Source organism: Rouxiella sp. T17, from assembly GCF_036663475.1.
Classification (GTDB): domain Bacteria; phylum Pseudomonadota; class Gammaproteobacteria; order Enterobacterales; family Enterobacteriaceae; genus Rouxiella.
Genome location: NZ_JAWUEA010000034.1, coordinates 1 through 115343 on the forward strand (window position 1 = coordinate 1; position 115343 = coordinate 115343).

106 protein-coding genes, 2 pseudogenes and 1 riboswitch (1 of these 109 running past the window's edge) are annotated in these 115343 nt (G+C 51.5%); of the genes and pseudogenes, 54 read left to right on the top strand and 54 right to left on the bottom strand.

Annotation, left to right across the window (positions count from 1 at the left end; genetic code table 11):
• Positions 1-179: 179 nt before the first annotated feature.
• The 4 genes from SC206_RS12920 to SC206_RS12935 form a co-directional block, all read right to left on the bottom strand.
• Positions 180-1289 carry an endonuclease/exonuclease/phosphatase family protein gene (locus SC206_RS12920; RefSeq protein WP_332737847.1) on the bottom strand — a complete coding sequence of 370 codons (1110 nt, stop codon included), beginning with the start codon at positions 1287-1289 and terminating at the stop codon, positions 180-182.
• Between the two features lie 10 nt (positions 1290-1299).
• The gene (gene eptB, locus SC206_RS12925; RefSeq protein ID WP_332737848.1) at positions 1300-2985 is read right to left on the bottom strand and encodes a kdo(2)-lipid A phosphoethanolamine 7''-transferase; all 1686 of its coding nucleotides are present in this window, start codon (positions 2983-2985) and stop codon (positions 1300-1302) included.
• A gap of 263 nt (positions 2986-3248) precedes the next feature.
• Positions 3249-4682 (bottom strand): heavy metal sensor histidine kinase, encoded by a 1434-nt coding sequence (locus tag SC206_RS12930; RefSeq protein ID WP_332737849.1) that lies wholly within the window; start codon positions 4680-4682, stop codon positions 3249-3251.
• Entirely contained in the window at positions 4675-5352 is a 678-nt protein-coding gene (locus SC206_RS12935) for a heavy metal response regulator transcription factor (RefSeq protein ID WP_332737850.1), read from the bottom strand. The genes SC206_RS12930 and SC206_RS12935 overlap by 8 nt, the downstream gene beginning before the upstream one ends.
• Positions 5353-5588: 236 nt before the next feature.
• Between SC206_RS12935 and SC206_RS12940 the strand changes: the two genes are divergently transcribed.
• From SC206_RS12940 to SC206_RS12950, 3 genes are all read left to right on the top strand, one after another.
• Complete coding sequence (locus SC206_RS12940) at positions 5589-6209, top strand: hypothetical protein (protein ID WP_332737851.1); 621 nt, start codon at positions 5589-5591, stop codon at positions 6207-6209.
• 127 nt (positions 6210-6336) lie between these two features.
• A complete protein-coding gene (locus SC206_RS12945) occupies positions 6337-6963 on the top strand; it encodes a cytochrome b/b6 domain-containing protein (RefSeq protein WP_332737852.1) in 627 nt (208 codons plus the stop codon).
• The gene (locus SC206_RS12950; RefSeq protein ID WP_332737853.1) at positions 6956-7720 is read left to right on the top strand and encodes a molybdopterin-dependent oxidoreductase; all 765 of its coding nucleotides are present in this window, start codon (positions 6956-6958) and stop codon (positions 7718-7720) included. Before SC206_RS12945 ends, SC206_RS12950 begins: the two co-directional genes overlap by 8 nt.
• 181 nt (positions 7721-7901) lie before the next feature.
• Here SC206_RS12950 and ompX read toward each other — a convergent pair whose 3' ends face one another.
• Entirely contained in the window at positions 7902-8429 is a 528-nt protein-coding gene (gene ompX, locus SC206_RS12955) for an outer membrane protein OmpX (RefSeq protein WP_332737942.1), read from the bottom strand.
• A 443-nt stretch (positions 8430-8872) separates the two neighbouring features.
• Between ompX and rhtA the strand changes: the two genes are divergently transcribed.
• From rhtA to SC206_RS13000, 9 genes are all read left to right on the top strand, one after another.
• Entirely contained in the window at positions 8873-9736 is an 864-nt protein-coding gene (gene rhtA / locus SC206_RS12960; RefSeq protein WP_332737943.1) for a threonine/homoserine exporter RhtA, read from the top strand.
• A 162-nt stretch (positions 9737-9898) separates the two neighbouring features.
• Positions 9899-10459: a fasciclin domain-containing protein gene (locus SC206_RS12965; RefSeq protein ID WP_332737854.1), complete on the top strand. Its 561-nt coding sequence runs from the start codon at positions 9899-9901 to the stop codon at positions 10457-10459.
• Positions 10460-10554: 95 nt separating this feature from the next.
• Positions 10555-11133 (top strand): sigma-70 family RNA polymerase sigma factor, encoded by a 579-nt coding sequence (locus SC206_RS12970; protein WP_332737855.1) that lies wholly within the window; start codon positions 10555-10557, stop codon positions 11131-11133.
• Positions 11130-11849, top strand: a complete 720-nt coding sequence (locus tag SC206_RS12975; RefSeq protein ID WP_332737856.1) for an anti-sigma factor — start codon at positions 11130-11132, stop codon at positions 11847-11849. The genes SC206_RS12970 and SC206_RS12975 overlap by 4 nt, the downstream gene beginning before the upstream one ends.
• A 628-nt stretch (positions 11850-12477) precedes the next feature.
• Positions 12478-12981: a DNA starvation/stationary phase protection protein Dps gene (gene dps, locus SC206_RS12980; RefSeq protein ID WP_332737944.1), complete on the top strand. Its 504-nt coding sequence runs from the start codon at positions 12478-12480 to the stop codon at positions 12979-12981.
• A gap of 515 nt (positions 12982-13496) precedes the next feature.
• Positions 13497-14240, top strand: a complete 744-nt coding sequence (gene glnH / locus SC206_RS12985) for a glutamine ABC transporter substrate-binding protein GlnH (RefSeq protein WP_332737857.1) — start codon at positions 13497-13499, stop codon at positions 14238-14240.
• A gap of 112 nt (positions 14241-14352) precedes the next feature.
• Entirely contained in the window at positions 14353-15012 is a 660-nt protein-coding gene (glnP, locus tag SC206_RS12990) for a glutamine ABC transporter permease GlnP (RefSeq protein WP_332737858.1), read from the top strand.
• Positions 15009-15731, top strand: coding sequence for a glutamine ABC transporter ATP-binding protein GlnQ (glnQ, locus tag SC206_RS12995; RefSeq protein ID WP_332737859.1), 723 nt, complete (start codon positions 15009-15011; stop codon positions 15729-15731). The genes glnP and glnQ overlap by 4 nt, the downstream gene beginning before the upstream one ends.
• Positions 15732-15915: 184 nt before the next feature.
• Complete coding sequence (locus SC206_RS13000; protein ID WP_332737860.1) at positions 15916-17064, top strand: acyltransferase family protein; 1149 nt, start codon at positions 15916-15918, stop codon at positions 17062-17064.
• Positions 17065-17208: 144 nt separating this feature from the next.
• Here the strand turns inward: SC206_RS13000 and rlmF are convergent, their stop codons facing one another.
• Positions 17209-18201 carry a 23S rRNA (adenine(1618)-N(6))-methyltransferase RlmF gene (rlmF, locus tag SC206_RS13005; RefSeq protein ID WP_442976088.1) on the bottom strand — a complete coding sequence of 331 codons (993 nt, stop codon included), beginning with the start codon at positions 18199-18201 and terminating at the stop codon, positions 17209-17211.
• Between the two features lie 317 nt (positions 18202-18518).
• On the opposite strand from rlmF, the gene SC206_RS13010 reads away from it, so the two are divergent.
• Complete coding sequence (locus tag SC206_RS13010; protein ID WP_332737861.1) at positions 18519-19151, top strand: flavin reductase family protein; 633 nt, start codon at positions 18519-18521, stop codon at positions 19149-19151.
• Positions 19152-19264: 113 nt separating this feature from the next.
• Here the strand turns inward: SC206_RS13010 and SC206_RS13015 are convergent, their stop codons facing one another.
• The 3 genes from SC206_RS13015 to dinG form a co-directional block, all read right to left on the bottom strand.
• Complete coding sequence (locus SC206_RS13015) at positions 19265-21127, bottom strand: M3 family metallopeptidase (RefSeq protein ID WP_332737862.1); 1863 nt, start codon at positions 21125-21127, stop codon at positions 19265-19267.
• Positions 21128-21273: 146 nt separating this feature from the next.
• Positions 21274-22239, bottom strand: coding sequence for a DNA-binding protein YbiB (gene ybiB / locus SC206_RS13020; protein ID WP_332737863.1), 966 nt, complete (start codon positions 22237-22239; stop codon positions 21274-21276).
• Between the two features lie 80 nt (positions 22240-22319).
• On the bottom strand, positions 22320-24482 hold the full coding sequence (dinG, locus tag SC206_RS13025) for an ATP-dependent DNA helicase DinG (protein ID WP_332737864.1): 2163 nt from the start codon (positions 24480-24482) through the stop codon (positions 22320-22322).
• Positions 24483-24775: 293 nt separating this feature from the next.
• Here dinG and SC206_RS13030 point away from each other — a divergent pair, with 293 nt between their 5' ends.
• Both SC206_RS13030 and SC206_RS13035 read left to right on the top strand, forming a co-directional pair.
• The gene (locus tag SC206_RS13030) at positions 24776-25879 is read left to right on the top strand and encodes a porin (RefSeq protein WP_332737865.1); all 1104 of its coding nucleotides are present in this window, start codon (positions 24776-24778) and stop codon (positions 25877-25879) included.
• A 231-nt stretch (positions 25880-26110) separates the two neighbouring features.
• The gene (locus SC206_RS13035; RefSeq protein ID WP_332737946.1) at positions 26111-26923 is read left to right on the top strand and encodes a 5'-nucleotidase, lipoprotein e(P4) family; all 813 of its coding nucleotides are present in this window, start codon (positions 26111-26113) and stop codon (positions 26921-26923) included.
• Between the two features lie 561 nt (positions 26924-27484).
• On the opposite strand, the gene SC206_RS13040 is transcribed toward SC206_RS13035, so the two are convergent.
• Together SC206_RS13040 and SC206_RS13045 are read right to left on the bottom strand one after the other, a co-directional pair.
• Positions 27485-27634: a hypothetical protein gene (locus tag SC206_RS13040; RefSeq protein WP_332737866.1), complete on the bottom strand. Its 150-nt coding sequence runs from the start codon at positions 27632-27634 to the stop codon at positions 27485-27487.
• A 328-nt stretch (positions 27635-27962) separates the two neighbouring features.
• Positions 27963-28493 (bottom strand): GNAT family N-acetyltransferase, encoded by a 531-nt coding sequence (locus SC206_RS13045; RefSeq protein WP_332737867.1) that lies wholly within the window; start codon positions 28491-28493, stop codon positions 27963-27965.
• 150 nt (positions 28494-28643) lie between these two features.
• Here SC206_RS13045 and SC206_RS13050 point away from each other — a divergent pair, with 150 nt between their 5' ends.
• Together SC206_RS13050 and SC206_RS13055 are read left to right on the top strand one after the other, a co-directional pair.
• Entirely contained in the window at positions 28644-29447 is an 804-nt protein-coding gene (locus SC206_RS13050; RefSeq protein ID WP_332737868.1) for a MerR family transcriptional regulator, read from the top strand.
• Positions 29448-29640: 193 nt separating this feature from the next.
• Complete coding sequence (locus tag SC206_RS13055; protein ID WP_332737869.1) at positions 29641-30951, top strand: NAD(P)/FAD-dependent oxidoreductase; 1311 nt, start codon at positions 29641-29643, stop codon at positions 30949-30951.
• Positions 30952-30991: 40 nt separating this feature from the next.
• Here SC206_RS13055 and yedA read toward each other — a convergent pair whose 3' ends face one another.
• Positions 30992-31933: a drug/metabolite exporter YedA gene (yedA, locus tag SC206_RS13060; RefSeq protein WP_332737870.1), complete on the bottom strand. Its 942-nt coding sequence runs from the start codon at positions 31931-31933 to the stop codon at positions 30992-30994.
• Positions 31934-32151: 218 nt separating this feature from the next.
• On the opposite strand from yedA, the pseudogene SC206_RS13065 reads away from it, so the two are divergent.
• Positions 32152-32250: pseudogene (locus tag SC206_RS13065) on the top strand (hypothetical protein); the annotation flags it as partial.
• A gap of 295 nt (positions 32251-32545) precedes the next feature.
• A complete protein-coding gene (locus tag SC206_RS13070; protein WP_332737871.1) occupies positions 32546-33400 on the top strand; it encodes a hypothetical protein in 855 nt (284 codons plus the stop codon).
• 49 nt (positions 33401-33449) lie between these two features.
• Here the strand turns inward: SC206_RS13070 and SC206_RS13075 are convergent, their stop codons facing one another.
• Genes SC206_RS13075 through osmF form a run of 4 tightly spaced genes read right to left on the bottom strand, consistent with a single transcriptional unit; the run spans position 33450 to position 37253 of the window.
• The gene (locus SC206_RS13075; RefSeq protein WP_332737872.1) at positions 33450-34211 is read right to left on the bottom strand and encodes an ABC transporter permease; all 762 of its coding nucleotides are present in this window, start codon (positions 34209-34211) and stop codon (positions 33450-33452) included.
• On the bottom strand, positions 34208-35146 hold the full coding sequence (locus SC206_RS13080; protein ID WP_332737873.1) for an ABC transporter ATP-binding protein: 939 nt from the start codon (positions 35144-35146) through the stop codon (positions 34208-34210). The genes SC206_RS13075 and SC206_RS13080 overlap by 4 nt, the downstream gene beginning before the upstream one ends.
• A complete protein-coding gene (locus SC206_RS13085; RefSeq protein WP_332737947.1) occupies positions 35143-36300 on the bottom strand; it encodes an ABC transporter permease in 1158 nt (385 codons plus the stop codon). Before SC206_RS13085 ends, SC206_RS13080 begins: the two co-directional genes overlap by 4 nt.
• A gap of 59 nt (positions 36301-36359) precedes the next feature.
• Positions 36360-37253, bottom strand: a complete 894-nt coding sequence (gene osmF / locus SC206_RS13090; protein ID WP_332737948.1) for a glycine betaine ABC transporter substrate-binding protein OsmF — start codon at positions 37251-37253, stop codon at positions 36360-36362.
• A gap of 302 nt (positions 37254-37555) precedes the next feature.
• Between osmF and SC206_RS13095 the strand changes: the two genes are divergently transcribed.
• Both SC206_RS13095 and SC206_RS13100 read left to right on the top strand, forming a co-directional pair.
• Complete coding sequence (locus tag SC206_RS13095; protein ID WP_332737874.1) at positions 37556-38608, top strand: NAD(P)-dependent alcohol dehydrogenase; 1053 nt, start codon at positions 37556-37558, stop codon at positions 38606-38608.
• 159 nt (positions 38609-38767) lie between these two features.
• A complete protein-coding gene (locus tag SC206_RS13100; RefSeq protein WP_332737875.1) occupies positions 38768-40264 on the top strand; it encodes an MFS transporter in 1497 nt (498 codons plus the stop codon).
• 37 nt (positions 40265-40301) lie between these two features.
• Here the strand turns inward: SC206_RS13100 and SC206_RS13105 are convergent, their stop codons facing one another.
• Both SC206_RS13105 and SC206_RS13110 read right to left on the bottom strand, forming a co-directional pair.
• Positions 40302-41408, bottom strand: a complete 1107-nt coding sequence (locus SC206_RS13105; RefSeq protein WP_332737876.1) for a suppressor of fused domain protein — start codon at positions 41406-41408, stop codon at positions 40302-40304.
• A gap of 186 nt (positions 41409-41594) precedes the next feature.
• Entirely contained in the window at positions 41595-42491 is an 897-nt protein-coding gene (locus SC206_RS13110; RefSeq protein WP_332737877.1) for a LysR family transcriptional regulator, read from the bottom strand.
• A 156-nt stretch (positions 42492-42647) separates the two neighbouring features.
• Here SC206_RS13110 and SC206_RS13115 point away from each other — a divergent pair, with 156 nt between their 5' ends.
• From SC206_RS13115 to abgT, 3 genes are all read left to right on the top strand, one after another.
• Positions 42648-43991 carry a M20 family metallo-hydrolase gene (locus tag SC206_RS13115; RefSeq protein WP_332737878.1) on the top strand — a complete coding sequence of 448 codons (1344 nt, stop codon included), beginning with the start codon at positions 42648-42650 and terminating at the stop codon, positions 43989-43991.
• Between the two features lie 3 nt (positions 43992-43994).
• Complete coding sequence (locus SC206_RS13120; RefSeq protein WP_332737879.1) at positions 43995-45455, top strand: M20 family metallopeptidase; 1461 nt, start codon at positions 43995-43997, stop codon at positions 45453-45455.
• Between the two features lie 168 nt (positions 45456-45623).
• Positions 45624-47153: a p-aminobenzoyl-glutamate transporter gene (gene abgT / locus SC206_RS13125; protein WP_332737880.1), complete on the top strand. Its 1530-nt coding sequence runs from the start codon at positions 45624-45626 to the stop codon at positions 47151-47153.
• A 39-nt stretch (positions 47154-47192) separates the two neighbouring features.
• Here the strand turns inward: abgT and SC206_RS13130 are convergent, their stop codons facing one another.
• Together SC206_RS13130 and SC206_RS13135 are read right to left on the bottom strand one after the other, a co-directional pair.
• Positions 47193-48074 carry an oxygenase MpaB family protein gene (locus SC206_RS13130; protein ID WP_332737881.1) on the bottom strand — a complete coding sequence of 294 codons (882 nt, stop codon included), beginning with the start codon at positions 48072-48074 and terminating at the stop codon, positions 47193-47195.
• 112 nt (positions 48075-48186) lie between these two features.
• Positions 48187-48846 carry a TetR/AcrR family transcriptional regulator gene (locus tag SC206_RS13135; protein WP_332737882.1) on the bottom strand — a complete coding sequence of 220 codons (660 nt, stop codon included), beginning with the start codon at positions 48844-48846 and terminating at the stop codon, positions 48187-48189.
• Between the two features lie 175 nt (positions 48847-49021).
• On the opposite strand from SC206_RS13135, the gene SC206_RS13140 reads away from it, so the two are divergent.
• The 5 genes from SC206_RS13140 to bhsA (SC206_RS13160) all read left to right on the top strand — a co-directional run bounded on the left by SC206_RS13140 (position 49022) and on the right by bhsA (SC206_RS13160) (position 51473).
• Positions 49022-49282 carry a hypothetical protein gene (locus SC206_RS13140; protein ID WP_332737883.1) on the top strand — a complete coding sequence of 87 codons (261 nt, stop codon included), beginning with the start codon at positions 49022-49024 and terminating at the stop codon, positions 49280-49282.
• 519 nt (positions 49283-49801) lie between these two features.
• Positions 49802-50059, top strand: coding sequence for a multiple stress resistance protein BhsA (gene bhsA / locus SC206_RS13145; RefSeq protein ID WP_332737884.1), 258 nt, complete (start codon positions 49802-49804; stop codon positions 50057-50059).
• A 206-nt stretch (positions 50060-50265) separates the two neighbouring features.
• Positions 50266-50526 (top strand): multiple stress resistance protein BhsA, encoded by a 261-nt coding sequence (bhsA, locus tag SC206_RS13150; protein ID WP_332737885.1) that lies wholly within the window; start codon positions 50266-50268, stop codon positions 50524-50526.
• Between the two features lie 160 nt (positions 50527-50686).
• Positions 50687-50947: a multiple stress resistance protein BhsA gene (gene bhsA, locus SC206_RS13155; protein WP_332737886.1), complete on the top strand. Its 261-nt coding sequence runs from the start codon at positions 50687-50689 to the stop codon at positions 50945-50947.
• A 265-nt stretch (positions 50948-51212) separates the two neighbouring features.
• Positions 51213-51473, top strand: coding sequence for a multiple stress resistance protein BhsA (bhsA, locus tag SC206_RS13160; RefSeq protein ID WP_332737887.1), 261 nt, complete (start codon positions 51213-51215; stop codon positions 51471-51473).
• Between the two features lie 113 nt (positions 51474-51586).
• Here bhsA (SC206_RS13160) and ddlA read toward each other — a convergent pair whose 3' ends face one another.
• Together ddlA and SC206_RS13170 are read right to left on the bottom strand one after the other, a co-directional pair.
• Positions 51587-52681 (bottom strand): D-alanine--D-alanine ligase, encoded by a 1095-nt coding sequence (ddlA, locus tag SC206_RS13165; protein ID WP_332737888.1) that lies wholly within the window; start codon positions 52679-52681, stop codon positions 51587-51589.
• A 66-nt stretch (positions 52682-52747) separates the two neighbouring features.
• Positions 52748-53089 (bottom strand): DHCW motif cupin fold protein, encoded by a 342-nt coding sequence (locus SC206_RS13170; RefSeq protein WP_332737889.1) that lies wholly within the window; start codon positions 53087-53089, stop codon positions 52748-52750.
• 272 nt (positions 53090-53361) lie between these two features.
• Between SC206_RS13170 and SC206_RS13175 the strand changes: the two genes are divergently transcribed.
• Positions 53362-54741, top strand: a complete 1380-nt coding sequence (locus SC206_RS13175; protein ID WP_332737890.1) for an NAD-dependent succinate-semialdehyde dehydrogenase — start codon at positions 53362-53364, stop codon at positions 54739-54741.
• 119 nt (positions 54742-54860) lie between these two features.
• On the opposite strand, the gene phnE (SC206_RS13180) is transcribed toward SC206_RS13175, so the two are convergent.
• From phnE (SC206_RS13180) to SC206_RS13200, 5 genes are all read right to left on the bottom strand, one after another.
• Positions 54861-55784: a phosphonate ABC transporter, permease protein PhnE gene (gene phnE / locus SC206_RS13180; RefSeq protein WP_332737891.1), complete on the bottom strand. Its 924-nt coding sequence runs from the start codon at positions 55782-55784 to the stop codon at positions 54861-54863.
• On the bottom strand, positions 55784-56647 hold the full coding sequence (gene phnE / locus SC206_RS13185; RefSeq protein ID WP_332737892.1) for a phosphonate ABC transporter, permease protein PhnE: 864 nt from the start codon (positions 56645-56647) through the stop codon (positions 55784-55786). Before phnE (SC206_RS13185) ends, phnE (SC206_RS13180) begins: the two co-directional genes overlap by 1 nt.
• Before the next feature lie 100 nt (positions 56648-56747).
• The gene (phnD, locus tag SC206_RS13190) at positions 56748-57680 is read right to left on the bottom strand and encodes a phosphonate ABC transporter substrate-binding protein (RefSeq protein ID WP_332737893.1); all 933 of its coding nucleotides are present in this window, start codon (positions 57678-57680) and stop codon (positions 56748-56750) included.
• 90 nt (positions 57681-57770) lie between these two features.
• A complete protein-coding gene (gene phnC, locus SC206_RS13195; protein WP_332737949.1) occupies positions 57771-58622 on the bottom strand; it encodes a phosphonate ABC transporter ATP-binding protein in 852 nt (283 codons plus the stop codon).
• 285 nt (positions 58623-58907) lie between these two features.
• Positions 58908-59498, bottom strand: coding sequence for a Yip1 family protein (locus SC206_RS13200; protein WP_332737894.1), 591 nt, complete (start codon positions 59496-59498; stop codon positions 58908-58910).
• An 832-nt stretch (positions 59499-60330) separates the two neighbouring features.
• Here SC206_RS13200 and SC206_RS13205 point away from each other — a divergent pair.
• Positions 60331-60489 (top strand): Hok/Gef family protein, encoded by a 159-nt coding sequence (locus SC206_RS13205; RefSeq protein ID WP_332737895.1) that lies wholly within the window; start codon positions 60331-60333, stop codon positions 60487-60489.
• Positions 60490-60732: 243 nt separating this feature from the next.
• Positions 60733-60816: a hypothetical protein gene (locus SC206_RS22080; RefSeq protein WP_442976089.1), complete on the top strand. Its 84-nt coding sequence runs from the start codon at positions 60733-60735 to the stop codon at positions 60814-60816.
• A gap of 156 nt (positions 60817-60972) precedes the next feature.
• Here SC206_RS22080 and pbpG read toward each other — a convergent pair whose 3' ends face one another.
• Together pbpG and SC206_RS13215 are read right to left on the bottom strand one after the other, a co-directional pair.
• Positions 60973-61914 (bottom strand): D-alanyl-D-alanine endopeptidase, encoded by a 942-nt coding sequence (gene pbpG / locus SC206_RS13210; protein WP_332737896.1) that lies wholly within the window; start codon positions 61912-61914, stop codon positions 60973-60975.
• 239 nt (positions 61915-62153) lie between these two features.
• On the bottom strand, positions 62154-63842 hold the full coding sequence (locus tag SC206_RS13215; RefSeq protein ID WP_332737897.1) for a tannase/feruloyl esterase family alpha/beta hydrolase: 1689 nt from the start codon (positions 63840-63842) through the stop codon (positions 62154-62156).
• A 443-nt stretch (positions 63843-64285) separates the two neighbouring features.
• Between SC206_RS13215 and SC206_RS13220 the strand changes: the two genes are divergently transcribed.
• Complete coding sequence (locus SC206_RS13220) at positions 64286-66571, top strand: TonB-dependent siderophore receptor (RefSeq protein WP_332737898.1); 2286 nt, start codon at positions 64286-64288, stop codon at positions 66569-66571.
• A 218-nt stretch (positions 66572-66789) separates the two neighbouring features.
• Here the strand turns inward: SC206_RS13220 and SC206_RS13225 are convergent, their stop codons facing one another.
• The 5 genes from SC206_RS13225 to rhlE form a co-directional block, all read right to left on the bottom strand.
• Complete coding sequence (locus SC206_RS13225) at positions 66790-67167, bottom strand: DUF943 family protein (RefSeq protein WP_332737899.1); 378 nt, start codon at positions 67165-67167, stop codon at positions 66790-66792.
• 365 nt (positions 67168-67532) lie between these two features.
• On the bottom strand, positions 67533-67931 hold the full coding sequence (locus SC206_RS13230; protein ID WP_332737900.1) for a DUF943 family protein: 399 nt from the start codon (positions 67929-67931) through the stop codon (positions 67533-67535).
• Positions 67921-68937 carry a DUF3289 family protein gene (locus tag SC206_RS13235; RefSeq protein ID WP_332737901.1) on the bottom strand — a complete coding sequence of 339 codons (1017 nt, stop codon included), beginning with the start codon at positions 68935-68937 and terminating at the stop codon, positions 67921-67923. Before SC206_RS13235 ends, SC206_RS13230 begins: the two co-directional genes overlap by 11 nt.
• Before the next feature lie 361 nt (positions 68938-69298).
• Positions 69299-70231, bottom strand: a complete 933-nt coding sequence (dusC, locus tag SC206_RS13240) for a tRNA dihydrouridine(16) synthase DusC (protein ID WP_332737902.1) — start codon at positions 70229-70231, stop codon at positions 69299-69301.
• 185 nt (positions 70232-70416) lie between these two features.
• Positions 70417-71823 carry an ATP-dependent RNA helicase RhlE gene (gene rhlE / locus SC206_RS13245; protein ID WP_332737903.1) on the bottom strand — a complete coding sequence of 469 codons (1407 nt, stop codon included), beginning with the start codon at positions 71821-71823 and terminating at the stop codon, positions 70417-70419.
• A 277-nt stretch (positions 71824-72100) separates the two neighbouring features.
• Between rhlE and SC206_RS13250 the strand changes: the two genes are divergently transcribed.
• Positions 72101-73303, top strand: coding sequence for a multidrug efflux MFS transporter (locus SC206_RS13250; RefSeq protein ID WP_332737904.1), 1203 nt, complete (start codon positions 72101-72103; stop codon positions 73301-73303).
• Between the two features lie 139 nt (positions 73304-73442).
• Here the strand turns inward: SC206_RS13250 and SC206_RS13255 are convergent, their stop codons facing one another.
• From SC206_RS13255 to moaA, 6 genes are all read right to left on the bottom strand, one after another.
• On the bottom strand, positions 73443-74153 hold the full coding sequence (locus SC206_RS13255; protein WP_332737905.1) for a Bax inhibitor-1/YccA family protein: 711 nt from the start codon (positions 74151-74153) through the stop codon (positions 73443-73445).
• A gap of 147 nt (positions 74154-74300) precedes the next feature.
• Entirely contained in the window at positions 74301-74765 is a 465-nt protein-coding gene (gene moaE, locus SC206_RS13260) for a molybdopterin synthase catalytic subunit MoaE (RefSeq protein WP_332737906.1), read from the bottom strand.
• A gap of 3 nt (positions 74766-74768) precedes the next feature.
• Positions 74769-75026: a molybdopterin synthase sulfur carrier subunit gene (gene moaD, locus SC206_RS13265; RefSeq protein ID WP_332737907.1), complete on the bottom strand. Its 258-nt coding sequence runs from the start codon at positions 75024-75026 to the stop codon at positions 74769-74771.
• Complete coding sequence (gene moaC, locus SC206_RS13270) at positions 75023-75502, bottom strand: cyclic pyranopterin monophosphate synthase MoaC (protein WP_332737908.1); 480 nt, start codon at positions 75500-75502, stop codon at positions 75023-75025. The genes moaD and moaC overlap by 4 nt, the downstream gene beginning before the upstream one ends.
• Positions 75503-75507: 5 nt before the next feature.
• Positions 75508-76020, bottom strand: a complete 513-nt coding sequence (gene moaB, locus SC206_RS13275; protein ID WP_332737909.1) for a molybdenum cofactor biosynthesis protein B — start codon at positions 76018-76020, stop codon at positions 75508-75510.
• 15 nt (positions 76021-76035) lie between these two features.
• On the bottom strand, positions 76036-77022 hold the full coding sequence (gene moaA / locus SC206_RS13280) for a GTP 3',8-cyclase MoaA (protein WP_332737910.1): 987 nt from the start codon (positions 77020-77022) through the stop codon (positions 76036-76038).
• Positions 77015-77190: riboswitch (molybdenum cofactor riboswitch) on the bottom strand. It overlaps the preceding gene by 8 nt.
• Positions 77191-77523: 333 nt before the next feature.
• Here moaA and SC206_RS13285 point away from each other — a divergent pair.
• Positions 77524-78432 carry a gluconeogenesis factor YvcK family protein gene (locus SC206_RS13285; RefSeq protein ID WP_332737911.1) on the top strand — a complete coding sequence of 303 codons (909 nt, stop codon included), beginning with the start codon at positions 77524-77526 and terminating at the stop codon, positions 78430-78432.
• Positions 78433-78619: 187 nt separating this feature from the next.
• Here the strand turns inward: SC206_RS13285 and SC206_RS13290 are convergent.
• Together SC206_RS13290 and uvrB are read right to left on the bottom strand one after the other, a co-directional pair.
• Positions 78620-78854 (bottom strand): annotated as a pseudogene (locus tag SC206_RS13290) (VF530 family DNA-binding protein); the annotation flags it as partial.
• A 405-nt stretch (positions 78855-79259) separates the two neighbouring features.
• Complete coding sequence (gene uvrB, locus SC206_RS13295; protein ID WP_332737912.1) at positions 79260-81266, bottom strand: excinuclease ABC subunit UvrB; 2007 nt, start codon at positions 81264-81266, stop codon at positions 79260-79262.
• 1139 nt (positions 81267-82405) lie between these two features.
• Between uvrB and SC206_RS13300 the strand changes: the two genes are divergently transcribed.
• The gene (locus tag SC206_RS13300) at positions 82406-83116 is read left to right on the top strand and encodes an ABC transporter ATP-binding protein (protein ID WP_332737913.1); all 711 of its coding nucleotides are present in this window, start codon (positions 82406-82408) and stop codon (positions 83114-83116) included.
• A 26-nt stretch (positions 83117-83142) separates the two neighbouring features.
• On the opposite strand, the gene bioD is transcribed toward SC206_RS13300, so the two are convergent.
• From bioD to bioB, 4 genes are read right to left on the bottom strand one after another with little or no spacing between them, the layout of a single operon-like run.
• Positions 83143-83835 (bottom strand): dethiobiotin synthase, encoded by a 693-nt coding sequence (bioD, locus tag SC206_RS13305; protein ID WP_332737914.1) that lies wholly within the window; start codon positions 83833-83835, stop codon positions 83143-83145.
• A 1-nt stretch (position 83836) separates the two neighbouring features.
• Positions 83837-84619 (bottom strand): malonyl-ACP O-methyltransferase BioC, encoded by a 783-nt coding sequence (gene bioC / locus SC206_RS13310; RefSeq protein WP_332737915.1) that lies wholly within the window; start codon positions 84617-84619, stop codon positions 83837-83839.
• Entirely contained in the window at positions 84591-85754 is a 1164-nt protein-coding gene (gene bioF, locus SC206_RS13315) for an 8-amino-7-oxononanoate synthase (RefSeq protein ID WP_332737916.1), read from the bottom strand. Before bioF ends, bioC begins: the two co-directional genes overlap by 29 nt.
• An 18-nt stretch (positions 85755-85772) precedes the next feature.
• Entirely contained in the window at positions 85773-86810 is a 1038-nt protein-coding gene (bioB, locus tag SC206_RS13320; RefSeq protein WP_332737917.1) for a biotin synthase BioB, read from the bottom strand.
• Between the two features lie 136 nt (positions 86811-86946).
• Here bioB and bioA point away from each other — a divergent pair, with 136 nt between their 5' ends.
• From bioA to SC206_RS13355, 7 genes are all read left to right on the top strand, one after another.
• Positions 86947-88233 (top strand): adenosylmethionine--8-amino-7-oxononanoate transaminase, encoded by a 1287-nt coding sequence (gene bioA / locus SC206_RS13325; protein WP_332737918.1) that lies wholly within the window; start codon positions 86947-86949, stop codon positions 88231-88233.
• 113 nt (positions 88234-88346) lie between these two features.
• On the top strand, positions 88347-89501 hold the full coding sequence (locus SC206_RS13330) for a methionine aminotransferase (RefSeq protein ID WP_332737919.1): 1155 nt from the start codon (positions 88347-88349) through the stop codon (positions 89499-89501).
• Positions 89502-89594: 93 nt separating this feature from the next.
• On the top strand, positions 89595-90374 hold the full coding sequence (locus tag SC206_RS13335; protein ID WP_332737920.1) for an ABC transporter substrate-binding protein: 780 nt from the start codon (positions 89595-89597) through the stop codon (positions 90372-90374).
• 201 nt (positions 90375-90575) lie between these two features.
• The gene (locus tag SC206_RS13340; RefSeq protein WP_332737921.1) at positions 90576-91619 is read left to right on the top strand and encodes an NADP-dependent oxidoreductase; all 1044 of its coding nucleotides are present in this window, start codon (positions 90576-90578) and stop codon (positions 91617-91619) included.
• 50 nt (positions 91620-91669) lie between these two features.
• Entirely contained in the window at positions 91670-92350 is a 681-nt protein-coding gene (locus SC206_RS13345; RefSeq protein WP_332737922.1) for a type 1 glutamine amidotransferase domain-containing protein, read from the top strand.
• A 76-nt stretch (positions 92351-92426) separates the two neighbouring features.
• Positions 92427-92909, top strand: coding sequence for a kinase inhibitor (locus SC206_RS13350; RefSeq protein ID WP_332737923.1), 483 nt, complete (start codon positions 92427-92429; stop codon positions 92907-92909).
• 279 nt (positions 92910-93188) lie between these two features.
• On the top strand, positions 93189-94493 hold the full coding sequence (locus tag SC206_RS13355; RefSeq protein ID WP_332737924.1) for a putative acyl-CoA thioester hydrolase: 1305 nt from the start codon (positions 93189-93191) through the stop codon (positions 94491-94493).
• Positions 94494-94600: 107 nt separating this feature from the next.
• Here the strand turns inward: SC206_RS13355 and pgl are convergent, their stop codons facing one another.
• Positions 94601-95602, bottom strand: coding sequence for a 6-phosphogluconolactonase (gene pgl, locus SC206_RS13360; RefSeq protein ID WP_332737950.1), 1002 nt, complete (start codon positions 95600-95602; stop codon positions 94601-94603).
• A 186-nt stretch (positions 95603-95788) separates the two neighbouring features.
• On the opposite strand from pgl, the gene SC206_RS13365 reads away from it, so the two are divergent.
• Positions 95789-96607, top strand: a complete 819-nt coding sequence (locus SC206_RS13365; protein ID WP_332737925.1) for a pyridoxal phosphatase — start codon at positions 95789-95791, stop codon at positions 96605-96607.
• Between the two features lie 83 nt (positions 96608-96690).
• Here SC206_RS13365 and modC read toward each other — a convergent pair whose 3' ends face one another.
• The 4 genes from modC to SC206_RS13385 form a co-directional block, all read right to left on the bottom strand.
• Complete coding sequence (gene modC / locus SC206_RS13370) at positions 96691-97767, bottom strand: molybdenum ABC transporter ATP-binding protein ModC (RefSeq protein ID WP_332737926.1); 1077 nt, start codon at positions 97765-97767, stop codon at positions 96691-96693.
• Complete coding sequence (gene modB, locus SC206_RS13375; RefSeq protein ID WP_332737927.1) at positions 97767-98456, bottom strand: molybdate ABC transporter permease subunit; 690 nt, start codon at positions 98454-98456, stop codon at positions 97767-97769. Before modB ends, modC begins: the two co-directional genes overlap by 1 nt.
• Positions 98456-99226, bottom strand: coding sequence for a molybdate ABC transporter substrate-binding protein (gene modA / locus SC206_RS13380; protein WP_332737928.1), 771 nt, complete (start codon positions 99224-99226; stop codon positions 98456-98458). The genes modB and modA overlap by 1 nt, the downstream gene beginning before the upstream one ends.
• A gap of 211 nt (positions 99227-99437) precedes the next feature.
• The gene (locus SC206_RS13385; RefSeq protein ID WP_332737929.1) at positions 99438-99602 is read right to left on the bottom strand and encodes an AcrZ family multidrug efflux pump-associated protein; all 165 of its coding nucleotides are present in this window, start codon (positions 99600-99602) and stop codon (positions 99438-99440) included.
• Positions 99603-99827: 225 nt separating this feature from the next.
• Here SC206_RS13385 and modE point away from each other — a divergent pair, with 225 nt between their 5' ends.
• From modE to galM, 6 genes are all read left to right on the top strand, one after another.
• Positions 99828-100610: a molybdenum-dependent transcriptional regulator gene (gene modE, locus SC206_RS13390; RefSeq protein WP_332737930.1), complete on the top strand. Its 783-nt coding sequence runs from the start codon at positions 99828-99830 to the stop codon at positions 100608-100610.
• A gap of 176 nt (positions 100611-100786) precedes the next feature.
• Positions 100787-102262 carry a molybdate ABC transporter ATP-binding protein ModF gene (gene modF / locus SC206_RS13395; protein WP_332737931.1) on the top strand — a complete coding sequence of 492 codons (1476 nt, stop codon included), beginning with the start codon at positions 100787-100789 and terminating at the stop codon, positions 102260-102262.
• A 981-nt stretch (positions 102263-103243) separates the two neighbouring features.
• Positions 103244-104260, top strand: coding sequence for a UDP-glucose 4-epimerase GalE (galE, locus tag SC206_RS13400; RefSeq protein WP_332737932.1), 1017 nt, complete (start codon positions 103244-103246; stop codon positions 104258-104260).
• Positions 104261-104269: 9 nt separating this feature from the next.
• On the top strand, positions 104270-105355 hold the full coding sequence (gene galT / locus SC206_RS13405) for a galactose-1-phosphate uridylyltransferase (RefSeq protein ID WP_332737933.1): 1086 nt from the start codon (positions 104270-104272) through the stop codon (positions 105353-105355).
• Positions 105355-106503 (top strand): galactokinase, encoded by a 1149-nt coding sequence (galK, locus tag SC206_RS13410; protein ID WP_332737951.1) that lies wholly within the window; start codon positions 105355-105357, stop codon positions 106501-106503. The genes galT and galK overlap by 1 nt, the downstream gene beginning before the upstream one ends.
• Positions 106497-107543, top strand: coding sequence for a galactose-1-epimerase (galM, locus tag SC206_RS13415; RefSeq protein WP_332737934.1), 1047 nt, complete (start codon positions 106497-106499; stop codon positions 107541-107543). Before galK ends, galM begins: the two co-directional genes overlap by 7 nt.
• A gap of 114 nt (positions 107544-107657) precedes the next feature.
• Here the strand turns inward: galM and SC206_RS13420 are convergent, their stop codons facing one another.
• Positions 107658-109958, bottom strand: a complete 2301-nt coding sequence (locus SC206_RS13420; protein ID WP_442976090.1) for a TonB-dependent receptor domain-containing protein — start codon at positions 109956-109958, stop codon at positions 107658-107660.
• 450 nt (positions 109959-110408) lie between these two features.
• Here SC206_RS13420 and SC206_RS13425 point away from each other — a divergent pair, with 450 nt between their 5' ends.
• Together SC206_RS13425 and gpmA are read left to right on the top strand one after the other, a co-directional pair.
• On the top strand, positions 110409-110744 hold the full coding sequence (locus SC206_RS13425) for a PsiF family protein (RefSeq protein ID WP_332737936.1): 336 nt from the start codon (positions 110409-110411) through the stop codon (positions 110742-110744).
• A 183-nt stretch (positions 110745-110927) separates the two neighbouring features.
• Complete coding sequence (gene gpmA / locus SC206_RS13430; protein WP_332737937.1) at positions 110928-111680, top strand: 2,3-diphosphoglycerate-dependent phosphoglycerate mutase; 753 nt, start codon at positions 110928-110930, stop codon at positions 111678-111680.
• A 78-nt stretch (positions 111681-111758) separates the two neighbouring features.
• Here the strand turns inward: gpmA and aroG are convergent, their stop codons facing one another.
• Positions 111759-112811, bottom strand: a complete 1053-nt coding sequence (gene aroG / locus SC206_RS13435) for a 3-deoxy-7-phosphoheptulonate synthase AroG (RefSeq protein WP_332737938.1) — start codon at positions 112809-112811, stop codon at positions 111759-111761.
• Positions 112812-113050: 239 nt separating this feature from the next.
• Here aroG and SC206_RS13440 point away from each other — a divergent pair, with 239 nt between their 5' ends.
• Positions 113051-113392, top strand: a complete 342-nt coding sequence (locus SC206_RS13440) for a protein YbgS (protein WP_332737939.1) — start codon at positions 113051-113053, stop codon at positions 113390-113392.
• 118 nt (positions 113393-113510) lie between these two features.
• Positions 113511-114464: a CDF family zinc transporter ZitB gene (gene zitB / locus SC206_RS13445; RefSeq protein WP_332737940.1), complete on the top strand. Its 954-nt coding sequence runs from the start codon at positions 113511-113513 to the stop codon at positions 114462-114464.
• 39 nt (positions 114465-114503) lie between these two features.
• Here zitB and nadA read toward each other — a convergent pair whose 3' ends face one another.
• On the bottom strand, positions 114504-115343 hold the 3' portion of the coding sequence (gene nadA / locus SC206_RS13450) for a quinolinate synthase NadA (RefSeq protein ID WP_332737941.1). 222 nt of this gene lie beyond the right edge of the window; 840 of the gene's 1062 nt are visible here — the last part of the coding sequence; the start codon falls outside the window, past its right edge; its stop codon occupies positions 114504-114506.

The window sequence follows — 115343 nt, forward strand, 5'->3', positions numbered from 1 at the left end:
CAAGGGTGTTCGCTTAGGAACATCCTTGAGGCGGTCTGCGCCGCCGCGCAGTAAGCGAAGCGCATGCAGTTGAACTTAAAGACTTTGACCCAAAAGACTTTGAATCAAAAGACTTTGAATCAAAAGACTTTGACCTAAAAGATTTAGAATCTAAGAAAAATTGCCTTTAGATTCCCAATCTAAACTCTACTGCTCGAGCGAGCAAACTCAACTTGATGAACGTCCGTCGCCCGTATGCCCGCATTCTCCATCTTCTCGCTCGCTTCCTCGACATCGCCCTCTTCAATTTCAAGGCGCTCCTGAGTGCTGCCCTCCTGCGGGTTTAAAGCCAACTCCACCATGATCGGAAAGTGATCTGATCCCATGGCGTCGAGTCGTTTTAAGTCCACCAGCGTGAAATCTTTACTGTGGAACACGTGATCTAAAGGCCAACGCAGAAAAGGAAAGCTGGCGTGGAAAGTGTTAAACATTCCGCGTCCGCGTCGTGGGTCAAGCAAGCCGCTGATTTTCATGAATAATCGCGTAGTGCGTGACCACGCCACGTCGTTTAGGTCGCCGGTGACGATAGTCGGATATTTCGCTTTCGCAGCCGTGTGACCGACAGCAATCAGCTCGCCGTCGCGGTTGGTCGATTCGTCATCTTCCGTCGGGCTTGGCGGCATCGGGTGCAGACAGTGCATTACCACCTGCTCGCCACCGGCCAGCTCAAGACGGAAATGCATCGAGGGAATGCCTTTCGCGACCAGATACTGGATTTTTGGCTTGATCATCGGAAATTTAGAATAGACGTGCATGCCGTAAAGATTATCCAACGGACACTTCAGCGTGTGCGGATAACGCGCATCAAGCGACGACATTTGCTGCTCCCACCATAAATCGGTTTCAAGCAGCACGATAACGTCGGGATCCTGCTGCTGGAGAATTTCCAGCAGCTTGGCGGTTTTTCGGTTGGTCATCAACACGTTGCAGTTAATGATTTTAATCCGCGAATTTTCGCTATCTGGCGTTTTTTTGACCTGCTTTTTTGCGAGACCGGTATACGGAAATATCCACCAGCTTTGATAAACCGTACAACCCAGCGCCAATATCACGATAAAACCGGCAAGCGGCCCCCCGTTTGGCAGGAGGCACAGCTCGATAATCAGAAACATTACCGAAAGAACCGCCATTTGCAGACGGGGAAAATCCCAAACCCTGACCCACCAGCGCTGATTGCGAGACAGGGGAAGTAAGGTCAACAACGTCATAATCAGGGTGAGGATCGCCACCACAAGACGTGCATTTTGCATTTTATTATTCTCAATGTGATCCCGCTGCCTGCACGTGACACCAATTATGCTGTTCCACAATGCCGCCGTTTGGCGAGGTATAGCCCAAGCAGCCTAATATACTGTCGAAAAGTTTTTCATGATAGGCCGGGGTTTTATTCTTGGCCATTAACTGTAACTGCTGGAATCCCTGACGGTTTTGGTCATCGGCGAGGAACTTGTCGGACGCCCACACCATAATCGGCACAGAGCGCTGCTCAATCGGCGCATGATCGCGCGGCGTACCGTGGAAGTGCATGTTTTTAGAAATCGATTCGCCGTGATCGGAGGCGTAAATCACAATAGCGTTTTTATCGCGCATTTGATTAAACACCTGCTCGAGGAAATAGTCGGTATAAAGCAGCGAGTTGTCATAGGCATTCATCATCTCTTCCGTCGAACAGGCGTCGTCGATGCCCATACACTCCGGCTGATAACGCGCAAAGCTGCGTGGATAACGTTCGGAGTAAAGGTAATGTGAGCCTTTAGTATGCAAGATAATCAAATGTTTACCCTGTGGATGGCGGGCCATCGAATCTTTCATTTCATCGATGAGCAACATGTCGTCAACAGGTTTACCGGCGTTACGCTTTTCAGACGCGATGCTTTCACGCAGAGAATATTCGTCGGCTTTGGTCTTGTTGTAGAACCAGGCTTCGCTTTGCATCGAGAATAAATCGGAGCTGAATCCCTGACTTTTTAACACGGAAAAAATGTTGGCTTCTTTCAGCGTGCGTTCAGGATTATCAGCCGCGCCGCCCATGCGTACAAACATGCAGCGCAGGGAAAGTTTGGTCGAGGTGTCGCAGGAATACCCTTGCAACGCTGCCAGATTTTTCTCTTTATCAAGGTTTGGCGTGTTATCGCGACCATAGCCGTAAAGGCCCATGTGATCACGGCGCGCGCTTTCACCAATCACGAATACCACGTAGAGGTCGTTGATATCTTTTGGTGGCACGTAGGTGAAATGTTTCGCCGGATCAAAGAGATTTTTGTTGTCTTCGGCCTGGCTGTAAGAGCTGTAGATGAACAGGCCCAGCGCCGACAACCAGTTGGACGGTGAGTAAGTTCCCGCTACGACGCCGCCATAGCTCGCCATCATGCGATTGCTGACTTTGTCGTGCGCTTCCTGCGCATCGCCCATCAGTTTTAACGGCACCCAACACGCCAGCCCGCTCACCACCAATAAAAGCAGTTTCAGCCCCAGCTTGCGCAATGTGGTTTCACGCAGCGATGCGCCAGGCATCTTGCTGAACCATAATGGAATCAAGGGGATCAGGCTGAGTAAAATAGTCCAGATAATGAAATGATTGCCAACGGACTCTTTCGAGAGATCCAGCGAGTCAAACGCCAGCGCCGAGGCCAGAATGCCGTAGCCAATATCGACGTTGAAAACAATCATGTAATAGCCAGCCGCCACCGAAGAAACGATAACAATGCTAAGCAGCAGGCGGAAAACGGTTTTACCGGTAAACGAAACGAGCACCGTGAGGAAATAGACCAGCGCGAACGCGGCGACCATTTCAACTAACAGCGACAGGCCGTTGTTGTAGTGCAGTTGATGATAGCGGCGGTAGAAAATCGGGATGTTAAGCAGTATGCCCAAGTACAACGCGATAAAGAGTGATACTTTTTGTTGCGATAGCTTTTGTTGAAATAAGGCTCTTAGTTTATACATCAGGGGCTTAAGGCTCTTTTAAAAAGTTCTGTCTGCGGCGGCTGCACGCGCGTGCCGGCGCCAACGTCTCAAAAGAGCACATTACATGACTGCCGATAACCGTATCAGACCCTTAAACCCGCAGAAACGTTGCATTTTTCTCGTTGCAAAAACCAAATAAATGTAACAATCTTTACGATATCTTTTTAATTCAGAGACTTATAAACACGAAAATAATTAAGTTTTTCACACTTATTTAAATAATATTTAAGTTTCCGCCTTTTTTATTCATTCGGTTTCAACGAGTTGGCAATGTTCGGAAACGCTAGCACAAAACGCGTTTTACCGTCTGGCAGCTGATGAACGCTAACATCGCCGTGATGCAGGGCCATAATGGCGTGAACGATAGCCAGCCCCAGCCCGTTGGAACTTCCGCCTTCACTGCGCGACGGATCGGCGCGATAAAAACGGTCAAACAGTTTGTCGCGCTTATCGGCGGGGATCGCGGGCCCGGCATTGTCGACGTTAATCACGCTGTATCTGGCCTGATGCTCAACCGAAACCTCGACCTCGCTGTTCTCGTCGCCATAGTTAATCGCGTTGGCGACCAGATTACTCAACGCTCGTTGAAATAGCAGCGCATCGGCAAATACCACGCCATCGCCGTGACAACGCAGCTGAATGCCCCGCTCTTCGGCCAATCCTTCGAAATAGTCCACCACCCGCAGGGTCTCGTTTTCCAGCGACAGCGGCGCAATGCTCAATACTGACCGGGCGTGCGAGGCGCGCGCCAGAAACAGAATATTTTCGACCATCCGAGAGATACGCTCCAGCTCGCCCATATTATTGGCCAACAACGTTTCATACTCTTCCGTGCTGCGCGTTTGATACAGCGCGACCTGGCAATGCCCCATCAGCGCGCCAATGGGCGTGCGGATTTCATGCGCCAAATCGGCGGAAAACTGGTTCAGCCGCTGATAGCCTTCTGCCAGCCTATCCAGCATTTCATTAAACGAACGGATTAATTGCTGCAGCTCGCGCGGCGCTTTTTCTTCGCTGAGACGCGTGGAGAGGCTGGTCGGATGGATCCCCGCCGCCTCCTGCGCCATTTTTTCCAGCGGACGCAGGCCGCGGCGGATAACGATATAACCCAGCCCCGCGATCAGCGCGTAGGCCAGCAGCACGGAGGCAATAATTTCCCAGCGAAACGCCACCAGCATCCGCGTTTCAGCCGTTAAAAAGTGTGCGCCAAGAATTTCGACCGTCTGACCATCCTTCATCCGCACTTCTCCGGCGGCAAAGCGCACTGGCGTGCCATCTTCCGCCTGTAAATGATGAACGTTTTTTAAGGTAAACGCCTGCCCTGCCGGCACGGGATCGACGGTAGGTAATAAAATATGACTTGGATTGACGTTGATCAACGGCTCTTGACCCGTGACACGAAAACGCAGGATATCGCGCTCGTTGCCCAGCATATTCTCGAAAAGTCCGGGATTATGGCTAAGTTGGTTCAGCGGAAAATCGCTGCCTAACAGCTGACGGAAATACTGCACGCGGCCTGTGACCTGATAATCCGCGCGACGCACCATCTCTTTTTCCATCGCGTAATAAAGATAAAATCCTACGCTGCTGACCACCAGCGCGGCGATAAGCGCAAACAGCAAGGTTGAACGCAAGGTTAGCGAAAAGGATCGACGAGGAATCAAGGGGTTATTCATAATCACGCACTTCACAGACATAGCCGATACCGCGCACGGTATGGATCAGTTTCACATCATAAGGTCGGTCGATTTTACTGCGCAGGCGTTTTACCGCCACGTCGACCACGTTGGTATCGCTATCGAAATTCATGTCCCACACCTGCGAGGCGATCATCGTCCGCGAAAGCACCTCGCTTTCACGGCGCATCAGCAGGTGCAGCAACATAAACTCTTTGTTAGTCAGCGGGATAACGGTTTCCTGCCGCGTCACTTTGCGGCGCAGCACGTCGAGATGCAGATCGGCCAGCGAATAGGTATCGGACTCGCGAACAGTGCCACGACGCAGCAACGTGCGCAGTCGAAGACTGAGCTCGGTAAAAGAGAACGGCTTGATCAGATAGTCGTCGGCGCCCAGCTCCAGCCCGTGAATACGGTCCTGAACCTCGTCTCTGGCCGTTAGAAAAAGCACCGGCACGTCACTTTTTTTACGCAACACTTCCATCACCTGCCAGCCGTTTAACCCCGGCAGCATGACGTCGAGGATCACCGCGTCGAAGCTCTCTTCGAGGGCCATAAAGAGCCCGTCCGCGCCGTTACGCGCTAAATCGACCCGATAGCCCGCTTCGCCGAGCCCCTTTTTCAGGTAATCGCCGGTGCTGACGTCATCTTCAATAACCAGTATTCGCATTGCTGCCTCTATCGCCGCTGTTCTCGTTAAAGTCTATCAGTTCTGTTCGCAACCTTTGATGACAATATTGTCATCAACTTGTCATCTGTGGGTCCCGGTTGATCATTCACTCTTACTATCATTATTGAACGGCTTACGTTTCACGTTGCCTTTCAGGTTCGACTTTATGGCTTTATCTCAGAATGACGACATCTCGTGTCTTTTCTTTTTCTCACGTTAAAAAGTTGGAGAGTATTATGATTAAGTCCTCACGCCTTGCCGGTTTGCTGCTGTCATCCCTGTTGATGACCAGCGGAGCCTTCGCCGCCGACGCCAGCAACACCATCAAGCCAACGCGCGGCACTATCGACGCAGTGACCCCGACCTCCGTTACGCTGACCACGCGTCAGGGTGAAAAACTCGACGTAAAACTGACCGATCAGACCAAAATCACGCAGGTCACCGAAGGTAAAATGTCTGATATTCAGGCAGATAGCTTCATCGGTACTGCCGCGGTTCCACAGGCTAATGGCACGCTGAAGGCGCTGGAAGTTCACGTCTTTGCACCCAGCTTGCGTGGCAGCGGTGAAGGCTTCAACCCGTTTGAATCTGCCGATGGCAAGGTCAATACCATGACTAACGGGACTGTTGGCAAGCTGGTTAACAGCAATGGCCGCACGCTGACCGTGAAATATCAGAACGGCGAGAAAACGGTGATTGTTCCTGACAACGTGCCGGTTGTGCTGCTGGCGCCGGGCGATCGCAGCCTGTTGAAACCGGGCGCGCACATCGTGCTGTTCCCGATTAAAGATGCACAGGGCGCACTGGCTGCTCGCGGTATCGCAGCAGGTAAAGACGGCGTGACCCCACCGATGTAATGCGCTTGCGCGTTAATGCTGTAAAAGTACTGTAGTTTACGATCCCAGCCCGCCTCCCTCACGTGTCTGCGTTTCAGGGCGGGCTGGGGTTGTGCTACCTAGAAGTTGCCCTTCAAGGAAGCCCTCGATGCGTAAAAAAAGAATCCATCCCTGGCCTGTTCGGCTATGTCACTGGATAAATGTGCTGGTAATGATCGGCATGGTGATGAGTGGTTGGGGAATCTATAACGCTGACCCTATTTTCGGTTTTACCTTTCCCCAAATGACCACCCTCGGCGGCTGGCTCGGCGGCAATATCGCCTGGCATCTGGCGGTAATGTGGCTATTAGCGGCTAACGGACTGTTTTACGTGCTTTGGGGAGTGTTCAGCGGCCATTTCACGCGCCGTTTTTTCCCTTTTACGCCGAAATCGGTGTGGCACGATTTTATCAACGCCCTGCGCTTTCGCCTGTCGCATAAATCCAATCAATACAACGCGGTGCAAAAGCTGATGTACGTTGGCGTGTTACTGCTCGGCCTGCTGTTGGTGCTTTCGGGGTTATCCATCTGGAAACCGGTACAGCTGAGCGGACTGGTCGCGCTGATGGGCGGCTTTACGATTGCCCGTTATGTTCATTTTTTTGCGATGAGCGGCATCATGCTGTTTGTGGTCGTTCACGTCGCGATGGTGCTGCTGGTGCCTAAAACCTTGCCGAGCATGATTACCGGCGGTCAGGCAGTGCCCACTAATTCAGGAGATTCCGTCGATGAGTGATGAGAAAAAGCGGCCTAAAATCATTCTCGAGCCGGATCAGCGCAAACAGCTGGTGAATATTCAACGCCGCCTGATGATTAAATCGGGCCTGACGCTGGGCGCAGTCTCGATGCTCACCGGCTGTAATATGCAGGACGGCGACGAGGTCGATAAAGTGCTGTGGGCGATGTCACGCTGGAACGATCGCGTGCAGGGCTGGCTGTTTGGCGGGCAGAAGCTGGCACAAACTTATCGCGCGGATCAGATAACGCACCCTTTCCCGTTCAATGCTTTTTATCCTGAATACAACGTGCCGGAAATCGACATTCCCAATTTTCGTCTGGAAGTCTCCGGTAAAGTCGAAAAGAAAGCACCGTGGACGCTGGAGCAGCTGCAACGCCTGCGGCAGAGCAGTCAGATTACGCGGCTTATCTGCATCGAAGGCTGGAGCGCCATCGGCCAGTGGAGCGGCGTGCCGTTGAAGACGTTCCTCGAGCATGTCGGGGCGGATCTCAACTGCAAATATGTCGGTTTCAAATGTGACGATCGCTATTATTCGAGCATTGATATGGCGACCGCGCTGCATCCGCAAACTATTTTAGCGCTGGATTTCGGCGGCAAGCCGCTGCCTGCTGATTTTGGTTATCCGCTTAGATTGCGCATGCCAACCAAGCTGGGCTTCAAAAATGCCAAGCACATTGGCGCAATTTTCGTGACGGATACTTATCCGGGCGGCTATTGGGAAGATCAGGGCTACAACTGGTACAGCGGGATCTAAGTAGAATAGAAAGTTAAGTAGAATAGAAAGTTAAGTAGCGTTGAGAGTTAGCAGAGTCGAGAGTTACGACAGTAAAAATTCAGCAGTAAAAATGACAAAAAGAAAAACCGCCCCTTGAGGCGGTTTTTTTTCGAATCTTGGCGGCTAGAACAATAAAGATTAAGCCGCCAAAGTTCGGCAATTAGAAGCGGTAACCCACGCCTGCGATCCAGGTGCCAACGTCGGTGTTGCGGATACGGCTCTGCTCGTAAGAGAAGTCCAGTGCAACGTTTTCGATTGGGTTGAACTGCAGACCAGCGCCATAGGTGAAGCCAGCGTCAGTTGGTTCGTTACGACGACGGTCAGTGGTAGACTGTGCGTTCTGGATAGTGTCCCACTCAGCTACGCTCACACCGACTACACCGTAGATGCTTGCCCAGTCGTTGATGCGGAATGCAGGACCTGCAGTCACGCCGTAGTAAGTGCCTTTCTTGTAAGTATCACCGTAAGAATCTGACTTCTCAAGGTAAGTTGCAGAACCGATCACGCCCCATGGGGTATCATCGAATTCGTAACGGTACTTTAAGTTGAAACCTTTAACTTTGTTCAGGACGCCTTGAGCATCACCCTGAGCATAGCCACCGGTAACAGTGCTGGTGCCAGCGAATGCACTTGAAGTACTTAAAGCTACTACGCAAGCTAATGCGGAAAGACATGCAATTTTTTTCATAACCACCTCAAAAAAGGGAATCAAAACAACCTTCACCACAAAAATATAACAAAAAGCAGGATGAAACTCTGCCTCTATTACGATGTCCAAATCAACATATGGTGTAACAGGAAGTGTCCATAACGCTCTATCTCTTTATTTTATATCAGCTTTTTAGCCAAAATAATATAAGACAAACTTATTGAACTTTTTCATATTAGCAGAAAATTCCTAAACTATTGGGTAATAAATCATCATTTTTGCGACGGAAAATTCTTAATCCGCCTTTCGGAGCAAAAAATTTTTACCTTTTGCTTACCGTTTTACTCCCAACATTTTTACATCTCGGTACAATGCCGACGTAATACGCTGTCGATGTTTCGACTGTCTGCTTAACTCGAAGGGATACCGAGTCTTTGAAAAATAATTCTTCTGCCCCGCAAAACGCTGCGGTTCACAACCCGATGGTTGCGGTTGCGCTGCTGCTTATCGCCATGCTTTCTCTTCAGGGCGGCGCGGCGCTGGCGAAATCGCTGTTTCCCTTGCTCGGCGCTCAGGGCGTGACCGCGCTGCGTCTCGGCATGGGTTCCATTATTCTGCTGTGTTACTTCCGGCCGTGGCGCTTGACGATGCGCGGCGGCAATCTGCGCTCGCTGTTTATTTACGGCATTGCGCTGGGCTGCATGAATTATACCTTCTATTTGGCAATTCGCACGGTGCCGTTAGGCGTTGCCGTCGCGCTTGAGTTTACGGGGCCGCTGGCGGTTGCCATGTTCTCCTCTCGACGGGCGATAGACTTCATCTGGATCCTGCTGGCCGTCACGGGCCTGTGGTTCCTTTTGCCGATCGGTCATAGCGTCTCAAGCATCGATCCCGTGGGCGCATGCTACGCGCTGATAGCGGGCGCCTGCTGGGCAGTCTATATTCTGGCAGGTCAGCGCGCGGGCAGCAGCTACGGGCCGGGCACCGCCGCGCTGGGGTCGACTATCGGGGCAATCATCTTCTGTCCGATTGGCATCGCGCAGGCGCACAGCGGCTTTTTCACGCTGGAAATCCTGCCGATTGGTTTGGGCATTGCCCTGCTAAGCTCGGCGCTGCCCTACTCACTCGAGATGATGGCGTTGACCCGCCTGCCCGCCAAAACCTTTGGCACGTTGATGAGTCTGGAGCCGGCAGTTGCGGCGTTATCGGGCATACTTTTTCTGGGCGAACACCTCACACCGTGGCAGTGGTTGGCGCTGGCGGCGATTATTATCGCTTCCGCAGGCTCGACGCTGACCGCGCAAAAACGCGCCAAAGTGGAAATTATCAATACTGAACCGCATTAAAATTAAACAATTTCTTTAAGATCAACCCATTACTCTCAAGATAAAAAAAAACGCGAAATAATTAATTTTATTTCGCGTTTTTTTGCATCTAAAAGGCGGGATGAGTTCGTATGTACTGATGTTAGGCAAATAACTTATCGACTCAACCTGAAGGATTACATCATGAAAACGATTATCCGTACTGCTCTCTGCGCTTCCCTGCTTTTCAGCACCGCGTCAATGGCTGCAATGATGTCCGATACCACCATGGTCGGTGGCGCCGAAATGTATCCGTCCAAAAATATCGTCGAGAATGCCCTGAACTCTAAAGATCACACCACGCTGGTTGCCGCGGTAAAAGCTGCCGGTCTGGTCGATACGCTGCAAGGCAAAGGGCCGTTTACCGTGTTCGCGCCAACTAACGCCGCCTTCGCAAAACTGCCTGCCGGTACGGTAGATAGTCTGGTCAAACCTGAAAATAAAGCTACGTTGACCAGTATTCTGACTTACCACGTTGTGGCCGGTAAGTATGAAATGAAAGATTTGGAAAAACTCATCAAGAAAGGTGGCGGTCACGCGGAGCTTAAAACCGTTAACGGACAGCCGCTGTGGATCATGGCCAATGGCCCGCACAATATTCAGTTGAAAGATGGCAAAGGCAACATGGCGAACATCAGCACTTACGATGTACAACAGAAAAATGGCGTGATCGATGTTATCGATACCGTGTTGATGCCTAAATAAATTCAGCGTATATACTAAGCTCTGTCCACACAGGACATAGCCGGGGGATGCAGTGCCGCCGGAGTACTGCATCTTTTAGCTTTCAGGAAGAGCGAATGAAAGAAAGTGTATCCGCCGACAAGGTGAGCAACGACAATTTGCTGCTTAAAACCTTGATGCAGTCTGTCGCCGAAGGTGATCGGCAGGCTTTTGAACAACTATATCGTTTAACCTCTCCCCGCCTGTTCGCTGTCGCGCTTCGCATGCTGCAACGCCACGCCTGGGCAGAAGAAGTGCTTCACGACTGTTACCTCACCGTGTGGCACCGCGCGGCAAGCTACAATCCCACCCTCAGTTCTCCTATGACCTGGCTGACGCACATCGTGCGCAATCGCGCCATCGACTGGATGCGTGGCAGTGATAATCAGCTTCTGGAGCTTGAGGAAGGCGCTGAAGACGCGTTAAACGAAGATTACGATCAACCGCTGCGTCGTTTACAACAGGACGGCGAAGCAAAAAAACTGGCGGAATGTCTTGGGCATCTTCCCTCTGAACAAAGACAAAGCCTGGTGTTAGCTTACTACCAGGGACTCTCGCACGGCGAGGTTTCCGACCACATGCAACAACCTCTGGGCACGATAAAAAGCTGGATCCGTCGCGCGCTGGACCATTTAAAAAGCTGTGTGGGCCTATGAAAAACAGACGCGAATATCACGCTGCCCTCTCGGCAGAATATGCACTCGGCACGTTACGCGGCCCGGCACGCCTGAAGTTTGAAGAGCAGATGCAGCAGGATCCTGCCTTATTGGCCGAAGTTGCGCGCTGGCAGGAGGCTTTTTCCCAGCTCGACAACCAGCTCACGCCGGTCACGCCGCCCGACTCCGTATGGAAAAAAATTCAGCTCCAGCTGCCGCCAAAACCGGCTACCAAGAGCACGCCAGAGGCCGCGCCGTGGAGGCAGAGCTTTACCCGAGGTTATCTTGGCTGGGCGATTGCGGCAGGGTTGGCGGCGGTGCTGCTGCTACCCAAACTGTGGGAAAGCGCGCCGATGTCTGGCAGTCACGCTACGCCGGTGGCCATTCTGGCGAATGCCAATGCCACGCAGGTGCCAGGCCAATGGGTCGTGACGGCCGAAAACAGTGCGCAGCCGCAGGGACAATCTCTCACTATTACCCCGCTGCACGCCGCGCCGGTTGCTGCCGATCGCAGCCTCGAACTGTGGGTTATTCCTGCGGGCGGCAAGCCGGTTTCACTGGGGCTGGTCAACGCGGGTGCCGCGAGTCAGTTTGCGCTGGCCGATTCACTGGCAAAAGGTCAGGCCACGCTGGCGATTACGCTGGAGCAGAAAGGCGGTTCGCCTACGGGTCAGCCTTTAGGTGGCATACTGTTTAGCGGCAGTCTGGCACTGTAAAAATGCGGGATAATTATCCCGCGTCCAGTGAAAACATTTATTAAGGCCATTTCCTTTCGCGGCAGATAACTATTTATCTGCCGCTATTTTATTCATATCGATAGCATAAAATCATTAATACAGATAATTCCTAGATATTCATTTCCCTCCCACTTAAATGACAATGAAAATAAATCACATTTAGATTTAACGTTTATTGATTGCGTTTTCATGAAAATAAAAACATACAAATTACAATAAGTTAAAATAAAAATCGGCTTTTAAGCTTGAAATATTAATACCGAGCCTTTAGGTTATTTAACAGCACTACGGAATAAGAGATGAGTTCACAGCGTATTTATCGGCAAGGTAATATTTTGAAACATCGCTTCTTCGGTCATTCGATTATACCGATAAGAGTGATAGGCGATATTTTCCAACGCTTTCTGAAATCGTTGCTATACTTATTCCAGTAAATTACTTACTCGAATACACTTTACTTAAGTAATAAAAAGTACTTGAGTAATAAAAAGCGGCAGCACCGTTTTTAAGTACACAAATTTCTTTGCGCGATGTGGGCTACAGGATTGATACGTATGTGGGCACATCGCGACTAAAAGTACACTGAATCACTAAGAGGATATTAATGATGAGCACCGCTAAACTGGTTAAAACAAAATCTTCTGACCTTATCTTTACACGCAATGATGTTGATGAGAGTACTAAAACCGAGACCATCAAGATCCTGAACAAGCTGGTGGTTGAGTTTATCGACCTGTCGCTGATCACCAAGCAGGCGCACTGGAATATGCGTGGGGCCAACTTTATCGGCGTACACGAAATGCTGGACGGCTTCCGTACCACCATTACCGATCATCTAGATACCATCGCAGAACGTGCAATACAGCTGGGCGGCGTAGCGCTTGGTACGGTGCAGGTGGTTAACGATAAAACGCCACTGAAAAGCTATCCGACCAACATTCATTCCGTTCAGGAACACCTGAAAGCGCTGGCTGAGCGTTACGGCATCGTCGCTAACGATACTCGTAAAGCTATTACCGACGTTCAGGATGAAGACACCGCCGATATCTTCACCGCCGCGTCTCGTGACCTGGACAAATTCCTGTGGTTCATCGAAGCCAACATTGAATAGTTTTAAAGAATCGAATAGTTTTAGAGAATCGAACAGACTTTAAAGAATCAAAAAAGAGAGCTTCGGCTCTCTTTTTTTATGCCTGCTATTTTGTACACTCTTCTCGTCGCACCAAACTTGGGCAACAGATTCAGTATCGTTCAAAAACCTTTAAAATCCCCCTTTCACTTGCTCCATTAACTGGCATCTTTTGCGTAAATCAAGACAATTTGTTAGCAGATACGCACGATTAATGTGTGGTAATGTTAATAATTGCGCAGTTTTGGAACAAAAATTAGTTTAGCCTATGGCTTCGCACCAAAATGGAACTGCGTAATACCGTGACGCACCACTTTGGTGCATTGCAGGGCGTTTTTTAGCAAATCATGCCATGCGAAGGAGACTAACCCTTTGAAAAATAAGGATTGTGAAAGTTGGCATAACTTTTGCTTATCACAGCCAGTAACTATTAAAGGGTAGGTTTTCCTATAAATTTTCCCGGAAGTTTTCATAACTAGACATAGGAAATTGCATTTATGAAGTCGATGTTAAAGGTTTCACTGGCCGCCCTTACGCTGGCCTTTGCAGTAAGCACACACGCAGCAGAAGAAAAACTTATCGTTGCCACTGATACCGCATTCGTTCCTTTCGAATTCAAACAGGGTGACAAATATGTCGGTTTTGATATCGACCTGTGGGACGCGCTGGCGAAAGAGATGAAAGTCTCCTACACCCTCAAGCCTATGGACTTCGACGGCATCATCCCTGCGCTGCAAACCAAAAACATTGACGTTGCACTGGCTGGCATGACCATCACCCCGCAACGCGCACAAGCCGTTGACTTCTCTGATGGTTATTACACCAGCGGCCTGATCACCATGGTCAAATCAAACAATACCGACATCAAGGGCGTTCCTGACCTGAACGGTAAAGTGGTTGCAGTGAAAAGCGGCACCAGCTCGGTTAACTACATCGCCTCCAACCTGAAGCCAAAAGACGTGCGTCAGTTCCCGAACATTGACAGCGCCTACATGGAGCTGGGCACCGGCCGCGCCGACGCTGTACTGTTCGACGCACCAAACATTCAGTACTACATCAAAACTGCCGGTCACGGTAACTTCAAAACAGTAGGCCCGACTGTTGAAGGTCAGGATTATGGCATCGCCTTCCCGAAAGGCAGCGCAATGCGTGACAAAGTTAACGCCGCACTGAAAAACCTGCGCGCGAACGGCACTTACGCCGCTATCTATAAAAAATGGTTCGACGCTGAACCTAAATAATCGTTGTATTAAGGTATAGTTCCCCGGCGTGAATAACGTTAGGCTATATCACCGGCCCTGAGTGAATTATCACCAGGGTCGGCTTTGTTTTTGTTTATCAGGAGATTAATCCATGCAGTTTGACTGGAGCGTTGTTTGGGCCGCTCTTCCTATCCTCGTCGAAGGCGCCAAGATGACCCTTTGGATTTCTATCCTGGGTTTAGTTGGGGGCCTGATTATCGGCGTTATTGCGGGCTTCGCGCGCGCATTTGGCGGCGTTATCAGCCGGAATATTGCTCTGGTATTTATTGAGCTGATTCGCGGCACCCCTATCGTTGTCCAGGTGATGTTTATCTATTTTGCCCTGCCAATGATGGTAAGCGGCATTCGTATCGATCCCTTTACTGCCGCCGTGGTCACCATTGTTATCAACTCGGGGGCGTATATCGCCGAAATCACCCGTGGTGCCGTACAGTCCATTAACCGTGGCTTTAACGAAGCGGGTTTGGCGCTCGGACTTTCTCGTCGTGCAACTTTGCGTTACATCATCATGCCGCTGGCTTTGCGCCGCATGTTGCCACCGTTGGGTAACCAATGGATCGTCAGTATCAAAGATACCTCGCTGTTTATTGTTATCGGCGTAGCGGAATTGACACGTTCAGGTCAGGAAATCATTGCCGGTAACTTCCGCGCAATGGAGGTCTGGAGTGCGGTTGCCGTTATCTATCTGATTATCACGCTGGCACTGAGCTTTGCAATGCGCCGCCTTGAACGCAAGCTGAAAATTTTATGATTGAATTTAAAAACGTTTCCAAACACTTTGGGAAAACCCAGGTGCTGCATGATATCGACCTGAAGATTAATCAGGGCGAAGTCGTGGTTATCATCGGACCATCAGGTTCCGGCAAATCTACTCTGCTGCGCTGCATCAACAAGCTGGAAGAGATTACCTCTGGCGACCTGATTGTCGATGGGCTGAAAGTCAACGATCCGAAAGTTGACGAGCGCCTGATCCGTCAGGAAGCGGGCATGGTATTCCAGCAGTTTCACCTGTTCCCGCACATGACCGCTCTGGAAAACGTGGCTTTCGGCCCGATCCGCGTGCGCGGTGCGAGCAAGGAAGAAGCGCAGAAGCTGGCGAAAGAGCTGTTGGCGAAAGTCGGCCTTTCTGAAAGAGCGCATCACTATCCGTCAGAGCTTTCCGGTGGACAGCAGCAGCGCGTCGCGATTGCCCGCGCGCTGGCTGTTAAACCGAAACTGATGCTGTTTGATGAGCCAACCTCCGCGCTGGACCCGGAATTACGTCACGAAGTATTGACCGTAATGAAAGATCTGGCCGAAGAAGGCATGACGATGGTTATCGTGACCCACGAAGTCGGCTTTGCCGAGAAAGTGGCATCGCGTCTTATCTTCATCGACAAAGGCCGTATTGCTCAGGATGGCCCACCGGCCGAGCTGATTGGCAATCCGCCAAGCGAACGTCTGCGCGAATTCCTGCAACACGTTTCCTAAAAAAAAGGGCCTCGAAAGAGGCCTTTTTTGTTTGTCGCGCCTTTTCCCGCCATTTTTTCCCTTCACGTTACCCCTTGTTATCCAAGTCACATTTTCTCACGCTTAAATATTAGACAATATAATATTTGACACAAACCTTACTAAAGCTAATCTTATGTAAAATTGTCGTTAAAAGGCTGTGAAGATGGATCCTACTCTTTATCCGTTTGCTGTCGCAGTTTCGCTTTTAATCATTTTCTATCTGGTTGGCTTAGTAAATAGCCACGCGTATAAACTGGCTTTACCGTCAGGCGCACGCGATGGTTGTATTGACGGGTCTCGAGGATTTCTGGCGCTGTTCGTCTTTTTTCACCATTTTGCTATTTTCCAGCATTGGAAAAGTGGGGGTGAATGGCTCGCGCCAAATAATCATCTGATGAATAATCTCGGCGTCGTATCGGTACAGATTTTCTTTATGATCACCGCCTATTTATTTATCAAAAAGATAAAAAAGGGTAATGTTTCGTGGCCCAAGCTTTATAAATCCCGCTTTTTTAGAGTCGCCCCGCTTTATCTTTTCGCCGTTTTCATCACCATTTTTTATTCCACCCTGCTAACTACTCGTAGCGCCACGCCTGAAGAATATCTGCTGTCGCTAACCCGTTGGCTGTTATATTACGGCGATGGTTTCCCGGGCTATCACGATGCCAATAATATAACCGCGGGCGTCACCTGGACGCTGAAATATGAATGGCTGTTTTATCTTTCTCTGCCCCTCTTTGCCTTCTTCATTAACAAAAAGCTGACTATCCTGTTGTTTTTAGGCATGTTAGTGCTTTATGGGATTAACTTTAGTCACGCCGCCATTGCCGCTGTCTATCTGATGCCTTTTGCGATGGGCTGGTTTATGGTGGTACTGGAAGAGAAAGGCTTTACGTGGATGAAAGTGAAGTTTGATACGCCGGTCATGAGCGCGTTAATGCTGATTATCTTTGCGCTGGCGCTGTCGTTAAATGCCGAAACCCGCATAGGCATGTTATCTATCCAGCTTTGTGGCTTCATGCTCTTTTTACTGATTTCGCAAGGGTGCTCTGTTTTTGGCTTATTACGCTCCCGACCCGCCGTTATTTTGGGCGAAGTCAGTTACAGCATCTATCTGACTCACGGCATTACCCTCTTTACTCTCTCGACCTTCTTTAATGTTCCCCTGTCGCTTTATACCTTGCCACTGTTTGCCTTTGTGGTGGTGATGCTGTCGATGGCGACCTATAAATATATCGAGAAGCCGTTTATTGATTTTGGACGCCGAAAAGCGCCGTCGATTATTCTGCCAAAAACGGAAACTCCCGGTTAAACTTCCGATTAAACTTCCAGTTAAACTCCCGATTAAAAAAAAATGCCTGCCACCTAAATAAGGGGCAGGCCTCTCTTTTACTGCAACTATTAGCGCAACGACTTACACAAACTATTGCCGCAGCATACGTCGTGCTAAAACAGTTTATTTAGCCCAGCGCTTTCCGACCCAGGCTTTTTGCTGCGACACGGTCAGGAAGGTCCAGGCCACGAAACGGCTCACCTTTTGACCCTGCGCCATTTCAATGGTTTTCACATTGGTGGCACCCGCCTCTTCCAGCGCATCGTAAATCAGCGGCAGCGTGGTTTTTTTAGAAATCAGAACCGTAAACCACAGGCAGTTATTGCCTTTGGTGGCACTTTCTTCAACCATGCGCTCAACGAACGCTTCTTCACCGCCCTCGCACCACAGCTCGTTATGCTGACCGCCGAAGTTTAACTCCGACTTGCCGCCGCGACGATCTGTGCCGAGATTCTGGCGTTTACGCTGGCTGCCTTCGGCCGCTTCTTCTGCCGAACCGTGGAACGGCGGATTACACAGCACGGCGTCATAACGCTCATCGTGACGGATAATGGTATCGAAAATGCGCGGCGGTTTAGCCTGCAAACGGAAACGCACCTGATTGGTCAGCAGCGGATTGGTGGCAACAATCTTTTTCGCCGCCGCCATCGACACTTCGTCGATTTCGCTGGCCGTGAAACGCCAGCCGTATTCGCGCAGGCCGATAATCGGATAGATACAGTTCGCACCCACGCCGATATCCAGAATCGCGATGTTTTTGCCCTGAGGAACTTCGCCGTTATTATTACCCGCCAGCAGGTCAGCCAGATGGTGAATATAATCGGCGCGACCCGGAATTGGCGGACACAAATAGTCGGCTGGAATATCCCAGTTTTCAATCTGATAGAAATGACGCAGCAGCGCGCGGTTCAGCGCTTTAACGGCCTGTGGATCGGCAAAATCGATCGACAAATCGCCCCATTTGTTTTCAGCCACAAACGGCCCCAACTCTGGGCTGCTGGCAGTCAGTGCCGGAAAATCATAGCGGCTGCGATGGCGATTTCGCGCGTGAAGCCCGCTTTTTTCCTGCGGGAAAACAATCTTTTTATCCTGCGGAATCGCTTTCTTTCTTTCCACCTGTATGACTCTCCAATATCAATGTTAAGCTCGCCCGCGCCTTGACCACCAATAACGTGTCAACAAGCGGGTAAAATTCTGCCGCGTAAGATAACACAAACCGCCGCCCGTGGCTGTCGACATCACACATCAGGCCACTGCGCCGCCGTTCAGAATCGGTTAGGGTATTGAGAAACTGTACTATTGTTGATGAATGAAAGTGTTGATCAATGAAAGTTTTTTGTTGGCGACGCGTTTTGTTGGCAACGTCTTTTATTGGCGACTTCTTTTATTGGCAAACTGTTTATTGGCAAGTGAACCCGCAAAAAAGGTGCCCTATGAGCTCTGAAGAACGCTATTTCTATGAACCGGCCAAAGGCCACGGCCTGCCGCATGATCCGTTAAACGCCATCGTCGGCCCGCGTCCTATCGGCTGGATAGCCTCTCGCAACGCGCTTGGGCAGCGGAATCTCGCACCTTACAGTTTCTTCAACTGTTTCAATTATCGTCCACCTATTATCGGTTTCGCCAGCAGCGGCTGGAAAGACAGCGTGAAGAACATTGTCGAAACCGGCGAGTTTGTCTGGAATCTGACGACGCGCAGTCTGGCAGTAAAAATGAATGAAAGCTCGGCCTCGCTGGCTCACGGTCACGACGAATTTGAATTTGCCGGTTTGACCCCCGTTCAGGGCAGCATTGTAAAAGCCGATCGGGTGCTGGAAAGTCCGGTCAACTTTGAGTGCAAACTGTCACAGTGCATTCAGCTGCAAAGCGCGGCGGGTGAAAAAATCGATACCTGGCTGGTACTGGGTGAAGTGGTCGCCGTGCATATTGCTCGTCATCTGCTTAACGAAGAAGGCGTTTATCAAACCGCGCTGGCCGAACCCGTGCTGCGTGCAGGCGGTCCGTCGGCCTATTACGGCATCTCCGAAGATTTACGTTTCGATTTGACCCGTCCCGACGCGCGATAAAAAAAGCGCCGCCAGATAATGTTGGCGGCGCTTTTATGTCACTCATTCTATAAAGCTTTTAAGGCATTTTGATGTCTGTGTGCCTTTATTTATGCGCCCTTATTTATGCGCCCTTATTTATGCAAATAGGTCTGCTCGACAAAATCGGCGAAATCCTGACACATCGCCTCGTCGCCCTCTGCGTTATCCGCCAGAACACGTTTTCCGTCTACCACTTTAATATGCACATTTAGGTCGAAATCGGCGGCGGGCTGCTCACGGCTCGCAGCTTCGGCAATCACGTGCTGCGCCTCTTGCCAGGCATCTTCCACCGTTTGATTGCAGGCCTGCGCCAGATAATCGGGATTAAACCCTTCTCCGGTCAGGCTGCGCAACGTTGCGTCGTGACTCACGCTGTTGCCCGGCGTCCAATAATGTTTCGCCAAATCAGGGCCGATTGCCGGATTATCCGTTAAATAGCCGTCGCGTTTGAGGAAGAAGGCGCGCGTTTGCTCTACCGCCATCAGCGCCAGCAAGTAGCCCTGATAGGAGCAGGCAGATTCGAGCGACAGCAGGTGCGGCACGGCGAGCGTCGGCCTCGGACTGCCGGCCACGCCCAAAATGTGCGTTTCGACATCACGCGCCAGCGCGGTAATTGCCTCTGGGGTGCATTTTTCTTCAGGCCATTGATAAAGCTGCCATTCAAAATAGGGCATCAGCAGAATGTGACGTTCGTTAAAAGCGCGCATTGGTTGACGCGCGGCAATACTTTGCTCGATCAACGCGTCGGGAACCGGCTCGCCGCGCTCGTTTTTAGCGTAGCGTTTGAGCCAGTCGGCATCGTCGAGCAGGCTGTCGCAGAACATGGATTGCGTTTCGGCGTAGGCCATTGAGGTCGGCGGAAACTCCTGCGAGAAGCACGGCGCATTCTGGCGAATATTGGCAAAGTGCGCCGCGTGGCCGCCTTCGTGGAACAGCGTGTTCAGCCCGCTCGCCCCGCTTCCGACCTGATCCGGCTTCGCCAGACTGGTAAAGTTGATCACCGCTGGCACCCATTTATCGCCATCGATAAACGGCGGAACCGGGCCGTGCATAAAGCCGTTTTCATATTTGCCTTCGCGCACCAGCAGGTCCAGCTGCATCTCTGCGCCGTTAAAGCCAATGTTGAGGCGTTTGAAACTGTTGATCCAACGGCTCAGCGAGTCGGCAAACGGGAAATACGGATCCAGCTGACGCGTAACGTCACCGGCGCTGGCATAACGAATGTTCCACGGCATCAGCGCGCCGTCGCCTTTGCGCGCCACCAGCTCGTTCAGGCTGCGCACGTTACCTTCGCGAGTCTGCGCCTCAAAACGATCCAGAATGGCAAACAGCTGCTCTGGCGTCATCTGCTCGGTTTTATTTACTTTGTAATCAAAATAGTTACGGTAACCCAGCTGGCGCGCAAAACGGTTTCGCAGCGCAATCAGCTCAGGGAAGCCGTTTTGCAGCAGCCACTGCTCGAGTTCACGCAGCGCAACCTGAGAACTGCGGCGATACTCTTCGTTTTCGTTAGTGGCCTGATTGGTCAGCAGCTCGCCCAACGACGCCGCAACCTGCTCGCCTTTACTGTTTAAATGCAGCAGCTTGTGCTGTTTACGTTTGTCGTAAAGCGCGGATTCGGCCTGAATAATTTCGTCGAGCAGTTGCTGCGCCTGAGGGTCTTCAATCGCGTTACAGTCAAAAAAACGATACCAGCCGCGCAGGCCGGTCAACAGCGCTTCGCGCGCCTCACTTTTTGGCTCGGCTTCTACAGTCGCAATGTGCTCGCGCAGCTCGGCCAAACGCGCCGGATTAGCGACAAAACGTTTAAAGGCCGTTTCGGCGGCAGAGTAACGTTCAGAAACCGTCTCGTCTCCCGTGCCCATATAATTTTGCCAAAACAGCTCTTCTTTGGTTTTGTGAACCTTAAGATAGTCGCGATTCAGCGCCGCAAAATAGTCCTGTGAAGATGTCATAAAGTCCCTCTTGGCTGGATTATCTGTTAAGTGTAAGTACGCACCGAAAGTCTGTCGACGTGGCCTAGTTCTTAATTCTTAGTTCTTAATTCTTAGTTCTTAGTTCTTATTTCTTCAATAGAAAAGTTTTCCGAAGAAAAGGCCGTCTAACGCAAACGTTGCTCAACCTGTTGCAGCGCCTCGGTCATATCTGTCGCCTGTTCGGTGGCAATCAAACAGCAGGCCAGCTGATTGCGAATCGCCTGTGGGATCGCGATTTCGCCCTTCAGGCAACGGGTTATCCATTCGGCGGTCGTCTGGGCATCGCGCGCGGCCGGGAGATCCTGCCCGCTAAACTCCTGACGCTCGTGCAACACGCGCTGCTCGCCGATGCCAATCAAATGCACGGGCGCGCTGCGCTGTGGATTGGCATAAACCTCGCCTTCCGTGCCTTGAGAGAGCAGCGCGCGGCCAGAAATATCGTGGAAGAACGAGGAAACGCGCTGAATATATTCCGGATGCGAAACGCTCGCCAGACGCAGCGCGGCGGCGTCACGGAAAGGCGTCGCCAGCTTGGCCAGCGTGTGGCTGCTGTTGCGCACGCCCATCTGCCAGCGCAGTTGCAGCTGCTTGTCGATAGCCGGACAAAGCGTTGAAACCGGAATAAATACCGGACCGCGTCCTTCATCGAGCATCGTCTGCGCCTGCTGCGCCGAAGTGGCGGGCTGAATGCCCAAGGCTTCAAAGATTTCAAAACTGGTGACGCGACCGGGATCGGCGGTCACGCCGTGAACCACCACCGGCAAGCCTAATTTGTGCAGCAAAATCGCCAGCAGCGGCGTGAGGTTGGCCTGTTTGCGCGCGCCGTTGTAGCTCGGAATCACTACCGGCATCGGTTTGTTGGCGGGCGCGATTAGTTCGAGGGTCTGCTCTTCCATCGCCTGATAAAAACCGAGCATCTCCTGCTCCGCTTCACCTTTTATACGAAAGGCGATCAGCAGGCCGCCGAGCTGAAGGTCAGGCACCTCGCCCGCCAGCATGAGACGATACAGCGCCAGCGCCTGTTCTTTGTCGAGATCGCGGGCGTGATTTTTACCCCGCCCGACTTCTTTGATAATTTTTGTAAAATCCATCGTATTTCCCTCACCTGCGAATGACTTCAGCATAACTCAGCCAGCGCCTCGACGTCATTCGGAAAGGGCAATACCCGCGCCTAACGGCGACGGCGCGCCTTGATAACCTTGGTTTTCTTGAGCGGCACATATTTATTGAAGCCCGGCTCCGGCATTTCGCGCTGTTCAATCGGAAACACCGGCAGCGCGGCCAGCAGCCGTGGACCATAGTTTTTGGTCAGCAAACGGCGGTCATAAATGACGATTTCACCCCGGCATTCGTGGCTGCGGATCAGTCGACCGACCTGCTGAATCAGGTTAAACGAGGCGCTCGGCAAGCTCTGCACTTCAAACGGATAGCGTTTCAAAGTTTTTAACCATTCGCCTTCGGTGAGAATGACCGGACTGTCGATCGGCGGAAAGGCAATCTTGTGAATGTGCACCTGCGTCAGTAAATCACCTTTGAGATCAAGTCCTTCAGCAAAGGATTGCAGCCCTATCAGCACGCTGGTTTGCCCCGCTTCAACCCGATTGCGATGCTCCTCAACCAGCCGATAACGCGGCTGATCGCCCTGCACCAGCAGCATTAAACGCAGGTCGGGCAACAGTTCGACAAACTGCTGCAATGCGCGATTACTGGCAAACAGCACCAGCATGCCGCGATGCTTTTCACTCGCCAGCTCGGCGCGGAAGAAATCGCTCATCTCCTGAATGTGCTGGGCTTCGTTGGCCATCAGCGGCTCGGTGCGCATTTGCGGAATCACCAGCTTGCCTTGTTCAACATGATTAAACGGTGAATCGAGGCTTATAAACAGGTCACCGGCTTTTTCGTTAAGGCCGCTCATCTCTTGCAGACGCGAGAAACTGTTGAGGGATCGTAACGTCGCGGAGGTCACCACCACGTGCGGCACTTTGCGCCACAGCATTTTTTCCAGCTGATCGCTGACCCGAATGCCGACGCAGTGAAACACCAGATGAGTCTGGTTATCGAAATAGGCGCGGGTCACCCATTTGCCGATCGGCGCATTCGAGGCTTTGTCCAACGCGGCCAAGCGCCAGAGTTTGGTCATGGTTTCGAGATAGCCGAGCATGCGGCTCATCTGCAAAATGGCGCGATGCAGCCGCGCGATGTCATGCTTGCCGGTTTTTTCCGCCAAATCGTTGACCATATATTCGGCCAAACTGCGCAGTGCGTCGGTTAGCTTGAACTGTCGCGCGCAGAGTTCGGTCAACTCCGGCGGCAGCGCGCCCATTTCAAAGCGATATTCGGCCTCGGGCTCGTCAGCGGGCAGATAGAGATTCACCTGCTGTTCAATCAGCAGCAGCAAGTCGCGCATTTCGGCGACGTGATTGTGCAGACGCTCGGCATTCGCCAGCGGCGGTGGATTCTTTGGGGTGAACAAGCCGAGGCATTGTTCAATTTGACGCATGAAATTATCCAGCTGGAGATGGTTCCACACGGCGGTAATTTCGGCGTCGACTTCCAGCGCGTCGCGCGCAACTTCGGGTAAGTGGTGGCCTTCATCGAGCACCAGCAGCAAATCTTTGGCGTTGGGCAGCACCGATTCCGACTCCAGCGCGGCCATCACCAGCGCGTGGTTAGTCACCACCACGTCGGCGCTTTCTATCTCTTTTCGCGCCACGAAATAGGGGCATTCGCGGAAATAGTGACAGTTGCGCCCTAAACAGTTGGCCTTGTCGGTGCTGAGTTTTTGCCACAAAGGATCGGCGATGGTCTTTTTATAGTGATCGCGCAGCCCGTCCCATTCGTAGCGCGCCAACGCTTTTTCGAGGGTGGAGCAAAACTGCTGCTCTTCGCCGGTCGACGGTGCCAGCTCTTCGCCGAGAAACAGCCCGAGATCGCCCTGCGCGTTTTCGTTGCTCATCATCGACAGGTTTCGCGGACAGACATAACGCCCACGGCCAAAGGCCCCGGTAAATTTCAGGTCTGGAATGATTTTTTTCAGCAGTGGCAGATCTTTACTGAAAATCTGGTCCTGTAGCGCGACGTTGGCGGTGCTTATCACCAGCGGTTTTTCTTCGGCGCGGCTCACGGCAATTCCGGGAATCAGGTACGACAGCGTTTTGCCCACGCCGGTTGGTGCCTCAATGGCGAGGTGGCGGGCAGAATCGCTGGTTAATGCCTTCGCGACCTCAGCTATCATCTGACGCTGCGGGGCTCGGGAGATAAAATCCGGAATTTGCTGCTGTAGGGCTTTGTACCACTGACTGATCTGATCTTTTACTGCAGAGGACAGCGCCATGCATCTCTTATCGTTTTCAAAGGTTGCGGCTATTGTCCCACACTCGCCCTCTCGCGTCAGCCGCAAATTGAATAGCCGACCCCATTATTAGCAAACTTATTAAAATTGATGCGTTTAGCTATTTCGTGCTTATTTTTGGCTGTCATAAATTGATAACAAATATAAGGTAAAAAACTCTCGCTGCAAAAATTCCGCTGCCTGCTTTTAAGCAAGACGGAAATAACAGCACTCACGATAACAGGCGTCTTTCAAATATAAACGTTGACAGTAACGTTAAAAAAACAGGGTTTAAAATGAAACGTAATCTTCTGGCAATAATTATTCCTTCATTACTGATTGCCACGGGCGCGCAGGCTGCAGAAATTTATAACAAGGACGGAAATAAGCTTGACCTTTATGGTCGCGTTAAAGCCGAACACTATTTCTCTGATGCAAGCAGCAGTGACGGGGACCAGAGTTATGTCCGTTTTGGCTTTAAAGGTCAGACTAAAATTAATGATTCATTGACCGGTTATGGTCAGTGGGAATATCAGGTTGCCGATAATATTTCAGAAGCTCAGGGCAGCGCCGGTTCAAAAACGCGTCTCGGCTTTGCCGGTTTGAAATTCAATCAGTGGGGATCGTTCGACTACGGCCGCAATTACGGCGCGCTGTATGACATCGCAGGCTGGACCGATATGTTCCCTGAATTCGGCGGCGATGGATATACCAAGGCTGACCGCTTCATGACCGGCCGCGGCAATGGCATGGCGACCTACCGCAATCGCGGCTTCTTTGGCCTGATCGACGGTTTAAACATTGCCCTGCAATATCAGGGTAAAAACGACGACAGCTCGACGCGCACCGCCAGCACCTCAAACGGCGACGGTTATGCCGCGTCTGCGACCTACGATATTGGCGCCGGGATCAGCGCCGGTGCGGGTTATACTTCGTCGGATCGAACCAATACTCAGGCTAATTCCGCACTCGGCGATGGCGATAAAGCCACGGCCTGGAACGCCGGTCTTAAATATGATAATAACGGCGTTTATTTAGCCGCTATTTATGCCGAAACGCGTCGCATGATTGCTATTACTGCCCCAGCCGGTGCATCTAGCCAAACTGCGGCTGCCGTCAGCGGTTATGCCGATAAAGCGCAGACCTTCGAAGCCGTGGCGCAATATCAATTCGACTGGGGCCTGCGTCCTTCTTTGGGTTATGTACAAACTAAAGCCAAAGATATTGAAGGCGTCGGCGATGCTGACCTGATTAAATATATTGACGTGGCCGCCACCTATTATTTCAACAAAAATATGTCGACCTTTGTTGATTATAAAATAAACCGTTTGAGCGACGATAATAAATTGGGCCTGAACAACGACGACGTCGTGGCGTTAGGATTAACCTACCAATTCTAATAACTCTTTCTCTTTCAAATTCCGTATAAAAACAAAAAGTCCTTCGCTTCATTATTCTCTGTCCAACTTGCCGGGGTTCATCTCCCGGCTTTTTTTGGATCATACAAAAAAGTTATCGATGGCAAATAATTGCACTCTCCCTCTGTTCCAGCCCGCTGAATCTGTTACATTTTAGCCTCTTCGTTTAGGAAAAGACCTCTCTACACACACGACAGGACGACCACGACAATGATGAAAAAAGCTTCGCTTTACGGAACTGGCGCGCTGGTATTTTTAGCGCTTACGGGATGCGCCCAGCAGTCAAAATCGGACGCCACCGCGCAGTTAAACGATCAATCGGTGATGGCGCTGAACTGGTTCCAGCAGTCGGGAGAGTATCAGGCGCTGGCGTATCAGGCTTTTACCACGGCGACATACGCTTTTGACGGCGCGCAGTCGTTGACGGGCAAACCGAAAGCGGTGGTGGTCGATCTTGATGAAACGATGATTGATAACAGCGCCTACAGTGCCTGGCAGGTCAAGGCCAACAAGCCGTTCGACGATAAAACCTGGTCTGAATGGACGCAGGCCAAGCAGGCGAAGGCTATTCCGGGCGCGGTGAGTTTCGCGCAATACGTCGACAGTCACGGCGGGATCATGTTCTACGTGTCGAACCGTGACCATAAAGACTACGCCGCCACCGTCGCCAACCTGCAACGCCTTGGTTTCCCGAACGTTAATGAAAAAACCCTACGTCTCAACACTAACACCTCGAACAAGCAGGCACGTTTTGACGCCATTAAGGCCGAGGGTTACAACATTGTGCTTTACGTCGGCGACAACCTGAATGATTTTGGCGCGCTGACGTATCACAAGAGCAACGCCGAGCGTCGTAACTTCGTAAACAGCAACCACGGTAAGTTTGGCACGCAGTTTATCGTCCTGCCGAACCCGTTATATGGTGATTGGGAGTCGGGTTTAGCGCCTGGTTATAATAAGTTGACGCCTGAGGCGAAGCTTAAGGTTAGGGAAGAGGCGCTTCAAAGCTGGAGTGGGAAGAGTTAGACCAAATCTCGTGTGGTTTTAGATTTGGAATCTAAAGGCAATTTTCTTAGATTCTAAATCTTTTAGGTCAAAGTCTTTTGGATCAAAGTATTTGGATTCAAAATCTTTGGATTCAAAGACTTTTGGGTCAAAGTCTTTAAAATCAACTGCATGCGCTTCGCTTACTGGGCGCTGGCCCAGACCAGGCAGAAGGTGCTTTAACGAGCACCCTCTGCACTCCCGCGTTTTTCTTCCACAGTTGCAACGTGAGGACTACAAAGGGAGATCGTTTCAGGCACATTGGTGAGTGGCGTAGGTCGCGCGGCTTCGCCGTCCCCTCGCTGCGTTCACAAGCCAAAAACGTCTTGTTCATCTCCGCTCAGCGCCGCCCTGAGGCCGCCAATTACAGCCCCAACAGAAAAAACGGATACTTTTAAGCGGTCAAAGGCCGATCACTCAAACATAAAATGCTTTGTTAAAAAGGATCGGTCCTTGACCGCTCAAGAGTATCCGCCCTTGCCGTAAATGTTGTGACAGGTTGAGGAGTCGGTTCTTGACCGCTGAAAAGTTTCCGCCCTTGCTTTAATTGCTGTGATTGGCGGCTTCAGGGCGGCGCGGAATGGAGTCGAGCAAGACGTTTTTGGCTTGCGAACGTAATGAAGGGAGCGCGAAGCGCCGCGACCTACGCCACGCGCTGTGGTCACTGGAAAGATCTACGGATTTAGTCCTCATGTTGCACCTATGGAAAAAAAGCGCGGGATTCTCAAGGGTGTTCGCTTAGGAACATCCTTGAGGCGGTCTGCGCCGCCGCGCAGTAAGCGAAGCGCATGAACTTGAACTTGAAGTTGAATCTACAACCGCAATGGCTCGGTCAAGCCCAGCAACGTACAGTAAGCGAAGCGCATGCAGTTGAACTTAAAAACCGCCAATGCTCGGTCAAGCCCAGCAACGCGCAGTAAGCGAAGCTCATGCACTTGAAGTTGAAGTTGAACTTGAACTTGAACTTGAACTTGAACTTGAACTTAAAGATGAAATTGAAAAGAAAAATTCAAATTCAATTTCAAATTTTTTTGTACATAACTGTTGTTGATTCCAAAACCCCTTTTGTCGACATCGCATAATCAGGGATCACTCCACTCACCTCATATCCCAGCGAATGGTAAAGCCCCTGCGCTTCCGAGTCGGTCACGGTGTCGAGTATCAGCAGGGATTTGTTTTCGCGTTTTGCCAGCTTCTCAATCGACTGCATCAGCTTTCTGGCGATTCCCAATCTTCTTGAATTTGGATGAACCAGCAGCTTGGCGACCTCGGCGCGGTGAGCGCCATTTCCAGACATGCTGACCACCAGCTGCACCGTGCCAACAATTTTACCGTCGATACGAGCGACCAGAATTCTGCGCTGGCCTTCGGCGAAAATAGGTAACAGCTGATGCCAAAAAGTCAGCGCCTCGGCCTGTCCGAAAGGCGGCACGAAACCCACGCTCGCGCCGAGGGCTACGCAGCCTTCCAGCGTTTCAGAAAGACTCAAGAGATCGGCGCGTGAAAAATCTTGAGAATATGGCTCATTTTTTAATTCACTAATGACTATCACGTGTTTTATTCCTTGAGATCGAGGCTGATAAATTCATAATAAACAGCAATTCTTCGACCTTGGCAACTTGTACAAGCACATTATTCATGTACAAGTTAGCTCGGTAGGATTAGAGTAAGAACCAGCTGAGTCATTTAACGGAATATCTCTATGTCTTTGTACAGCATCGGCGAGGTCGCACGCATTTGCGGCATCAACCCTGTCACACTGCGCGCCTGGCAGCGACGTTATGGTCTACTTAAACCTCAACGTACCGAAGGCGGACACCGTTTATTTGATGAAAATGACCTCGAAACTATTCGCACCATCGTCGGCTGGATCAATCGCGGCGTGCCGGTCAGTCAGGTAAAAGGCCTGCTCGAAGAGACTACCGCGCCCCTAGCCAGTGGCTGGACACAGCTCGAACAACAGCTGATGGCCGTCGTTCAGGAAGAGAAAACGCAAAAAATTCGCCAGCTAATTGCTGAATTGGCGCGTGATTACCCTGCTGAAAATCTGGTTGATAACGTTATCCGCCCGCTGCGCTCGCGCCTTTCCTCTAATCCATCGACGCATTATCTGCGCGGATTGCTCGACGGCGTGCTGATCGAACACGCGGTCTCCTGCATGAGCGCGCTGCATAAAAAATCGGGCAATAAAACGTTGCTGGTGGGCTGGGGTGAAATAGACCGCACCGAACTGTGGCTCGAAGCCATTCTGCGCAGTCAGGCAGGCAGCCCAATCGACCTGCTCCCCGATCCTTTTATCGACCCGCAGGTTGAAAACTTTAAAGCCGAACAGATTCTGCTCTGGGCCGAAGGTCGTTTGAATCGTATTCAACGAAGCAAATATTTGCAGTGGCAGCAAGCAGGCTACCCTGTCACTCTGCTTGGCAGCGCCGCCGTATTGTTAAATACTTCTGAATCAGCCGAAGAAGAAGCCGTAGAGAGTCACGACGAAGCTCATGGCGTATAAACTCCCCGCTCGTTGAATTGCCGATCAGCTTGAATTGTCGATCAGTAAATTGAGTTCTAATAAATAGAATGCTGGTCCAAAACCTTGCCTTAACCTGTTATCTTCACGACAGATCTGTTTAATAAAAATCTGTCGTTACGGATAACTACGGCTATTATTTTCTGAGTGACTTGAAAGGTAAGGTGGATTGCGCATGAAAATCGCCATCATTGGCAGTGGCATCTCGGGGTTGAGCTGTGCATGGAAGCTGTCACAACAACAGCCTACGTGGGAAGTGACGCTTTTCGAGGCTAACAAAACGCTTGGCGGACACGCCACCACGGTCGACGTTCATCTCGATGGGCGCGATTACGCCCTTGAAACCGCCTTTACCGTCTACAATCCGCAGGCTTCACCGCACTTTTCCGCCCTGCTCGACCAACTCGGTATTGAAGGCCAAGCCGTCGAGAACAGTTTTTCTCTGCATAATCCTGATACCAAACTCGAGTTTCACAGCGGCAAGCCGTTCGTTCAACGCGGCAATATGTTGAAGCCTGCCTATTGGCGCTTTCTCGGCGAAATAAAACGCTTTAACGCCCTGTGCAAGGCGCGCTTGCAGCAGCCGGAAAAGAGTGAAGCGACGCTGTCTACCTTATTGCGCAAGAACGGTTTTTCGGCCTATTTTGCCCTGCACTATATTCTGCCAAGAGCCGCGACCATCTGGTCACTGTCGATGGAAGATATGGGCAAGTTTCCGCTGCCGGTCTTTTTGCGCCTGTTTGATCAGCACGGATTATTTGACGACGCGCCCAAGTCACAGGCAAAGATAATTGCGGGCGGATCGCGCGAGTATATTCGTCGCCTCGAGCAGCTGTTGCCGGCAAACGTCACTCTGTTAACCCATACGCCGGTCGTTTCGGTGACGCGTGCGGCCAACGCCGTGACAGTCAGCTCGGCGCGCGGGAATGAAGTTTTTGATCAGGTGATTTTTGCCTGTCATGCCGATCAGGCGCTGTCGTTGCTCGACACGCCAACCGACAGCGAAAAACAGGTGCTTGGCAGCTTGCCCTATAAAACCAACGACGTGGTGCTGCATACCGATATCCACCAGCTGCCGCCGAATCGACTGGCGTGGGCCAGCTGGAACTATCGCCTGCCGAATGGCGTGGGCAATGCGCTGGGGCAAACGCCGTCTGCGCCGGTGCATCGGGCGATTGTGCGCGAGCGGCCGGTCAGCGTGACCTACAATCTAAATATTTTGCAGGGCATCGCCTCGCCAAAAACCTTTTGCCTGTCGTTGAATCCGCTGAAACCGGTCGATGAAAACAAGATTTTACTGCGCACCACTCATCGTCATCCGGTATTAAACCTTTCCAGCCTGCAATCGCAGCGCCAGCGCGACCTGATTAATGGTCACAATCGCTCCTGGTTTTGTGGCGCGTATTGGCACAACGGGCTGCATGAAGATGGCGTGATCAGTGCTAATGAAGTGGTGAACAAGCTGCTGGCGCACGACTCGGCCTAGCGCGTTCGGCTCCCGTTAATGCGAGAGCCGAACGGCTGAGTTACATTTTTTTCAAAGTATCGGTCGGGATTTCCGCTTCTGCTAATGCCACCACTTTGCTTTTAAACACAAAACGCCCCAGAGTCACCAACAGCACGGCCCCTAAAATCACGCCCAATGCCACCCATTCCACCGGCGATAATGATTCGCCGGCAAAGCCGATGCCGAGCAATACGGCAACGATCGGATTGACGTAGGCGTAGCTGGTGGCAATCGCCGGTCTGACCGTTTTAAGCAAATACATGTAGGCGCTGACCGCAATCATCGACCCGAAAATCACCAGATAAGCCAGAGCGCCGAATGCGGCAGGCGAAGGCAGCTCGACCAGATGTTCGCCGCTCAGACGGCTGGCAATCAACAGCACCACGCCCGCGACCAGCATCTCGGCGGCGCCCGCCATCAGTCCTTTTGGCAAGGTGACGCGCGAACTGAGCACCGATCCAAAAGCCCAGCTCAGCGACGCCATCAAAATCAGCAGCGCGCCCCACGGATTGCCGTTCAAATTGCTGCCGGTATTGAGCAGCACAATGCCAAACAGGCCAAGCGCCACGCCCGCCCACTCAATTCGACTATTCGGCATGCCCCACATGCGGCTGAAACATAAGGTAAATAGTGGCACGGTCGCGACCATCACCGCCGCAATGCCGGAAGGCACGTTGAGATGTTCGGCCACGGTCACCAACCCATTGCCGACGGCGAGCAGCAAAATGCCGATCATTCCCGCCGCGATCCACTCGCGCAGCGCCGGGACTTTGTGTCCGCGCAAAAGAAGAAAAACAAACATCAGAATGCCCGCCGTCAGGAATCTAAAACCGGCCATCATCAGCGGCGGCCAGCTTTCTACGCCGACGCGAATAACCAGATAGGTTGAACCCCAAATGAAATAGAGAGCAAATAAGGAGGCAATCAGCGGCAGAAGATTGCGCAGAGCTGAACGAGACATAGAATTGACTTATCACCAAAATTTGAGAGGCAGACAGTAAACGCTATAGTCGCGCTTTCGAGCAAGTAAAGCCGTGCTATTGCCTTCAAAGATGAGAAAAAAATCACGCTCTGGCGGGCAAAATTGTTTCTAAAAGGTTAATCGCACAAATTATGACTGTGTCACTGCGGGTAAAAGTCTTATAATCAAGCTCTGGTTTTTAACAAAGTCCGGCAAAAATGAATAATCTAGGTAAAAAGCTGTTTATCGCGCTATTCGGCCTGATGGCAATTGGCTCCATCGGCGGTGTGATGGTTGCAGGGTATGCCATTGTTATCGAAGAGCCTGTCAAGATGCCTGCCAGCGTGCCAACGCCCGCCGCGGCTCCTGCGTCTGCCACTTCCTGATCCCCGCAGTGAAGTCTTCCCTGTTGCAAGCGTGATTCCTGTTGCAAGCGTGATCGTGTAAATACCAAATCGCGCTGCAATATATTCACCTCATCAATAATTAAATAATATTCCATTCAAAATTAGCATCTTTTTAATTGGGGCTATTTATTTTTAATGGCTTTATAATTATGGCTTCTCCTTTCAAAAAAAGTTTCTTTGACAAATAGATAACAAGGGACATGCCATGACCATTATTTTAAATAAATTCGCACTTAACCCCTCTATATATAGTGAAGCGCTGTGGAATAAAACGCCCACAGTAAAAGAAATTCTTAATGTGTTGCAGCATATAGGTAATAGACCCAAAAACTTTCAACCTACTTTTTTAGCACAATCAAATGAAATTATTCGGAGGTCTCCCAGTAGGCCCATCTTCACAATCGATGAATACCCCGAACAGTTCGTCAATAATCTTAACGCGAATAACGACAAACTCACTGCCAAACGGCCAGAATCTTCACGATTTAGCGGATTAAGAAGAAGAGAATTAAACATTAAAACTGATTTTTATAAGCCGCTTCCGTTACCGAAACCCTTTGGCCTATTGCCTCAAAGCAAGCCCGCGGTCAAAGGGTCGCTACCCGCTATTGTTATTACTCCGCCGCAGCCGGAACCGATTAACGTTGAACCAGCGCGCAAGCCAAGGCGCCTGTGGTCCGCGCCCGTGCCGCTTATTCTGCCGCCGCAGCCGGAACCGATTAACGCCGAGCCAGCGCGCAAGCCAAGGCGCCAGTGGTCCGCGCCCGTGCCGCTTATTCTGCCGCCGCAGCCGGAACCGATTAACGCCGAGCCAGCGCGCAAACCAAGGCGTCAGTGGTCCGCGCCAGTGCCGCTTATTCTGCCGCCGCAGCCGGATAATATTGACGCAGACGAATTGCCTGCACCGCCTCTTCCACTCGTTGAACTTTTTGGTGGTCTTAAACCAGAAGATATTATTGACGACGGAACGTTATCTGAGGATGAATTCCTTTGGCGAGCAGATAAACTTTTAGAAACTTTCCAAAAAATGCGTGAGCTGATGAAAATTGCTTACAGCTAGCGGTTGATAATTAAATATCAGCCCACGCTTTAAAATAATTTAATAAAAACTACGCCTCGGGCTGCCAATTTCTTAAGCGGCGGCTCCAGCGTTCAAATATCATATCGACGATAATCGCCAGCAGCGCAATAACCACCGCGCCCTGTAATACATAGGCTGTATTAAATCCGCTTAAACCAATAATAATCGGTGAGCCTAAACTTTGCGTGCCGACGGTCGAGGCGATCGCCGCCGTACCAATATTTATAATCACCGAGGTGCGGATACCGGCGATGATCACCGGCGACGCCAGCGGCAGTTCAACGCGGCTTAAAATTTGCCAGCGATTCATCCCTACGCCTTCGGCAATTTCACGCGCGGAGGACGGCACGGATTCGATTCCCGCAATTGTGCCCTGCAAAATCGGCAGCAGCCCGTAAAGCACCAGCGCGATAATCGCCGGTTTTTCGCTGAATCCCATCACGGGCACCGCGACGGCCAACACGGCAACCGGCGGAAAGGTCTGCCCCATCGCCACCAGCGTTTCGATTAGCGCACGAAATTCTTTGCCTGCGCGACGGGTCACGCCAATGCCCGCCAGCATGCCAATAATCACGGCGATCAGGCTTGAAACGCCCACCAGCAGCAGATGCGCCAGCACTAAACGGGCGAAACTGTCCTGTAAATAGACGGGCCTGTCGAGCGCGGGAAACAGCGCGTGGAACAGCCAGCCAAGCGAGGTCATGCCAAATACCAGCGCCAGAAAGGCGGCAATAACCCAGCTCAGCGGGTCGCGCAGCATTCGAATCGGCAGCGAGGCTTGCGCGTTCATGGTTTGGCTCCGACATCGATCAGATCGGAAAAATGTAGTACGCCGAGCGGTTTTCCGCCTTCATCGCACACGGGTAATTGTTCTGTGTGGCGCGCCACAAATTCGGACAACGCTTCGCGCAGCGTCATCGACGCCGTCACCGGTTCACCTTCGGCCTGTTCACCCGCACGAAGCCGCTCGCCGACCCGAGTCAGCGCCAACAGTTTGATGCCGCTGTCGCTGCGCCCAAAAAAATCGGCGACAAACGGCGTCGCGGGCTGAGTTAGCAGCTCCAGCGGCGTGCCTTGCTGAACGATTTTTCCTTCGCTGAGCAGCACAATGCGGTCCGCCAGTGTGAGCGCTTCATCAATATCATGGGTGACCAGCACGATCGTTCGGTCCGAAAGCTGATGAATACGCGCGATTTCATGCTGCAAGGTGGCGCGCGTCACGGGGTCGAGCGCGCCAAAGGGTTCGTCCATCAACAACACTTCCGGATCAGAAGCCAGCGCCCGCGCCACGCCAACTCGCTGCTGCTGACCGCCGGAAAGCTGATGCGGATAACGTCCACGAAACTGCGCCGGATCAAGATGCAGCAACGTCATTAATTCCGTCACCCGATCGCGAATTTTGGCTTTCGGCCATTTCAGCAGTTGCGGCACGGTGGCGATATTCTGCTCCACCGTCCAATGCGGAAACAGCCCGATAGACTGAATCGCGTAGCCCATCCTGCGGCGCAGATCTTGCGCGCGAAATTTTTCGATAGGCTCATCGGCAAAGGTAATTTGCCCTCTGTCGTGCTCCACCAGCCGATTTATCATCTTCAGCGTGGTCGATTTTCCCGATCCCGAGGTGCCGATCAGCACGGTAAATTCACCTTTGGCGATGTGCAGATCGAGCTCCTCAACCACCGCTTTGCCCGCAAAATGCTTGCTTACTCCTGAAAAATTGATCATCTGCGCGAGGTCTCCAGCAGTGAGACAAGAAATTTAAACAGCCCGTCGACAATCGCCGCCATCAACACCACGGGGATCACGCCGAGCAGCACCAGATCCAGCGCGCTGCTTAACAGACCTTGAAACATGATGGCCCCTAATCCGCCCGCGCCAATCAGCGCCGCGACCATCGCCATGCCGACCGTTTGCACCGCGACTATTCGCACGCCCGCCAACACCACCGGCAGCGCAATCGGCACCTGCACCTTGAAAAAAACCTGTGGGCGACTCAGGCCCATGCCGGTTGCGGATTCGATAACCGCAGGCGCGACCGAATGCAGCCCCGCAATCACGCTGCGCACCAGCGGCAACAGCGAATAAAGCACCAGCGCGATAATCGCCGGTGCCGCGCCAATGCCGCTAATGCCGTGCGCGCCAAGCCACGGAATCGCCTTGGCCAGGCCAGCAAGCGGTGCCAGCAGCAGGCCGAATAGCGCAATAGAAGGCAAAGTTTGGATAATATTGAGGAAGGAAAGAATCGACGGCCGCCAGCGTGGCGATCGGCTGCAAAAAATGCCAAGCGGCAGGCCAATCAGCACCGCCGGGACAAGCGTGCCGACCAAAATGCCGAGATGCTGCCACAGCGCGGCGTTGAACACGTCTTCGCGATTTTCATACTCTTTTAACAGAGAAAGCTGTGACAGTTCGCCGCTTGCCAGAAGCAGCACAATCGGCAGCGCCAGCTGGAGATTTAACAGCACGCGAAACGAGTGATTGAGGGTAAAACGGCTGATGGCATCGGAGGCGATGAGCAGCGACAGCGCGGTCGTCGCCCAGAATCCGCCGCCGAAAGAGATGCGCGCCAGACTCTCTTCATCACCGCCGGTTAACACGACGGCCTGATGCCCAGCCAGCGCCACCAGCGAGGCCAGCAAGATTTCGGCCAGCAGCAGAATGAGCAAATAAATACGGCGCGACGGCGAGACAAATACCAGCGCCAGCAGGCCAATGACCGGCAGTAACAGCAGCGCCCACGCCCCTTTTAGCAGGCCGGAAAGCGGAATGCCTTCTCCGGACATCAGCCGATTTGGCGCGTGAGTCACAAAGGCCAAACCGGCTCCGGCGGCGATTAACAGCACGAGCAGCGTAAACAGTACGCGGTTTTTTACGCTTATATTCAAAATGTTACGCCCATTTTCAACCATTATCCCCCGCCTGCCCTGCTTCAGCGCCGTTATTTCGCTTTAACAAATCCTTTCTGTTGCAGATATTTAGCCGCAACTTTCTTGGCATCGGCTCCGCCCACCGCGATTTGGGCGTTGAGTTTTTGCAGCGTCGGGCCATCCAGAGAAGCAAACACCGGTTTCAGCAGCGCGGGAATTTGCGGATATTCTTTCAAAACAGCTTCACGAATAATCGGCGTCGGCGCGTAAATAGGCTGTACGCCTTTCGGGTCCTGTAACGTTTGCAGCCCCAGCGCCGCCACCGGGCCGTCGGTGCCGTAAGCCATCGCGGCATTAACGCCCGAGGTTTTTTCGGCCGCCGCTTTAATCGTCACCGCCGTATCGCCACCGGCCAGCGACAGCAGTTGGTTCTGTTTCAGCTTGAAATTATAGGCATTTTCAAACGCAGGCAAGGCATCGGGACGCTCGATAAACTCCGCCGAGGCCGCCAATTTGAAATCACCGCCGCCATCAATCCATTTACCCAAATCGGCCAGCGTTTTCAGATGATTGGCCGTCGCTACGTCCTGTCGTACCGCGATAGTCCAGGTGTTATTAGCCGGAGACGGATCGAGCCAGACAATTTTATTCTGCTCATAATCGAGCTTTTTAACCTTGTCGTAGCCTTGCTGGGCGTTTTTCCACGCCGGGTCTTTATCGTCGGAAAAGAAGAATGCGCCGTTGCCCGTGTATTCCGGATAAATATCAATTTCACCCGCCGTAATCGCCCCACGCAACACTTTCGTGTTGCCAAGTTGCAGTTTATTCACGGTTTTAATGCCGTTGGCATCAAGCACCTGAATGATCAAACTCCCCAGCAACGAGCCTTCGGTATCAATTTTTGACCCCACCTTAACGCTGTCGGCGGCCTGTGCAGAAAAGCTGAATGTTCCTATCAACGCCATCGCCGCTGCGGCAGCTATACTTCTCAAACCCACATTTCCTGTTATGCGCTGCATATTATTTCCTCTTATTGAGTAGAAGAGCGGCAGAGATCAAAGTAAAAAAAGTAGAATTTGTACATAAAATGAGATGTTACAAGGATAGTTCAAATTATGACGAGAGCACAAAACCGCCCGTCATAAAAGCTGGCGACGGGAGAAGAAAATGTGGACCCGCGCGCTCGGCTTTCGTCCTACTTCGCTGAAAAAATCCGAATGAATAAGGTCCGCGTCAACGCGGCGTTTAATCGAATAATGAGGCAATTATGAGCACTGACACCCAATCCAGAAAAATCCACGCGGCGGTGGTAGACAGCCATCAGCATCTTGCGTTTCAGCAATTAGATCTCGCCGAACCGCTCGAAAACGAGGTTTTGGTTAATATCGTGGCCTGCGGAATTTGCCACACCGATCTCGGCTTTATGACCGAAGGCGCTATTTTAGGCCACGAGGGCGCGGGGATCGTCGAGCGCGTCGGCAGCGCGGTAACCGCGGTAAAACCCGGGGACCACGTTCTTCTCTCCTATCAATCCTGCGGCAAGTGCGCGCCCTGTGAAGACCATCAGCCTTATGCGTGTGAACATTTCACCAAGCTTAATTTCGGTTTCCAACGGCTTGATGGCAGCAGCGCTTATCCAGAAAAAGTTCACGGCCACTTTTTTGGTCAGTCGGCGTTTGCCGATTACACGCTGGTCACCGAGCAGAATCTGGTAAAAGTTGACGCTGATTTGCCGCTCAACGTGTTGGCCCCGCTGGGCTGCGGCGTGCAAACCGGTGCGGGCACGGTGTTAAATACTTTAAAAGTACAGCCCGGCGAAAGCCTGATGGTAATGGGCACCGGCGCAGTGGGTCTCTCGGCCATTATGGCGGCCAAAATTGCCGGCGCGAAAACGATTATTGCCGTCGATCGCGACCCTGCCCGTTTAGCGCTAGCAAGCAAGCTTGGCGCAACCGAAACCATTAATTCCGATCAGGAAAATTACCTCGCCACGCTTTGTCCGCATCTGGATTACGTCATCGACACCACCGGAATCGGCCATTTGGACGAGTTTGCACAAGAGGTGTTAAAAGCGGGCGGCACGCTGGTGCGTCTGACCGGTTCCGCAAGTGAGCCTCTTACGCAGGGCCGCAAGGCGATCAGCGTGATTCAGGGCAATTCCGTCGCGCAGGAGTTCCTGCCGCAGCTCATAACCTATTGGCAGCAGGGAGAATTCCCGCTGGAGCAGTTGATCACTTACTACGATTTTGACGACATCAATCGTGCAGTGAGAGATGCCAAGCGTGGCAACGTAATTAAAGCGGTGCTGGTCTGGGAATAGAGGTAAGGAAAAAAGAGGAATAAAGGCAGTCACTGAGGCGGCAGGGATTTTGGAACGGCGTTTAAAATCGGACAGATATAAAAAGGATTTAATTTAATCTTGTGATGTGGGTGTCTGGACGTCTATACTGCCTTTTTTAATAAAAGCGTAGTTAAAAAAATGACTGACACTATTGCGGCCTCTTCCGCCGCCTCGACAGGGTTTACTGATACCTCCAGCGTCGGCGATCAACCGACGCTGATCCGCTCCGCCGCCGACATTACCCGCCTGGTCAATCAGGGCGCGACCAAGCTCAGCGATGCGCGCATCGTCATTGCTATCGCGCTCGGAGGCGTTTTCCTCGACGCCTATGACCTCGGCGGTTTGGCATTCGGCATGAAAGATATCACCCGCCAATTTGGCCTTACCCCTTCTGGCGCAGGCATGGTTGCGTCGGCAATTACCCTCGGCGCAATCGTTGGCGCGCTGTTTGGCGGCTATTTGACCGACAAAATCGGCCGTTATCGCGTTTTCATGGCCGATATGTTTTTCTTCGTGGTTGCCGCGTTGGCCTGTGCTTTTGCGCCAAATGAATGGGTGCTGGGCATTTCACGCTTCGTAATGGGTGTGGGCGTCGGGATAGATTTACCCGTCGCGATGGCGTTTTTGGCCGAGTTTTCCAAGCTTTCGGGGCGCGGCAACAAGGCTTCGCGGGTCGCGATGTGGTGCCCGACGTGGTACGCCGCCATCAGTATTTCCTATCTGCTGGTGCTGCTGCTTTATGCCGTGCTGCCCGCCGATCAGACTGACATCCTCTGGCGCATCATCCTCGGTTTTGGTGCCGTGCCCGCCCTGCTGATCATCGCCATCCGTCATCGTTACATGAATGAATCGCCTGTCTGGACCGCCAATCAGGGCGACCTCGAAGGCGCGGCGGCTATCCTGCGTCGTTCATATAATATCAACGTGGAAGTGGCGAAAGACGCCAACCTGCATCCGCAACCGGCCGTGCGTAAAGCCGCGTGGAGCAACTACGGCGAGCTGCTGAAAGGCGTGTATCTCAAGCGCACAATTTTGGCCACCGTCACCTCGCTGGTGTCGCCGTTTGCCTATAACGCCGTGGCCTTTGGCCTGCCGGTGATTCTGTCGACCTTCCTCGCACAGTCGATTCTGAGCACCATTTTGTTCTCGCTGGGCCTGAATCTGTGCTTCGCCTTTGTGGGCGGACTGCTGGCGGTGCGCTTCGTGCCGAAGTTTGGCGCGTGGAATATGACGCTGGCGGGTTACGCGTTGCAGCTGATTGCGATGGTTGGACTGGCGCTGGTCGGCCATCCGGATAACGGCACGCAGGCGGCCATTTCTATCGCTATGCTGGCGTTGTTCCTGTTTGGCCAAGGCATTGGGCCGGGTTCGCACACCATGACTTTCGCCTCGCTGAGCTATCCGACCTCGCTGCGCGGCGTTGGCGTCGGCTTCAACCAGATTCTGGTGCGCACCAGCTCCACCGCGTCGCTGTTCCTGTTCCCGGTGCTCTCTGCCGCACTGGGAACCGGCGTATTCTGGGTGATCGCCTTTGCACCGTTGATCGGCCTGATTGTGCTGCTGGCAATCCGTTGGGAGCCATCAGGTTATGACGTCGATGCAGAAGATTTTGTGGTCGAAGAAGTCAAAGCCTAACTGTTTTCCTTTGGTTAGATAACCGCGAATCCTTAACTTAGATAACCGGCGAGCGTGGCGCAAAAACGGGCTGTAATCCAGACTCGATGAGTAGCGCCACCAGCTCGTGCCCGCCATTTGGCCGACCTTGGGCAAACTCTATCTCGCTGGCAAAAATCGGCGTTATCCAGAATAAATTGACCGGATCGCCATAGGTTTGCGGCAGGTCTATTTTACCCAGCGGCTCGCCGAGTTTTGCCGACACGATGTGACCTTCATAACCCAGCGGCGCGACCGGCGACAGCAAGGTGTGCGCCTCGCCAAGCCAGCTCAGCGTCTCCCACGGCAGCTGCGCGTAGGCCGACATCGCGCTCGCCATCTGCACCGCGTTAGCTTCATCGACGTACTCCTTGCCTACTGAAAACGCCAGCTCAATGCGGCGGTGCGCTTCTGCCTCATCGTTATAAATAAGCTCAATTTGCGGCATCGGACGAATGCTCATGCCCAGCGTGAAGAAATAGTAATTATCTTCGTCTTCATGCTGTGAAATCGCCATCGGCGGCCAGGTGCCCTGATCGATCGAATAGTATTTTACCGCCGAACCAAAACGCTGCTCGTAGCTGGCAATAAAATTGCGCTGCAACTTCGGCCACGGATTGTGCTCTTCATTTTGCCAGTCGCGCCAGAATTGACGGGTTTTATCCGCCAGCGCGTATTGAGTATTGGTTGAAGCAGAACCCAGCGGGAAGGTCAGCGGATTTTGCTGAATGCAGCCCGCCGAATAGCTGACGGAATGGTCGATATACAGGCTCCAGCCCGGAATCACCGCCAGCAGCAGCCCGTGATACCACAGCGCCGCGCCGTCGTCGCTTTCATTCCATAAAATTTGAATACCCGCCGGATCCAGCGGCGCTTCGGCCTCAAGGCAGCGGCAAAAAGGCGCGGCCAGCATCGGCGGCAGGCCGTGTTCAAGGGCAAAATTGTCATCTTCTGCGGGCGCAGGAGAAAGGTTGCGCACCCAGCAGCCGCGCATACGTGGGAAGCGATCGCGCAGGTCTTCACGCGCATAAATATAGAGATAAACTACCCGTTCATCCTGCTCGACAATGGCGGTCAGGGTCTTTTTATCATTGCTGATTTCAGCGAGTATTTCTGACTGGCGCATATCACCTCAACAGGTTAAGCCGCTGCTTCTTTTGATTAAGATAGGATTTATTAAGTTCGCGGGTTTGTTAACCTAAAGTGTAGAACGTCTGCGGCTCAGCGATAACGGGCATTAATCTCAAAACATAGCTAAACAGGCGCCAGAGAGGTAAAAACTGTCTCAATAGCCGCTTTTAGCGGCAATATTTTAGCGGCAATAGAGGCGAAACAGCTGGGCGAGATGGGCCGCCATCGGCGAGAGCGTGGCATCTTTACGTTGAATAAGGTGAAAGGTTGCCTTGGGCAGCGGCTGATCCAACTCCAACGCCACCAGACTTGGCCCAATCAGCGGATCGTTGATAATGTCTGAAGAAAGCACGGAGAGGAAATCGGTTTTCGCCAGCAGGCTGGTGCAGGACATAAAGGTTTCGCACACCACGCTGACCTTGGGCTCGACGCCGCGCTCGCGAAACATTTCGCTCAGCAGCTTGTAATAACTGCCGCGCGGCGTGGGCAGCGTCCAGTCACAGTGCAGCAATTCGTGAATCGAGCGCGCTTTCTCCATTGGATGTCCGCGCCGACAGACTACGCGATACTCTTTATCCATAAGTTTTTCGTATAACAGTTCGTTATCATAGGCGCTTTGGTAGTAAGTGTTGATCGTGAAGTCTAATTGCCCCTGCCGCAGCTCCGGAATCATTGACACCAATTGCCCCTCGGCGATGCGCACTTTGACCTGTGGAAATTCGCGATGAAACCGGTCGATCACTTCCGGCATAATCGTGCGCGCAATGCTCGCGCCGATGCCAATATTCACCTGCCCGCTGGTCGCGCCCAATCGCTGGGCAATATCCTCCTGCGCGACCCGTAATTCCTCAAGAATCAGGCTAGCACGCTTGAAAAAAATCTCGCCACATTCGGTCATCGTCACGCCCTGACGGCGGCGAATAAACAGCTGCGCGCCGAGGCCATCTTCCAGCTCTTTTATTGATTTGGTTAACGCCGGTTGCGAAAGATTTAAAAAGCGACTGGCCGCCCTGATACTGCCCTGCCGACTCACCGCCACAAAGGCCCGCAATTGATGCATTTTAATTTGCGATGACATAGCGCTTATTGATAACCCCTGATTATCACCATAAAGAATTTGTCATCTTATACGCGGTGATTGCTTTGTGTACATTGAAATCAGCGCCATTACACTGCAAAAAGAATAATTATCAGGTTTCGTTAATCATTACGTCGAAAAACAAGAGAGCACAACATGATTGAAGCAGGCGATAAATCCTCACTACAGGCGCTTAACGCGCGGGTTGACCAAATTTTTCCGGCCTTGCAGCAGCAGCGCCGAGATTTGCATAAGTATGCAGAATCAGGCTGGCTGGAGTTCCGCACCTCGACGCTGGTCGCCGATCGTTTAAACGAGCTGGGTTACAGCCTGCAATTAGGTCGTGAAGTGATCGACGCCGACGCGCGAATGGGCCTGCCCTCAGCCGAAATTTTGCAGCAGCAGGAGCAGCGCGCGCTGGAACAGGGCGCTATCGCCCGCTGGATGCCGCATTTTTCCGGCGGATTCACCGGCATTGTCGCCACGCTTGCGACGGGCAAACCGGGCCCGGTGATGGGTTTTCGCGTGGACATGGACGCGCTGGATCTTAATGAGCAATTAAACGACCAGCATCGCCCGCACCGCGAAGGTTTTGCTTCGCTTAACGGCGGGATGATGCACGCCTGCGGCCACGACGGCCACACGACGATCGGTTTAGGGCTGGCGCAGCTGCTGATGGAGCATCGCGAGCGGCTGTGCGGCACCGTCAAGCTGATCTTCCAACCCGCCGAAGAAGGCACGCGCGGCGCAAAATCGATGGTTGCAGCGGGCGTGGTCGACGACGTCGATTTCTTCACTGCCATTCACATTGGCACCGGCGTGCCGGCCAATCATATTGTTTGCGGCAACGACACCTTTATGGCGACCACCAAGCTGGACGTCACTTTCACCGGCGTGGCGGCGCACGCGGGCGGCAATCCTGAACAGGGCCGCAACGCCTTGCTGGCCGCGGCGCAGGCAACCTTGGGCCTCCACGCCCTGCCGCGTCACAGCGCCGGAAGCTCGCGCATTAACGTCGGCGTGTTGCAGGCGGGCACGGGCCGCAACGTGGTGCCTTCCAGCGCCACCATGAAAGTTGAAACCCGTGGCGCGACCAATGAGGTGAACGAATTTATCTATCAGCAGGCGCTGAAGGTGATTTCCGGCGCTGCCGAAATGTATCAGGTGCAGGTTGAAACGCATTTAATGGGCGCGGCGCAAAGCAGCAAGCCAACCGCGCCGTGGGTGCATTACATCCACCAGCAGGCGGAAAAGCTCGGCCTGTTTGAAGAGATCATCGACAGGCAGGAAGGCGCGGCGGGTTCGGAAGACGCGACCTACATGATGGAGCGGGTAAAAGCGCTCGGTGGTCAGGCTTCTTACGTGATTTTCGGCACCGATTTGAGCGCTGGACATCACAACGAAAAGTTTGATTTCGATGAAAAAGTCATGACCCAGGGCATCAAAACGCTGGCCGCGCTGGCCTTGAATATTGGCACTTATACCGGCGAGGAGAGATAAATCATGGCGGCGAATGAAAAAATCCTCGGCTTTGTAGGCGATTTTATCGATACCCAACGCGATGTGCTGTCGGCAATCAGCGATGAAATTTGGGATCACCCCGAAACGCGGTTTGAAGAATCCCACTCTTCCGCCCTGCTCGCCGACAAACTCGAAGCCGCAGGTTTTCACCTCGATCGCGGCGTTGGCGGCATGGAAACGGCGTTTATCGCCAGCGTAGGCGCAGGGAAACCGGTCATTGCCCTGCTCGGCGAGTTCGATGCGCTGGCCGGACTCAGCCAACAGGCAGGCTGCGACGTGCCTAATCCGTTGATTGAAAATGGTAATGGCCACGGCTGTGGGCATAATTTGCTTGGCACCGCAGCACTCGGCGGCGCGCTGGCGGTAAAAGCCTGGCTGGAGCAGGAAGGATTGCCGGGCACGGTGCGATTCTACGGCTGTCCGGGCGAAGAAGGCGGCTCGGGCAAAACCTTTATGGCACGCGAAGGGCTGTTCGACGACGTCGACGCGGCGTTAACCTGGCATCCAGAAACCTTTAGCGGCATGTTTTGTAACCCTACGCTCGCCAATATTCAGGCCGCGTTTCACTTTAAAGGATCGGCCGCCCACGCTGCTGCCGCGCCACACTTGGGCCGCAGCGCGCTTGACGCCCTGACCCTGATGAACACCGGCGCCAATTTTTTGCGCGAGCACATTATTCAGGAAGCGCGGCTGCATTACGCGGTCACCAACGCGGGCGGGATTTCACCGAACGTGGTGCAGGCCGAAGCTGAAGTGCTGTATCTGGTGCGCGCGCCGCAAATGGATCAGGCGCAGGCGATTTTCAATCGGGTAATTGATATCGCCAAGGGCGCGGCGCTGATGACGGGCACCACGATGACGATGCGTTTTGACAAGGCTTGCTCTAACTATGCGCCGAATCATCAGCTGGAATCGTTGATGTATCAGTATGTTAAAGCACTCGGCACGCCGGAATACAGCGCTGAAGAGCAGCAGTTTGCCGCGAAAATTCACGCCACGTTGACTGAGCAGGATATTGATAACAACCTGATTAGCATGGCGAAAACCGGCGGAATTGAAGGCCGCGCGTTTGCCGAATCGTTGCGTACTTCGCCGCTGACTGACGCCGTCGCGCCTTATAGCGCCAACGACAATGTGCTCTACGGCTCGACCGATGTTGGCGACGTTAGCTGGCTCGTGCCGACGGCGCAGTGTTTCAGCCCGTGTTTTGTGGTCGGATCGCCGCTCCACACCTGGCAAATCGTTTCGCAGGGCAGAACCTCGCTGGCGCACAAAGGCATGTGTCTGGCCGCAAAAGTGATGGCCTCGACCGCCGCCGCGCTGTTCGCCGACGTCACGCTGCTCGACGCCTGCCAGCAAGAGCATCGCGCGGCTCGCGCCCGTCGCCCGTATGTCTGCCCGATTCCTGAAGGCATCAAGCCTTCGCCGTTATGCGCAAATTGATAAATCTTTATCTTTAAATCAGATAACGCTACAAAGAAGTACCGCCTCACGCCGAGAGTCGTTCCCTGTCGGCGTGAGGCAAAACGCAGTGTATTGAGTGACATATAAAAACTAAACGCGGGCATGACCGGCGGACATCACAACGACAATTTTCGACGAGGGATTTTAATGAGTATTCAGGCACAAGAACAACAGCACGGCCCCGGCGGCTTCTTTGGCTGGGTTGAACGTATCGGCAATAAAATTCCGAACCCTTTTTTACTGTTTGTCTATCTCATCGTGGTGCTGATGCTGGGCAGCGCGGCGATTTCCTGGCTCAATATCACAGCGGTAAATCCGACCAACGGCGACATTATCCACGTCAAAAATCTTTTAAGCGTCGAGGGATTACAGTGGATTTTGCCGAACGTGGTTAAAAACTTTAGCGGCTTCGCGCCACTGGGATCCATTCTGGCGCTGGTTTTAGGCGCGGGGCTGGCAGAGCGCGTGGGCCTGCTGCAAAGCCTGATGTACAAGATGGCGGCGGGCGTGAGCGCCAAATACGCCAGCTATCTGGTCATTTTTATCGCCTTCTTCAGCCATATCTCGTCCGACGCCGCGCTGGTGGTGATGCCGCCTCTGGGCGCGCTGATTTTTCTGGCCGTCGGGCGTCATCCGGTAGCCGGTTTGCTGGCGGCCATTGCCGGTGTCGGCTGCGGCTTTACGGCTAATCTGCTGATTGTCACCACCGACGTCCTGCTTTCCGGCCTGAGCTCGGAAGCGGCGAAAGTGATCAATCCGGCGGTACAGGTTAGCGTGGTGGATAACTGGTACTTTATGGCCGCTTCGGTGATTTTGCTGACCTTTGTCGGCGGTCTGCTGACCGATAAATTTGTCGAGCCGCGTCTGCCCGCTTATGAAGGCGAACGCAACGAGCAGATGAAAACCCTGACGCCGATTCAGAATCGGGGTCTGCGCGCGAGCGGAGTTGCCGCGCTGATTTTTATCGCGCTGGTGGCGCTGCTGGTGGTGCCGGAGTCTGCGCCGCTGCGTAATCCGCTGACCCACGGAATAGTGCCATCGCCATTTATTCAGGGCATCGTGCCGTTGATTATCCTGTTCTTTTTCGTGGTTTCCATCCCTTACGGTTTGGTAACGCAGCAGATTCGCTCGGCGAATGACATCCCGAATCTGCTGATTGATCCGATGAAAGGCATGGCAGGATTTATCGTGATGGTGTTCCCGTTGTCGCAGTTTGTGGCGTTTTTCAACTGGAGCAACATGGGCAAATTTATGGCCATCGGCCTGACCGACGTGCTGGAAAAACTGGGGATGACCGGCATTCCGGCGTTTGTGGGGCTGATTTTCCTGTCGGCGCTGCTATGCATGTTTATCGCCAGCGGATCGGCTATCTGGTCTATTTTGGCCCCGATTTTCGTGCCGATGTTTATGCTGCTCGGCTTCCATCCGGCCTTTGCGCAGATTGTGTTTCGTATCGCCGACTCATCCGTGCTGCCGTTGGCACCCATGTCGCCGTTCCTGCCGCTGTTCCTCGGATTTTTGCAGCGCTATAACAAAGACGCGAAGTTGGGAACCTATTACGCGCTGGTGCTGCCGTATCCGGTGCTGTTCTTTATCGTCTGGCTGATTATGCTGGTGGTGTGGTATCTGCTGGGTCTGCCGATCGGACCAGGCGTATATCCGCACTTGCCGAGCTAAGGCGGGTTTTAAAGACAACGTTATCAATAAATTGCGGCGCTAGGGTAAACGTCCGACGCGCCGCATCGCTCTGCTCCACGAGCCGTTCCTCACCGCCCAGCGCAGCACGCGCGCCACGCGACGCATCGTAAAATCGAGACTTTTTCTTTTCATCGGCGAGAGGCGAATGCCTAATTCTTGCAGTGCCCAATCGGGTAAAAGTTCGATGCCGGACCAGACCATTAATTTACCCACGGGCACGGCGATACGGCTTGGCGCAGGGGCGTTAAGGATAAGTTCGACCACTTCACGCGTGCGTTCATCGCAGCGTAAAACGGGGCGCATGCGCTGCAAATAGTCATCAATCTGCTGCACGCTGGTGGGGATCACTTTGCCGCCCAGTCCTTCGACCACGCGCGAGACTTCGAGATAATATTGGTCCTGCTCGGCAAGGCTGAGATCGGGATTTTTATAACGAAGATAGGATTGCAGGAAGCTGTAGGATTCGGCGACGTGGACCCAAACCAGTAAATCGGGGTCGCTGGCGGCATAAGGCTGGCCGTGGGCATCAACGCCCGTCACCTTCAGATGGATGTTTTTTACGCGTTCAATCAGCTTTTGCGCGTCGGCAAGCGGACCAAACGTGGTGCCTGAAACAAACTGGCTGGTGCGTCGTAAGCGGCCCAGCATGTCCTGGCGGAAATTCGAATGGTCCCACACGCCCGCCAGAGCCAAAGGGTGCAACATTTGCAGCAACAGCGCACTCACACCGCCGCAAAGCATGCTGGAGAAGTCACCGTGAACGCGCCACACTACGCTGTCTGGACCAAATAATCCGACATCACCACGAGGCCGTTCAAAGTCGATTCCTCCCAGCGCCAGTCCGGAAATACTCAATACCTGGCGCTCTATCTTTTTTCGCAAAACTTCACTTACCGGCATACTGCTTTTGATCTCCAAGACCTCGACTTTCAGATCTCAACTTCAAAGATCTCAACTTCCAGGATCTCAACTTCCAGACCTCGATTTACACACGCCTTTTACAGGGTAACGGTCAGTGTGCGACCGCTTTCGGCATAGTCACCGTACGTAATTGAGGCCAAACGTACATCAGCATATCAATGACCGAGCCGAGCTGTTCGGTGCTGGCGCCGTCGCGGGCCTGCACGGACATTCCCTGCACGGTAGTGGCGACATATTTCGCCAAACGCGAGCTGTCGGTGTCATTTGGAAACTCGCCGGTGAGCTTTTTCTTTTCGAAAAACTCGAACAGCGTGCGTTCCTGAGACAGGTGACGCGAGCGCAACATCTCTGAAATATCCTGAGACGCGGCGGACATGCCTGACGCAGCATTAATAATAAAACAGCCGCTTGGCGTGTCGCAGTCGGTAAACATCTCTGCCGTGGTGCGCAGATACTGCTCGATCGCCTGTTCAACAGAAAGATCGGAACGGCTCAGCAAACAAAGACTCTTTTCGTAAAAGGTTGCCAGATAATGCTCAACCGCAGCGCGGAACATCCCTTCTTTATTACCAAACTCGGCATATAAAGTTGGTGCTTTCGCGCCTGTTGCCTCGACCAAATCGGCTAAAGATGTGGCTTCATAGCCGTGACGCCAGAACAGGTTTAACGCCTTGTTCAGAGCAGTACCTCGGTCGAACTGTTTTGGGCGACCGCGACTTTTCCGGACCAGTGCCGTCTGTTCAGTGCTCATACACCCTCCTTTCATCACTCTTGTGATTATGGTTATCAAAATATATTAACGATCATTATTAAAAATAGTTGCGCAGATGTCCAGTAGAGATTAATATTTAATTATCGAGTGATAAGTAAATCTCTCCCTACGGACAGCTCAGCAATTCAAAATCAGTAACCCAGGACGTAACATCATGAGAAACATCAAATTGATCCTTGCAGTAATGGCACTGACCGCTGTACCGGTTGCTAACGTTGCCGCACAGCAGACAATCATGATGCCGGTTCAGACTCAGGAAGTCGCGATGGTCAACGTGACGGGCGACAGTAATGTCGTACAACCGCCGCGCGGTACCTTAAACAGGAAACCCGTTCGCCCGGGTATTTCAAGTTCACCGACTATTCCTCCTTCTCCTGCGGCTCAAACCAATGCGCCTTCAGCTATCTACTATTAGCTCTCTACTAATGATGTTACGACTTAACATCAAAAAAGCAGGTGCATAAAAAATGAGGGCGGCACATTGATGCCGTCTTCTTTTTTAACACCCCTCTTGCCTCACCTCAACAATTTATTAGTGTCTATTACAATAAACTGATTAAAATCAAAATCCGAATGATTATATTGAATAACCATTGCACTTTAATGATAAAAGCCCAATTTTTTAATAAGTTAACAACACGACGGATTCAAGAATGATCGTCGTTAACGGCTCGGCGTAAGTTTTTCAGAAAGCGCGTACTCTCCTCTCTTTCCTAATGCTCAAACTTCATCCTCAGATTTTATGTCTAAAAAAGGTCTGCAAAATCCCCTTATCTTTCCTTGGCTTGACATCCAATAGCACATTAAGTTAACGGTCATTAATAAAATGGGTTGCCAGAAGCTGAAAGCGCGAATATCATTTGTTTATCGAACGTTAACTAATAACGTTAGCCAAACAGATTTCAGACTTTCACTTTTATCGAGATTAAACATTATGAAAAACCTGACCATGATTTTTGCTGCCTTAACTCTGGCAACCGCCTCATTCGCCACTCTGGCAGCGACCGAAGTGACGCAGGCTCCAGCCAACTCACAAAAAATCGGGGTAATTTCGGCAACGTCCAGCAATGACCTTTCAAGCCTGGAACGCAATCTGAATGCTAAAGCAGATGAGGCCGGTGCCAGCTCGTTCCGTATCGTTTCGGCTTCCGGTGAAAACCACCTTTATGGTACTGCCGAACTTTACAAATAAGCGCTCTCAAGAATTTGAATACGAATTAACGATCCGCACAATTAGTTAACGATTAATAAAAAAAGGTGTTGCGCAGATTCTGATCAACCCTTATCATTTACTTATCGACCGTTAATTAATAACGACGAACAGAAATCAATCACTGAACACGATAAGCATCATCAAGCGTAATCCCGTTCAGTTAACAAATTAATAAGGAAGTCATCATGAAAAACTTAACTAAAGCATTTGCCGTTATCGCCCTGACCACTGCGTCATTCGCCTCTTTCGCCGCGACTGAAGTGGGTATGGCTCCTACTGGCGCACAAAGCATCGGTACAGTAAGTGCAGCAACCAACGGTAATAACCTGAGTGCGCTGCAAGGCAAACTGGCTGCAAAAGCCGCTGAACAAGGTGCAAGCTCATACCGTATCGTTTCTGCCGGTGGTGACAATCATCTGTTCGGTACTGCTGAGATCTACAAATAAGCTTCAACGCGACATAAAGCGTTTAGCACAATAAGTTAACGATTATTAAATAAACACGTTGCATCAAACTTAGGTTAAGCCTACTATTTACTTAACGAACGATAACAATATCGTCCACCTTTAAATAGAAAGTTTGATTCACAAAATAGGAAATAAAATCATGAAAACATTAACTAAAGCATTTGCCGTTATCGCCCTGACTTCCGCTTCATTCGCTTCTCTTGCAGCTACCGAAGTTAACATGGCTCCAGCAGGCGCACAGAGCATCGGTACAGTAAGCGCTGCTACTAACGGTAACGATATCAGCACCCTGCAGGGCAAACTGGCCGCTAAAGCTGCTCAAGAAGGTGCAAGCTCTTACCGCATCGTTGCAGCCGGTGGTGATAACCATCTTTATGGTACTGCTGAAATCTACAAATAAGATGACTTCTGAGTACCGCGACATGTTGTAAGCGTTAAGAATTTTAGAAAAAGAACTGTTTTTAAAAATAAGTGTTTGAAAAATAAGTAGGGTAAAAGCACAGCGTCGGCGCGATTAAACGCAAACCTGTGTTCGGACAAAACGATCGGACAACGTTGAAGACGCGAATTTCACAAGCGAACGGTAATAAATACCGTCACCGAAATTCGGTTCTATTGAATTAGACGTCGTGACTTCAACATCATAAAAAAACGAGGACTATATTATGAAAAACCTGACTAAAGTATTCGCCGTAATCGCACTGACTTCTGCTTCATTTGCTACTCTTGCAGCCACCGAAGTTAACATGGCTCCAGCAGGCGCACAGAGCATCGGTACAGTAAGCGCTGCCACTAACGGTAACGATATCAGCACCCTGCAGGGAAAACTGGCCGCTAAAGCTGCTCAAGAAGGTGCAAGCTCTTACCGCATCGTTGCAGCCGGTGGTGATAACCATCTTTATGGTACTGCTGAAATCTACAAATAATATTTTAGAAAATTGGCTGTCGAGAAGTACTGAAGTAAGAAATAAAGAGTGAGAAGAAGAGGCGGCGCTTGCCGCCTTTTTCGCGTCTGTCGTTCAGTAAATCTTTCTGGCTATCAGGTTGAGCTTTTCAGCTGGCTATCTTGCTGATGCTGTTCGACGGCTAATTCAATTAATCGCGTAATCAACGACGTATAATCCACGCCGCTTGCCGCCCACAGTTTGGGATACATGCTGATATTGGTGAAACCCGGCAGCGTGTTAATCTCGTTAATGACCACTTCTCCCTCTTCCGTTAAAAACACATCAACGCGCGCCAGCCCGCGACATTCCAATGCCTGAAATGCCTGGATCGCAATCTGACGGATTCGATCGTTAACTTCTGTAGAGAGATTAGCCGGAACCGCCACCGAAGCGCCCTGCTCATTAATATATTTTGTATCGTAGGAGTAAAACTCATCCTGCAAGATAACTTCGCCGCAGGTACTGGCTTCTGGAAACTCATTGCCCAAAACGGCACATTCGATTTCGCGGCCTTTAATCGCCGACTCCACCAACACTTTATGGTCGTAACTGAAAGCGCTGTCCAAAGCCTGCTGGTAAGTTGCGCTATCTTTAACTTTGCTGACGCCCACCGACGAGCCCTGATTCGCCGGTTTGATAAACAGTGGCAAACCGAGCTGTTCAACGACCTGCTCAAAAGTCACCTGCTGACGGGTACGACGGGTTAACGTAACGAAAGGCGCAACGTTAAGACCGGCATCGCGCAGCAGCCTTTTAGTCACATCTTTATCCATGCAAACCGCCGATCCCAACACTCCCGATCCGACATACGGAATATTGGCCATCCGCAGCAGCCCTTGCAGGGAACCGTCTTCGCCCAGCGTGCCGTGAACAATCGGGAAAATGACATCCAGCTGCGACATCGCCTGCGCGTCCTGAGTATCAATCAGCTGATTTTTTTCCAATCCTGGGATCAACGCCACCTGCTGATTAGAACGGTTTAATGCAATGAGCGCGGGATTTTCGGCGTTGATTAAATAATTACTGGCATCGTTGATATGCCATTCGCCTTGTTTATCAATGCCAAGCAGCGTGACGTCAAAGCGCTGTTTGTCCATTGCATCAACGATGTTGCGGGCCGATTGCAGAGAAACCTCGTGCTCCGAAGACTTGCCGCCAAAAATAATCCCTACACGTAATTTACTCACCTGATTCTCCTCATTGCGGCCCTGTTTCGCTGCCCTGTGACCTTGTTAAAATTTTAACCCGCGCAATTAATCGACGATAAACAGCTTTGCCCCAACGGAGGTGGCCGATTGATGCGCCTCGGCGTGATCCGCCACCTGATAACTCATGCCGGGCGTAAGCACAAAAGTGCGGCCATCTGCCAGCGTGGTGTGAAGCTCACCTTCAAGACAAAACAGCACGTGACCTTTTTCGCACCAATGATCGGCAAGATAGCCCGCTGAATATTCTACAATTCTTACACGAATAGGCTGAGCATCATCGCCAAAATGCTGCGTACGCCACAGCGCGAAACCCGTTTCACCGGGATGCCGAGTCGGCTCGACCGTACTCCAGTCAGTGGTACAAAAAGGAATTGAAGATAATTTCATTGTGGTCTTAAGCCGTTTCAAATGAAGGGGGAAATCCAGAATAGAAGCCTTTCGCTTGGCAAGCAATCAGCAATAAAAGCGTTCAGTTCTAAACAGCTATGTATAAATGTGTCCAGTGAAAAGTTTGGTAAACCGCAGCCAAAGCTCAAAAAATGTGACGCAGTCGACTATGCTTATCTCTCAGCCGCAAGAAAAGCTGAATAAAGCACCTCAATTCATACTCAATGTTAAAAGCCAAAACAAGACATTGAGTGGCATACAAGGAGCAATTCATGCCTTATCAAACCATTAATCCGTTCAACAACAAGCTAATCAAAGAATATCAAACACATAACGATCAGCAGGTAGAACAGGCTCTGGAAACGGCTCACCAGCTTTACAAGTCAGACTGGGCGCAGGGCGATATCCAACCGCGATTGCAGGTTCTGCACAAGCTGTCGGAAATCATCTCTTCACGCGTCGATGAATTGGCGAAAGGCATCAGTACCGAGATGGGTAAACTCATCGAGCAAAGCCGCGCCGAGGTTCAGCTGACGGCCGATATTGCGAAATACTATGCGGAAAACGCAGAAGAGTTTCTCAAACCGGTGCCTTATAAATCCGAGCTGGGCGAAGCCTGGGTCGAACATAGCCCGATTGGCGTGATCTTGGCCGTTGAGCCGTGGAACTTCCCGTTCTATCAGCTCATCCGCGTATTGGCTCCGAATCTGGCGGCCGGTAATAGCGTACTCGTTAAGCACGCCAGCATTGTTCCTCATGCCGCCGAGACGTTTGAGAAACTGATTACCGAAGCCGGTGCGCCAAAAGGGGCCTATACCAACCTGTTTATTTCGCAGGATCAGGTAGCAAATATTATCGACGACGATCGTGTGCAGGGCGTGGCGCTGACGGGTTCTGAAAAAGCCGGTGCAGTTGTCGCCTCACGCGCAGCGGGTAAGCTGAAGAAATCGACGCTGGAACTGGGCGGTAACGATATTTTTGCCGTGCTGGAAGATGCTGATATCGATCACGCCGCAAAAGTGGGCGCGCAGGCGCGTGTTTCCAATGCCGGTCAGGTCTGTACGGCGGCGAAACGCTTTATCGTCAATGAAAAAGTGGCCGATGAATTCCTGAAAAAATTCACCGAACATTTAAGCGCATTAAAAATTGGCGATCCGCTCGACAGCAAAACCACCCTTGGCCCGCTCTCTTCCGCCGATGCGTTGAAGACGCTGACCAAACAGGTGCAGGATGCCGTTAAACACGGTGCCAAAATCCATCTTGGCGGCGAGCCGGTGAAAGATAATCCGGGCAACTTCTATCCGGCCACCATTTTGACGGGCATCACCCGTGATAATCCGGCCTATTTTGAAGAGTTCTTTGGTCCGGTCGCACAGTTTTACGTGGTTAAAAATGATGAGGAATTGGTGAAACTTGCCAACGATTCACACTACGGGCTGGGCGGCGCGCTGTTTACTCGTGACCTTACTCGCGCACGCAAACTGGCGACTAAAATCGAAACGGGGATGGTTTACGTAAACTCGCTGACCGATACCGCGCCAGAATTGCCGTTTGGTGGCGTGAAACGTTCCGGCTTTGGCCGCGAGCTTTCCGATTTAGGTATTAAAGAGTTCGTTAATCAGAAATTAGTCGTGCTGACGGCAAAATCGTAAGCAATTGATTACGTAATCAACTGATTAATAGCGATTAAAGGGCGGGGGATTCTTAAACGCTGAATTCCCCTTCCTGACCTCTACGCCGCCCTCACGACGGTAAAAGGGATCGAAACCCTTCACCGAGAACGAAACAGCGCCATTTTGGGCCGTTTCGTTTCTTGCGGTTGATACATCTCAATCTCTTTACCCACAATATATTTTGCCCGCAGCATCGACGAGATTTTATCCATCGTCATCACAATAACCACCAGAATCAATGTGATAAACATCACCACGTCCCAATTCCACAGACGCATATTTTCGGCGTACACCAAACCTACCCCGCCAGCTCCCACAAAGCCCAACACCGCTGCCGATCGGGTATTAGATTCAATCTGATAAAGTGACAAGGCCAAAAAAGTGGGAAACGATTGGGTAAAAATACCAAAACGATGAGTTTGCAGCGGATTGGCGCCTAAAGCGCGCAGACCTCGACTCGGCGAGCGTTCTACCGCTTCGTGGCCTTCGGCAAACAGTTTTCCGAGCAATCCAAGATCCTGCATGATAATCGCCAATACGCCGGCCAAAGGCCCCATTCCGACGGCGCGAACAAAAATTAGTCCCCAAATCGCCATATCCAGGCCGCGTAATATATCCATTAAACGACGAACAATTAACGAAATAGGCTTCAGCATCGGCGTGGTCATGACATTACGCGCGGCCAGAAACGACAGTGGCAGCGCCAAAAATGAGGCAGTAATCGTGCCGGCAAATACAATGGCGAGCGTTATCGCAATTTGAGTGAAGTAATAGGTAAACGGCCAGTCGGAGAAGTTCTGCCACACGAACATGCGCAGGAAATACTTACCTATTTCTGCACAGCCGTGGGTAAATTGACTCAGCGGAATACCGTAATAGCGGAAGAACAGTAAATAATAGGCCAGCACGACGAGTGCCGAGATCCCTAATAAACGCAGATATTTCCGCTGGCCGCTAAATAAGTGTGCGTGCTGATTTTTAATAGAGGCGACAGCGGCGGGCGTTAATGAATCGGTTAGCATTAGAAATGTCCCTCTACAACACGTTTACGAAGCTTGCCGGAGGCGAAATCCATCACTGAAACCACCAGAATAATAAGCAGCAGCGTCATGCTGACCTGATCATAACGGTCCAGTTTTATCGAGGTCATGAGCTCCTGCCCTATTCCGCCTGCGCCGACTAATCCGAGAATGGTTGACTGGCGAAAGTTTATTTCCAGACGCATGAAGCTGTAAGAGAGAAATATCGGCTGCACCTGCGGCCACAGCGCGTAACGCATTCTTTGCAAGCGCCCGGCACCGCAGGCTTTTAAACCACGGACGGGTTTATCAGAGGCAGTTTCAATAGACTCATAAAAGAGTTTGGTCAGGCTGCCCACGGTGTGTAGTGTCAGCGCAATAAAGCCCGGAATCGCGCCTACACCAAAGGCCATCACGCACATCACTGCCCACGCTAATTCGGGCATGGTGCGTAAAAAAGCCACAAAGGTGCGCACGCTGAATTTCAGCCATTTGGGCGAGTCGGTATTATTGGCGGCAATAAAAGCCAGCACCACTGAAAGCGCCGTCGAGAGAATCGTCGAGGAAAAGGCGAGCTGGATAGTTTCCCAAATTAGCGGCAGCTGAATATTTAATCGATAGCCCCAATAGGCAAAAGAGCCTTTGGTATGGCCGTCGGAAAATAGCGTGGAAAGATGTAAGGTTGGCACGGTTTGGGCGAGATAATCGAAGAAGTGCGGCGCGTTGATAATGACGGTTTTGACATTAAGTTCGGAAATACTCCCCGCCCATAAATAGAGGACTAGCATCAAGCCGGACCATATCAGCGCTTCCCTTTTTTGTCGGCTACGTATTTGCTGATAATAATGATGAAATTCTGTATTCAAAATAAGGCTTCCGCAAAGTGAGAGGCAGTAAATCAGTTCGGATACGTCGGCTGGGGTGAATTAATAACCTCAACACCCCAGCCAGATCGTGCGACGGCGATTAACGCCCGCCTTGGGTCAATTCTTTTTTCATGTCGATAATTTGCTGATAATCGGCCAGCGTTGCAGGCCCGATATGCTGTTTGCCACCTACCGCTTTGATAAAGCAGGCGTGATTTTCTTTATCCAGCTTATGAATAGCCGCAACCACTTTGGCTTTGAAATCGGCAGGCATTGAATTGCTCACCAGAACCGGGCCATTAGGAATTAATGGCGATTCCCAGATAATGCGCACCTGTTTCATCAGGTCGGGATGGCCCATGCGCATCATGCGCGTGAAAGCGCCCGAGGTATAACCCGTTTCACGATCGCCAATCATTGAGGCCCAGGCTACTGCGCCAGCGAACTGACCATTCAAGACGCCGAGAATATCCTGCTCGTGGCCGCCTGAAAATGTGGTGCTGGAGAAGAAACCTTTATATTGGTCATCCGTCGAGCCGCCAAACATCTTTTTAAAGGCCGCGTTTGGAATAAGGTAACCTGAAGTTGAATCAGGATCAGCGAAGCCAAAGGCTTTACCTTTTAAATCTTCGAGCTTTTTATAAGGGCTGTCTGCTTTTACTACTACGACGGAGTGATAACCGCGCGACTGATCGGTGTCATCAACGACAATACCGGCAATGTCGACCGCTTTTGGATTATTCAAATATACCGAGGCAAAGGATGACGGTGACATGCTTAATACCACATCAACTTTTCCGCCTAATAAGCCCTGAATAACACCGGAGTAATCAGAAGAGTTGCGTAGTTTGGTATCGACGTTCAGCTCTTTATCAAAGAACTCTTTAACGCACATATTATCGCCGATTTGCTGGGTGGCATTTTGCCCGCCTAATATCCCCAGATTCAACTCTTTTGGTGCCTCTGCGGCCATCGTGCTCATTGCCGTGATTGAACTCGCAACCAATACCGCCAGACGTAATAGCTTCTTCATGTAATAAAGACCTTGCGTAGTTTGATTAGAATTTATAGGAACAAGATTTTCTTATTGTTTTTACAATAGAGAGAGAAAGCGTCGACAACTTTAGTGCGCATTCATGCTTTCACTCTCTTCGCCATAAAGACGATGCAAAAGCGAGTCGGTCAAATAATCGGGATGGCCATCATAAATAATCTCGCCGTGAGCAATACCTATTACGCGAGTACAATATTCTCTGACCAATTCCACCGAGTGAAGATTAACCATCACGGCAATATTGTCTTCACTGACTTTCTTTAACGCATTCATAATGCGCAGGGTATTTTTCGGATCGAGAGAGGCTACCGGTTCATCGGCGAGTAATATTTTCGGGTTTTGCATCAGCGCACGGCAAATAGCGACGCGCTGCATCTGACCGCCGGAAAGATTTTCGGCCCGCTGCAACGCGTGCGGCAACATGTGCAGCCATTCGAGCAGTGAGATAGCACGGGCGCGATCTTCATCATCAAACTGATTGAAAAATGATCGCAGCGTTGACGTTTGGCTAAGACGGCCAAGCAGCACGTTTGTCAGCACGTCAAGACGTGGGACCAGACAAAAGTCTTGAAAAATCATGCCACAACCCGCGCGCCAGCGACGCAGCGCCTTGCCTGTCAGTCCCGCCAGCTCCTGCTCGTCACCTTCATCATAATGACAAACAACGCTGCCTTCACTCAGTGGAATGGTGCCATTCAATACATGTAATAACGTAGATTTCCCTGCGCCGGAGCGACCAATCACGGCAACAAATTCGCCGGCGTGCAGCTCAAAATTAATATTATTCAGCACGCGCGAGCCTGACTTATAAGATTTCACCAGCCCTTTCACGTCTAAGACTTTATTTTGATGCTGGGTCTGCGTTTGTGGCTGAGCGGGCAAATAGTCAGCCTGTGCCAGCTTGAGTCGAGCTTGCGCCATCATGCTGTCTCCGATTGCTTATATAATTGAGGTCCATTAAGCGCGATAACTGTGACAGATTAATGATGGTTTGGTGGCGGGCAGATGACGCGACAAGAAGGCAAAAAAAATCCCTGACTGGCTAGTACCAGACAGGGATTTATTGTTGCTGATTGAGAGAGTTGATACTTTTTCCTCCGTTATCTGTAACTTCATTAATATTTTAGTTCATCACCTTTATGCTTATTACAGCAAGATTCATTAAAGCTATGTTCATTATAACAATGTTCATTAAAACAATGTTCATTAAAACAGGCGTGAACCATATCCCCACATAATCACCGTGACGCCCAGCAAGAATTCCAGCACCAGCACGCCTATTGCCAAGGTCGAACTGGAAAACAGGAAGCCCTCTTTGTGGTCAATCTCGAGGAAATTAGGGATGCCCAAATACAGCAGATAACCGCTGTAACACAGGCCGACAAGGCCGACAAACAGGCACAGCCATACCAGTGGATACAGCGCGACAATCCCGCTCAGGAACATCGGCGTTGCAACATAACCGGCGAACACAATACAGCTGTTCAGACTGGGCCGACTCTCGTACCGACGCGCCATCCAATAGATGATTCGCCCCATTACCGCGACGGCACAAAGAATTAATACATAAAAGGCGGCTGCTATAGAAGCTGCTGTGAGCAAGGAGATCTGGAGTCTTTGATTATCACCAAAGTTCCAGCCAAACTGTGTCGTCCCAATAAAGGAACAGATAACAGGAACGAGTGCCATCAGCAGGACATGATGAGAATAGACGTGAGATACCGATTCATGTTCACGTTGAATACGTTTCAGTTCGGGACCAGGATGAGAAAACAGCCCCCAGACATGATTTACCATGATACACCCCCTTGCACGCTGAAGGTCGCCCCCAGCGGCCAGAATTTAGTCCTTTAACTCTGCAAATTGCCCTAAAGGCATAAAAACCCACGCGGCAGAGAAAAAAGTTGGCGACCTTATGAGCAAGTATAGCGCGTGCTGGCAGAGCTGCGCGCCGGGACAAAGGAGCTTTACAAAAAAGGAAGCACAGTTATTTTTTCATTATCGCGTTAAATACGATTTAAAAGCCAAGTAGAATTAAAAACAACATTTAAAAACAAGGTACAAAACACTTCTAATAAAACAGAAAAACCCCGATGTGAAATTAATCACCCGGGGTCATCCGAGTACAGCAATAGAGGCTCTAAATGTTTAGAGGTAGAAACACAGGGTCCTAATCCGTGCTGCTAAAAATACAATAGAGAATCAGACACTATTATGCAAATGCAATTTGTCTGATAAATGAGGTGATAGTTTAATTATTTAATATAAATTAATTCATTATTAATCAGGTGTGTTAATCGTATCGATAATATAAAAAACCAATAAGACAAACCTTGAGGGAAGCTTTGATTTAAACTTATTAAACAAATGAAATATAAGGTTTTTTTCGTAGCATTTAGGGGGGAGGCTGGTACACTTCGCGCGGGTGCTTAGGATCTTTCTGTTCTAAGCATGACGTATTATCTCGATAAGCATTAATTCTTTATGTTACGTTGAATAATTTACTTGGATCAGAAAGAGAAAAGCCCCGATAAAGATAATCTGTTTAGATTATTTAAACCGGGGCGCATCTTTCGTCCACGAAACGTAAAGATAGCGCCTCACGCAGTAATTTGCAAGAGAGGCTTTTATGTTTAATAAATCTTTAGCCACGGTTCTTATTTGCCTGATATTTTGTTTATCTTTTTTAAGTTTTATTTGGATGATAAAAGATTCAGCCTGTGAAGTTACGGTTAAGAGCTTTGGAGTAGAGGTTGCAGCATTGCTTGATTGCAAAGTTGTGAGGTAATGCATTTTAACGACGGGGGTTCGCTCCCGTTCGTTAAGCGTTTTGGATGAGAGATCCGTAAGCACCTGATTTTTTCTTTACTTCTTTTACGCTATAAAGCGTGAATATTGTATCAACAAGGCAGCGTCCGCGAATAAAAAGAGCAGCTGAAAAGGCGTTTTCAGCGACAGTGTCTATACTTAAGAGAAGAACATCATTGAGTTAGCGATGGCTGTTCGAAATCGCATCTTTTAAGGAGAGAACATGAAAATTTTTCTATGGATAATCGCTATCATCTTTATTGTGGGCCTGCTGACCCTGACCGGCGTGTTTAAACTGATTTTCTAATGCCGCATTTAGCACGACTTAGCACCACAATTTAGCACCACAACCGCGTCTTAACGCGACACTCTTTACCAAAACAAAGCCCGTTCGGCACAGAGATGTACCGGACGGGCTTTTTTTATTGCCGATTTTTAGGGTTAATCGCTTTACTGAGAATCTTTAATCAGCGGCCTGCTCGATAGTCGGCTCGGTGCGCTGCTGATCTTTCTCTTTACGATAAACTTTGGCGATTTGCGGAACCGGCACGGTTTTGCCCGTTTCCATCCAGGTACGTAAACGCGATGCGTCGGCGAAAGCGGTAAATTTACCGAAGGCGTCCAGCACCACCAGCGTCACCGGCTTGCCGTTAATCACGGTGCGCATCGCCAAACAATGCCCCGCCTCATCGGTGTAACCCGTTTTGGTCAGCTGAATATTCCATTTATCGTTCATAATCAAATGGTTAGTATTTCTAAAAGGCAGCGCATAGGCAGGATGGCTGAACACCGCCGTTTTTTCCTGCGTGGTGCTGAGTTCACCCATCAGCGGATACATGCGGGTCGCCATCAGTAAACGCGTTAAATCGCGCGCAGTTGAAACGTTGTTGATCGACAACCCCGTTGGCTCAACATAGCGGGTATGCGTCATGCCCAATGCTTTGGCTTTTGCATTCATCGCGCGAATAAAGGCGTCGTAACCGCCCGGATAATGCGCCGCCAGACTGGCCGCCGCGCGGTTTTCAGATGACATCAGCGCTAACTGAATCATCTGACGACGAGTGATTTCGCTATTAACCTTTACGCGAGAAAAAACGCCGCGCATCTCTTTAGTATTATGAATATCAACGGAAATGACTTCATCCAACGGCTGTTTGGCGTCAAGGGTGACCATCGCCGTCATTAATTTTGTCAGGGAGGCAATCGGCCTGACCTGATCGGGGTCGCGAGAGTAAATCACTTCGTGGCTGTTAAGATCGACCACCATGGCGCTGCCGGAAGCGATTTGAACGAGAGGAGCAACGGCGGGCGGCGTCCTGCTACTTGCCAGGGCGTCAGCGGGCATCATCATGCTTGCATTCAGGGCTAAAAAGCTCAATACCAAAAGACGGATTTTCACATGCATTGCTCTGTATCTAAAAAGGTTGTTGATAATGAAACGGCGAATACTGCCGGCGAATTATAAGGGAGGCGATAAATCTGCGCACTTAGATTTACTTTGGGGATTTGTGACAAAGTCTGTCACAGAGAATTTTTAAGGCTAGATAGGCTGTGGCATAGCCGGTAAGTGGGTACTTTCAATGCTACTGCCTACAAGCTCGCCATAAAGCAGCAGTAGCCCGATGCAGGCCGGCTGCCTAAACGCTAATTGATGAATTGATAAGACTTAAACAAGTCTTCGCCGAGCCACGGATAACTTGCCGGCACGGCTGCCTGTCGTTTACGCAGATAACTCGCCGCCGCCGCAACATCGCCCTTTCCGCTATAAACCGCGTAATCCGGATACGGGAAAATCGGTCGCGACGCCGCGCCTTCAGGAATAGTCACCAGTCGCATGTCACCCTGCAAAGGTTTACTGGTTAACTTTTTCTGTATTGACACGGCCTGATAGCTCATCAGACTGTCTGGTGCCACGCCCTGCTCGACCCAATTTAACATGGGGGTGAGAAAATCGACCAGACTCGGCCCGGGACCGGATGAGCAATGATAAACGGCAGGTAACATATAGAGACGTTCAAACTTTTCTCGCGTCTCCAGCCCCATGGTTTGAGCCATAGCCTGATGATAAGCCAGAGTATTTAGCGGCGAGATGCTGGGATCAGCCCAGCCGTGCCAAAGTATAAGTTTGCCACCGGCAGCATAAAAAGCCTGAAGATTGGAATTCGTGGCGTCATAAAGCGGATGCAGTTTTTCGAGATCGGTCAGCGTCTGCTGGGTGAATTTCAACTCTTTGAGAGTAAAGGTCGACGGCGGATTTTTTTCATAGTTGAGATATTTCAGGGTCGATAACGCGACGCCCTGGCTAAAATTCAAATCGCCCTCTTTTTTTGGCACAAAAAGTCCGGCCCACGCCAGTTCGGAGCCGGGCAGCGCGCCGCCCACGGCCATTCGCTGGCCGGTTTTCACGTCTCGTGGGCCATCATAAATTTTACGTAACGCACCGAGTTGCGCCTCGGAAAGACAGTTTTGCCCCGCCTCGCTGTCTGCCGTTATCTTATTGCAGCTCAGTACGGACGGGTCAAAATGACAGTTCTGCGGATCGGCCAGTAACCCATCCTCCTGCCCATCTTTTGCATCGCACTGCGCCAATACGGCTTGATGAATGAGAGGTAATTGGCGGGCCGTAATAATGGCGTTGCCGTTGGCGTCGGTATTGGCCAGCGCCTGCCAGCCGTGATAAATCGCCTTTTGCACCTGAAAATTCATCGCCGGTGCACCCGCAATGATGCCATTGAATTCGGTTGGATAACGCTGCGCCTCGGCTAAAGCTTCGCGCCCGCCGTCGGAACAGCCGCTAAAATAGGAATATCTGGCAGCTCGACCATAAAAGGTGGTGATCAACAATTTGGTAGCGACGGCGGTTAAATGTACGCCGCGATAGGCGAAGTCACGGCGTTTTTGTGGATTATTGCCGAAATCTGCCTCTCCCGTTTTGTGGCCCATATCCGTGGCGGCAATGACGAAGCCGCTGGTTTCAAGCGGCGCACAGCCTGCCGCGCCGTCAAGTTGTAGCTGAATTTGTCCGCACAGGCCGCCACAGCCGACCTGTAAAAAGCGCTGGGTCCAGCTGTTGAGTGGCAACAATACGGTAAAATTGATGCTGGGCTTTAGCATCCCTTTGACTTCGCAGAAGATGTCACCTTTTACAACTTCTCTGACGGAGGCGATTTTACTGCCTGCTCCGCCAATAGAAGAGAGGTCGACATCGGCAAGGTCGGCACAGTCGGTGACCGGGGCGATAACGCCAAGCGAAGGTGCTATTGCTGCCTGAACGTTTGGTGCCGCAGTGGCCTTTGGTATAGCAATGAAAAGCCCTACCGCCCCGATCAGCAATATCAAACAGCGTGCAAGTTTATGAATGGCGGAGATACCGATAATAAATTGCCTTAAAAGAGGGTTGGCTTAAACGGAAGTTCGTCGCCCGTCCTTAGAGTAAATTTCATCCAAACATCTTTACAATAAAAATCAACGCAGCGGTAATAACATTAATGCATATTTTCAAACATCGTGGCATTTACCTGACTTTTTGAGCCTTATCGGCACTCTTCTATAACTCCCTCGAAGACACAAATACCTTACAGAAATAATCTGCAACACCTGCTTACTTAAATACAACTTATCGCGCGCGATAAGTGGGCAAATCTCTACGGATATTTGCATTGATAACGAGAATCGTTATTGATAGCATTCTCACGCAATATTATAAGTTCAATATTTTAAATTTATTTTACACAGCAGCACTTTTTTATTCAGCTACGGAATGGTCCAGCAACATTATGAAAAATATCCTGTTCTATACCAAGGTCACGTTATTTTCAGTGACCTCGTTCAGCCTGCTTCTACCCGCCCTCTCTCAGGCTGAGACTGCTACTCCCGTTAAAGATGCAGAAACCACCACGTCCGCCGACACAAAAAGCAAACAACATAAAGACAGCGGCGACACGATTACCGTAACGGCACAGCAACAAACACTTCAGGCGCCTGGCGTTTCCGTCATCGACGAATCGGAAATCAAAAAACATCCTCCAGCTCGCGACCTTTCCGAAATTATTCGTACCATGCCGGGCGTTAACCTGACCGGTAACTCCACCAGCGGCCAGCGCGGCAACAATCGTCAGATTGATATTCGCGGCATGGGTCCTGAAAATACTATGGTGCTGGTCGATGGCATGCCGGTAAGCAGCAAAAATGCCGTGCGTTACGGCTGGCGCGGCGAACGTGATAGCCGTGGCGATACCGATTGGGTGCCGCCTGAAATGGTTAAAAGCATTCAGGTCATCCGTGGACCGGCAGCAGCACGCTACGGCAGCGGCGCGGCGGGCGGCGTGATCAACATTATCACCAAGCCGACCACCCAGGATTTGCACGGCGCGTTTAACACATACTACGACGTGCCAGAACATAAATCCGAAGGCGCAACGCATCGTTATAACGCCAGCCTTTCGGGCGGGATCACCGATAACCTGAGCTTCAAGTTGTACGGCGGCTGGTCCAAAACCCAGGCCGATGCGCAAAATATCAATCAGGGCCATGAGGCGGACCGTACAGGATCTTATGCCGGTACCGTACCCGCTGGTCGTGAAGGCGTAAAAAATAAAGACGTTAATGGCGTGCTGCGTTGGGAATTTATGCCAATGCAGGCGTTGGAACTGTCCGCCGGATTTAGCCGTCAGGGCAACCTGTACGCGGGCGACACGCAAAACACCAATAGCAACGCGCTAGTTACCGAGAATTACGGTAAAGAAACCAACGTGTTATATCGCCAGACGCTGAGCCTGAAACACACGGGCGCTTGGGACAACGGCGTTTCGACGACTAACTACATTCAATACGAACGCACCCGTAATAAACGTTTAAATGAAGGATTGGCCGGCGGCACCGAAGGCATCTTCAGCACCACAAATGAAGGTTATTCAACTATCGACCTAAGTGATGTCAACGCGCACACTGAAGTCAATATTCCGCTGGATTTCTATTTCCAGCAGACGGCAACCTTCGGCGCCGAGTGGAATCACCAGACTATGAAGGATCCGATCTCCGATACTCAAACCGCACAGGGCGGAACTGTTGAAGGGATAAGCAGCACGGGTCGAAGCCCTTACGCCTCCGCTGATATTTACTCGCTGTTTACCGAAGACAATATTGAAGTGACCGATACCACGACGGTGACTCCGGGTCTGCGTTTCGATTATCAAACTATTTCCGGCAAAAATTTCAGCCCGTCTCTGAATCTTTCTCAAGAGCTGGGCAGCGACTTTACGCTGAAAATGGGTATTGCGCGGGCTTATAAAGCGCCAAACCTGTATCAAACCAACCCTAACTATCTGTTGTATAGCAATGGTCAGGGCTGCTACGCCAGCGCAGGCGCGTGCTACCTGCAAGGTAATGATGACCTCAAGGCTGAAACCAGCGTCAACAAAGAAATTGGCATCGAATATCACCACAATGATGTTCAGGCCGGTCTGACTTATTATCGCAACGATTACCACAACAAGATTGAAGCGGGCTACTCATCGGTTTACAGCAATGGCACTTCTGATGTTTACAAGTGGGAAAACGTACCGAAAGCCGTGGTTCAGGGCCTTGAAGGCACGCTAAACTTCCCAATCAGTGAAACTGTGTTTATGCACAACAACTTCACTTACAACATTGAGAACGTTAATAAAACTACCAACGATTATCTGTCGGTTATCCCGAAGTTCACCATCAACTCCTCGCTGGATTGGCAGGTGCGCGAAGACTGGTCGGTCAGCGGTACGATGACTTGGTATGGCAAGCAGAAACCGAAAAAGTACAACTATAAAGGTGACGATGCTACAGGTTCTGAAACCTGGGTTGTCAGCCCTTATGCGCTGTTCGGTTTAAGCTCAACCTACAACGTTAATAAATATGTCGACGTAACTTTAGGAATCGATAACTTGCTGGACAAGCGCCATTTCCGCGAAGGCAATGCGCAGACTACCGGCAGCTCCACTACGGGCGCGTACCTGTATGGTGCGGGTGCAAACACCTACAACGAATCAGGCCGTACTGTTTATGTATCTCTAAACACACACTTCTGATAGTTAATCGCTAACGTTTGTCTGACCCCTGTTGATTAGGGGTTATCAAAAACTCTTAAACGCCTGATGACTTCATTGGGCGTTTTTAGTAATAAGTAATGCGAACTCCTCCATGAGCATAATTAATTGTCATTTAGATATTGAAATTCATCTCACCCTCTGGCGTAAATTTTCCCCATCGCTATATCCATAAATTGAAAAAATAAATAATATTTAACTCAATAAGAAATAAATTTAATTTTATTTTCCCCATACGCTTTAACAATAAAAAGCGGCTCTTTGACTATGCAATTTGATTTTTCTTTCATTTCATAGAAACAAAGAAGATCAGAGTCTTGGTGTGTATAAACTTTATAACCATTACCAAAATTGTGCACTACAAAATCATAACTTCTATCGTTATCGGCAAGGGAAAGTTTATCATTGAAAACCTCTTTATTATCGTACCACCAAAGTATTTGAAACAACTTCACCTTAGGAAAACCTTCAACGAGTAACACTCTTCCGGAATGGGCTGCAACAATTTCAGAAGGTTTAACTAATTGATAACCTAATAAAATAAAAAACCCCAATATCAAAACCTTCCATTTACTCATTATTTTTACCTATTACCTCAACTATTTCGTTAGAAAAACCTTATAACCATTTCCAAGGCCCTAAATAAATATTGTATAATTACCATTGTTTTTCACAAAAAGCAGATAACATTTAGTCTTTATTTTTTCCCTGTTTCTTTACCACTACCATATTTGTATAAACTCAAATGAAGAAAAATGCTTAATCAGTGAGATGTCTTTATCATGGGCAGCTATTATTTCCATGGGGCTTATAAACTCCAAAATAGAATAAGCAAAAAAACTTATGATGAAAATAATTAAACATCTGAGGTTAAGCATACCGGACCTACCTATCAAATTTTTTAGAATCTTCAGCAAGCAGCTGTTACTGTTCAACTAATCTTTTAGTAATAAGTAAAATTCAATTTTTTAGGATTATAATTGTTAACCGCAAACAACGCATCTTTAACTAAACAGTTCGCTTGTTCTTTCATTTCATAGAAGCAAAGAAGATCTGAGTCTTGATCGGTATGTGTATCAACTTTATAACCTGCACCGAAATCATGAACAACTAATCTAAAGTCACCATAACGATCTAATGCGCCGACGCCATACTTGTTCAGTAAATCATTTCTATTATTTTCCCACCAAAGTAGTTTAAGAGCTTTTGATTTTGGAAAGTTTTTGACTAATAACACCGTGCTGTTATGAATAGCAATAATTTCAACCGGTTGTAAGCATTCTATAACCTTGGATATAGTTAAATACAATATTATTAATATAACAAACCTCTTATGGAACATTACGTTTTCCAGTAACATCAATCGTTGCATTCATTTCTGTAATAAAAGGCTTGAACTTGAACTTCTCCCATCGCTGTAATAAAAACCAAATCCTAAAAATAGGAACCTCATGGTAAATCCAATGTTCAATATCTTTTAAATCGAGTCCAAAATGATCTTGTATACGATAATGAATAGTTGCCTGGAAGTTATCCTCCTCCACTTGTAAGGAAGTCAAAGTAATGCTGGTTGCCGCCGTATCATGAACGCTTATTACTAAACCGTTAAAATAATCTTTAAAACTAGTAAATTTTGGCAGAATACTTTTGCTGTTAATTAATTTCTCAAACTCACCATCAAATACTAATGGGAAATAACCGTTATCAAAATCAGTTTTCTCAGATAAAATATCTATAATTTTTAACAAAGTGCTCTTTATCGATTTGTCATTAATAATTTGTTCTTTAAGCGCCTTATCCAGCAGGGGATCTTTAAAAACTCGCCCTGTGTTGTTCTGCATGTGTGTAATTATTTTTCGGGTAATGTCTTGATACTCGCCATAAAAAGAAAACATGTCCGAGAGGCCGCGGAATTCATCGAACAAAATTTTTGCACTTTCTTCAAGCGTGACAAAGTTGGGAGGGTAATCAACGGATTTATAAAACTCTTTTTCATCCAAAGGTTTAGTTAATAAACCCGTAAAGGGGTCTATCTGTGATGAAATTTTATATAAATGATGAACTTTCTTCAGCTGTTCTTCAGTCAAATCGCCACAAAGCATATCATCTGCTGCGTAATCATCCATTTTCTGAATAGTTGTATAAATCTCTTCCGGTAAAATTAGTGGTTGCGGAGGCAGGGTAACCTTCGGAAGTGGCGAATGTTTTTTAGCATTTTGCGCACGCTGTACAGGCTCTGCTGAAGGCGCACGTTTAGTAACATTACTTTCGCCGAAGTAATCAGAGGTAGCAAACACGCGATTATTGTCGCAACGACAGCCAACGAGGTCGCCATCGCCGACCACCATGCGGTCTTCAATCCAGCCGGTATGACTTGCGAATATAGGAAAGCTGCCTTTACAGTTATTACACTAGGCTTTATCGCCAGAGAGCACCAGTGCTTTATCGTGATCGAACATCGTTGATGTCGCTGAAATTATGTGCCCATAAGCCGTTTTATCACCCATTTTTGCCAACCGCCGAGTCATAATTCTTTCCTCTAATTATGAGAACGAGTAAATAGACTAACAGACAGCCAAGCTGCAAACTGTCCTAAAAGGATTGGTTAAATAAATAGAATTTTGCAAAGTGAGAAAAGCTTACTTTTAATTAAAAAAGTGCTCGATGAGCTATGTCAGATAATAAAAAACCACCCGGAGGTGGTTTCGTTTATAAAGCCTGAATGGCAAGGGCGATATCTTTAGAAGTATTTAAAGTTCGGACCTGAGTAAATACCTCGGTCGCTTCGCTATACTCTTTACGCAGATATCCTAACCACTGTTTAATTCGTGCGACGTGATATAGGCCGGTATCGCCCTGCTTTTCCAGATAAGTATATTTTTTCAATAAATTAATGACGTCAAGCCACGGCATTTTTTCTTCATTATATTTAATAACGCGGCTCAAGTTGGGCACATTCAATGCACCTCGACCAATCATAACCGATTCACAACCTGTCACCTGCATGCAACGTTGCGCGCTGGCATAATCCCAGATTTCGCCGTTGGCAATCACGGGAATCGATAACCGTTGGCGAATTTCACCTATTGCCTCCCAATTAATTCGCTCGGCTTTATAACCGTCTTCTTTAGTGCGGCCATGCACCGTCAACTCGGTCGCGCCCGCTTGCTGTACGGCGTCGGCGATTTCGAGGCTGTGCGCCAGAGAATCCCAACCGAGGCGGACTTTTACCGTGACTGGCAGAGACTCGGGAACGGCGTCGCGCATTGCTTTGGCCCCGTGGTAAATCAGTTCGGGATCTTTTAACAGCGTCGCGCCTCCGCCACTGCCGTTCACCGTTTTCGACGGACAACCGCAGTTGAGATCGACGCCGTAAGAGCCCAACTCCACCGCGCGCGCCGCGTTTTCACCCAACCACTGTGGATATTGCCCAAGCAGTTGAACGCGGACCAACGTGCCGGATGGCGTGCGGCTCTCGTTTAATAATTCAGGGCAAAGGCGATGAAAAGATTTTATCGGCAGCAGCTGATCGACCACGCGCAAAAACTCCGTAATACAGAGATCGTAATCGTTCACTTCGCTTAAAAGTTCGCGCACCAAAGGATCCAGTACGCCCTCCATTGGAGCCAATAATACTCGCATAGCCGTTCTACCCTCAAAAAATGACGCGCAATAATACGGGCGAACGGCTGGCATTAGCAATGACTGACTGGTTTTATGTTGAAATCAGGCCATCGGTAGCGTTCTACGTAATGAAGTCGCGTAACGTTGATATTTTAGGCATAAAAAAAGCCCTCCGAAGAGGGCTTGATCGCAACCTTGGACGATTACTCGCCTGAAGGTTTGCGGCTGCGGCCGGCAGACGCGCCTGCGCCTGAACGACGCTGGCCCGCGTGTGCTGCGCTGCCACGGCTTGGACGTGCCGGGCGGCTTTCGCCAGAACCGTTGCCGCCGTTGCCGCCAGTGCCAGAACGTTGGCCGTTGCCACCCTGACGAGGTGCGCCGGAGCGTTGACCGCCGCCGCCCTGACGTGGTGCGCCGCGACCGCCGCCATTGCCTTGACGACCGTTAACGATCGGCTCGGCTTTGATTGACGGGTCTGGCTCGTAACCAGGCAATGCGATACGCGGGATTTCGCGTTTCAGCAAACGCTCGATGTCGCGCAGCAATTTGTGTTCGTCGACGCAAACCAGCGAGATAGCCTCACCCGTTGCTTCGGCACGGCCGGTACGACCAATACGGTGTACGTAGTCTTCCGGAACGTTTGGCAGCTCGTAGTTGACAACGTGCGGCAACATGTCGATGTCCAGACCGCGCGCAGCGATGTCGGTCGCGACCAGCACGCGAATGCCGCCGTCTTTGAAATCGGCCAGTGCGCGAGTACGTGCGCCCTGACTTTTGTTGCCGTGAATGGCGGCGGCAGTAATGCCGTCTTTATTCAGCAGCTCGGCCAGATGGTTGGCACCGTGCTTGGTGCGGGTAAACACCAACACTTGCTGCCAGTTTCCGGTGCCGATCATCTGAGACAGCAGCTCTCTTTTGCGACGTTTGTCGACAAAGTGAACGCTCTGCTCGATCTGCGTAGAAGCGGTGTTACGACGCGCAACTTCAACAGAAGCAGGATTGGTCAGCAGCTTGTTCGCCAAGCCTTTGATCTCGTCAGAGAAGGTAGCAGAGAACAGCAAGTTCTGACGCTTGGCTGGCAGTTTGGCCAACACACGACGGATATCGTGAATGAAGCCCATGTCCAGCATGCGGTCGGCTTCGTCCAGGATAAGAATTTCAATTTGAGACAAATCAACGGCACGCTGGTGTTCCAGATCCAGCAAGCGACCCGGTGTTGCCACCAGAATGTCGACGCCGCCGCGCAGTTTCATCATCTGAGGATTAATGCTCACGCCACCAAATACCACCAGCGAGCGCAGGCTCAGGTATTTGCTGTAAGCGGTAACGTTTTCACCAATCTGTGCCGCCAGCTCGCGGGTTGGGGTCAGGATCAGCGCACGGACTGGGCGACGACCTTTAATCGGCGTAGCTGATTGGCTAAGCAGTTGCAAAACAGGCAGGGTAAAACCAGCAGTTTTACCGGTACCGGTTTGTGCGCTTGCCATTAAGTCACGGCCTTGCAGCACAACAGGAATTGCCTGCTGCTGAATAGGTGTAGGTGAATTATAGCCCTGCTCTTCAACAGCACGCAGAATGTCGGCACTCAGGCCGAGAGAATCAAATGACATATAGGGAAAAACTCCAATCCACTCTAACCCGAACAGGTTCGGTGCAGTTTCAAGAGGGGATGATCAGACGAGGCAAATGAGGCATTACCACGAGGATTCGGCACAAACTGCAGTGCGCCAGTTGGGGAGATTCTAACAGATAACGAGACATAGCGCGCATTTATATGATTCAAGCTGTAAAAGAAGCCGTTGCCACTTTTTGTTATCCTTAATGAGAATTAGCTTGCTATGCTTGCGGAGGTTAACTATTTCATCCTAAAGGCAACGCCGCAAAATAATGGAAACCTGGAAACTTAATTTAATCTCCGTCTGGCTCGGCTGTTTTTTCACAGGTCTGGCGATGAGCGAAATTCTTCCCTTTCTGCCGTTATACGTCGAGCAGCTTGGCGTTCACGACCATGAAGCGCTGAGCATCTGGTCGGGGCTGGTTTTCAGCGGCACTTTTCTGGTTTCGGCCTGCGTCGCGCCTCTATGGGGAAGCTTAGCCGATCGCAAGGGACGCAAGCTGATGCTGCTGCGTGCCGCGCTTGGCATGGCGATCGTCATGGTTTTACAGGGATTTGCGCAAAACGTCTGGCAGCTGTTTATCTTCCGCACCTTGATGGGGCTGACCTCCGGCTACATTCCGAATGCCATGGCGCTGGTGGCTTCACAAGTTCCGCGAGACAAAAGTGGCTGGGCCTTGGGCACGCTGTCGACGGGGCAGGTTTCAGGGGTCATTATCGGGCCGCTGCTGGGCGGTTTCATGGCGGACCATCTTGGGCTGCGGATGGTATTTTTCGTCACCGCCGGGCTGCTGTTTATCAGTTTTCTCATCACCCTGTTTCTGATAAAAGAGCGCGTCGTGCCGATTACCAAGGCCAATCGCCTGACGGGCAAAGCGGTGTTTACCACCCTTCCCTATCCAATGTTGATGGTCAGCCTGTTTGTCACCACCATGGTTATTCAGCTTGCAAACGGGTCTATTAGCCCGATTTTGACCCTGTTTATTCGCAATCTTTCTGATAACAGCAACAATATTGCCTTTATCAGCGGCGTGATCGCGGCAGTGCCGGGTATTTCTGCCTTACTGGCCGCGCCGAAGCTCGGCAAATTAGGTGACCGTATTGGCGCGCATCGGGTGCTTATCGCCGCGCTCGTCTTCTGCTTTGTTTTATTCTGCCTAATGGCGACGATTACCACGCCCGTCCAGCTCGGCATCTTGCGCTTTTTGCTCGGCTTCGGCGACGGCGCGCTGATGCCCGCCGTGCAGGCGCTGTTGGTAAAATACAGCAGCGAACAGGTGACTGGCCGAATCTTTGGTTACAACCAGACGTTTATGTATCTCGGTAACGTGGTCGGACCGCTGATTGGTTCGGGCGTTTCGGCGGCTCTGGGTTTTCGCTGGGTATTTATGGTCACCGCGTTGATCGTATTGTTCAACGCCGCGCAAATCTGGTGGAGCTTCAAGAAAATCCCCGCCAACGTGCGCGTTAAATAAGTGAGTTTGAAGACGGGTGAGCTTTGGATGAATAACTTTGAAAGATAAATTGTTTTGTAAAAACTAAAAAAGGGAGCGGGCCGTATATCGCCGCTCCCTTTTTTGTTATCAAACTTAGTCGTACTCGAACTTAAAAACCTTATCTTCTGTTGCCGAAAATACGCAGCAGCATCAGGAACAGGTTGATAAAGTCGAGATACAGCGTCAGCGCGCCAACGATAGAGTATTTACGGAAATTCTCTTTATCATTAACGGAAAGCTGCTCGCCCATGTTTTTCAGCTTCTGCGTGTCGTAAGCCGTCAGACCCACGAATACCACCACACCAATGTAGGAGATCGCCTGCATCAGCGCCGGGCTTTTCAGCCAGTAGTTAACCAGCGACGCCAGCACAATGCCGATCAACGCCATAAACAGCAGGCTGCCGATGCGGCTTAAATCGCGCTTGGTCACGTAGCCGTAAAGGCTCATTGCACCAAACATGCCGCCAGCAACCACAAAGGTGCTGGCAATCGATGCGCCGGTATAAACGATAAAAATGCTCGATAGCGTTAGGCCGGTGAGCGCCGAATAGAGCATAAACAGCCCCGTCGCGACGGCTCCGCTAAGGCGCTGAACCATGCCCGAAATAACAAACACCAACGCAAGCTGGAGAATAATCAAACCGAAAAAGGTGATTTGGCTTGAGAAAATAAAACCGAGAATGGCAGGCGAACGGGAAGCATACCAGGCCACGAAGGCCGTCAGCAGCAAACCGCAGGTCATCCAGCCGTAAACCTGCGCCATATAAGCCTGAATGCCGCTGTGTGCGCGTTCAACTATCGAACCATTAGAACGTGGATATCGATCCATGAAACTTACCTCTTGCAGGGAGGACAAATACAAGGCTGAAATTGCAGCCTACCGTCATCTAAGCCTACCACAAAAAATCACGCCTGCGCGCGACAGCTTCCTTGAGGAAACATTTGGTTTATCTTTGGCGCAACGCTGCAACAGTGCCTAGGACGACGAGGTCCAGCGAGAGGCCGCAGTTTTATCCGTTTCGCGGGATTCTACCCAGCGATCGCCCTGTTCCGTTGCCTCGCGTTTCCAGAACGGTGCGCGGGTTTTCAGATAATCCATGATAAATTCGGTCGCGTCGAAGGCCATGCCGCGATGCGCGCTAGTCACGCCAACAAACACGATTTCGTCGCCTGGATAGAGTGCGCCAATGCGGTGATAAACCGACACTCGCTGCAATGGCCAACGCGTTCGCGCCTCTTCGACGATTTCGGCCAGCGCCTTCTCCGTCATGCCCGGATAATGTTCCAGCGTCAATGCGCTAACGTTATCGCCCAGATTATGGTTGCGCACTTTGCCGGTAAAGGTGACCACCGCGCCGTCAGCCTCTGACTGCGCGAGCCACTGATATTCATCGCCGACGCTAAACGGCGCCGCATCCACTACAATTCGCGTTGCCTGCATTATTCAGCCTCCGGTCACCGGTGGGAAAAACGCCACTTCGTCACCGTCTTGAATTTTATGACTGCTTTCCACCAGCGTTTGATTTACCGCCGCCAATAGCTTGCCCGACTCGAGCGCCAATGCCCAGCGATCGCCACGTTCGCTCAACGCCAGACGCAGGCTTTCTATATCCGTCAATACAGCCGCAGATTCCGCGGGCAGTTCAAGGCTACCGGTTCCTACCAGTTCACGCACCTGCGCGAAAAACAGCACCTTGATCATTGTGCCGCCTTAAAGTCGCCGGACTTGCCGCCGCTTTTTTCCAGCAGGCGAATCGGACCCAGCACCATATCTTTCTGTACCGCTTTGCACATGTCATAGATGGTCAGCGCGGCGACAGAGGCGGCTGTTAACGCTTCCATTTCGACGCCCGTTTTGCCGCTTAAACGACAAAGGCTTTCGATTCTGACCCGATCAAATTCCGGCTGCGCCTCGAGTTTGACCTCAACTTTGGTCAGCAATAAAGGATGGCAAAGCGGGATGAGATCCCAGGTTTTTTTGGCGGCCTGAATGCCTGCGATTCGCGCGGTGGCAAAGACATCGCCTTTATGATGCGAGCCCTCGACGATCATCGCCAACGTGCTGGCCGCCATAGAGACAAACGCCTCGGCGCGTGCTTCGCGTACCGTTTCGGCCTTTCCGGAAACATCGACCATATGGGCTTCGCCCGCGGCATTAATGTGCGTCAGTGTAGACATAATATTTACTTTCTTACGTGAGGAATGAAGTTACAAGGGCGATTACGGGCATCGAGCTGGGAGGAGATTATCTGCTCCCACGCCAGTTTGCAGGCATTGGTTGAACCTGGTACGGCAAAAATTACCGTCTGATTGGCCATGCCGGCCAACGCGCGCGATTGAATGGTCGCGGTGCCGATATCTTCAAATGAGACCATGCGGAACAGCTCGCCGAAGCCTTCGATTTCACGGTCAAAAAGGGGTTTCAGCGCTTCAGGCGTATTGTCGCCCGAGGTGAAACCCGTGCCGCCGTTGATAAGTACCGCACCAATCTTTTCGTCGGCAATCCACTGAGAAACAATAGCGCGGATTTGATAAATATTATCTTTGCTGACTTCGCGTGCGACCACAAAATGCCCGGCTTCCGCGGCGGCATCGCGCAGATACTCACCGGAAGTGTCGTCGTCTTTCGAGCGACTGTCGGAAACGGTCAGAATAGCGAGGGAGATCGCCTGAAATTCACTGCTGGCTTTGCTCATGTTTTTTTCCGTGCGTTAGCCGCCAATAAAGGAGAGATTTTGCGTAATGCCCGTGTTGCCCTGATGCAGGAAATGGGTCTGTTTTTTGCGCCCCAATCCACCCTGAATGCGATTCATCAAGTCATCCTGCTGCCTATCATCGGCCAGCAGATCGCGTAGCGGAATGCCCTGCTCGCCAAACAGGCAAAGATGCAGATTGCCGAGCGCCGAAACGCGAAGACGATTACAGGTAGCGCAGAAATCCTTTTCATACGGCATGATCAGACCAATTTCGCCCACATAATCAGGATGTGTAAACACCTGCGCGGGACCGTCGCTGCGACTGCGCCCCTGAAGTGTCCAACCTTGCTGAATCAATTGCAGACGGATCACTTCGCCGGAAACGTGATGCTTGCGGAACAGATCGCCGCCGTCGCCCGTTTCCATCAGCTCGATAAAACGCAGCTGAATCGGCCTGTCTTTAATCCAGTTTAAAAACGTCGTCAGACTAGCGTGGTTAACATCGCGCATCAGCACGGCGTTAACTTTAACTTTGGCGAAACCGGCTTCAAAGGCTGCGTCAATGCCGTTCATCACCTCGCGGAACTTATCTTGCCCCGTGATGGCGTGAAACTGCCGCGCATCGAGGCTGTCGACGCTAACGTTTATCGCAGTTAATCCGGCATCGCGCCAGTTTTTGACGTCGCGCGCCATGCGATAACCGTTGGTGGTCACCGCGAGATGGCGAATCTGCTCGTTTTCACGCACGGCGGCGATAATTTCATTGAAATCGCGGCGTAAAGAGGGTTCTCCGCCCGTCAAACGCACTTTTTCAGTACCTAAATTGGCAAAAGCGCGGCTGACCCGACGGATTTCATCGAGTGAAAGAAAGCTTTTATTGTTGTGACCCTGTGGCTTGTAGCCGTCAGGCAGGCAGTAAGTGCAACGGAAATTGCACACGTCAGTAATCGATAGGCGCAAGTAATAGAACTTGCGCGCAAATGCGTCAGTAAGTTGTTGCACCTTGTTAACACCTTTCCAAATACGGGAAGATGCGGGCATTTCTACCCTGCACCCTGGCGAAAACCCGCGAAGGTTTTCACGGCCTGCGCACCTTATCGGCAAATCAGCGGCAATCATGCACGCCAGACGCGACAACTTAGGTACTCAGGCTAGGAGTTTAATCTCTGCGCCTCCTTATTTTACAAAACAGTTTTTATAAAACAGTTTTTATAAAATGGTCAGCTCGCAGAAACGCGGTTGAACAGTATTGTAGCGCTGTAAAAACCTGATCGCCAATAAGGTTCTTCGCTATGTAATTGGATATACAGCGTTTTTCTGGTTTTGAGAAATTAAAAATCGCAGTGAAATCAATCGCCTTCTCGTTTCATCACGGACTTGTATGATTGATAACAACTTGGCGGAAAATTAGGTAAAATTGTTTCAGAAAATTTTTTTATGATTGTCTTCCACACGCGCTCTTCTTTAACGGACCCGGCCTGCAGGAGGACAAAAAGAGGTGGTATGCGTAATAGGGCTTTGGCTGATTTAGACCGTGTAGTTGCGTTAGGTGGAGGACATGGATTGGGGCGCGTGATGTCGTCGCTGTCATCATTGGGTTCACGCCTGACCGGCATTGTCACTACCACCGATAACGGCGGCTCGACCGGCAGAATTCGCCGTTCCGTAGGCGGCATCGCCTGGGGAGACATGCGCAACTGCTTAAACCAGCTCATTACCGAACCTAGCGTAGCGTCGGCGATGTTCGAATACCGTTTTAGCGGCAGCGGCGAACTCGACGGGCATAATCTCGGTAATCTTATTCTGCGCGCCCTCGACAGCCTTAGCGTGCGTCCTTTAGAAGCGATGAACCTTGTGCGCAGACTGCTGAAAGTCGATGCAGAGCTGATTCCAATGTCTGAAGATCCGGTTGACCTTGCCGCTATCGATGCCGATGGCAATCACATTCACGGCGAAGTGAATGTCGACCAATTGCTCAAAGTGCCGCGCCAACTGCTGCTGGAGCCCAAAGTGCAGGCAACCGGTGAAGCGCTCGACGCCATTGCCGAAGCCGATTTAATCGTCATCGGTCCAGGCAGCTTCTTTACCAGCCTGATGCCTCTGCTACTGCTCGACGATCTCACCACCGAACTGCGCCGCAGTCGGGCACACATTGTATATATCAGCAATCTTGGCAAAGAGCTGAGCGTGGCCGCCGCCTCGTTAAATTTGCAGGATAAACTCAATCTGATCGAAAAGCAGATTGGCCGCGCGGCAATTAATGCCGCCATCGTCGGCCCGAACATTCCGCTTGGCGAAGCCAGCAGCCGACTGATTATTCAGCGTCCGCTGGAGGCGCAGGACGTGCCGTATCGCCATGACAGAGAGCTGCTGCGACTTGCGCTTGAAGAAGCGTTACAGCGAATGGGGTAATCTCAGTCTGCTTTATCAGCGTCGTTTTTCTTCACAAGCGGATGATTATTCCACGGGCTGTCAGCGGCAGGTTTCGCGCTGCTGACACGCTTGGCTGGAGCAGAATTTGCTGGCGCTGAACGACGCTGACCTTTGTGATTCTCACCTTTTTTGCTCGGCTCTTTACCGCCCAACCCTTCACTGCCCGCGTCTGGTTTCAATAAACCTTCAACAAAATCGAGATACAGCGTTTCGACTTCCTTACGTGCCCACGGCGTGCGACGCAGGAATTTGAGGCTGGATTTAATACTCGGATCACTCTTGAAACAGTTGATATTCACCTGCCCCGCCAGCGCCAGCCAACCAAAGTTCTCAACCAACTCGGTCAGCAATTTTTCCAGCGTAACGCCGTGTAAAGGATCTTTAGGTTTGATATCGGTCATTCGCTGCCATCACTCAATTTTTCAAGGGCGCAGATTCTAGCACAGACGCATCTCGTCTTTATCTTTCATCTTCAAATTACACCAATGCAATACCTTATAGATTTCGTGTTGTAAGAAGCCAACGCACCTACAACGCGAAAGATATAGGTAGGTAATACCTTATAGATTTGGTGTTGTGAGAAGGCGGCAACTGAGCCAATCCGCCGGAGCTTACACAGGTAAGTGACCGGGGTTGGCGAGGGAAGCCAACGCATCTACAGCGCGAAAGATATAGGTAGGCAATACCTTATAGATTTGGTGATGTAGGAAGGCGGCAACCGAGCCAATCCCCGGGAGCTTACACAGGTAAGTGACCGGGGTTGGCGAGGGAAGCCAACGCACCTACAGCGCGAAAGATATAGGTATTTAGGATACCGCGATGAACTGTTCGCGTAGCGCATGAAGCTCATCGCGAGTGTTCGCCGCAGCTTCGAACTCCAAGTTCTGCGCGTGCTGATACATAAGTGCTTCCAACTCGCGGATCCTTTGTTCCAACGCTTTTGGCGTAAGCGCTTTGACCGTAGAAGCCGCCTGAGCGTCGCGCAACTCTTTGTTCTTTTTGAATTTCGGCTGTCCAAGCTGCAAGATATCGCCGATTTTCTTGTTCAAACCCTGAGGCGTAATGCCGCGTTCGAGGTTATAAGCTTCCTGTTTGGCGCGACGACGTTCAGTTTCTTCAATCGCTTTAGCCATCGACTTGGTGATTTTATCACCGTAGAGAATCGCTTTACCGTTCAGGTTACGCGCCGCACGACCAATGGTCTGAATCAACGAACGCTCAGAACGCAGGAAGCCCTCTTTATCGGCATCAAGAATTGCTACCAGTGAAACCTCAGGCATATCAAGGCCTTCTCGTAACAAGTTGATGCCGACCAGCACGTCGAACTCGCCAAGACGCAGGTCACGGATGATCTCGACACGCTCGACGGTATCGATATCTGAGTGCAGATAACGCACTTTCTCGCCGTGTTCTTCAAGGTATTCGGTGAGATCTTCGGCCATGCGCTTAGTCAGCGTGGTCACCAGCACGCGCTCGTTTATCGCAACACGTTTGCGGATCTCGGAGAGGAGATCGTCGACCTGCGTGCCTACCGGACGCACTTCGATCAGCGGATCGAGAAGGCCGGTCGGTCGGACCACCTGCTCGACGACGTCACCGCCCGATTTTTCCATCTCGTAATTACCCGGCGTCGCGGAAACATAGATGCTCTGCGGCGCCAGCGCTTCAAACTCTTCAAAGCGTAATGGACGGTTATCCAGCGCCGACGGCAGGCGGAAACCATACTCAACCAGCGTTTCTTTACGCGAACGGTCGCCTTTATACATCCCGCCGATTTGCGGAATGGTGACGTGGGATTCGTCGACAATCAGCAGGCCGTCAGGTGGCAGGTAATCGAACAACGTTGGCGGTGGCGCACCCTCGCCGCGACCCGAAAGGTAGCGCGAGTAGTTCTCGATGCCGGAGCAATAGCCCAGCTCGTTCATCATTTCAAGATCAAACTGGGTACGCTGGCTGATGCGCTGCTCTTCCAGCAGTTTATTGCTCGACAGCAGATTTTTGCGCCTGTCTGCCAGTTCAACCTTGATCTCTTCCATTGCCTGCACAATGCGTTCGCGCGGCGTCACGTAGTGCGTTTTTGGATAAATAGTAAAGCGCGGCACTTCCTGCGCAATCTGGCCGGTGAGCGGGTCGAACAGAGACAGACGCTCAACCTCTTCATCAAACAGCTCGATACGCAGCGCCAAATCGTCAGATTCCGCAGGAAACACATCGATCACCTCGCCGCGCACGCGGAAGGTACTGCGCTGAAACGCCTGATCGTTACGGGCATATTGCAGCTCCGCCAAACGACGCAGGATCGAGCGTTGATCGATGATCATCCCTTTCGTGAGATGCAGCATCATCTTGAGATAAAGATCGGGGTCGCCCAGACCATAGATAGCCGACACGGAAGCCACCACGATAACGTCACGGCGTTCAAGCAGCGCTTTAGTGGCCGAAAGTCGCATTTGCTCGATGTGTTCGTTAACCGAGGCATCTTTTTCGATAAAGGTGTCGGAGCTCGGCACATAGGCTTCTGGCTGATAGTAGTCGTAGTAAGAAACAAAATATTCCACCGCATTCTCGGGGAAGAACTCTTTCATTTCGCCATACAACTGCGCCGCCAGCGTCTTGTTAGGCGCAAGCACCATGGTCGGACGGTTAAGATCGGCAATCACGTTGGCGACGGTAAAGGTCTTGCCCGAACCGGTTACGCCCAGCAGCGTCTGGTGAGCCAGGCCATTTTCAAGCCCTTCTTCCAGACGACGGATGGCCTCAGGCTGATCGCCCGACGGTTTAAATTCGGAATGTAGTTTGAATACTTTGCTCATTGCGGGCTACCTGAGATGAGAACGTGCAAGACCGGAGAGGAAGTATGGAACACCCCCTCCTCATGTCAAATGGATCACTACAAAGTGTAGATCATATATTATACTGGATAAATACACAGGTTTAAATGGTGATTTTTTAGCTAATAAACTTTTTGCAATTTACGGGGTCTCAAAGAGGAATAGAACAGAACCAAAAAAGGGCAATTAGGCGTTCAACTTTCACCATAAGGATCCTTTATCTTCAGATTCCGTCGTCAAACAAGTTTTTCAAGGGCGTTGACTAAAAATTACACGGAAACGGTGAAGAAACACTCATGGTATTGATTTTAATTAAGCTGTTGAAAAATAGGAATTTCCTTAAAAAGCCGACAATCCGGTCAAACTAAGCTCAGCCCGCGCCCAGACTAGCGTGCAGCAACTTTTATTGCGCTCATGCACAAGGTTATCCACAGGAATAGTGGATAAGTCTCAGCACGCCGCTTGGGGCCTGCGTTGACAAAAATCGACATTTTCTCAAACCCGGCCAATTTGACGTTTTTTTAGTTATTTTTTTACATTTTTATGACTATATATATTCAGATTTAGCCTAGATAAACTTCCTGTTTTGATTTGCAAATTCAGGATCACCCTCTCTCTTTGCCCTTTTATCACTTTTTATCTTTTCCTCTTGCACCAAAACTTCCGACCACGGCACTGGCAAAGTGCACCTCATTAACAGACTCCTTGCCGAAACATTACCTTTAGTAAAGCCTGCTCTCTTTTTACTGCTCTTCATCCCGCTTTTTACCCCGCAAAATACTCTTTAAGAGTTATCTTTTCAGAGTTGGCCCAAGAGTTGCAACATTCGTCCTAGACGTCACCTTTACAGATTTTGTACTGAGTGGTGCTCGACTTCAAAAATAGGGTGATTTTGCAATTTTAAGTGACTTTGAAGGCTTTTAAGGCAAATAAACGTAAGTTTTAGCCGTTTAGCACTACGGGATAGCCGTTTTCCAGCTGTTGAAACGGAATGATTTCGGAATAAAAACCGAATTTAATTCTGCTTGGACAGACCTGCGGCATCGTAAAAATGTCAGAAATATGACAGGAGTCGTCGAATGTTGTGTTCAGCAGAACGCGTAATAAATGAGGAACAACTGATGCTAAGCGTAAAAGCCATTAACCAGTATTACGGGCAAAATCATACCCTGTGGGACATCAATCTCGAGCTCTATCGCGGCCAGTGTAATAGCCTGATTGGTCGAAACGGCGTCGGAAAAACGACGCTTATCAACTGCATCATGGGGCATTTGCCCGTGAAAAGCGGGACGATGATTTGGCAGTCGGCCAATCAGGAGCCGCAAAACCTGTTAGTGATGCCGGTAGAAACGCGCGCGCGGATGGGAATTGGCTATGTGCCACAGGGTCGACAGATATTTTCACAGATGAGTGTCGACGAAAACCTGCAAATCGCCATGATGGCCGGACGCAACAAGATGCGCCGCGTACCTTCTCAGGTTTACGATCTCTTCCCCTCTTTAAAAGAGATGGGATCGCGCAAAGCCGGTGAACTCGACGAAAGTCAGCAGCAGCAGCTTGCGATTAGCCGCGCGCTGGTTCAGGAACCTGAACTGTTGATCCTTGATGAACCCACCGAGCACACCAGCGAAGCGATGGAAGCTAATATGGGTAATATTATCCATCGCCTTAATCGCGACCTAGGCCTTACGTTGCTGCTGGTCGGCCACAAACTGCCGTTTATTCGCAGCGTTGCCGACCGTTTTTGTCTGTTAGACGGCGGCCGTAATGTTGCTCAGGGCACGCTGGCGCAACTCGACGATAATTTGGTAAAAACCTATCTCGCCGTATAAGGATCCTGCTTATAAAGGGGATCTGGTTAAAAAAGAGCCTCCAGCGACAGATAGCGACCCATTTCAGAGAACTGATCGTTTTGAAGATACGGGATCTCGCCCAGCAGCGGCGCAGGCAACATACGTCTCAAAGTTTCGAGATAAGCCTGATGATGCTTCCCCGTTTCCTCAACGTCATTGGCAATCCATCCTGCCAACGTTAAGCCGCTTTGCAAGATAGCCTGCGCGGTGAGTACGGCGTGGTTGATGCAACCTAAGCGCATGCCGACCACCAGAATGACCGGTAATTTCTCTTCGATCACCCAATCAGCAAAAGTTTGAGACTCATTCAGCGGCGTAAACCAGCCTCCTGCGCCTTCAACTACCACCCAATCCGCCAGCGGTTCAAGTTCGCGCAGTCCTTTAGAAAGGACTGAAAACTCGATAATTCGCCCTTCCAGCTTACTTACAATGTGTGGCGAAGTCGGTTCGATAAAGGTACACGGATTAACCTGCGCATAACTCAACGCTACCGAACTGTTTGCCTGCAAGGCTAGCGCATCGCTGTTTCGTGGCCCTTCGGAGGTCATTTCACTGCCTGATGCCACCGGTTTATAGCCTGCAACGCGCAAGCTTCTCGCCGTTGCCGCCTGTAAAAAGGCACAGGTTGCCACTGTTTTACCCACTTCAGTATCGGTGCCGGTAATAAACCAGCGTCCGTTATTTGTTAACTCTGACATCTCATTCTTCTTCGCAGTGAATCACGCCATAAACCAGCCGGTAAGTTAAAGGCAGCTGGCCCTCTTGGCGCTGATAATGTTTGTCGACACTTGCCAGTCGTTCGCGTCCACCCAGCCCTCCTAGCCTGCCGTTTTTAATGTGCGTTGCACCAATACCTTTCAGCGAGCGCATCAGGCTCATGACATCAGGAAACAGCGCGGTATGCTGGCTGAATTCGACGTGATGGGTATAAGGCGCGCACGCTTCGGCGATTTTATCGGGCGTCAAAAATTTATTGACGTGGGGGCGACCGTCGACCTTCATCCACGCCTGCGACAGCTCGAGTAACGAGTTTTCGGCCAGCGTAGAGAACAGTACAAGCCCGCCGGGTCGAGTCACGCGCACCAACTCCTGTAAGGCACGCGGCAGCGCGTTGCACCACTGAACAGCTAAATTACTAAAACTAATATCGACCGAATTGTCGGCGAGCGGTAGACGCTCGATGTCGCCAGGCAGGTAAATATCGGCCGAATTCAGGTCACGCGCCTGTGCCAGCATCCCTTCGGAAAGGTCGAGCGCGGTCACCGATTTCCCGGCGTCACGCCAGCGACGACTAAAATATCCGGTTCCGCAGCCGGCATCGAGCACTTGCGATCCCAATGCGATGCCCTGTGCGTCGGCGAGAGCGAGCAGTCGCTCTCCCGTTTGGCGCTGCAACTCTGCCGCGCCTTCATAACTGTGCGCTGCGCGACTAAAGGCGTCGGCAACCGCTTTTTTATTCACTAACTCGGTAACTGCACCCATTCAGGGACTCCAGCAAAATATCAATATCTTCGGGCTGATGGGCAGCCGTGAGGGTTAAACGCAGGCGCGCACTGCCTGGCGGCACAGTGGGCGGACGTATCGCACTCACCCATAATTGCTGCTCGCGCAGTCGTTGCGCCACGTCCAGTGCGGCCTGATTCTCGCCGATCATCACCGGCTGAATCGCGCTCGTAGACGGAGTCAGCGCTAACCCCAGCTGCCTGCCACCCGTTTTAAAACGGGCAATGTTGGCCGCCAGTTTATCACGCAGGTCATCACCTTGCTGAATACATGTCAGCGCGGCCTGCAACGCGCAAACCTGTGCAGCGGGCATGGCGGTGCTGTAAATCAGGTGACGGGCGAACTGTAATAAATAGTCGGCCGTGGCTTCATCGCACAGCACTGCCGCGCCGCTACAGCCAAATGCCTTGCCAAACGTCAGCACTAACAGCTCGGGTTTAACGCCCTGCTGCCAACAGCTGCCTCGTCCTTGCTCGCCCACAACGCCAATTCCGTGTGCATCGTCCACCAGCAGCCAACTGCCATGCTTGCGCGCCAGATTATGCAGATCGTTTAACGGCGCGGTATCGCCATCCATGCTGAAGACGCCTTCGGTGACAGTTAATGTTTCACCCGTCAGCGGTTTTTCCAGCAGACGGGCCAACGCCTGAGGCTGATTGTGAGCAAAACGGCGCAGCTGAGCGGGCGACTGCACCGCCGCCTCCAATAGCGAAGCGTGGCTCAGTTTGTCGGCTAAAATCCGGTCATCGGCCTGCATCATGGCCGCCAGCACGGCTTGATTCGCGGCAAAACCTGAAATAAACAGCAGAGCACGCGAATAGCCCTGCCAATCGGCCAGCTGCTGCTCAAACTGTTGATGCACCGTCGAGAAGCCGGTCACGTGGCCTGATCCGCCACTGCCGACGCCATAACGCGCCGCGCCCTGCTGCCACGCCGCAATCAGGGCCGGATGCTGCGAAAGACCGAGATAGTCGTTGCCTGAAAAATTCAGATAACGCTGCCCGTTTTGCTCCAACCAACGGCCATTGCCCCCCGCGTTGGCCTGCCTTTGCCTGAACGCGCTGGCGGCATGGCGCTCTTCCAGCGCATTGGAAATTCTTTCAGACCAGCTCATTTTTCGCCGCCTTTTCGATCACACGGCAGCATTGTAAAACTGCTCGTTGTCAGCGTGCAAAAGCTGCTCACTCAACGCCTGCTGCTGCTCTTCGTCACCCATCTCGGTAGCAAAATCCTGCGGATTCAGACCCAACTTGGCAAATAGAATCAGGTCTTTATCTTCAGCCGGGTTCGGCGTGGTCAGCAGCTTGCAGCCATAGAAAATCGAATTGGCACCCGCCATAAAACACATCGCCTGCGTTTGCTCGCTCATCTGCTCGCGCCCCGCCGAAAGACGCACATAAGAGCGCGGCATCATGATTCGTGCGACGGCAATAGTACGAATAAAATCAAAAGGATCGACGTCGTCGTTATCGGCCATCGGCGTACCTTTGACTTTCACCAGCATGTTAATCGGCACGCTCTCCGGCGGCGTGGGCAGATTGGCAAGCTGCATCAGCAAGCCTGCGCGATCTTTGACCGATTCTCCAAGCCCCACAATCCCGCCCGAGCAGACTTTAATTCCCGCGCCGCGCACTTCCTGCAGCGTATCGAGGCGTTCCTGATAGCTACGGGTGGTAATCACGCTGCCGTAAAATTCCGGGGAGGTATCGAGGTTGTGGTTATAGAAATCCAGCCCCGCCGTGGCTAAACGCTGCGCCTGCGTCGTGTTTAAAGTACCTAGTGTCATGCAGGTTTCCATGCCCAACTCTTTAACGCCCTGCACCATTTGCTCAAGATAAGGCATGTCGCGGTCGTGCGGGTTTTTCCAGGCTGCGCCCATGCAAAAACGCGTTGACCCGGCCGCCTTGGCCTGACGGGCCGATTCCAGTACCTGCTCGACCTCCATCAATCGCTCTGACTCAAGCCCCGTTTTATAGCGGGAACTCTGCGGGCAATATTTGCAATCTTCCGGACACGCACCGGTTTTAATCGACAGCAACGTGCTGACCTGCACCTGTCGCGGGTCAAAGTGCTGGCGATGAAGCTGCTGCGCCTCAAACATCAGCTCAAGAAACGGTTTTTCGAATAACGCTTTAGTTTGCTCGTAGGTCCAACGGGTGCGGGTTGTCATAAGACATCTCCAAAAGTAATGATATACCGTAAACCATTTTTGATTTATTTTAGTTTACGGTCAACGTAATATTTACTTTTAGGTTTACAGGATTTTAAATCCTCAATTCAAGGCACTGCGCCCGCAAGGAATTTTCATGACACCGGCCGATCTCGAATTCGATCAACGCCATATCTGGCATCCGTACACTTCAATGACCCAGCCGTTACCTACTTATCCCGTGGAATCGGCGCATGGCGTGATGCTTTATCTGGCCGATGGCAGGCAGCTCGTAGACGGCATGTCTTCCTGGTGGGCCGCGATCCACGGCTATAACCATCCGCGACTCAATCAGGCGGCCGTCGATCAAATCGGCAAAATGTCGCACGTGATGTTTGGCGGTATTACACACCCTTCGGCCATTGCCCTGTCGCGCCAACTGGTCGAGATGACGCCCGCCGGGCTCGAGTGCGTTTTTTTGGCCGATTCGGGGTCGGTGGCGGTCGAGGTCGCGATTAAAATGGCGATGCAATACTGGCAGGCACGTGGCGAAAAACGCCAGAAACTGCTGACTTTGCGCAACGGCTATCACGGCGACACCTTCGGCGCGATGGCGGTTTGCGACCCGCAAAACTCTATGCACAGCCTGTATCAGGGTTATTTGCCTGAACATTTGTTTGCTACCGCGCCGCAAAGCCGTTTCGACCAGCCTTGGAATGCCGAAGATATTGCCCCTTTTGCCGCGCTGCTGGCTGAGCATCAACACCACATTGCCGCCGTGATCCTCGAGCCGATTGTTCAGGGCGCAGGCGGCATGCGAATTTATCATCCCGAATATCTCAAGCAGGTACGCGCGCTCTGCGACGACGCGGGGATCCTGCTGATTGCCGATGAAATCGCCACCGGTTTTGGTCGCACGGGTAAACTTTTTGCCTGCGATCACGCAGATATTGCACCCGATATTCTTTGCGTTGGAAAAGCGTTAACCGGCGGATATTTAACGCTTTCGGCAACGTTGACCACCCGTAATGTGGCCGAAACCATCAGTAACGGCGAGGCCGGATGTTTTATGCATGGCCCGACGTTTATGGCTAATCCGCTAGCCTGCGCAGTGGCTAGTGCCAGCCTGTCATTGCTGGCCGAAAATCGCTGGCCGTTGCAGGTTGCGGCCATCGAAGAGCAGCTGAAAGCCGAGCTTACGCCGTTGAAACAGCACGCCGCCGTCGCGGATGTTCGGGTGCTCGGCGCGATTGGCGTGGTCGAAATGCATCAGCCGGTGGACATGGCGCGCTTGCAGCAGCACTTCGTGGCGCAGGGCGTGTGGATCCGTCCGTTCGGCAAACTTATTTACCTGATGCCGCCTTATGTCATCACTCCCGCTCAGCTCAGACAACTTACACAGGCCATTGCCAGTGCGCTAGAGGCACTTTACAGCGACAGGTAGTTTCTTCGAGGAGTCTTGGAAAACGGGCAAATTTCTATTGTCGGCGTAACAAAACTGTTGCTTAATCAGTCAGCACCGTTACGCCACTTTTGCCCAGTCCAGGAGGAGTTTGCATGAAGAGCGCCATGTCCCCGCAGTCGAAATTACCCGACGTCGGCACCACGATTTTTACCGTGATCGGCCAGCTTAGCGCCGAGCACAATGCCCTGAATCTTTCACAGGGCGCGCCCAACTTTTCTTGCCAACCGTCACTGATTGACGCCGTCGCCACCTCCATGCGTGCCGGTCAGAATCAGTATGCCCCGATGGCCGGTGTGGCGGCATTGCGTCAAGCGTTGGCCGACAAGGTCGAAGCGCTTTATGGCAGCCGCTATGACGCCAACAGCGAAGTCACGATTACCGCCAGCGCCAGCGAAGGTTTGTATTCTGCGATCAGTGCGTTGGTGCATCCCGGCGATGAAGTTATCTACTTCGAACCCGCTTTTGACAGCTACTCGCCTATCGTCCGTTTGCAGGGCGCAACGCCGGTGCCAATTACCTTGTCGATGGACGATTTCAGTATCGATTGGGATCAGGTCGCCAGCGCGATTAATAGCCGCACGCGAATGATCATCATTAATAGCCCGCATAATCCCACCGGCGCTATTTTCACTCAGCACGATATCGACAGGCTGACTGCCCTGACCCGCAATACCGATATCGTGATCCTTTCCGATGAAGTTTACGAACACGTCGTTTTCGATGGTGAACGCCACGAAAGCATGGCGCGCCATTCCGAGCTGGCCGAGCGCAGTGTCATCGTTTCATCGTTTGGTAAAACTTATCACGTCACCGGCTGGCGCGTGGGTTACACGCTGGCTCCTGCGGCATTGATGGACGAAATCCGGAAAATTCATCAGTTTATGGTGTTCACCGCCGACACGCCGATGCAGCACGCTTTTGTTGAAGCGCTGGCAACGCCGCAAAGTTATTTGGGGCTGGCCGATTTTTATCAGCAGAAGCGCGATTTAATGGTTAATTCTTTGCAGCATTCGCGTTTTGAGCTGCTGCCAAGCCGTGGCAGCTTCTTTATGCTGGCCCGATTTAGCCATTTCAGCCCGCTCAGCGACGATGAATTTGTATTGAGTTTAATTCGCGACCATCAGGTTTCCAGCATTCCGCTCTCTGCCTTTTATAGCGGAAACAGGCCTACCGGATTGATTCGCCTAAGCTTTGCCAAAGATGACGCCACGCTAATTGAAGGCACACGTCGCCTTTGCGGCGTGTAGTTATTGATGAATAGTTATTGATGAATAGTTATTAATAGAAGTTATTTATGAAGAGTTATTGATGAGTAGCACCACACCTCGGGAGCTTTAAAAATGCATAAATTAAAAAGTTTGCTGTTGCTAAGCTGTGCCGTTGCCTCTTTTTCAACTTTGGCGGCAAGCTCGTCAATAAAATTTGGCTTGGAGGCGCAGTATCCGCCGTTTGAATCAAAATCCGCTAAAGGTGAGCTTGAAGGTTTTGACATAGACGTCGGTAAAGCGGTCTGTGCGGCGGCGAAAGTAACCTGTGAATGGAGCGAAACGTCGTTTGACGGGCTGATTCCTGCATTGCAGGCGCGTAAATTCGACGCGATTAATTCAGCCATGAACGTCACAGAAAAACGTCGTCAGGCGATTGACTTTACTCAGGTTATTTATCGTGTACCGAGCAAGCTGATAGCGAAAGGCGACTCAGGTTTACTGCCTGACGTCGCCGCATTGAAAGGCAAACACATAGGCGTGCTGCAAGGGTCGATTCAGGAGAGTTTTGCCAAGGCCCATTGGGCACCGCAGGGCGTTGATGTGGTCTCGTATCAGGATCAAAGTCAGGTTTATCTCGATTTAACTTCGGGTCGTCTCGACGGCACGCTGGTGCTGGCACCCGCCGGGCAAGACGGATTCCTGAATAAACCCGATGGCAAAGGCTACAGCTTCGTCGGTGAGGCAGTACGCGACGACAAAATCCTCGGCAGCGGCGTGGCGTTTGGCCTGCGCAAAGGCGACACGGCTAACAAAGAACGTTTAGACAAGGCTATCGACAGCATTAAAAAGGATGGCACCGTCAGTCAACTGTCGAAGAAATACTTCGGCGATTTGGATGTTACCGTCAAATAAGCCGTGCTCTTTTTGAAAAGGTTATCCTGCGGCGACCGCTAATTGCGCAGGATAACGTCAATTTATTTTTATCTGTTAACAAAACAATGCCTTTACATTCTGTACCTTAGCAGCGAATCCCTGATACTGTCCCCTTACAATCCCGCTGGGCGTCCTATACTTGTTGCCGGTGGAAGATTTTTTTAATTTTAAGGAGTCAGTATGTCTCAACATTCATCGGTCAATCGCCGCTTCGTTCTTGCTTCACGTCCAAAGGGCGCGCCGGTTGCTGAAAACTTCCGTTTGGAAGAGGCTGAATTGCCTACTATCGCAGACGGCCAATTGCTGTTGCGTACCGTTTATTTGTCGCTTGACCCGTACATGCGCGGCCGCATGAGCGACGCGCCGTCCTACGCTGCGCCCGTCGCCATTGATGAAGTCATGACCGGCGGTGCCGTGTCGCGCGTGGTCGAGTCGAAACATCCCGATTTTAAAGCGGGTGACTGGGTGGTTGCGACCAACGGCTGGCAAGATTACGCTGCCATCGACGGTAAACTGGCGCGCAAACTCGAAGGCGTCGCGCTTGAGCACCCTTCTCTGGCGCTCGGCGTACTCGGCATGCCCGGTTTCACTGCCTACATGGGCCTCTTGGACATCGGCGAACCGAAACCTGGCGAAACCGTGGTGGTTGCCGCTGCGACAGGACCTGTAGGTTCACTGGTCGGCCAGATAGCCAAAATCAAAGGCTGTAAAGTTATCGGCATTGCGGGCGGCGAAGAAAAATGTCGTTACGCGGTAGAACATTTCGGCTTCGACGAATGTATCGATCACCGTGCCGACAAGCTTGAGCAGCGTTTGAAAGAAGCCTGCCCTCGCGGCATCGACGTTTACTATGAAAACGTCGGCGGCAAAGTGTTTGACGCCGTATTGCCCCTGCTCAATACCAAGGCGCGCGTTCCGCTGTGTGGCGTCGTTTCTCAGTACAACGCTGAAAACCTGCCAAAAGGCGAAGATCGCCTGATGCTGCTAACCAACACCATCTTGAAGAAACGTTTGCGTATTCAGGGCTTTATCATTTTCGATGACTACGGCCATCGCTACCCTGAATTTGCCCAGCAGATGAGCGAATGGTTCTCTGCCGATAAGATTAAATTCCGCGAGCATATTGTCGAAGGGCTAGAAAATGCGCCGGAACAGCTGATTGGCCTGCTCGAAGGCAAAAACTTCGGCAAGCTGGTGATTAAAGTGGGTGACGAAGCCGAATAAGCCCTGATTTTCTGGCAATTTAATCCTTGAATGTCTTTAGAGGTGAAGCAATGAAACTATTAATTGTCCTGACTTCTCACGATAAACTGGGCGAAACCGGCAAGAAAACGGGTTTTTGGCTCGAAGAATTTACTGCGCCTTACTATGAGTTTGTCGATGCCGGTGCTGAGGTGGTTTTAGCCTCGCCATTGGGCGGACAGCCGCCGCTGGACCCTAAAAGCGACGAGCCTGATGCACAAACAGAAACCACGGCGCGTTTTCGTCAAGACCAGCACGCGCAGCAACTGCTGGCCGAAACGCATAAATTATCCGAGGTCGATGCCGAAGATTTTGACGCGGTATTTTACCCGGGCGGCCACGGTCCGCTGTGGGATCTGGCAGAAGATGCGAACTCAATTGTATTAATTGAAGATTTCTGGCGCGCCGGCAAACCGGTGGCGGCAGTCTGCCACGCGCCCGGCGTGCTTCGTCACGTTGAAATCGATGATGTGCCGCTGGTTAAAGACAAGCGCGTCACTGGTTTTAGCAACAGCGAAGAAGAAGGCGTGCAGTTAACCGAGATTGTGCCTTTCCTGGTCGAAGACGAGCTGAAGAAAAATGGCGGTGATTACAGTAAAGCGGCGGACTGGCGGCCTTACGTGGTGGTCGACGGCAAGCTTATCACCGGCCAGAATCCAGCCTCTTCCGCCGCCGTCGCACAGGCATTATTGAAAATGCTCGGCACTGACTAACTGGCTATTTTATAAAAAGCGTTCACAAACACGCGATTAAAAGCTGCTCATAAACAAAAACAATCCAGAGGATTTTATGGCTTTTACGATTAAAAGTAATGATCTGCAAGACGGCGAGAAAATGCCAAACGCGCAGGTTTTCAATGGCATGGGCTATGAAGGGGATAACTTGTCCCCTCACCTGAGCTGGGAAAATGCCCCTGCCGGAACAAAAAGTTTTGCTATTACCTGTTACGACCCTGACGCGCCCACCGGTTCCGGCTGGTGGCATTGGGGCGTTGCTAATCTTGCTGCCGATCTTGCCGAAATCCCGACGGGTGCAGGTTCGGATAAAGGTAATCTGCCAGCCGGTGCGGTTCAAACCCGTACTGATTTCGGCAAGGCGGGCTACGGCGGCGCGGCACCGCCACAGGGCGAACATCACCGCTACCAGTTTACCGTTTACGCGTTGGATGTTGAAAAGCTGGAAGTTTCCGAGGAATCCAGCGGCGCTTACTTAGGTTTCAACCTGCACTTCCATACGCTGGGCAAAGCGTCCCTGACGGTGATTTATAGCTAATAAACACGTGTTAAACGTGAAAATATTCGCTTATAGATAAAGAAATTCTTAAACATAAAATCGAGCTGTGTTACAAACGTTCTCTGGCTTTAGCTGAAATAATTTGTAACGTATAAAGCCCGAGCGAATAACTCAATCGATAACAAGTATGCCAAGTGGTCAGCCAAGCTGGCCGCTTTTTTTATGCATTAACTTTGTTAAGCCACACTCTTTATGTACCTGAACGACGGACATGAATAGCGTGCAAAAATTTTTCAGTGCATCAAGGAGAAAGACACAGTGAAAATGACCCGTTTGTCGCGTGCCTGCGCCGTATTATCAACCACGCTGATATTAACCGCCTGTAGCCACAGTGAAGAAAATCTCTCTTCGCAACTTGCGCCCGGCACGGCAGCGTTACCCGTACTGAGTGCCGATGAAGCCGGCAACTTTACCCAGAATGCCTATCTGGCGTTTGGCGGTCCTTCCGTTCAGAAACAGCAACAGGGCTGGACGCCGATTCTGGCGAGCACTGAAGGCGCAAGTAATGTCTACGTAGTGGGTCCGCAAAAAGGCACCGACGGCGCACAGTACACTACCGTGCAACAGGCCATTAACGCAGCGATGAAGGACCATAATCACGGCGAACGCGAATACATTAAAGTCTTGCCGGGCACTTACAACGGTGCCGTGTATATTCCGGCTGGCGCGCCGCCGATCAGCCTGTTTGGCGCAGGGACCACGGCGGATCAGGTCGTGCTGCAACAGGGAATTGAAGGCAATACTGCCCCCGCTGATTACCGCAAGGCAGTGAATTCAAACGGCCAATTCTTGCCGGGCGATCGCGCGTGGTACATGTTCTCGGTGTGTGGTAATGCGCAGAACCAGACTATCGGCGCGAACTGTAGCGCGACCGTGTGGGCGCAGAGTAATGGCCTGCAATTGCAGAATCTGACCGTGGCAAATAGCGTGCAAGATGCGGTAGATGCAGGTGAGCATCCGGCCGTGGCGCTGCGCGTTGACGGTGACCAAACGCTGCTGGATAACGTTCACGTTTTAGGCCGTGAAAACACGCTGCTGCTGACCACCAGCGACGTCAACAACAAGCCTGTGACCAGCCGTTATAGCCGTGTTTACGTGCATAATAGCCTGATTGAAGGTGATGTCGATTACGTCACCGGCGCGGCGAACGCAGTGTTCGATCACGTTGAATTCCATACTGTTTCAAGCCGTGGCGTTAAGCAGGCTAGCGTCTTTGCACCTGCAACACCGGCGAACGTGCCTTACGGTTTCCTGGTCATCGACAGCAGCCTGACTGGCGACAAAGGCTTTAATGGTGAAGGCGGAGCGCAGAAAGCGTTGCTGGGTCGTGCATCTGACGTTGGCGTTGCCGACGGCGGTTACGCACCGGGCCAGACGCCAAACGGTCAGTTGGTTATCCGCGATAGCAAAATCGACGGCAGCTATAACTTGCAACAGCCTTGGGGCAATGCGGCTTACTCACAGCGTCCGTTTAATGGCAACGTTGCCGCTAACCGCGACCTAAACGACACCGGTTTCAACCGCCTGTGGCAGTTTAACAACACCGTTTCCGCTGCTCAGTAATTGATTGATTAACTAGATAATAGAAACGCCAAGCCAAAAAAAACGCCAGACATTTTTCGTCTGGCGTTTTTTATTGAGCTTAATACACCTGATTTTAAAACAGCTGATTAATGGTTCAGCGAAATTACCGTGACCCACATTGGGCCTTTGCCCACCGGATAGCTTTTCAGGTGGCTCAGTTTGCCGCTGGTGGCGTCGATGCTGGCGACTTCAATGGCGTCGGATTTTTGTCCCGCCGTAATTACGAACTTTCCGCTCAGATCGATGTTAAATCCGCGCGGCTGCTTTTCAGTCGGATGATGACCTACCAACTCAAGCTCGCTGCCGTCTTGGGAAACTTTCAGCACTGACAGCAGGCTTGCGGTGCGATCAGATGCATAAAGATAGTGGCCGTTCGGCGTAATGTGCAGGTCGGCTGACCAACGTTCGCCGCTGAAATCGGCAGGCAGAATATCCAACGTTTGAACGTTTTTATACTCGCCCGACGTCACATCTTTCTGGTAAACGTTTACTGTGCCGTCCAACTCATTGACGCAATAGGCATAATGTTGATTCGGGTGGAACGCCATGTGACGCGGACCCGCGCCTTTAACGGTGCTCAACTGTACCGGCTCATGCGGCGTCGCTTCGCCTTTCAGACTGCAATCGTACAGGCGAATGTGGTCTTCTTTCAGCGCGGGGATCATCAACAGCTGATTGGTGGGGTCGATATTTGCAGAGTGCGGCGCCTGCAAGTTTTCGAGCACCTGCTGCGGTGCCAGCGCCACGCCGTCTTCGCCAATCGGATTGATGCTGACATTGTTGTAGCTATAAGAGGCGCTGAAAACGAAACGGCCCTGCAAATCGATGCCCAGATGGGTCGGACTGCCCGGCAGCGGCGACATGCCCGCCTGCTCCAGCTTGCCGTCGTGAGCGATTTTATAGGTCAGCACGGCAAATTCCGGACGCACGCCGACATACAAATGGCGGGCATCGGGAGAGGCGACCATCGGCTGCACCTGTCCCGGCACTTCGACCGTCTGCAACAGCGACAGCGCGCCGTCGTCGTGCAGGTTAAAGGCATGGATCTGCTGGCTGTCAGGACTGGCAACATAAACGACTTGTTTCATCATATCTCCTTATTAACGCTGAAATCGGTTTCGTTTGTTTTATATCTTGAAAAAACGCTGTCTCTCAGCTTAGCAGCATACCCAACGCCAAGCCATTAGCCCCTGATGCGAGGTTTTATCCTTGAGAGTTAAGGTGTAACATCGATAGCCTTGTTTTTATCCACCGACTCACTGCTGGAACCGCTCATGACTTATCGCGTTATCGCGCTCGATCTCGACGGCACGCTGCTTGACCGTCAAAAACGTATTCTTCCCGAATCACTTTCTGCACTGGCTGATGCGCGCGCCGCTGGGATTAAGGTCGTGATTGCGACCGGACGTCACCATGTTGCGATCCACCCTTTCTATCAGGCGTTGGCGCTGGATACGCCGGCAATCTGCTGTAACGGCACGTATCTGTATGATTATCAGGCACGTAAAGTGATTACTTCCGATCCGATGGATAAAATCAAAGCCAAAAAAGTGGTCGATCTGCTGGAGTATTATGGCATTCACGGCCTGTTGTATGTCGACGACGCGATGCTTTATCAGCAGCCGAGCGGCCACGTCGAGCGTTCGATTGCCTGGGGCAAAACGCTGCCGGAAGGCCAGCAGCCGACCATTATTCAGGTAAACAGCCTGCGTGAAGCCGCAGACGACGCCCATTCCGTATGGAAATTTGCCACCTCGCATCACGATTTAGACGCGCTGGAAGCCTTTGCGCAGCAGGTCGAAAAAGAGTTGGGTCTGGCCTGTGAATGGTCGTGGCACGATCAGGTGGATATCGCTAAAGGCGGCAACAGCAAAGGCCGTCGCCTGCAAGAGTGGGTCGAATCGCAGGGATTGCGCATGGCCGATGTCGTCGCATTCGGCGACAACTATAACGACCTGAGCATGCTTGAAAACGTAGGTTTGGGCGTAGCGATGGGCAATGCCGATGACGAAATCAAGGCGCGCTCCGGTTTGGTTATTGCAGACAATGAAAAACCTGGCATCGCCGAAGTGATCCGCAGCAAAATCCTGTAATGCCTCAGTAAATATCTGAATAAACGAAACAAAGCCCGCTAATAATGCGGGCTTTTTTACCTCTTTATGTTCTTACATGGCTATCAATTACGGCTCAGCGAGACGCTTTTTATCTGCGCGAACAGCCATTTTCCGGGCTGAATGACAAGCTCGTCCCGCGCCCACGGCGTGATTTTAGCCCACAGAACATGCCCGCCCACGCTTAGCTTGACGTCAATTGCCGCCTCGCTTTCAAGCAACTCTTCGACCTGTGCCGGTAAGATATTGCGGATGCTGCTGTTATTGGCCTGCGGATGCAAAATCAGCGAAACATCGGCGGCCTGCACCCGAATACGCATCGCCGTGCCCACAGCGGCCTCGACCTTGTTGATCCAGATCTTTTCATCGCCGAGCGCCAAGGCCGTCATGGCGTAATGCGGATGATGTTCGAGCACCTTAACATTCAGCACGCTGCTCTGTTCTTCGCGCGGCAGCCATGGCCGCATCACGCTGCTCGCCCAAACTTGCTCGACATCGCCCAGCGCCAGCACCTTGCCTTTATCCAGTATCAGCACTTTATCGGCCAATTGCAGGATTTCGTCGAGACTGTGGGTCACATACAAAATGGGAATATTGATCTGCTGCGCCAAACGTTCGAGATAAGGCATAAGTTCGCGCTTACGAGGCAAATCCAGCGCGGCGAGCGGCTCGTCCATCAGCAGCAACTCCGGTCCGCTAAGCAGCGCGCGGCCAATAGCGACGCGCTGTTTTTCGCCACCGGACAGCGTGAGCGGATACCGATTAAGCAACGGCGCGATGCCGAGCAGCTCAACGATGCTGTCGAAACGTTCGCGCATTGCGGGCACCATGCCGTACTGCAAATTGCCGCGCACCTTATAATGCGGGAACAGCCGTGCGTCTTGAAACACGTAGCCAATGCGCCGCTTTTCGGGCGGAGTAAAAATATTCACCGAGCCTGTGACACTCTGACGCGACAACACTCGATCGTTTAAAATTATTGATCCCGCGTCAGGTCGCGTTAGACCGGCGATGGCGTTGATGAGCGAGGTTTTACCCGCGCCAGAAAGGCCAAAAATAGCGGTAATGCCGTTTTCCGGTAGCGCGGCTTCGACTTCGAGCTTCAGCTCGCCCACTTGCTGATTAAAATCGAGAATCAGCATTATTCCCCCAAACGCTTGCGGCTGCGTCTTGCCAGCAAATCGGAAAACAGCAGCGCGGCCAGCGACAGTAAAATCGCCAGCACGCAAAGTCTAGCCGCCGCGCCTTCCGCGCCCGGCGTTTGAATTAGCGTGTACATCGCCAGCGGAATGGTCCGCGTTTCACCTGGAATATTGGAAACGAAGGTAATCGTCGCGCCAAATTCACCGAGCGAACGGGCAAAAGCCAGCACCGCACCGACGATAATTCCGGGCAGGGAAAGAGGAAGCGTAATAGTAAAAAAGACTTTCCACGGCGAGGCGCCGAGTGTTTTGGCCGCCTGTTCAAGGCGAGAGTCGATCGCCTCGATCGATTGGCGAATCGCCCTCACCATTAGCGGGAACGCCATGACGGTGGCGGCGAGCACCGCGCCTTTCCAGTTAAAACTCACACTAAATCCGAACCAGTCGAACAGGCGCTCGCCAATGAATCCCCTGCGCCCCATCGCCACCAGCAGTAAATAGCCGATAACCACCGGCGGCAACACCAGCGGCAGGTGAATCAGACTGTCGAACAGCGATTTGCCCGGAAAACGGCAGCGCACCAGCACCCATGCCGTCAGAATCCCTAACGGCAGGCTGAAGATAACCGCGACGCTGGCGATTTTCAGGCTCAGCATCACAGCCTGCCATTCATACTCGCTCAGCAGCATTAGCGCGGAGTAAAGCCGTATTGTTTAAAGATTGCGCTGGCCGCCGGCGTTTTCAGATAGTCATAAAACGCGTCGACAGCAGGATTTTCATGCGTTCTTACGATAGCCATCGGATATTCGACCGGTTTGTGGCTGGATTCCGGGAACACGCCCACGACTTTAACGTCTTTGCTCGCTACGGCGTCGGAACCGTAAACGATGCCCAAAGGCGATTCGCCGCGTTCAACCAGTGCCAGCGCACTGCGCACGTCGCTGGAAGGCGCGAGTTTCGGCTCAAGCGTGGTCCACGCGCCCAGATTTTGCAGCGCCTCTTTGGCATAAATTCCGGCAGGCACGTGTGCCGGATCGCCGACTGCCAGCAGTCCGCCGTTCAGCAGCTGCAACCACGGGGTTTGCTTATTGATGTCGATTTTCGCCTGCTTGCTCTCTTTCGCCGTCACTAACACCAGCTCGTTTCCGAGCAGCGTGTAGCGGGTATTATCAACCATTAGCTGCTTGCCGATGGCGTAATCCATCCACTGCTGATCGGCGGAAATAAACAAATCGGTCGGTGCGCCCTGCTCAATCTGCTTGGCCAACGTTGAGGAGGAAGCAAACGAAGAGACGACCTGCACTTCTTTGCCCTGCTGATACTGATCGGCAATTTTCTGTAGCGCGTTAGTTAACGACGCCGCTGCAAACACCGTAACTTTGTCGGCCGCCTGCGCCTGAGTAAAGAGCCCCGTTGCCAGAACCGCTACAGCCAAACCTTTCGCCAGAGTGATACGCATTAACTATCCTTTTATTTCGTAAGTTGCCTGTTGTTTATAGAATATGCCGTTTATGGATCAAGCTGCATCGTTATGTAACGAGTAATATAGCGTGAAAAATGCGCTGACATAATCTATCTCACTAAAAATTGACCAAAAAAAACCTGACGCGAAGGTCAGGTTTGATTGAATTGAGATAGCGTTAAAGATAAAGAGTGAATTCGTGCAGCGATTAATGATTATGTGTCTTTGGCTGCTGGCGGGACTCTTTTGGATGTCCGATTTTCGAAATCACGTTGAACAGTTCGCCCATGCCATAAATCAGTCCGAGAATAACGGCGATAAAAATGGGTACCATAATGATGGCGAACAGCAAACTTTCTAAAAGTTCTAACATAAAGACCTCTTTCTGCTGGCTTGCGACGCCCGGAAGGCGAAAGTAAAAATATGTTACTAATCTTAACAGCGAATTTGCGCGATTACTTTAGCTTTTCGCCAACTCTGTTACCGATTAACTCTCGCGGGCGGTTTCAGTCCTCGTCTCAATCGGCGACAATAGATCATTAATCCTTTTAACGTCGCGGCCGTGACATTTTGCCTACGCCAAGGTTGGACTCTTTTTATGCAAGCTGAAATCCTGTTAACGCTGAAATTGCAGCAGAAAATTTTCGCCGATCCACGACGTATCGAACTGTTAAAGCAGGTGAAAGTCACCGGTTCAATCAGTCAGGGCGCGAAACTCGCGGGTATCAGCTATAAAAGCGCCTGGGATGCCATTAATGAAATGAATCAGCTGGCTGACCAAACGCTGGTTGAGCGAAACACCGGCGGAAAAGGCGGAGGCGGCGCGGTGTTGACTCGTTATGGCGAACGCCTGATTCAACTTTATGAATTGCTGGCTCAGATTCAACAGAAAGCTTTTGACGTTTTAAAAGATGATGGCCTGCCGCTCGACAGCCTGCTGGCCGCAATTTCTCGTTTTTCACTGCAAACCAGCGCCCGTAACCAGCTATTTGGCACGGTTATCGAACGCGATAATGAGCAAGTTCAGCAACACATCAACGTGCTGCTGGCCGACGGAAAAACCGAGATTCGCGCTGCGCTTACCCAGCAAAGCGCCGATCGCCTCTCTCTTTCGCCGGGTAAAGAAATTTTGGTATTAATCAAAGCGCCGTGGATAACCCTGAGTTATCAGGCCGATAACGCCGATAACGCGCTGGCGGGCAAAGTACAAAGCATTCAACACGGGCATGATAATAGCGAAGTCCTCATCGCTCTCGACGCCGGTGAAATTTTGTGTGCGACGGTCACTAATAAGCAGGTTGCAGAGCTGGGCCTCAAAGAGGGTGATGCACTGTTTGCCCAGTTTGATGCCGACAAGGTCATCGTCGCCACGCTGTGCTAGCCTTCTAATTTATCAATAACTTCAATATCTTGCATATTCAGCGCTGACAGTTTGCAGAATTGTCAATTGACTTGAGGAGGGGATGCGCTTATCCCTGAAATCCTTAATGATTCATTTTAATAGAATCTCAGGGCAGCTTAATGACACGCTGCCTCAAGTTAAAAGGCAGGAGCAAGATGTCATCTTTACATATTTCACAGGCTATTTTCCGTCTCGGCGATACCCGCACGCTTAATCTCGCCGATGTCACGATCAAACAGGGTGAAGCCTGGGCGTTTGTGGGCTCCAACGGCAGCGGAAAATCGGCATTGGCGCGAGCGATTGAAGGCTCGCTGACGCTGCTGGAAGGCGAAAGACACAGCGATTTCAGCAACGTCGTGCGCCTTTCTTTCGAACAGTTACAGAAACTGGTGGCTGACGAATGGCAGCGCAATAACACCGATTTGCTGAGCGCCGACGAAGACGACACCGGACGCACCACCGCCGACATCATTCAGGAACAGGTGAAAGACCCCGCGCGCTGCGAGCAACTCGCCAGCCAATTTGGCATCGCGCCCCTGCTTAATCGCCGTTTTAAATATCTTTCAACAGGTGAAACGCGTAAGACCCTGCTCTGTCAGGTTTTGATGCAGCAACCTGACCTGCTGGTGCTCGACGAACCGTTTGACGGACTTGACGTCAACGCGCGTCAGCAGCTGGCCGACGTATTAGCCGAGCTGTTTACTCACGGCCAGACAATGGTGCTGGTGTTAAACCGTTTCGTTGATATTCCACCGTTTATTCAGCATGTTGGCGTGCTGGCTGACTGCACGCTAGCCTCGGTAGGCGAACGCGATCGGGTACTCTCTGACGCGCTGGTCGCACAGTTGGCGCACAGTGAAAACCTGAGTGGCATGCAGATCCCTGAAAGCGAAGATCCGACCAGCAAAGTTTCTCCGCCCGACGATCAGCCGCTGATCGTACTGCGTAACGGCGTGGTGCAATATAATGACAAACCGATCCTTCACGGCCTCAGCTGGCAGGTTGATCACGGCCAGCATTGGCAGATCGTCGGGCAAAACGGTGCCGGAAAATCGACGTTGTTGAGTTTGATCACTGGCGATCACGCACAAGGTTACAGCAATGATTTGACGCTGTTTGGCCGTCGTCGCGGCAGTGGTGAGACGATTTGGGACATTAAGCGGCACATCGGTTACGTCAGCAGCAGTCTGCATCTGGACTATCGCGTAAGCTCTAGCGTACGTAACGTGATCCTCTCCGGATTCTTTGATTCTATTGGTATTTATCAGGCGGTTTCTGACCGTCAACAGCAATTGACGACGCAATGGCTGGATCTGCTCGGACTCGGCGGTCGTTTAGCAGACACGCCTTTTCACAGTCTTTCGTGGGGCCAGCAGCGTTTGGCGCTTATCGCCCGCGCGCTGGTTAAGCACCCTGCCCTATTGATTCTCGACGAGCCGCTGCAAGGTTTGGACCCGCTTAACCGTCAGTTGGTGCGTCGTTTCATTGACGTGCTGATCGGCGAAGGAAATACGCAGTTGTTGTTTGTTTCGCACCATGCGGAAGATGCGCCCCTTTGTATTACGCATCGGCTTAGTTTTTTGCCTGACGGCGAGGTGTATCAATACGGTGTTGAGAAATTAGCGAACTAGGGCTTGACCAAGCTTTTAGGTTTTAGATTTGGAATCTAAAGGCAAACTTTTAAATTCAAATTCAAATTCAAATTCAACTGCATGCGCTTCGCTTACTGCGCGGCGGCGCAGACCGCCCAAAGAGGCGCAGTCGCTCGCCCCTTTGGAATCCCAAGCTTTTTTTCCACAGCTGCAACTTGAGGACTACAAAGGGAGATCTTTCCAGGCACATTGGTGAGTGGCGTTGGTCGCGGCGCTCCGCGCTTCCCTCGCTACGTTCACAAGCCAAAAACGTCTTGCTCAACTTCGCTCAGCGCCGCCCTGAGGCCGCCAATTACAGCATTTACGGCAAGGGCGGATACTTTTAAGCGGTCAAAAACCGATCCTTCAACCTAGAATTTATTGTGAGGGATCGGCCTTTGACCGCCCAAGAGTTTTCGCCCTTGTAGTAAATGCTGTAATTGGCGGTATCGGGGCTGTGCTGAGCGAAGTGGCGGGAGACGTTTTTGGCGCCCGTCCGAAGAGAAGGGACCGCGGAGCGGCACGACCTACGCCACTCACCCATTTGCCTGAAAAGATGTCACTTTTTCAGCTCTCACGTTGCAACTTTGGAAAAAAAGCGCGGGATTCTTAAGGGTGTTCGCTTAGGAACATCCTTGAGGCGGTCTGCGCCGCCGCGCAGTAAGCGAAGCGCATGAACTTGAACTTGAACTTGAACTTGAACTTGAACTTGAACTTGAATTTAAATTTAAAGCTAAATTTTGAATTAAAAGCTAAATTTTGAATTAAAAGCCGAATTTTGACCTTAAAAGAAAATCGAAAAACCCTTTTTCGTGAAACCGCTTACACTCCTCGCAAGGAGTCCCACCGATTTGTTTGAAGTGCCCATCATGCAAATGATAAACTATCCCGTGTAAACGATACCATTTTAAAAGGTGGATCACCTTTTCCGATGCCGCAGCGTGATATTGTTGCTTGCATCAACATCTTTGAGGAGTCGATATGTACGTTCTAGTCACGGGTGGTAGCGGTTACATCGGTAGCCATACCTGCGTTCAATTAATTGAAGCGGGTTATCAGCCCATCATTCTGGATAACCTCTGCAACAGCAAAGCCAGCGTACTTGAGCGCATAACAACGTTAACGGGCAAAACGCCGGTTCTGGTTGAAGGCGACATCCGCGATCGCGCGCTGCTGGACAAGATCTTCAACGATTATGCTATCCACTCGGTTATTCACTTTGCCGGCCTCAAAGCCGTGGGTGAATCGGTGAATAAACCGATGGAATACTACGACAACAATGTCTACGGTTCGCTGGTATTGGTCGAAGCGATGCGCGCGGCGGGCGTCACCAACCTGATTTTCAGCTCTTCCGCCACCGTTTATGGCGATCAGCCAAAAACGCCCTATGTCGAAGATTTCCCGACTGGCACCCCTTCCAGCCCGTATGGCCGCAGTAAATTAATGGTCGAGCAGGTTCTGCAAGACCTGCAACGCGCCGAGCCAAACTGGAGCATTTCGCTGCTGCGCTACTTTAATCCGGTCGGCGCGCATCCGTCGGGCCTGATGGGTGAAGATCCGCAGGGCATTCCAAACAACCTGATGCCGTTTATCGCGCAGGTTGCCGTGGGTCGCCGTGATTCTCTGTCCGTTTTCGGCAACGATTACGACACGCCAGACGGTACTTGCCTGCGCGACTATATTCACGTCGTCGATTTAGCCGACGGCCATATTGCCGCGATGAAAACGCTGCACGACAAACCGGGTGTTCACATCTATAACCTGGGCGCGGGCGTCGGTAAAAGCGTGCTCGACGTGATCAACGCGTTCAGCGACGCCTGTGGCAAACCGGTGAGCTACCACTTTGCCCCGCGCCGCGAAGGCGATCTGCCGGCCTATTGGGCTGACCCGAGCAAGGCGGCCAATGAGTTGAACTGGCGCGTAAGTCGTAATCTGCAAGACATGGCCGCGGATACCTGGCTGTGGCAATCGAAAAATCCTCAAGGCTATGCGGATTAAGGAACAGTAATGTCTGATTTTGACCCCATTGAACATCCGCATCGTCGTTATAACCCGCTGAGCGATCAGTGGGTGCTGGTCAGCCCGCATCGCGCAAAGCGTCCGTGGCAAGGCCAGCAGGAAACGCTTTCACAGGAGAAACTGCCCGCGCACGATCCGGACTGTTTCCTGTGCCCGGGCAATACCCGCGTAACGGGCGATGTGAATCCTGATTATCAGGGTACGCACGTATTTACCAACGATTTCGCCGCCTTGATGCCAGACACGCCGTTTGCGCCGGAAAGTGACGATCCGTTGATGCGCTGCCAGAGTGCACGCGGCACCAGTCGCGTGATCTGCTTCTCGCCGGACCATTCCAAAACCCTGCCGCAGCTTTCCGTTGCCGCGCTGGAAAAGGTGGTAAAAACCTGGCAAGAGCAGAGCGCGGATTTGGCAAAAACTTATCCGTGGGTGCAGGTTTTTGAAAACAAAGGCGCGGCGATGGGATGCTCGAATCCGCATCCGCACGGCCAGATTTGGGCCAACAGTTTCTTGCCAAACGAAGCCGAGCGCGAAGATCATTTGCAGCGTCAATATCTGGCGCAGCACGGTTCTTCAATGCTGGTGGATTACGTGCAGCGCGAGCTAGCCGACGGCAGCCGCACCGTGGTTGAAACTGAACACTGGCTGGCGGTGGTGCCTTATTGGGCGGCTTGGCCGTTCGAAACGCTGCTGTTGCCTAAAGCAAAAGTGTTGCGCCTGACGGAACTCAGCGACGCGCAAAGCAGCGATTTGGCGCTGGCGATGAAAAAATTAACCAGCCGCTACGACAACCTGTTCCAGTGCTCTTTCCCGTATTCGATGGGCTGGCACGGCGCGCCTTACAGCGAAGGTGACTACTCACACTGGCAGCTGCACGCTCACTTTTATCCGCCGTTGCTGCGTTCGGCGACGGTCAGAAAATTCATGGTCGGCTACGAAATGCTGGCCGAAACGCAACGAGATTTGACTGCCGAGCAGGCCGCCGAACGTCTGCGCGCGGTCAGTGACGTGCATTATCTTACTGATGTAGAACCTCTTGATAACGACAAGAATGGCGAGGCCGAAACGAAATGATCGAACTAAAAAACAAGACACTGGAAATTTTCGAGCAGGCGTTCGGTTATCCGGCAACGATGACCATCAAAGCGCCCGGCCGCGTCAATTTGATCGGCGAACACACTGATTATAATGACGGTTTCGTGCTGCCCTGCGCGATCGACTATGAAACGGTGATCGCCTGCGGTCAGCGCAACGATCGCACCATTCGCGTCATCGCCGCTGACTATGACAATCAGCAAGATGAGTTCTCCCTCGAAGAACCGATCGTCAGCACGACCGCCCTGCCGTGGGCCAACTATGTGCGCGGCGTGGTAAAACACCTGCTGCTGCGCAACGGCGATTTCTCCGGCGCCGACATGGTGATCAGCGGCAACGTGCCGCAGGGCGCGGGCCTCAGCTCCTCCGCCTCGCTCGAAGTCGCCGTAGGTCAGGCGCTGAAAAGCCTTTACGACCTGCCAATCGACGGCGTGCAGTTGGCGCTCAACGGTCAGGAAGCCGAAAACCAGTTTGTGGGCTGCAACTGCGGCATCATGGACCAGCTTATCTCGGCGCTTGGTAAAGAAGATCACGCATTACTGATCGACTGCCGCTCGCTGGAAACCAAAGCCGTGTCGATGCCAAAAGATGCGTCGGTGGTAATCATCAACTCCAACGTCAAGCGCGGTTTGGTCGACAGCGAATACAACACCCGTCGCAAACAGTGCGAAGAGGCGGCGCGTTTCTTCGATGTTAAAGCGTTGCGCGACGTCAGTCTGGCTGAGTTCGCCGCAAAATCCGCCGAGCTCGACCCGATGACCGCCCGCCGCGCGCGTCACGTGATCACCGAAAACGATCGCACCGAAGCCGCCGCCATTGCTTTGAGTCAGGGTGACCTCAAGAAAATGGGCGTGCTGATGGCTGAATCCCACGTTTCAATGCGTGACGATTTTGAAATCACCGTGCCGCCAATCGACACGCTGGTTGAAATCGTTAAATCGGTGATCGGCGATCGCGGCGGCGTGCGCATGACGGGCGGCGGTTTCGGCGGCTGCATCGTGGCGCTGATGCCAAGCGATTTGGTCGATGAAGTTCGTAAAACGGTAGCACATGAATATCACGCAAAAACCGGCATCAAAGAGACGTTTTACGTCTGTCAGGCGTCGGAAGGAGCCAGCGTATGCTAACAGCCAATGACACCCAACGCGCGCCAGACGGTGCGCCTTTTCAACAAGTTACGCTAACAAACTCTTCAGGGGCGACGGCGACCTTTATGGATTGGGGTGCCACCTGGCTCTCCTTCGTGCTGCCGCTGGCAGACGGGGAAAAACGCGAGCTCCTGCTGGGCTGTCAAACGCCGGAGCAGTATCCGCAGCAGACCGCCTATCTCGGTGCAACGGTCGGGCGTTATGCCAACCGTATTGCCCGTGCGCAGTTTCAGATCGACTGCAAACCGCACCTGTTGGTGGCTAATCAGGGCGTCCACCAGCTGCACGGCGGGCCTGAAGGCTTTAACGCGCGTCGTTGGAAAATCTTGAATCATACGGCGCAGAAGGTCAGCTTCCAGCTGGTGTCGCCGGATGGCGATCAGGGCTATCCGGGCGAGTTGACTGCCGAAGTTCATTACGTGTTAACCAATGACAATCGGCTGGAGATTTCCTACAAGGCGCAGATCGACAAGCTCTGTCCGGTGAATCTGACCAATCATGCCTACTTTAATCTCGACGGCGAAGGCAACGACGTGCGCAAGCATCGGCTACAGCTGTTTGGCGAGCGTTTTTTGCCGGTCGACAGCGACGGAATTCCGTGTGCCGATCTCACCTCGGTCGATCAAACGGGCATGGATTTTCGCAAGCCGAAAACGCTGGCTCAGGATTTTCTGCGCGATCGCGATCAGCAACGGGTTAAAGGTTACGACCACGCCTATCTGCTGTACGCCACCTGCAACGCCAGTGATAACGCGGCGGCGCATCTGTGGTCGTCGGATGACAAAGTTAAAATGTCGGTGTTTACCTCTGCGCCCGCGTTGCAACTTTACAGCGGCAATTTCTTGAACGGTACGCCAAATCGACGCGGCGGTGAGTACGCCAACTACAGCGGCGTGGCGCTTGAAAGCGAATTCTTGCCGGACAGTCCAAACCATTCAACCTGGCCGCAGCCGAGCTGCTGGTTGAAACCGGGTCAAACTTATCGCGCCTCAACCGTGTATCAGTTTTATTCGTTGTAAAGTTCGGTTGTGAGGTCTGCTGCAACGTTCTGCTGTAAAACCTGCCATAAAAAAGGGCCATCTCACGGGATGGCCCTTCTTCTTTCTACTCGTTACTACTGCTTTGGAAAACGCTTAGAAATCAACGTTAACGCCCAGCTGGAAGGTACGGCCCGGCATGGTCGCCAGTGCCAGATCGGCTTTATCCTGCGCGGTTGAAGTTTCTGTATCGCGCGTGCTCAGATAATCCCAATATTTTCTGTCGGTGACGTTATAGATGCCGCCGCTCAGCTTGACGTTTTTCGCCACCTGCACATAACCGGTCAAATCCACAATTCCGTAGCCCGGAATACGCGCGTATTCAGTAGAGGAATCGGTGATCGCGGTGCCCGCATTGGTGTAGGTTTCGCGGTTGGTTGCGGTTGCCTGCTTGCCTTTGTTAAAGGTTGCGGTGACGGCTACGCCGTAAAGCTTGGACGGATCGTCCCACGCGACGCCGGTAACCAGTTTCATTGGCGCGACGCTGTCGAGATCGACGTATTTATCCCCCGAATAGCTCGATTTAGATGCGCCTTTAGCATAGCCGAAGGAGAGGCGCGCGCTCAGGCCATCAACCTGCTGATACCAGGTACCGAAGTTGAATCGCGCCGTGACGGAGCTGCCGTAAATGTAAGCTTCGTCGCGGTTTTCAGCTTCATAAGCAATGTAAATATTGCTCGGAATATTGGCAAAAATCGACGGACTGCCCGCGCGAGTATAACGCGTGTAGGCAATAAAGTTTTTGTATTGGCTGTAAAACGCATTGATATCAAAGGTCACGCCCGGCGTCGCTTCACCTTTAATGCCCCACTCGTAGTTGTTGCTGGTCTCGGTTTTAAGATCAGAATTACCGATCAGCGCGTACTGGGAGCTACCTGCATAGCTCGAGCTCAGGTTCCACGAGCCGTAAAGCTGGCTGGCATCCGGGAACTGCGCGCCACGTTTGTATTGCAGGTAAGTGGTCACTTTCGGCGTCAGGTCATACAGGAACGCCAGCGAAGGCAAGATTTGTGTGTCGCTGGTTGTGCCGTACAGCGTCGACAATTCAGCTTCTGACAGCGAACCGTTAGCCAGCGTGCCGAGATCTTTAGGCTCGGTTTTCTGATAGGCCAGACGCACGCCCGGAACAATCGAGAAGTTATGCCCGTCGAGATCCCACGTCATGGTGTCTTGCGCGAAGGCACCAAAAACATAGGTCCGGCTGTTAGCCTGCGGCGGCATGGTGTAAGCGTACGTGCTCTGCACCGGCGTCTGATTAAACGGACGATCGGTGTCGGAAATATTGCCGTTCAGACCCCAGCGGAACTCGTGAATCCCCCACGATTTCGCCATTTTATTGTCGAAACCAAAGGTGTGAGTGTTCAGATCCGAGAAGGTGCGAACCTGCGCAGTACCCAGCGTATTCGGGCCGTAGGTGTTATCGTGGGCCTGCGTTTTCTGGTAGAACAGCTTGGTGTCGATGGTATCGACCAGCAGCGAATTTGGCGTCCAGTGATCCAGCAGGCTGGCGGTTAGACGGCGGGTTTCGCTGGTCTGATAGTTGGTGCCATTAACCGCTGAACCGGCGCTGTTCCACGAGTCAAAATGGGTGTGATTGGTTTTATCATAGAGATCGACGGTGCCGGTCAGCGTATGGGTATCGGTCGCGGCCCACGTGCCGGAGGCCATAACGGCGTCGGAATGCCAGTTGGCCGGATACGCATCGCGCGTTCCGCTGTTGTTACGCGTTTCCTGACCATCACGCCGGCTGATCACCACTACGCCGCTCAGGTCGCGATCGCCACCGGCCACGGTAATGCCGTTGTGCCAGCTGCGGTTTGAAGAGTCGTAATCGCTCTGGTAACCAAAATAGCTGTGCTTGTTGGCGCTGAGATAGTCGTCAGCCGATTTTGGCTTGAACGACACGGCGCCGCCAAGCGCGGTGTTGGCGTAAGAGACGTTGGTCGCGCCTGACTGAATATCAACCGTGCCATACATATAAGGATCGATATAGTCGCGGCCCATGCCGAAGGTGTCCTGCCCTGCGCGTCCGACATAAGGTCGGCCGGTGGCGCTTGGCTGGGCGATGCCGTCGACGTCGATGGCGACGCGGTTGGATTCCAGACCACGAATGTTGTAACCGGTATATCCGCTGCGATCATAACCGCTTTTACCTACCGACGATCCGCCCGCCGATCCCGTCGCGCTGACTAGCGGCTGGTAACGCATGATGGTGCCGAAATCATTGCCGCCGTCTTTTTGCATATCTTTGGCGGTGATTTTGGTTTCTGCGCCCGCTTTTCTTTCGACAGTAGGCGAAATCACGGTCATTACGTCGTCATCGCTGTTGGCAGCTGAAACGGTTGACGCTTTGGCAGTGGCAGCAGACTGCGTATTTTCGGCAGCGATAGCGCTCATGACAGAGCTGGCGACGAGGCTGAGAGTCAGCAAAGTCTTGAGATGACGCGTTCCCTTGTGTGGAGACATTAAAAAGGCCTTAAGAGTTTTTAGGATTATTATTTTGCTCAACAATGTTTCTTGCTTGTAATAGGCCGTGATTCCTAAATTATACGCACGGCAAGCCCCTGTTATTTATCAGGGTTTTTTATAGACTTAATTTGTAATGAAAATGATAATAATTATCATAAACATTCATGTCAACGAATTTGCAGCGTTAAGTTCCCCGTTTCGATGTAATTTTTATGTAAGTTTGCGCAGAACGTGCCAGGAAAGTGGGTAAAGCAGAGCGAGACGGCCCTTAATGTAGAAAAATGTGAGCTCTATCGACTGTTTCTAATGCCAATCGGATGAGTGACATCTACGCTTACAGGATGTCCTGGTGCGCAGGACGTTTAAAAGGAATGAACTATGCGTTTACCTATTCTGTTATCCCTGCTGGCGACACTGTGTATCAGCGGCAACGCGCTCGCGGCGGAGGCGACTAAAACCCCGTCGGCGGCGCAAACGGCCCAGCGTCAGAAAATGACCGATTGTAATCAGCAGGCGACCACGCAAAGCCTGAAAGGTGACGAACGCAAAACGTTTATGAGTCACTGTCTGAAAGCCGAGACGCAAACCAACGACAAGGCGCTTTCCACGCAGCAAAATAAAATGAAGAGCTGTAACGCCGATGCTGCCAAAAAAGAGCTGAAAGGTGACGCACGTAAAACATTCATGAGCGAGTGTTTGAAAAAAGCGGCGTGATCTGCAACCTAGGCTGCACTATCGTTAGCAAATAAAGAAACGGTAGCAAATAAGCAAAATCCTCTTAACGCGCATTCCGAAAACTCGGCTGCGCGTTTCGTTTATTGTTTGCTGTCGCGGGGGGTGACGACCTATAATGGGCGCAGTTGTCATTGGAATTTCAGTAAATTGAGGAGTTTAGCTATGGCTGTATTCAAGCTGGTTCTTGTAAGACACGGCGAAAGTCAATGGAACCAAGAAAACCGTTTTACTGGTTGGTATGATGTTGATCTTTCGGAAAAAGGTCGTACTGAAGCGAAGCAGGCTGGTCAGCTGCTGAAAGATGAAGGCTTCCAGTTCGATTTTGCCTACACCTCTGTACTGAAACGTGCTATCCACACGCTGTGGAGCGTTCTGGATGAGCTGGACCAGCCTTGGTTGCCGGTTGAAAAATCCTGGAAACTGAACGAACGTCATTACGGCGCGTTGCAGGGTCTCGATAAAGCTGAAACTGCGGCCAAATATGGCGACGAGCAGGTCAAGCAATGGCGTCGCGGCTTCCGCGTAACTCCGCCAGCACTCGAAAAGAGCGATGAGCGTTTCCCGGGTAACGACCCGCGTTATGCAAGCCTGCTGCCTGAAGAGCTGCCAACGACAGAAAGCCTGGCGCTGACCATTGATCGCGTGATTCCTTTCTGGACTGACGTTATCAAACCGCGCGTTGAAAGCGGCGAGCGCGTTATCATTGCTGCACACGGCAACTCCCTGCGCGCAATGGTTAAATACTTCGACAATCTGAGCGAAGACGAAATCCTTGAGCTGAACATCCCGACGGGCGTGCCACTGGTTTACGAGTTTGACGAAAACTTCAAACCTATCAAGCACTACTATCTGGGTAACGCTGAAGAGATCGCGGCAAAAGCGGCTGCGGTTGCCAATCAGGGTAAAGCCAAGTAATTCGGTGAACCTGAAGCAAAAAAAAGAACGCCTCGGCGTTCTTTTTTTATGCATAACATTCTTCAAATCTGGCGAAGCTTATCCGCGACGAGTTTTCACCGCATTTGCCAAGCTGCGCAACAGGTTTTCGGTATCTTCCCAGCCGATGCAGGCGTCGGTTACGCTCTGGCCATAAACCAGCGGTTCGCCCGTTTCCAGACTCTGATTACCTTCAACCAGATTGCTCTCGACCATCACGCCCATAATCGCCTCTTCGCCGCCAGCCAGCTGTCCGCAAACGTCTTCACAGACTTCCATCTGCTTTTTGAACTGCTTGCTGCTGTTCGCGTGGCTAAAGTCGATCATGATTTCGGCAGGTAGACCGGCTTTTTCCAGGCCGTCTTTCACTTCTTTTACATCTTCGGCGCTGTAGTTTGGCTTTTTGCCGCCGCGCAGAATAATGTGACAGTCGCTGTTGCCGCTGGTGCCGACAATCGCAGAATGGCCCCATTTGGTGACAGACAGGAAGCTGTGTGGCGCGCCCGCAGCATTAATGGCGTCAATAGCCACTTTAATGGTGCCATCGGTGCCGTTTTTGAAGCCGACCGGACAAGAGAGGCCTGACGCCAGCTCGCGGTGAACCTGAGATTCGGTGGTGCGTGCGCCGATAGCGCCCCAGCTCATCAGATCCGCCAGATACTGCGGGGTGATCATGTCTAAAAACTCACCCGCCGCCGGTAAACCGGTGTCATTAATATCCAGCAACAATTTACGTGCGATCCGCAGACCGTCATTGATTTGGAAACTATTATTCATTTGCGGGTCATTAATCAGCCCTTTCCAACCCACGGTGGTACGCGGTTTTTCGAAATAAACGCGCATCACGATTTCCAGCTCGCCGCGCAATGCTTCGCGCATCGTGAGCAAACGGGCTGCATATTCTTTAGCGGCTTTGGGGTCATGAATGGAACAGGGTCCGATTACCACCAACAAACGATCGTCATTACCCTTTAAAATCTGATGGATAGCGTTGCGCGTCTCGGAAACTGTCTGTGCAGCCTTGTCGGTTGCGGGGAATTTTTCCAGCAGGGCCACTGGCGGTAAAAGTTCCTTAATCTCGGTGATACGTAAATCGTCGTTTTGATAATTCATAACTGTTCCAATGGGCATTTCATAAAGAAAACGGATCTAATTTCTAACCGGAACCAATCTATCGGCAATGCAGACAGCTGTAAATCGACTTTCCCCCAATATTCAGCATTAATCTCATTGCAGAGGCTTATTCCTCGACTAAGCTTTTATATTGATAAACATTTTCAATAGTTGAGTATTTCATCTATTCACCCCTAGTTGAGTATTTCATCTATTCACCCCTGCTTGGAGAAATGGCAATGAAAAAGCTAGCAATGATACTTTTGACCGCAGGTCTGGCATTTAGCAGCGGCGCTGTTTTGGCAGCAGACGGATCGACGGGTGGTTCAGGTTCAAATAATGGCCTCTCAAATCAGTCTGGCGGCCCGGGTTCAGTCGATCGCATTGCGCCTAATGGCGTGAGCAACAGCAAAATCAATACTTCGGACACCAATACCGCGCAGCAAACGCCAACGCATAAAAAAACCATGACTCACAAGAAAACCAGTAAAAATACCGATCATAAGATTACTATGTGTAAAGATGGCCGTTGCCCGAAACAAACCCCGGGAACTGCACAGTCTGCGAGAACCGGTAATTAATGTGTTATCAGGACCTTTGTTAGAATCTTAAAATAAATTAATAAAAAGATTTTCGCTCGACAGTTTGATCACAACGGGAAGCTTCGGCTTCCCGTTTACTTTGCAAATAGGGAAACATATGTCAGGACGTTCTTTCCTCCCCGAAGACCGCAATAGTCGCCGCCTGCTGCTGGCCTTTCTGGTCACCGTCGTCTTTATGGTGGCGGAAGTTATTGGCGGAATGATTTCGGGTTCGCTGGCGCTGCTCGCCGATGCGGGCCACATGCTGACCGACGCTGCCGCGCTGCTCATGGCCTTGCTGGCGGTGCGTTTTGCCCGTCGCAAGCCGAGCTCGCGCCACACCTTCGGCTTCCTGCGTCTCACCACCATGGCCGCCTTCGTCAACGCCGCTGCGCTGCTGCTCATCGTGGTGCTTATTCTGTGGGAAGCCATTCGTCGCTTTATGACGCCAGAGCCGGTCATGGGCGGCACAATGCTGGTTATCGCCATTGCGGGACTGTTTGCCAACCTGCTGGCCTTCTGGTTGCTTCATCAGGGCGAGGAAAAAGAGAATATTAATGTGCGTGCTGCGGCGCTGCACGTGCTGGGCGACTTGCTCGGATCGGTCGGGGCGGTTATCGCTGCGCTGATTATCATGAAAACCGGCTGGACGCCTATTGACCCGATTCTGTCGGTGCTGGTTTCGTGTCTGGTGCTGCGCAATGCGTGGGCGCTGCTGCGCGAGAGTTTTCACGAGTTGCTGGAAGGCACGCCGGAAGAGATTGATATCGACAAGCTGCGCAAGGATTTATCGCTGGCGATTCCCGAGGTGCGCAACGTTCATCACGTTCACGTCTGGCAGATTGGCGAGCAGCGCATTATGACGCTGCATGCGCAGGTGATTCCGCCACACGACCACGACGGATTACTGGAAAGAATTCAGCATCATCTGGCGCACAAATACAAAATCGGTCACGCGACGATTCAGATGGAATATGGCGCGTGTGAAACGCCTGACTGTACGATTAGCGAGATAGCCGCCAGCTCGGCAGGCCATGGTCATCACCATCACGGCCATGACCACGCCCATTAATCTTTCCAACGTGTAAAGCTTATTAACTCAATGACGCGTTCAGGCATTGCCCTGAGCGCGACGCTTTAACTGCGCAGCAAACTCCAGCATGCGGTTTAGCGGAATTAACGATTTCACTCGCAGCGCCTCATCGACTTCAATCGCGTGCGTCTTGCCGCCCTGCTCCAGTCCGTCGGCAATCGCCTTCAAACCGTTCATTGCCATCCACGGACAGTGCGCGCAGGTCCGACAGCTCGCGCCTTCCCCTGCCGTTGGCGCGGCAAACAGCTCTTTATCAGGGCAGGCTTGCTGCATCTTGTAGAAAATCCCGCGATCGGTCGCGACGATTAGCTTTTGATTTGGCAGCGTTTTGGCGGCTTGAATCAGCTGACTGGTCGACCCGACGGCGTCTGCCATGTCCACGATGGCCTGTGGCGACTCTGGATGCACCAGCACGGCCGCGTCAGGGTATATGGCTTTCATACGGGTTAGCGCCTGGGTCTTAAACTCGTCATGAACGATACAGGCACCCTGCCAGCACAGCACGTCTGCACCGGTCTGCTTTTTAACGTAATTACCCAAGTGCCGATCCGGCGCCCAGATAATTTTTTCACCAAGGCTATCAAGGTGTTCGATGAGTTCGACGGCGATGCTTGAGGTCACGACCCAATCTGCGCGCGCCTTTACCGCCGCGGAAGTATTGGCGTACACCACCACGGTGCGATCGGGATGGCTGTCGCAGAAATCGGAGAACGCCTGCTCCGGGCAGCCCAAATCCAGCGAGCATTCGGCCTGAAGCGTTGGCATTAGCACGGTTTTTTCGGGACTCAAGATTTTTGAGGTTTCGCCCATAAAGCGCACCCCTGCGACCAGCAGCGTCGAAGCCGGATGCTGACTGCC

Coding starts and splice junctions, on each gene's coding strand:
- SC206_RS13420 (WP_442976090.1), bottom strand. CDS start 109,958: ATGAGCGCTATCGCTGCCGAAAATACGCAGTCTGCTGCCACTGCCAAA.
- SC206_RS13170 (WP_332737889.1), bottom strand. CDS start 53,089: ATGAAATTATCTTCAATTCCTTTTTGTACCACTGACTGGAGTACGGTC.
- SC206_RS13140 (WP_332737883.1), top strand. CDS start 49,022: ATGAGAAACATCAAATTGATCCTTGCAGTAATGGCACTGACCGCTGTA.
- SC206_RS13230 (WP_332737900.1), bottom strand. CDS start 67,931: ATGTTCCATAAGAGGTTTGTTATATTAATAATATTGTATTTAACTATA.
- zitB (WP_332737940.1), top strand. CDS start 113,511: ATGTCAGGACGTTCTTTCCTCCCCGAAGACCGCAATAGTCGCCGCCTG.
- SC206_RS13285 (WP_332737911.1), top strand. CDS start 77,524: ATGCGTAATAGGGCTTTGGCTGATTTAGACCGTGTAGTTGCGTTAGGT.
- pgl (WP_332737950.1), bottom strand. CDS start 95,602: ATGAAACAAGTCGTTTATGTTGCCAGTCCTGACAGCCAGCAGATCCAT.
- yedA (WP_332737870.1), bottom strand. CDS start 31,933: ATGTCTCGTTCAGCTCTGCGCAATCTTCTGCCGCTGATTGCCTCCTTA.
- bhsA (WP_332737885.1), top strand. CDS start 50,266: ATGAAAAACTTAACTAAAGCATTTGCCGTTATCGCCCTGACCACTGCG.
- SC206_RS13340 (WP_332737921.1), top strand. CDS start 90,576: ATGTCTCAACATTCATCGGTCAATCGCCGCTTCGTTCTTGCTTCACGT.
- SC206_RS12975 (WP_332737856.1), top strand. CDS start 11,130: ATGAAAAACAGACGCGAATATCACGCTGCCCTCTCGGCAGAATATGCA.
- SC206_RS13330 (WP_332737919.1), top strand. CDS start 88,347: ATGAAGAGCGCCATGTCCCCGCAGTCGAAATTACCCGACGTCGGCACC.
- SC206_RS13225 (WP_332737899.1), bottom strand. CDS start 67,167: ATGAGTAAATGGAAGGTTTTGATATTGGGGTTTTTTATTTTATTAGGT.
- osmF (WP_332737948.1), bottom strand. CDS start 37,253: ATGGCGTTGATAGGAACATTCAGCTTTTCTGCACAGGCCGCCGACAGC.
- SC206_RS13365 (WP_332737925.1), top strand. CDS start 95,789: ATGACTTATCGCGTTATCGCGCTCGATCTCGACGGCACGCTGCTTGAC.
- SC206_RS13385 (WP_332737929.1), bottom strand. CDS start 99,602: ATGTTAGAACTTTTAGAAAGTTTGCTGTTCGCCATCATTATGGTACCC.
- SC206_RS13055 (WP_332737869.1), top strand. CDS start 29,641: ATGAAAATCGCCATCATTGGCAGTGGCATCTCGGGGTTGAGCTGTGCA.
- dps (WP_332737944.1), top strand. CDS start 12,478: ATGAGCACCGCTAAACTGGTTAAAACAAAATCTTCTGACCTTATCTTT.
- SC206_RS13035 (WP_332737946.1), top strand. CDS start 26,111: ATGAAAAAAGCTTCGCTTTACGGAACTGGCGCGCTGGTATTTTTAGCG.
- SC206_RS13000 (WP_332737860.1), top strand. CDS start 15,916: ATGGATCCTACTCTTTATCCGTTTGCTGTCGCAGTTTCGCTTTTAATC.
- phnD (WP_332737893.1), bottom strand. CDS start 57,680: ATGAAGAAGCTATTACGTCTGGCGGTATTGGTTGCGAGTTCAATCACG.
- modF (WP_332737931.1), top strand. CDS start 100,787: ATGTCATCTTTACATATTTCACAGGCTATTTTCCGTCTCGGCGATACC.
- SC206_RS12930 (WP_332737849.1), bottom strand. CDS start 4,682: ATGAATAACCCCTTGATTCCTCGTCGATCCTTTTCGCTAACCTTGCGT.
- bioB (WP_332737917.1), bottom strand. CDS start 86,810: ATGACAACCCGCACCCGTTGGACCTACGAGCAAACTAAAGCGTTATTC.
- rhtA (WP_332737943.1), top strand. CDS start 8,873: ATGGTTGCGGTTGCGCTGCTGCTTATCGCCATGCTTTCTCTTCAGGGC.
- galM (WP_332737934.1), top strand. CDS start 106,497: ATGCTAACAGCCAATGACACCCAACGCGCGCCAGACGGTGCGCCTTTT.
- phnC (WP_332737949.1), bottom strand. CDS start 58,622: ATGGCGCAAGCTCGACTCAAGCTGGCACAGGCTGACTATTTGCCCGCT.
- bhsA (WP_332737887.1), top strand. CDS start 51,213: ATGAAAAACCTGACTAAAGTATTCGCCGTAATCGCACTGACTTCTGCT.
- SC206_RS13100 (WP_332737875.1), top strand. CDS start 38,768: ATGACTGACACTATTGCGGCCTCTTCCGCCGCCTCGACAGGGTTTACT.
- SC206_RS12920 (WP_332737847.1), bottom strand. CDS start 1,289: ATGCAAAATGCACGTCTTGTGGTGGCGATCCTCACCCTGATTATGACG.
- glnP (WP_332737858.1), top strand. CDS start 14,353: ATGCAGTTTGACTGGAGCGTTGTTTGGGCCGCTCTTCCTATCCTCGTC.
- bhsA (WP_332737886.1), top strand. CDS start 50,687: ATGAAAACATTAACTAAAGCATTTGCCGTTATCGCCCTGACTTCCGCT.
- SC206_RS12945 (WP_332737852.1), top strand. CDS start 6,337: ATGCGTAAAAAAAGAATCCATCCCTGGCCTGTTCGGCTATGTCACTGG.
- SC206_RS13350 (WP_332737923.1), top strand. CDS start 92,427: ATGGCTTTTACGATTAAAAGTAATGATCTGCAAGACGGCGAGAAAATG.
- SC206_RS12950 (WP_332737853.1), top strand. CDS start 6,956: ATGAGTGATGAGAAAAAGCGGCCTAAAATCATTCTCGAGCCGGATCAG.
- bioD (WP_332737914.1), bottom strand. CDS start 83,835: ATGTCAGAGTTAACAAATAACGGACGCTGGTTTATTACCGGCACCGAT.
- ybiB (WP_332737863.1), bottom strand. CDS start 22,239: ATGGATTTTACAAAAATTATCAAAGAAGTCGGGCGGGGTAAAAATCAC.
- SC206_RS13015 (WP_332737862.1), bottom strand. CDS start 21,127: ATGACATCTTCACAGGACTATTTTGCGGCGCTGAATCGCGACTATCTT.
- dinG (WP_332737864.1), bottom strand. CDS start 24,482: ATGGCGCTGTCCTCTGCAGTAAAAGATCAGATCAGTCAGTGGTACAAA.
- SC206_RS13070 (WP_332737871.1), top strand. CDS start 32,546: ATGACCATTATTTTAAATAAATTCGCACTTAACCCCTCTATATATAGT.
- glnQ (WP_332737859.1), top strand. CDS start 15,009: ATGATTGAATTTAAAAACGTTTCCAAACACTTTGGGAAAACCCAGGTG.
- SC206_RS13255 (WP_332737905.1), bottom strand. CDS start 74,153: ATGGATCGATATCCACGTTCTAATGGTTCGATAGTTGAACGCGCACAC.
- SC206_RS13095 (WP_332737874.1), top strand. CDS start 37,556: ATGAGCACTGACACCCAATCCAGAAAAATCCACGCGGCGGTGGTAGAC.
- SC206_RS13130 (WP_332737881.1), bottom strand. CDS start 48,074: ATGCCGGTAAGTGAAGTTTTGCGAAAAAAGATAGAGCGCCAGGTATTG.
- modE (WP_332737930.1), top strand. CDS start 99,828: ATGCAAGCTGAAATCCTGTTAACGCTGAAATTGCAGCAGAAAATTTTC.
- moaE (WP_332737906.1), bottom strand. CDS start 74,765: ATGCAGGCAACGCGAATTGTAGTGGATGCGGCGCCGTTTAGCGTCGGC.
- pbpG (WP_332737896.1), bottom strand. CDS start 61,914: ATGCATGTGAAAATCCGTCTTTTGGTATTGAGCTTTTTAGCCCTGAAT.
- moaB (WP_332737909.1), bottom strand. CDS start 76,020: ATGAGCAAAGCCAGCAGTGAATTTCAGGCGATCTCCCTCGCTATTCTG.
- uvrB (WP_332737912.1), bottom strand. CDS start 81,266: ATGAGCAAAGTATTCAAACTACATTCCGAATTTAAACCGTCGGGCGAT.
- SC206_RS12970 (WP_332737855.1), top strand. CDS start 10,555: ATGAAAGAAAGTGTATCCGCCGACAAGGTGAGCAACGACAATTTGCTG.
- SC206_RS13440 (WP_332737939.1), top strand. CDS start 113,051: ATGAAAAAGCTAGCAATGATACTTTTGACCGCAGGTCTGGCATTTAGC.
- modC (WP_332737926.1), bottom strand. CDS start 97,767: ATGCTGATTCTCGATTTTAATCAGCAAGTGGGCGAGCTGAAGCTCGAA.
- SC206_RS13040 (WP_332737866.1), bottom strand. CDS start 27,634: ATGAGGACTAAATCCGTAGATCTTTCCAGTGACCACAGCGCGTGGCGT.
- modA (WP_332737928.1), bottom strand. CDS start 99,226: ATGCGTATCACTCTGGCGAAAGGTTTGGCTGTAGCGGTTCTGGCAACG.
- gpmA (WP_332737937.1), top strand. CDS start 110,928: ATGGCTGTATTCAAGCTGGTTCTTGTAAGACACGGCGAAAGTCAATGG.
- bhsA (WP_332737884.1), top strand. CDS start 49,802: ATGAAAAACCTGACCATGATTTTTGCTGCCTTAACTCTGGCAACCGCC.
- ompX (WP_332737942.1), bottom strand. CDS start 8,429: ATGAAAAAAATTGCATGTCTTTCCGCATTAGCTTGCGTAGTAGCTTTA.
- SC206_RS13205 (WP_332737895.1), top strand. CDS start 60,331: ATGTTTAATAAATCTTTAGCCACGGTTCTTATTTGCCTGATATTTTGT.
- bioA (WP_332737918.1), top strand. CDS start 86,947: ATGACACCGGCCGATCTCGAATTCGATCAACGCCATATCTGGCATCCG.
- moaC (WP_332737908.1), bottom strand. CDS start 75,502: ATGTCTACACTGACGCACATTAATGCCGCGGGCGAAGCCCATATGGTC.
- SC206_RS13300 (WP_332737913.1), top strand. CDS start 82,406: ATGCTAAGCGTAAAAGCCATTAACCAGTATTACGGGCAAAATCATACC.
- aroG (WP_332737938.1), bottom strand. CDS start 112,811: ATGAATTATCAAAACGACGATTTACGTATCACCGAGATTAAGGAACTT.
- SC206_RS13115 (WP_332737878.1), top strand. CDS start 42,648: ATGATTGAAGCAGGCGATAAATCCTCACTACAGGCGCTTAACGCGCGG.
- SC206_RS13335 (WP_332737920.1), top strand. CDS start 89,595: ATGCATAAATTAAAAAGTTTGCTGTTGCTAAGCTGTGCCGTTGCCTCT.
- SC206_RS12935 (WP_332737850.1), bottom strand. CDS start 5,352: ATGCGAATACTGGTTATTGAAGATGACGTCAGCACCGGCGATTACCTG.
- galT (WP_332737933.1), top strand. CDS start 104,270: ATGTCTGATTTTGACCCCATTGAACATCCGCATCGTCGTTATAACCCG.
- SC206_RS13425 (WP_332737936.1), top strand. CDS start 110,409: ATGCGTTTACCTATTCTGTTATCCCTGCTGGCGACACTGTGTATCAGC.
- SC206_RS13080 (WP_332737873.1), bottom strand. CDS start 35,146: ATGATCAATTTTTCAGGAGTAAGCAAGCATTTTGCGGGCAAAGCGGTG.
- glnH (WP_332737857.1), top strand. CDS start 13,497: ATGAAGTCGATGTTAAAGGTTTCACTGGCCGCCCTTACGCTGGCCTTT.
- galE (WP_332737932.1), top strand. CDS start 103,244: ATGTACGTTCTAGTCACGGGTGGTAGCGGTTACATCGGTAGCCATACC.
- abgT (WP_332737880.1), top strand. CDS start 45,624: ATGAGTATTCAGGCACAAGAACAACAGCACGGCCCCGGCGGCTTCTTT.
- SC206_RS13110 (WP_332737877.1), bottom strand. CDS start 42,491: ATGTCATCGCAAATTAAAATGCATCAATTGCGGGCCTTTGTGGCGGTG.
- moaD (WP_332737907.1), bottom strand. CDS start 75,026: ATGATCAAGGTGCTGTTTTTCGCGCAGGTGCGTGAACTGGTAGGAACC.
- SC206_RS13075 (WP_332737872.1), bottom strand. CDS start 34,211: ATGAACGCGCAAGCCTCGCTGCCGATTCGAATGCTGCGCGACCCGCTG.
- SC206_RS13345 (WP_332737922.1), top strand. CDS start 91,670: ATGAAACTATTAATTGTCCTGACTTCTCACGATAAACTGGGCGAAACC.
- SC206_RS22080 (WP_442976089.1), top strand. CDS start 60,733: ATGAAAATTTTTCTATGGATAATCGCTATCATCTTTATTGTGGGCCTG.
- SC206_RS13105 (WP_332737876.1), bottom strand. CDS start 41,408: ATGCGCCAGTCAGAAATACTCGCTGAAATCAGCAATGATAAAAAGACC.
- SC206_RS13030 (WP_332737865.1), top strand. CDS start 24,776: ATGAAACGTAATCTTCTGGCAATAATTATTCCTTCATTACTGATTGCC.
- rhlE (WP_332737903.1), bottom strand. CDS start 71,823: ATGTCATTTGATTCTCTCGGCCTGAGTGCCGACATTCTGCGTGCTGTT.
- SC206_RS13120 (WP_332737879.1), top strand. CDS start 43,995: ATGGCGGCGAATGAAAAAATCCTCGGCTTTGTAGGCGATTTTATCGAT.
- SC206_RS13050 (WP_332737868.1), top strand. CDS start 28,644: ATGTCTTTGTACAGCATCGGCGAGGTCGCACGCATTTGCGGCATCAAC.
- SC206_RS13250 (WP_332737904.1), top strand. CDS start 72,101: ATGGAAACCTGGAAACTTAATTTAATCTCCGTCTGGCTCGGCTGTTTT.
- dusC (WP_332737902.1), bottom strand. CDS start 70,231: ATGCGAGTATTATTGGCTCCAATGGAGGGCGTACTGGATCCTTTGGTG.
- SC206_RS13175 (WP_332737890.1), top strand. CDS start 53,362: ATGCCTTATCAAACCATTAATCCGTTCAACAACAAGCTAATCAAAGAA.
- modB (WP_332737927.1), bottom strand. CDS start 98,456: ATGCTGCTGAGCGAGTATGAATGGCAGGCTGTGATGCTGAGCCTGAAA.
- phnE (WP_332737891.1), bottom strand. CDS start 55,784: ATGCTAACCGATTCATTAACGCCCGCCGCTGTCGCCTCTATTAAAAAT.
- SC206_RS12940 (WP_332737851.1), top strand. CDS start 5,589: ATGATTAAGTCCTCACGCCTTGCCGGTTTGCTGCTGTCATCCCTGTTG.
- eptB (WP_332737848.1), bottom strand. CDS start 2,985: ATGTATAAACTAAGAGCCTTATTTCAACAAAAGCTATCGCAACAAAAA.
- SC206_RS13235 (WP_332737901.1), bottom strand. CDS start 68,937: ATGGTGGTCGGCGATGGCGACCTCGTTGGCTGTCGTTGCGACAATAAT.
- bioC (WP_332737915.1), bottom strand. CDS start 84,619: ATGGGTGCAGTTACCGAGTTAGTGAATAAAAAAGCGGTTGCCGACGCC.
- SC206_RS13220 (WP_332737898.1), top strand. CDS start 64,286: ATGAAAAATATCCTGTTCTATACCAAGGTCACGTTATTTTCAGTGACC.
- SC206_RS13135 (WP_332737882.1), bottom strand. CDS start 48,846: ATGAGCACTGAACAGACGGCACTGGTCCGGAAAAGTCGCGGTCGCCCA.
- SC206_RS13200 (WP_332737894.1), bottom strand. CDS start 59,498: ATGGTAAATCATGTCTGGGGGCTGTTTTCTCATCCTGGTCCCGAACTG.
- SC206_RS12965 (WP_332737854.1), top strand. CDS start 9,899: ATGAAAACGATTATCCGTACTGCTCTCTGCGCTTCCCTGCTTTTCAGC.
- bioF (WP_332737916.1), bottom strand. CDS start 85,754: ATGAGCTGGTCTGAAAGAATTTCCAATGCGCTGGAAGAGCGCCATGCC.
- SC206_RS13010 (WP_332737861.1), top strand. CDS start 18,519: ATGAGCTCTGAAGAACGCTATTTCTATGAACCGGCCAAAGGCCACGGC.